A 112258-nucleotide genomic window follows, 5' to 3' on the forward strand; every position below is an offset into this window, starting at 1 on the left:
GTATCGGCTGACCATGAGGCAGGTAACGGAATGGATCAAGGCCGGGAGACCCTCATGATTTCACGGGGCTGCTTAGTGAACCTATGCCCCGTGCCTGCAAGATGGTAACGGGCGCGTAGTGTGCTGCGCCGAGGCATTTGCCTGTGTAGTGATACTGGGCGTTTGCTTGGGCGGATGACGATGCACTGGGCCAGGAGCTTGCTGGTCCAACCGCAGGCATAAAAAAACCGACCATACGGTCGGTTTTTTCCGGATTTTGGTGCCCCGAGGGAGACTCGAACTCCCACTCCTTTCGAAAACGGATTTTGAATCCGCCGCGTCTACCAATTCCGCCATCAGGGCGTGTGGCGCGCAGTATAGAGAGCTACCTCTGGTCGGTCAATCGGCTTTCATGGTCAATTTTCACACATTGGGCTAAACTTCCCGGCCCTGCCGAACCCGAACATCATCATGCGCGTCGCCGATTTTTCCTTCGAACTCCCCGATTCCCTGATCGCCCGCCACCCGCTGGCCGAGCGCCATGGCAGCCGACTGCTGGTCCTCGATGGGCCAAGCGGGGCGCTGGCGCACAAACAATTCACCGATCTGCTCGACTACCTGCGCCCCGGCGACCTGATGGTGTTCAACAACACCCGGGTCATCCCGGCGCGGCTGTTTGGCCAGAAAGCCTCCGGCGGCAAGCTGGAAATGCTGGTCGAGCGGGTACTGGACAGCCACCGCGTGCTCGCCCATGTGCGTGCCAGCAAGGCCCCCAAAGAAGGCGCGGTGATCCTCATCGACGGCGGTGGCGAGGCCGAGATGGTTGCCCGCCACGACACGCTGTTCGAACTGCGCTTCACCGAAGAGGTGCTGCCGTTGCTCGAGCGTGTCGGGCACATGCCGCTGCCGCCTTACATCGACCGCCCGGACGAGGGCGCCGACCGTGAGCGCTACCAGACCGTGTACGCCGAACGCGCTGGTGCCGTAGCCGCACCGACCGCGGGCCTGCACTTCGACGAAGCGCTGCTGGACAAGATCGCCGCCATGGGCGTGGAGCGTGCCTTCGTCACCCTGCATGTCGGCGCGGGCACCTTCCAGCCGGTGCGGGTCGACAAGATCGAAGACCACCACATGCATAAAGAGTGGCTCGAAGTGAGCCAGGATGTGGTCGATGCCATCGAGGCCTGCCGGGCCCGGGGTGGCCGCGTGGTTGCGGTCGGCACCACCAGCGTGCGCTCGCTGGAAAGCGCTGCGCGCGATGGCGTGCTCAAGGCCTTCAGCGGCGATACCGATATTTTCATCTACCCGGGCCGGCCGTTCCATGTGGTCGATGCCTTGGTCACCAACTTCCACCTGCCGGAGTCCACGCTGCTGATGCTGGTCTCGGCATTCGCCGGTTACCCCGAGACCATGGCTGCCTACACGGCGGCGGTCGAGCAGGGGTACCGCTTCTTCAGTTACGGTGATGCCATGTTCATCACCCGCAATCCGGCGCCACGCGGCCCAGAGGATCAAGCATGAGTCGCACCTGTCGAATGTCCTTCGAACTGCTGGCCACCGACGGCAAGGCCCGTCGTGGCCGCCTGACGTTCCCCCGTGGCACGGTCGAGACCCCGGCGTTCATGCCGGTGGGCACCTATGGCACGGTCAAGGGCATGCTGCCACGTGACATCGAGGCCATTGGTGCCGAGATCATCCTCGGCAACACCTTCCACCTGTGGCTGCGCCCGGGCACCGAGGTGATCAAGAAGCACAACGGCCTGCACGATTTCATGCAGTGGAAAGGCCCGATCCTGACCGATTCGGGTGGTTTCCAGGTGTTCAGCCTGGGCGCCATGCGCAAGATCAAGGAGGAGGGCGTGACCTTCGCCTCCCCAGTGGACGGCTCCAAGGTGTTCATGGGCCCGGAAGAGTCCATGCAGGTGCAGCGCGACCTGGGTTCGGACATCGTGATGATCTTCGACGAGTGCACACCGTACCCTGCAGAGCACGATGTGGCGCGCACCTCCATGGAGCTGTCGCTGCGTTGGGCGCAACGCTCGAAGAACGCCCACGGGGACAACACCGCGGCGCTGTTCGGCATCGTCCAGGGCGGCATGTACCAGGACTTGCGCATGCGGTCGCTGGAAGCACTGGTCAATATCGACTTCGACGGCCTGGCCATCGGTGGTCTGTCGGTGGGCGAGCCCAAGCACGAAATGATCAAGGTGCTGGATTACCTGCCAGATCAGATGCCTGCTGACAAACCTCGTTACCTTATGGGGGTAGGCAAACCTGAAGATCTCGTTGAGGGTGTGCGCCGCGGCGTCGACATGTTCGACTGCGTGATGCCGACGCGTAATGCGCGCAACGGCCATCTGTTCGTCGATACAGGGGTGATCAAGATCCGCAACGCGTTCCATCGCCACGATGATTCGCCGCTGGATCCGACCTGTGATTGCTACACCTGCACAAACTTCTCCCGCGCCTATCTCCATCATCTGGACAAGTGCGGCGAAATGTTGAGCAGCATGCTGAATACCATCCACAACTTGCGCCATTACCAGCGCTTGATGGCCGGTTTACGCGAGGCTATTCAACAGGGTAAATTGGCCGCCTTCGTCGACGCCTTCTATGCCAAGCGCGGGCTACCTGTGCCGCCTTTGGACTGATTGTTCGCACCATCTAATTAAAACTTACGCAACTGGAGTGCCCAATGAGCTTCTTGATCCCCGCCGCCTATGCGGACGCTGCTGCACCCGCCGCTGGCCCAGCCGGCACCGGCTTCGAGTGGATTTTCCTGGTCGGTTTCCTGGTCATCTTCTACCTGATGATCTGGCGCCCGCAGGCCAAGCGTGCCAAAGAGCAGAAGAACCTGCTGAGCAACTTGCAAAAAGGTGATGAAGTTGTCACCAACGGCGGCATCGCTGGCAAGATCGTCAAGGTTTCCGATGATTTCGTGGTGCTGGAAGTGTCCGACACGGTCGAGCTGAAGTTCCAGAAGGGCGCCATTGCCGCGACCCTGCCAAAAGGTACGCTCAAGGCTATCTGAGTTACCGGTTTTTTTTCCAGTCGGGGCGCGCAACGCGCCCCGCGTCTTGAACGGGCGGCGTGATGCTGAACAAATACCCTCTGTGGAAATACGCACTGATCGTGATGGTACTGGCGATCGGTTTTATTTATTCCGCTCCCAACCTCTACCCGGATGACCCGGCGGTGCAGATCAGCGGTGCCAGCTCGGCGCTGCAGGTTAACCAGGCCGACCTCGACCGCGTCAGCAAGGCGCTGACCGAAGCCGGTATCACCGTCAAAGGTGCGAGCCTGGGTGAGAAGGGCAGCGCGCTGGTGCGCCTGAGCAACCAGGAAGACCAGTTGCCAGCCAAGGATGTGGTGCGCAAGGCACTGGGCGATGATTATGTCGTGGCCCTGAACCTGGCCCAAACCACTCCGCAATGGCTGCGTAACCTGGGTGCAAGCCCGATGAAGCTGGGCCTGGACCTGTCCGGTGGTGTGCACTTCCTGCTGGAAGTGGACATGGACAAGGCCATGAGCGCCCGCCTGAAAGTCTACGAAGGCGAGGTCAAGACCTTGCTGCGCAAAGAGCGCGTCCGCTACCGCAGCCTGCCCCAGCAGGATGGCGGCATCATGCTGGGCTTCGCCGACGATGCAACCCGCGAACAGGCACGTGCCCTGATCCGCAAGAATTTCAGTGATTTCGACCTGACCACCAGCGAACGTAATGAAACCGCTGTGCTGCGTCTGGCGCTGACTCAGGCGAAAGTCGCCGAGATCCGCGAGTACTCGATCAAGCAGAACCTCACCACCGTGCGCAACCGCGTCAACGAGCTGGGCGTCGCCGAGCCGCTGGTTCAGCGCCAGGGCGCCAACCGCATCGTGGTCGAACTGCCAGGTGTGCAGGACACTGCCGAAGCCAAGCGTATCCTCGGCAAGACCGCCAACCTGGAGTTCCGCTTCGGCGCCGAGCCGGGTGCGTCCAGGGCCACTACCGAGGTCTTCGAGTTCCGTGAGGGCGGCCGCTCCGCCCAGGTCGAGCGTGGCCTGATCATCACCGGTGACCAGGTTACCGACGCCCAGGCCAGCTTCGACGAGCATGGCCGGCCGCAGGTGAACATTCGCCTGGACGGCCACGGTGGCGAGCTGATGAGCCGCGCGACCCGCAGCAATGTCGGGCGCAGCATGGCGGTGATCTTCATCGAGCAGAAGCCGGTGACCCGCTACGTCAAGCAGACTGTCAACGGCGTCGAGAAGGACGTGCCGGTACAGAGCTTCGTGGAAGAGAAGAAGATCATCAGCCTGGCGACCATCCAGTCGCCGCTGGGCAGCCAGTTCCGCATCACCGGCCTGAACGGGCAGGGCGAATCGTCCGAGCTGGCTCTGCTGCTGCGTGCTGGTGGCCTGGCCGCGCCGATGTACTTCGCTGAAGAACGTACCATCGGCCCGAGCCTGGGTGCCGACAACATCACCAAAGGTATCGATGCGTCGCTGTGGGGCATGCTGTTCGTCTCGCTGTTCATCATCGCCATCTACCGCGCGTTCGGCGTGCTGGCGACCATCGCCCTGGCGGGCAACATGGTCTTGCTGCTGGCGTTGATGTCGCTGTTGGGCGCTACCCTGACCTTGCCAGGCATCGCCGGCATCGTGCTGACCATGGGCATGGCCGTCGACGCCAACGTACTGATCTTCTCGCGTATCCGTGAAGAGATCGCTGCCGGCATGTCGGTGCAGCGGGCGATTCATGAAGGCTTCAACCGCGCGTATTCGGCGATCGTCGATGCCAACCTGACCACATTGCTGGTCGGCGGCATCCTCTTTGCCATGGGTACCGGCCCGGTCAAGGGCTTTGCGGTCACCATGTCCCTCGGGATTTTCACCTCGATGTTCACCGCCATCATGATGACCCGTGCGCTGGTCAACCTGACCTGTGGCGGGCGTGACATCAAGAAGCTGTGGGTTTGAGGGGGCGACGATGAAAACCATCAATTTCATGGGTGTGCGCAAGGTCGCGTTCGCCGTAACCGTGCTCCTTACCGTGCTGGCACTGTTCAGCTGGTGGCAGAAGGGCCTGAACTTCGGCCTGGACTTCACCGGCGGTACGCTGATCGAGCTGACCTACGAGCGCCCGGCCGACCTCAAGGCGGTGCGTGCCGAGCTGGTCGAATCCGGTTTCCACGAGGCCGTGGTGCAGAGCTTCGGCGCTACCACCGACCTGCTGGTGCGTATGCCTGGCGATGACCCGATGCTGGGTAACAAGGTGGCCGAAGCCCTGCAGAAGGTTGGCGGTGACAACCCGGCGACGGTCAAGCGCGTCGAGTTCGTTGGCCCGCAAGTGGGTGAAGAACTGCGCGACCAGGGTGGCCTCGGCATGCTCCTGGCGCTGGGCGGCATCCTCATCTACCTGGCTTTCCGCTTCCAGTGGAAATTCGCCGTGGGCGCGATCATTTCGCTGATCCACGACGTGGTGGTGACGCTGGGTATCCTGTCGTTCTTCCAGATCACCTTCGACCTGACGGTACTGGCGGCGGTGCTGGCGATCATTGGTTACTCGCTCAACGACACCATCGTGGTGTTCGACCGGGTGCGTGAGAACTTCCGCGTGATGCGCAAGGCCTCGCTGATCGAGAACATCAATATCTCGACCACGCAAACCTTGCTGCGCACGGTGGCCACTTCGGTATCGACCCTGCTGGCAATCGCTGCGCTGCTGTTCTTCGGCGGTGACAACCTGTTCGGCTTCTCCCTGGCCCTGTTCATCGGTGTCATGGCGGGTACCTACTCCTCGATCTACATCGCCAACGTGGTGCTGATCTGGCTGAACCTGAACAGCGAAGACCTCATTCCGCCGGCCAAGACCGACGGTGTGGATGACCGCCCTTAAGGCTTAGCCCTACGCCGTTCGGCGATCGAAAAGGCGCGAGTGTTGAACTCGCGCCTTTTTTTTTGCTCCAAGGCTGGGAGCAGGCGGGTTTACCCCGCGGGTATGAATCAGGAGGTTCAATGTGAACAAATCAATGCTGGTGGGTGCGGTACTGGGTGCTGTCGGTGTGACTGCCGGAGGTGCTGTGGCGACCTACAGCTTGGTGAACAAAGGCCCCGAATACGCCCAGGTCACCGACGTGCAGCCGATCAAGCAGCAGGTGAAAACCCCTCGCGAAGTGTGCAAGGACGTGGCCGTGACGCGTCAGGCGCCGGTCAAGGATCAGCATCAGATCGCCGGTACCGTGGTAGGCGCCCTGGCGGGCGGCTTGCTGGGCAATCAGATCGGTGGCGGCACCGGCAAGAAGATCGCCACCGTGGCCGGTGCTGTCGGTGGTGGCTATGCCGGTAACAAGGTGCAGGAGGGCATGCAGCAGCGTGACACCTATACCACCACGCAAACCCGTTGCAACACGGTCAATGATGTCAGTGAGAAGGTCGTGGGTTACACCGTGACCTATTCAATCGATGGCCAGGTGGGCAAGGTGAAGATGGATCGCGAGCCGGGCTCGACCATCCCACTGGACAAGAACGGCAAGCTGATCCTGAGTGACGCCGGGCAGCAATGATATTGCAGGCACAAAAAAAGCACCTCGCGGTGCTTTTTTTGTGCCTGCAATCTGCGCTTAGCGCTTCATGTGCTCTGGCAGGTGCGGCTGGATAGCGGTCAGCACGGCCTTGAAGCATTTGATGTTGCCGGCAACGATGTGGCCTTTGTCGAGGAAGTCGTGGCCACCGTTGAAGTCGCTCACCAGGCCGCCCGCTTCCTGGATCAGCAGCACGCCTGCTGCCATGTCCCACTCGGACAGGCCCGACTCCCAGAAGGCGTCGAAGCGGCCGGCCGCCACGTAGGCCAGGTCCAGGCTGGCGGAGCCGGCGCGGCGGATGCCGGCGGTCTGGCCAGTCAGGGCGCGGAACATGCCCAGGTAGTTGTCCATGTCAGCCATCTGGTTGTCACGGAACGGGAAGCCGGTGCCCAGCAGGGCGCCGTCCAGGCTGGTGCGGGAGCTGACGCGCAGGCGGCGGCCATTGAGCTGGGCGCCACGGCCGCGGCTGGCGGTGAATTCTTCCTGGCGTACCGGGTCGACGATCACGGCGTGCTCGAGGCGGCCACGGTATTTGCAGGCGATGCTGACGGCGAAGTGCGGGATGCCACGCAGGAAGTTGGTGGTGCCGTCCAGTGGGTCGATGACCCAAAGGTAGTCTTTGCCTTCTTCACCGGAGCCCGCGTGCAGGCCGGTTTCCTCACCCTGGATGGAGTGGTTCGGATAAGCCTTGCGCAGGGCGTTGACGATGCTCTGCTCGGCGGCGCGATCAACCTCGGAAACGTAGTCCTTAGCCTCTTTCTCGTCCACCTTGATGCTATCCAGGCGTTCGATGGAGCGGAAAATCAGTTCACTGGCGCTGCGAGCGGCGCGCAGGGCGATATTCAGCATAGGCTGCATGGGCGGGTCACCTGGAGATGTTAAAGAAGAAAGCCGAACATTCTAGCAGAAAAGTTTGGCGGCAGAAGTGTCACATTTGCTTTCATGGCGTTACGCTGGTCGGTTCTGTAAGATCGGATCCCCCAAAACCCGCATCTGTGAGCACAACACCTTGCTGCAAAATATTCGTGTTGTTCTGGTCAATACCAGCCACCCCGGCAACATCGGCGGCGCTGCGCGAGCCATGAAAAACATGGGCTTGTCGCGTCTGGTGCTGGTGCAGCCAAAAGAATTCCCCGCCGCGGACGCCAGTGCGCGGGCCTCCGGTGCCGACGATGTGCTGGCCGGTGCCCAGGTGGTCGACAGCCTCGAGCAGGCACTGGTCGGCTGCAGCCTGGTCATGGGCACCAGCGCCCGTGAGCGCAGTATTCCCTGGCCGTTGATCGACCCCCGTGAATGCGGGGCCAAGGCCGTGGAGCATGCCGTCGGGGGAGAGGAGATCGCCTTGGTGTTCGGGCGTGAGCACGCCGGCCTGACCAACGAAGAACTGCAGCGATGTCACTTCCACGTGCACATTCCCTCGAACCCCGACTTCAGCTCGCTGAATCTGGCCGCAGCGGTCCAGGTGCTCTCTTATGAGGTGCGCATGGCCTGGCTGGCGGTTGAAGGCACGGCGCAGAAAGTCGAAAAGGTCGACGCCAGCGAGCTGGCGACCATGGACGAAATGGAACTGTTCTATGAACACCTGGAGAAAACCCTGGTGGACATCGGCTTCCTTGACCCCGCAAAGCCCAAGCACCTGATGGCGCGCCTGCGCCGGCTGTATGGGCGCAGTTCGGTGGAGCGTCCGGAGATGAGCATTTTGCGCGGTATCCTCACCGAGACCCAGAAGGTCGCGCGGGGCGAGCCGCATAAAAGGAAGGACTGACAGATGTTCGAACGTCTGCGTGAAGATATTCAAAGCGTTTTCCATCGGGACCCGGCGGCGCGCAATGCCTTCGAGGTGCTGACCTGCTACCCGGGTATGCATGCCATCTGGCTGCATCGCCTGGGCAATGCCTTGTGGAGGCGCGATTTCAAGTGGCTGGCTCGCCTGGTGTCGAATTTCGGCCGCTGGATGACCGGTATCGAGATCCATCCCGGCGCCACCATCGGCAGGCGCTTCTTCATCGATCACGGCATGGGTATCGTGATCGGCGAAACCGCCGAGATCGGTGACGACGTCACGCTTTACCAGGGCGTGACCCTGGGTGGCACCAGCTGGAACAAAGGCAAGCGCCATCCGACCTTGGAAAACGGCGTGGTGGTGGGTGCAGGGGCCAAGGTGCTCGGCCCGTTCACCGTCGGTGCCGGGGCCAAGATCGGCTCCAACGCGGTGGTGACCAAGGCGGTGCCGGCAGGTGCCACGGCGGTCGGCATCCCGGGGCGGATCATCGTCAAGCGCGAAGACAGCGAAGTCGAGGCCAAACGCAAGGCCATGGCGGAAAAGATCGGCTTCGATGCCTACGGTGTCAGTGGCGACATGCCTGACCCGGTGGCGCGCGCCATCGGCCAGATGCTCGACCACCTGCAGGCTGTCGACGAGCGCCTGGAAGGCATGTGCGGCGCACTGACCAAGATGGGCAGTGACTACTGCGCCAAGGAGCTGCCGGCCCTTCCTGAAGACGACTTCAGCGAGACCGCGGCAGCGGCCCCACGCGACGCTCGGTCGCATTGATCGCGCCACAGTGACGGCAGGTTGGCATAGGGGGCGTGTGCTCACGCCCCTTTGCTGCTACAATCGCGCCCGCCTCCCAGATGCAAACCCGACTAAAGCAGTAGGTCTAATAGTTGACTTAAATGCTCGGGAATCGCATACTCGCTCACATCCTGTAACTCTCGTGGTATCCATTTAGCCATGCGACTGACTACCAAAGGCCGATACGCCGTGACAGCCATGCTTGACCTGGCGTTGCACGCGCAGCATGGGCCTGTGTCTTTGGCCGACATTTCCGAGCGCCAGGGCATTTCCCTCTCTTATCTGGAGCAGCTGTTCGCCAAGCTGCGCCGCAGCAGCCTGGTATCCAGCGTGCGCGGCCCGGGCGGTGGTTACCAGCTGTCTCGTGGCATGGAAACCATCCAGGTGGCCCAGGTCATCGACGCGGTCAACGAATCGGTCGATGCCACCCGTTGCCAGGGGCTTGGGGATTGTCATGCCGGTGACACCTGCCTGACCCACCACTTGTGGTGCGACCTCAGCCAGCAGATCCACGAATTCCTCAGCGGCATCAGCCTGGCTGACCTCGTCATGCGCCGTGAGGTGCAGGAAGTCGCCCAGCGCCAGGACCTGCGTCGTGTCGCAGGCCGTTCTGCCCAGCTGGACAAGATTGAGACGTCCGCCGTCGACTGACCTTTTACAGTGACGAGCGACGCCACCGCCTGATAGGAGATACTCAATGAAGTTGCCGATCTACCTCGATTACTCCGCGACCACACCGGTCGATCCCCGTGTCGCCCAGAAGATGGCCGACTGCCTGCTGGTCGACGGTAACTTCGGTAACCCGGCTTCGCGCTCCCACGTGTTCGGCTGGAAAGCCGAGGAAGCGGTCGAAAACGGCCGTCGCCAGGTTGCCGAGCTGATCAACGCCGACCCCCGCGAGATCGTCTGGACCAGCGGTGCAACCGAGTCCGACAACCTCGCCCTCAAAGGCGTGGCGCACTTCTATCAGACCAAGGGCAAGCACATCATCACCTCCAAGATCGAGCACAAGGCGGTCCTGGACACCGCTCGCCAGCTCGAGCGTGAAGGTTTCGAAGTCACCTATCTGGAGCCCGGTGAAGACGGCATCGTCACCCCGGCCCAGGTCGAAGCGGTGCTGCGCGACGACACCATTCTGGTCTCGCTGATGCACGTCAACAACGAAGTCGGCTCGATCAACGACATCGCCGCCATCGGTGAACTGACCCGCTCGCGCGGCGTGCTGTTCCACGTTGACGCCGCCCAGTCGGCCGGCAAGGTCGAGATCGACCTGCAGAAGCTGAAGGTCGACCTGATGTCGTTCTCCGCGCACAAGGTCTACGGCCCGAAGGGCATTGGCGCGCTGTATGTCAGCCGCAAGCCTCGCGTGCGTCTGGAAGCGATCATTCACGGCGGTGGCCATGAGCGCGGCATGCGTTCGGGCACCCTGCCGACCCACCAGATCGTCGGCATGGGCGAAGCATTCGCCATCGCCAAGCAGGAAATGGCCGCGGAAAACCAGCGCATCAAGGCCCTGAGCGACCGCTTCTTCAAGCAGGTCTCGGACCTCGAAGAGCTGTATGTCAACGGCAGCCAGACTGCCCGCGTACCGCACAACCTGAACCTGAGCTTCAACTATGTCGAAGGCGAGTCGCTGCTGATGTCGCTCAAGGACATCGCGGTATCGTCAGGTTCGGCTTGCACCTCCGCTTCGCTCGAGCCGTCGTATGTACTGCGCGCTTTGGGCCGCAACGACGAGCTGGCGCACAGCTCGATCCGCTTCTCCTTCGGCCGCTTCACCACCGAGGAAGAAGTCGACTACGCCGCGCAGAAAGTCTGCGAGGCTGTAAACAAACTGCGTGAGCTGTCGCCGCTGTGGGACATGTACAAAGACGGCGTTGACATCTCCAAGATCGAGTGGGCCGCCCACTAAGCAGTCGCCAGCAAGAGCGGCTCCCTGATGAGGAAGGAATTGCACCATGGCATACAGTGAAAAGGTCATCGACCACTACGAAAACCCACGTAACGTCGGCAAGATGAATGCCGAGGACCCGGATGTCGGTACCGGCATGGTCGGCGCCCCAGCGTGCGGTGACGTGATGCGTCTGCAGATCAAGGTCAACGAGCAAGGCATCATCGAAGATGCCAAGTTCAAGACGTACGGCTGCGGTTCGGCCATCGCTTCCAGCTCCCTCGCCACCGAGTGGATGAAGGGCAAGACCCTGGACGAAGCCGAAACCATCAAGAACACCCAGCTGGCGGAAGAACTGGCGTTGCCGCCGGTCAAGATCCACTGCTCGGTACTCGCCGAAGATGCCATCAAGGCAGCCGTTCGCGATTACAAGCAGAAGAAAGGCTTGATCTAAGTCGCCTGTTGCGAAGTACCGACGTTGAGGAATAAGTACCGATGGCTATCAGCATGACAGAAGCCGCCGCCAACCACGTGCGGCGTTCCCTCGAAGGGCGCGGCAAGGGCGAGGGCATCCGCCTGGGCGTGCGCACCACCGGTTGCTCGGGCCTGGCCTACGTGCTGGAGTTCGTCGATGAACTGGCGGACGAGGACACCGTGTTCGAAAACCATGGCGTCAAGGTGATCATCGATCCCAAGAGCCTGGTTTACCTTGACGGCACTGAGCTGGACTTCGTCAAGGAAGGGTTGAACGAAGGCTTCAAGTTCAACAACCCCAACGTACGCGGTGAGTGTGGCTGCGGCGAAAGCTTCAACGTCTGAGGCTGGCTGTGGGTACTCCTTGTCATTTCGCTCTGTTCGACCTCCAGCCGTGCTTCCGGTTGGACCTCGACAAGCTGGCCACTCGCTATCGCGAGCTGGCCCGCGAGGTTCATCCTGACCGCTTCGCCGACGCTTCCGAGCGAGAGCAGCGGGTAGCGCTGGAAAAATCCGCCGCCCTCAACGACGCCTACCAGACGTTGCGCAGTGCCCCGCGCCGTGCCCGCTATTTGCTGGCCATCGGTGGCCACGAGGTGCCTCAGGAAGTCACGGTCCACGACCCTGACTTCCTGCTGCAGCAGATGCAGTGGCGCGAGGAACTCGAAGAGCTGCAGGACGAAGCCGACCTCGACGGTGTCGCCGTGTTCAAGAAGCGCCTGAAGGCTGCTCAGGACACGCTCAACGAGGATTTCGCCGCCTGCTGGGATGTGCCTGCCGAGCGCGACAAGGCCGAGCGCCTGATGCGCCGCATGCAGTTCCTCGACAAGCTCGCCCAGGAAGTGCGCCAACTAGAAGAGCGCCTCGACGATTAACCCGGCGTTGCCCGTGATGACGCCTAAGGTATTCAGATAAGCATGGCCCTACTGCAGATCGCCGAACCCGGTCAAACCCCCCAGCCGCACCAGCGTCGCCTGGCGGTGGGCATTGACCTGGGTACTACCAATTCTCTGGTCGCTGCCGTGCGCAGCGGTCGCAGCGAACCCCTGCCCGATGCGCAGGGCAACGTCATTCTGCCCTCCGCAGTGCGCTATCTGGCTGGCCACAATGAGGTCGGCCTGGCAGCGCGAGAAGCTGCCGCCAGCGACCCACTGAACACCGTGCTTTCGGTCAAGCGCCTGATGGGGCGTGGTCTGGCCGACGTCAAGCAACTGGGTGAGCAGCTGCCGTATCGCTTCATTGGCGGCGAGTCGCACATGCCGTTCATCGAGACTGTCCAGGGGCCAAAGAGCCCGGTGGAAGTGTCCGCCGATATCCTCAAGGTGCTGCGCGAGCGCGCCGAAGCGACCTTGGGTGGCGAGTTGGTGGGCGCGGTGATCACCGTGCCGGCTTATTTCGACGATGCCCAACGCCAGGCGACCAAGGATGCCGCCAAACTGGCTGGCCTCAACGTGCTGCGCCTGCTCAATGAGCCGACCGCCGCTGCCGTTGCCTATGGCCTGGACCAGAATGCCGAAGGCCTGGTGGCCATCTATGACTTGGGCGGCGGTACGTTCGATATTTCCATCCTGCGCCTGACCGCAGGTGTGTTCGAAGTGCTTGCCACCGGTGGTGACACGGCCCTTGGCGGGGACGACTTCGATCACGCCATTGCCAGCTGGATCATCGAGCAGGCCGGGCTGTCCGCCGACCTCGACCCGGCTACCCAGCGCCAGCTGCTTCAGGCTGCCTGCGCCGCCAAGGAAGCCCTGACCGACGCCGACCTGGTCTGCGTCAGCCATGGCGCCTGGCAGGGCGAGCTCAGCCGCGCCGCTTTCGAAGCCATGATCGAACCGCTGATTGCCCGTAGCCTCAAGGCCTGCCGCCGCGCCGTGCGCGACAGTGGCGTCGAACTGGAGGAGGTGGGTGCGGTGGTCATGGTCGGTGGTTCGACCCGCGTACCGCGTGTCCGTGAAGCGGTAGGCACGCTGTTCGGCCGTACCCCGCTGACCTCGATCGACCCCGACCAGGTGGTCGCCATCGGCGCTGCCATTCAGGCTGACACCCTGGCCGGCAACCGCCGCGAAGGCGGTGAGCTGCTGCTGCTCGACGTCATTCCGCTGTCCCTTGGTCTTGAGACCATGGGCGGGCTGATGGAAAAGGTGATCCCGCGCAATACCACCATCCCAGTGGCCCGCGCGCAGGAATTCACGACGTACAAAGATGGCCAGTCGGCCATGATGATTCACGTTCTGCAGGGTGAGCGCGAGCTGATCAGCGATTGCCGTTCGCTGGCGCGCTTCGAGCTGCGTGGTATTCCGGCCATGGTTGCCGGCGCCGCGAAAATCCGCGTGACCTTCCAGGTCGATGCCGATGGTTTGCTCAGCGTCGCGGCGCGTGAGCTGGGCTCTGGCGTAGAGGCCAGCATCCAGGTCAAGCCATCCTACGGCCTGACCGACGGCGAGATCGCGCGCATGCTCAAGGACTCCTTCGAGCATGCCGGCTCCGACAAACAGGCGCGTCAGCTTCGTGAACACCAGGTTGACGGCGAGCGCCTGCTTGAAGCTGTGCAGGGCGCCCTGGACGCTGATGGCGAGCGACTGCTCAGCCGTGAAGAGCGCGAAGCCATCGAATTCCAGATGCAAGAACTACGTGATTTGCTGACCGGCACCGATGGCCCTGCCATCGAGCAACAGACCAAGCGTCTGTCGCAGGTGACCGATGCATTTGCCGCCCGTCGCCTTGATTCGACGGTCAAAGCCGCACTGGCCGGGCGCAACCTGAATGAGATCGAGGAGTAACCGATGCCGCTGGTGACATTCCTGCCGCATGAGAAGTTCTGCCCAGAGGGGCTGAGCGTGGAGGTCGAGCCCGGGACCAATATCCTGGAGCTGGCCCACGACCATCACATCGAGATGGAAAGCGCTTGCGGTGGCGTGAAGGCCTGCACCACCTGCCACTGCATCGTGCGCAAGGGTTTCGATTCGCTTGAAGAAGCCGACGAACTCGAAGAGGACATGCTGGACAAGGCCTGGGGCCTGGAGGCGCAATCGCGTCTCGGCTGCCAGGTGGTCGTCGGTGATCAGGACCTGACCATCGAGATTCCGAAATATTCGCTCAACCACGCTGCCGAAGCGCCCCACTGAGGATTTTTCAATGAGTCTGAAATGGGTTGATGTACTTGAGATCGCTATCCAGCTTGCAGAAAGCAAGCCGGACGTCGATCCTCGTTATGTGAATTTCGTCGATCTGCATCGCTGGGTGCTGGCCTTGCCGGAATTCAGCGACGATCCGTCACGCGGCGGTGAGAAAGTGCTCGAGGCCATCCAGGCGGCCTGGATAGACGAAGCCGACTAAGCGTGACGCTGCAGGTTAGGCAATCCCCTGGAACCCGCGTATAATTCGCGGGTTTAATTTTTCGCAACACTCATATTCTGGAGTTTTCCATGGCTGTTCAACGTACTTTCTCGATCATCAAGCCTGACGCAGTCGCCAAAAACGTCATCGGCAAGATCACCACTCGCTTTGAAGAAGCCGGCCTGAAAATCGTTGCTTCGAAAATCAAGCAACTGTCCAAAGCCGAAGCCGAAGGTTTCTACGCTGAGCACCGCGAGCGCGGCTTCTTCGGTGACCTGGTTGCCTTCATGACTTCCGGCCCGGTTGTCGTTCAGGTTCTGGAAGGCGAAAACGCCATCGCTCTGAACCGTGAGCTGATGGGCGCTACCAACCCTAAAGAAGCTGCTGCCGGCACCATCCGTGCTGACTTCGCCGAGTCGATCGACGCCAACGCCGTTCACGGTTCGGACTCCGAAGCTGCTGCTGCTCGCGAAATCGCTTACTTCTTCGCTGCTACCGAGGTAACCACTCGCTAAGCGAAAGCTTACGGGTGAGGGTGAATCCATGACGACATCTACTGGCAAAATCAACCTGTTGGGCCTGACCCAGCCGGAAATGGAACAATTCTTCGACTCTATCGGGGAGAAGCGCTTCCGTGCCGGCCAGGTGATGAAATGGATTCACCATTTTGGCGTCGATGATTTCGCCGCCATGACGAACGTCGGCAAGGCCTTGCGCGAAAAGCTCGAGGCTGTTGCCGAAATTCGTCCTCCGGAAGTGGTCAGTGAAGACATTTCCGCAGACGGCACCCGTAAATGGGTGATCCGCGTTGCCTCCGGCAGCTGCGTCGAGACCGTCTACATCCCAACCGACGATCGCGGCACCCTCTGCGTGTCGTCGCAAGCCGGCTGTGCCCTGGACTGCAGTTTCTGCTCCACCGGCAAGCAAGGCTTCAACAGCAATCTCACCGCCGCCGAAGTGATCGGCCAGGTGTGGCTTGCCAACAAATCCTTCGGGACCGTCCCGGCCAAGATCGACCGCGCCATTACCAACGTGGTCATGATGGGCATGGGCGAGCCTCTGCTGAATTTCGACAATGTCATCGCTGCCATGAAGATCATGATGGATGATCTGGGCTATGGCATTTCCAAGCGTCGCGTCACCTTGTCCACCTCCGGCGTGGTACCGATGATCGACGAACTGGCCAAGCACATCGACGTGTCCCTGGCCCTGTCGCTGCATGCGCCTAACGACGCGCTGCGCAACCAGCTGGTGCCGATCAACAAGAAATACCCGCTGAAGATGCTGCTGGAGTCGTGCATGGGCTACATGGCCACCTTGGGTGGCAAGCGCGTGCTGACGGTCGAGTACACCCTGCTCAAGGACGTCAACGACCAGCCAGAGCATGCCGCGCAGATGATCGAACTGCTGCGCGATGTACCGTGCAAGATCAACCTGATCCCGTTCAACCCGTTCCCCCATTCCGGTTACGAGCGCCCTAGCAACAACGCTATCCGCCGCTTCCAGGACCTGCTGCACCACGGTGGCTTCAACGTCACCACCCGTACCACCCGTGGCGATGACATCGATGCCGCCTGTGGCCAGCTGGTCGGCCAGGTCAATGACCGTACCCGCCGCAGCGAGCGCTACATCGCCGTACGTCAGCTGTCTGCCGACGCCGAGCTGCAAGACAGCGCTGTGCGCCACTGAGTCCGGGCCCGCCATGAGCCTGCGCGCCGCGCTGTCGATCCTTGCACTTTCGCTGCTGGCCGGCTGCGTGTCGGGTGGTGCGAGCGACCCACTGGCCACGCACCAGGGGCGAGTGGAGGCAGGGCGTGCTTATGTGCAGCTCGGGCTTGGCTATCTGCAACAAGGTTTGACCGAACAGGCCAAGGCGCCGTTGGCCAGGGCACTGGCGCTGGATGCCAAGGATGCCGATGCGCACGCGGCGTTGGCGCTGGTGTTCCAGGCCCAAGGTGAAGCTGCGCTGGCCGAGCAACACTTCCAGAAAGCGTTGTCGGCACGCCCCGGTGACACGCGAATTCGCAACAATTACGGCAGTTTCCTATATGCTCAGCAGCGTTTCGCCGAAGCCGAGCAGATGTTTCGCCTCGCCAGCGCCGATACCCTGTATCCTGAACGTTCGCGCGTTTACGAGAACCTCGGCCTGACAGCCCTGAAGCTCGGCAACCGTGCCCAGGCGCAGGCGTACCTGAGCAAGGCTCTGCAACTCAATCAGCGGCAACCCAGAGCGTTGCTGGAAATGGCTGAGTTGTCCTACGAAAACAGGCATTATGTGCCGGCCCGGGGTTTCTACGATCGTTTCAGCCAGTTGAGCGATCACAATGCCCGTAGTCTCCTGCTGGGCAGCCGTCTTGCCCGGGTGTTCGACGAGCAGGGCACACAGGCCGAATTGGGCCAGCAACTACAACGACTTTATCCCGGTACGCCGGAATATCAGCAATACCTGTCGGAGCAACGATGAAAGCCGCGCATCCCGAAGTAGCAGCAGCGACTGGCCAGAACCCCGGTGAATTGTTGCGCCAGGCCCGCGAAAGACGGGAGTGGTCGCAAGCCGAGGTGGCCCGCAAGCTCAACCTCACCGTCAGTTCGCTGAACCACGTGGAAACCGGTGCCTTCGACAAGTTGCCAGGGCACACCTTCGCCCGTGGCTATATCCGTGCCTACGCCAAGCTGATGGACATGGACCAGGCGCCGCTGGTCGAGGCCTTCGACCAGTACACCGGCACCCATGCCAAGGGCAGCGACGTGCACTCACTGGGCCGCATCGAAGAGCCGGTGCGCCTTTCGCACAACATTCTGCGCGGCGTCAGCCTGTTGCTGCTGCTTGTGGTGGTCGGTGGCAGCTTCCTGTGGTGGCAGGACCAGGGCAGCCTGCGCGGCAAGGACCTGGCAAAGATCGCCCTGGAGCACGTCGAGGTCGAAAGCGCCGACGGTACCACCCAGATCCACCCGCTGGACGAGCCTGAAGACCAGGCCGTTACCTTGGGCCAGCAGGGCGAAAGCGCGCCGCTGCCGCTGGAGCAGGCACCTGCCGAGCCGGTGGCCGGGGCCGCCCCCGAGGCCGCCAGCGCCGCCGCCCCTGACGCCGCAGCACCCGCACCGGCCCAGCAGGCACCTGCCCAAGCTGCAGCGCCAGCGCCGACAACGGCAGCCGCACCGGCTGCATCGGCCTCGCCAACCGCACCCGTAGCCCAGGCCGCCCCCGTTGCGCCCGAGGCCAGCGTGCCGGCCAGTACCGCCGAGCCTGCCGCCGTACCTGCCGGCAGCGCCAAGGTAGCCATCCAGTTCACCGCCGATTGCTGGACCCAGGTGTCCGATGGCAACGGCAAGGTGCTGTTCAGCGCCATCAAGCGCAAGGGCGACAACCTCGAGTTGACCGGCAAGCCGCCGTTCGCGGTACGCCTGGGCTTTGCCCGCGGCGCCCAGGTCAGCTACAACGGCCAAGCCGTCGATGTCGCCCCGTTCACCAGTGGCGAAACCGCTCGCCTGAAGTTGGGACAGTAAGTCATGCACGGCGAATCTCCGATCAAACGTCGCGAATCCCGCAAAATCTGGGTCGGCAATGTACCGGTGGGTGGTGATGCCCCCATTGCGGTGCAGAGCATGACCAACACCGACACCAATGATGTCGCCGCCACAGTGGGCCAGATCCAGCGCCTGGTCGATGCCGGTGTAGACATCGTCCGTGTTTCGGTGCCGGACATGGACGCCGCCGAGGCGTTCGGCAAAATCAAGCAACTGGTCAGCGTACCGCTGGTCGCTGACATCCACTTCGACTACAAGATCGCGTTGCGCGTGGCCGAACTGGGCGTCGACTGCCTGCGTATCAACCCGGGCAACATCGGCCGTGAGGACCGTGTTCGTGCTGTGGTCGATGCCGCTCGTGACCGTGGCATTCCGATCCGTATCGGTGTCAACGCAGGCTCCCTGGAAAAGGACCTGCAGAAGAAATATGGCGAGCCGACCCCGGCGGCGTTGGTCGAATCGGCCCTGCGCCATGTGGAGCACCTCGATCGCCTGGATTTCCAGGACTTCAAGGTCAGCGTCAAGGCCTCCGACGTGTTCATGGCCGTCGAAGCCTATCGCTTGCTGGCCAAGCAGATCATCCAGCCGCTGCACCTGGGTATCACCGAGGCCGGTGGGCTGCGCTCCGGCACGGTGAAATCCGCCGTCGGCCTCGGTATGCTGCTGGCCGAAGGCATCGGCGATACCATCCGCATTTCGCTGGCGGCCGACCCGGTCGAGGAAGTCAAGGTCGGCTACGACATCCTCAAGTCGCTGCACCTGCGTTCGCGTGGCATCAACTTCATCGCCTGCCCGAGCTGCTCGCGGCAGAATTTCGATGTGGTCAAGACCATGAACGAACTGGAAGGGCGCCTGGAAGACCTGCTGGTACCGCTGGATGTGGCGGTGATCGGTTGTGTGGTCAACGGCCCTGGCGAAGCGAAGGAAGCCCACGTGGGCCTGACCGGCGGCACGCCGAACCTGATTTACATCGATGGCAAGCCGGCGCAGAAACTGACCAATGACAACCTGGTCGATGAGCTGGAAAAGCTCATCCGCCAGAAAGCGGCCGAAAAGGTCGAGGCCGACGCGGCGCTGATCGCCCGCGGCTGACACACAGATTCGTAAGGACTTTTCGTGAGCAAATCGCTGCAAGCCATCCGTGGCATGAACGACATCCTGCCAGAGCAGTCGCCGCTGTGGCGCTACTTCGAAGGCACCGTCGCCGGGCTGCTGGACACCTATGGGTACAGCCAGATCCGCACGCCGATCGTCGAGTTCACCGAGCTGTTCAAGCGCTCCATCGGTGAAGTCACCGACATCGTCGAAAAAGAGATGTACACCTTCGAGGACCGCAATGGCGATTCGCTGACCCTGCGCCCCGAAGGCACGGCTGCCTGCGTACGTGCGGTGCTCGAGCACGGCATCACCGGCAACGGCCAGGTGCAGAAACTGTGGTACATCGGCCAGATGTTCCGCCACGAGCGCCCGCAGAAGGGCCGCTACCGCCAGTTCCACCAGATTGGCGTCGAGGTGTTCAACCTGGACGGCCCGGACATCGATGCCGAGCTGATCATGCTGACCTGGCGTTTGTGGGGCCTGCTGGGCATCCAGGATGCGGTCAAGCTCGAGCTGAACAGCCTGGGCACCAGCGAGGCCCGCGCCCGCTACCGTGACGCGCTGGTCGAGTTCCTCTCGGCGCGCCTGGAGCAACTCGACGAAGACAGCCAGCGCCGCCTCAAGAGCAATCCGCTGCGCATCCTCGACAGCAAAAACCCCGATACTCAGGCGGTGCTGGTCGGCGCGCCGAAGCTGGAAGACTACCTCGACGAAGACTCCCGGGTGCACTTCGAGGGCCTCAAGGCCCGTCTGGATGCTGCCGGTATTCCATTCGTGATCAACACCAAGCTGGTGCGTGGCCTGGACTACTACAGCAAGACCGTGTTCGAGTGGGTCACCGACAAGCTTGGCGCCCAGGGCACTGTCTGCGCAGGCGGCCGCTACGATGGCCTGGTAGAGCAGATGGGTGGAAAGCCGACCACCGGCGTTGGTTTCGCCATGGGTATCGAGCGCCTGATCCTGCTGCTGGAGACCCTGGGCAAGGTCCCGGAATCCATCAACCGCCAGATCGATGTGTACCTGTGCGCCTTTGGCGAACAGGCGGAGCTGGCTGGCCTGCGCTTGTCCGAAAGCCTGCGCGACCGTCTGCCGGGCCTGCGCCTGGCGGTCAACGCCGGTGGCGGCAGCTTCAAGAGCCAGTTCAAGAAAGCCGACAAGAGCGGCGCGTTGTTTGCCCTGATCCTGGGTGACGACGAGCTGGCCAAGCAAGAGATTGGCCTCAAGCCCCTGCGTGGTCAGGGCGAACAACAGAACATTGCCTGGGATGCTCTGGCTGAGCACCTGGAAACCGCGATCGCTCAGGCGTAACGCGGTTCAACAAGCGAATAGGCGAAAAGGAGTATTGGGGTGTCGAGTACCGATGATGATGACCTGGCAGGGTTCAAGGACTGGTGGAGCCGCAACGGCAAGCCACTGCTGACCGGTGCACTGCTGGCGGGCGTGGTGGTTTTGGGTTGGAACGCGTGGCACAAGTACCAGGACAACCAGTCGCAAGGCGCATCGCAGCTGTATCAGGCCCTGCTTGAAACCAGCCTGACGCCGAGCGGGCAGCCGGACGCGGCCAAGGTCGCTGAGTTGGCCGGCAAGCTCAAGAGCGAGTTTGGTGGTACCGCCTACGCCCAATACGGCAGCCTGTTCGTGGCCAAGGTCGCGGTCGAGAGCGGCAAGCTCGACGACGCCGCTGCCGAGCTGAAGAATGTGCTCGACAAGCCTGCTGACGACACCCTGGGCGAAATTTCGCGCCAGCGCCTGGCACGCGTGCTCGCGGCTCAGAACAAGGCCGAAGATGCGCTCAAGCTGCTCGACGGTGACGCTGACAAGGCGTTTCTGGCCAGCCGTGAAGAATTGAAGGGCGACCTGCTGGTGCAGTTGGGTCGTGCCGACGATGCTCACAGCGCTTATGAAAAAGCCAAGGCCGCGCTGTCCGATGAGGCGGCGGTCGGTGGCTTGCAACTGAAGCTGGATGACTTGGCCAAAGGGGACGCGTGACGTGATCGGTTGGAAACAAGCAGCAGTGCTGACCCTGGCCGTACTGGCCGCAGGTTGCAGCAGCAACAGCAAGAAGGAACTGCCTCCGGCCGAACTGACCAAGTTCACCGAAGAAGTGGTACTGAAAAAACAGTGGAGCCGTTCGATCGGTGACGGCCAGGGCGAGACTTACAATACCCTGGTACCCGCCATCGAGAACGACCGCATCTACGCCAGCGACGTCAATGGCGAAGTCTTCGCCCTCGACCGCATCACGGGCGACGTCGTGTGGAAGAAGGACCTGGAGCTGCCGGTTTCCGGCGCCGTCGGCGTTGGCTATGGCCTGGTCATGCTCGGCACGCTCAAGGGTGAGGTGATTGCCCTGGACTCCAGCACCGGTGAAGAGCGCTGGCGCTCCCGCGTCACCAGTGAAGTGCTGGCGCCGCCTGCCAACAACGGTGACGTTGTGGTGGTGCAGACCCAGGACGACCGCCTGATCGGGCTCGATGCCGCTACCGGCGACCGCCGCTGGATCTACGAGAGCACTCCGGCTGTCCTGACCCTGCGGGGCACCGGTGCGCCGATCGTCACTAACCGTCTGGCCGTCGCCGGCCTTTCCACCGGTAAAGTGGTGGCGGTCGACATCAACAACGGCGTGCCAGTTTGGGAGAGCCGTGTGGCCATCCCGCAGGGCCGTTCCGAGCTGGACCGTGTGGTCGACATCGACGGCGGCCTGCTGCTGTCCGGTGGCACGCTGTACGTCAGCACCTACCAGGGCCGCGTAGCGGGCCTGGACCTGGAGAGCGGCCGTGTGCTGTGGCAGCGTGATGCGTCGAGCTACGTGGGTGTCGCCCAAGGTTTCGGCAACGTCTATGTCAGCGAGGCCTCAGGCAGTGTCGAAGGTGTCGACGAGCGCTCTTCCAGCGCCCTGTGGACCAACGACTCGATGGCCCGCCGTCAATTGTCGGCGCCGGAAGTGTTCTCCAGTTACGTGGCTGTAGGTGACTTCGAAGGTTACCTGCACCTGCTCAGCCAGGTCGACGGCCGTTTCGTCGGCCGTGAGCGTATCGACAGCGATGGCCTGCGCGCCCGGCCCCTGGTGGTCGGCGACACCATCTATGTCTTTGGCAACAGCGGCAAGCTCGAGGCACTGACCATCCGCTGAAGCTATGCTCAAGACCACGACAGGTCTTGAGTTGCGGCGTAGGACACGCCGCCCGAACTCCGGCCGCTGCCTTGCAGCGGCCTTTGCATTTTCAAGAATTCAAGAGTGGAGAGCCGCATGGTTCCCGTAATCGCCCTGGTGGGACGGCCGAACGTCGGCAAATCCACCATGTTCAACCGCCTGACCAAAACCCGCGATGCCATCGTGGGTGACCTGTCGGGTCTGACCCGTGACCGCCAGTATGGTGATGCCAGCTGGCAGGGTCGCTCCTTCATCCTGATCGACACCGGTGGTATCACCGGTGACGAAGTGGGCATGGACGAGAAGATGGCCGAGCAGTCGTTGATGGCTATCGAAGAAGCCGACTACGTGCTGTTCCTGGTCGACGCCCGCGCCGGTATGACTGCCGCCGACCAGATGATTGCCGAGCACCTGCGCAAGCGGAACAAGTCGGCCATCCTGGTGGCCAACAAGATCGACAACATCGACGCCGACGTCGCCCGCGCCGAGTTTTCGCCGCTGGGTATGGGCAATGCCATTCCGGTGGCGGGCTCCCAGGGCCGTGGCATCAATCAGCTGATGGAGTCGGTGCTGGGCCACATTCCTCGCGATGCTGAGGAAGAAGCCCTCGACCAGGAGGTTGCCGAAGGCGAGGAAGCGGTACGCATCCCCGGCCCGAGCGAAAAGGATGGCATCAAGATCGCCATCATCGGCCGCCCCAACGTGGGCAAGTCGACCCTGGTCAACCGCATGCTCGGCGAAGAGCGCGTGGTGGTCTACGACCAGCCGGGTACCACCCGTGACAGTATCTACATCCCGTTCGAGCGCGATAACGAGAAGTACACCTTCATCGACACCGCGGGTGTGCGCAAGCGCGGCAAGATCCACGAGGAAGTCGAAAAGTTCTCGGTGGTGAAGACGCTGCAGGCGATCAAGGACGCCAACGTGGTGATCTTCGTCATGGATGCCCGCGAGGGGGTGGTCGACCACGACCTCAACCTGCTGGGCTTCGCCCTGGAAGCGGGCCGCGCCATCGTCATCGCCCTGAACAAGTGGGACGGCATGGAGCCGGGTGAGCGTGACTACGTCAAGACCGAGCTGGAGCGCCGGCTGTTCTTCGTCGACTTTGCCGACATCCACTTCATCTCGGCGCTGCACGGCACCGGCGTGGGTCACCTGTACAAGTCGGTGCAGGCCGCGTTCAAATCGGCGGTCACCCGCTGGCCAACCAGCCGTCTGACGCAGATCCTCGAAGACGCCGTCAGTGAGCACCAGCCTCCGCTGGTCAATGGCCGCCGCATCAAGCTGCGCTATGCCCACCTCGGGGGTGCCAACCCGCCGCTGATCGTGATCCACGGCAACCAGACCGAGAAGATCCCCAAGTCGTACTCGCGTTACCTGGAAAACACCTACCGCCGCGTGCTGAAACTGGTCGGTACGCCGATCCGCATCGAGTACAAGGGCGGTGAGAACCCGTATGAGGGCAAGAAGAACACCCTCACCGACCGCCAGGTCAACAAGAAGCGCCGCTTGATGTCGCACCACAAGAAAGCCGAGAAGAAGCGCCGCGACAAGCGCTGACAAGCGGCAGACTTCAAGTCGCAAGCCACAAGAATGAGCGGACGCTGATACATGTCGCTTTTTCTTGTGGCTTGGAGCTTGTAGCTTATAGCTCTCCGTCCCGCAGGAAAGAGGGCTCCATGATCCGCAGCAAACTGCCGAACGTCGGCACGACCATCTTCACCACCATGTCCCAGCTCGCTGTGCAGACGGGCGCGCTCAACCTGTCCCAGGGCTTCCCTGACTTCAATGGCCCGCAGGCCCTGCTCGATGCAGTGGGCCGGCACGTGGCTGCCGGGCACAACCAGTATTCGCCAATGACCGGCCTGCCGGCCTTGCGCCAGCAGGTGGCTGCCAAGGTGGCGCGGCTGTACGGTGCGCAGGTGGATGCCGACCAGGAAGTGACCATCACCCCCGGTGCCACCGAGGCGATTTTCTGTGCCATCCAGGCAGTGGTGCATGCGGGTGACGAGGTGATTGTCTTCGACCCGTGTTACGACAGCTATGAGCCTTCGGTGGCGCTGGCCGGTGGTCGCTGCGTGCATGTGCAACTGAGCGACGGCGACTTCCGTATCGACTGGCAGAAGTTCAGCGATGCCCTGAGCCCGCGCACCCGCATGGTCATCCTCAATTCGCCGCACAACCCCAGTGGCGCGCTGATCACCCGCGAAGACCTTGAGCAGTTGGCAACGCTCGTTGCCGACCGCGATATCTACCTGATCAGCGACGAAGTCTACGAGCACCTGGTTTACGACGGCGTCCGCCACGCCAGCGTGCTGGCCCACGAACAGCTGTATCAACGTGCCTTTGTGGTCAGCTCGTTCGGCAAGACGTACCACGTCACTGGCTGGAAGACCGGCTACGTGATCGCGCCTGCGGCGTTGAGTGCAGAGCTGCGCAAGGTGCACCAGTACGTCAACTTCTGTGGCGTGACGCCGCTGCAGTGCGCCCTGGCCGACTTCATGGCCGAGCACCCCGAGCATATCGACGAGTTGCCGGCCTTCTACCAGGGCAAGCGTGACGTGTTCTGCGGTTTGCTGGAGGGTTCGCGTTTCAACTTTACCCGCACGGCGGGCACTTATTTCCAGCTGGTGGACTATTCGCAGATCCGGCCAGACCTGAACGACGTCGACATGGCCCTTTGGCTCACCCGTGAACACGGCGTTGCGACCATTCCAGTGTCGGTGTTCTACCAGCGACCCATCCCCGAGCAACGCCTGATACGCCTGTGCTTTGCCAAACGTGAGGAGACGCTGCGTCAGGCAGCGGAAAAACTATGCGCGATCTGAGTGCACTGCCCAACCTGAAAATCGCCTTGGTGCAAACGGCCCTGGCCTGGCACGACCGCGAGGCCAATTACGCTCATTTCGAGGTTTTGCTCGACCAGGCTGGAGATGCCGACCTGGTGATCCTCCCCGAGATGTTCACCACGGGTTTTTCCATGGAATCGGAAAGCCTGGCCGAGCCTGAGAACGGCCCGACGTACAAATGGCTCAAGGCGCAGGCCAAGCGCATCAACGCCGTGGTTACCGGCAGCGTGATCATCCAGGCCGCCGATGGCAGCCACCGCAACCGCTTGCTGTGGGCGCGGCCGGACGGCGAGATCCTGTTCTACGACAAACGCCACCTGTTCCGCATGGCCGGTGAACACAAGCATTACACCCCGGGTGAGCGTCAGGTGCAGTTCGAGATCAAGGGTTGGCGGGTACGCCCGCTGATCTGCTACGACCTGCGGTTCCCGGTGTGGAGCCGCGATGCTCAGGATACCGACCTGCTGTTGTACACCGCGAACTGGCCGGCAGCGCGCCGCCAGCACTGGAACCGGCTGCTGCCGGCGCGGGGTATCGAAAACCTGTGCTTCGTGGCCGCGGTGAACCGGGTGGGCACCGATGGCAAGGGTTTCGCGTATTCAGGCGACAGCCAGGTGCTGGATTTTCAGGGTGAAAGCCTGCTCAGCGCAGGTGAGGCTGATGGCGTGTTCACGGTGGTGCTGCGGGCAGCGGAGCTCGCCAACTACCGCACCCGCTTCCCGGCCAACCTGGATGCCGATACCTTCGAGCTGCACTGAGTCTGCACGGCCAATCGCCGGCAAGCCGGCTCCCACCGGTGCGGCGCAGGCTCAAGATAGCGGACTGCCCCAAGACATTGGATTGCTGTCCAACTTCTTGGGGCAGTCCACATTAGAGTGGGAGCCGGCTTGCCGGCGATGGGGCCGGTGCTGGCTGCATCACCCCCCGATCAGTAAACATCCCGCCGATAACGCCCATCTTCGATCAACTGCTCGACAACCGCTTCGCCGAGCATGCCTTTGAGCGCCGCATCGACACCGGCCGCCATCCCTTGCAGGCTGCCGCAGACATACACATAAGCCCCATCGGCAACCCAGCGCTTGAACGCTTCGGCCTGCTGCAGCAATACATCCTGCACATACACCTTCTCGGCCTGATCACGCGAGAACGCCAGGTCCAGCCGCGCCAGGTCGCCGTTAGCCAGCCAGCCTTGCAGCTCATCGCCACACAGCAGGTCATGCGCGCGGTTACGCTCGCCGAACAACAGCCAGTTGCGCTGCTCGCCGGCATTGACCCGCGCCCGCAGCAGGCTGCGCAGGCCCGCAATGCCAGTGCCGTTGCCGATCAGGATCATCGGCGCGGCGCTTTCGGGCAAATGGAAACCACTGTTGCGGCGCAGGCGCAGGCCAAGGGTGCCTGCGACTGGCAGGTATTCGGTCAGCCAGCCAGAGCCCAGGCCAAGGGTGCCATCGGGGTGACGCTCCTGGCGTACGATCAGTTCCAGCACACCATCGCTGGCGATCGAGGCGATGGAATATTCGCGGCTGCCGATCGGTACCAGCGCATCGATCAGGGCTTGTGGCTGCAAGCCGATCAGGTGCTCCCGCTGGGTGGGTAGCTGGCGGCTTGCCAGGGCCTGTGCGAGGGTTTCGTTCAGGCCGTGAAGCTGCACTGTAGCGTTGGCGTCGACGGCCAGGCCGCTGAGGAATGCATCCACGCGTGGCTGGCCATTGAGCGGCAGAATTTCAACCAGGTCACCGGCCTCCCAGCTGGCGGGCGCTTCGCAGCGCAGGCCGATCAGGTAGACCGCTTGCCCTTGGCTGCCAGGGTTGAGCCGTTCGCGGCTGACCAAGGTCCAGTTGCCGAAACTTGGCGGTTGCCAGGCAGCGACGGGCTGGGCGCCAGTCAGCTGCGCCAGCTCCTGTTGCCATTGCTGCAGGGCCGCCTGGTCGGCGTTGTCCACCTCCACCGGGCTGAACGCCGTGCTGGCACCGCGCTCGCCGAGCCATGCCTGCAGGCGCCGGGCAAAGCCGCAGAAGTGCGGGTACTGGCGATCACCGAGCGCCAGCACGGCATAGCTGAGGCCGTTCAGTGCCCAAGGCTGGCCCAGCACCTTGCGCTCGAAGGCTCGGGCGCTGTCAGGCGCCTCGCCGTCACCGAACGTACTGACGACGAACAGCGCGCGGCGCGTCTGGCGCAGGTCCTCTTCGCCCAGATCGGCAAGCGCACGTACTTGCACCGGCAAGCCTGCCGCCTGCAGCTGGCCGGCGCTCTGCCAGGCCAATTGCTCGGCGAAACCGCTCTGGCTGGCAAAGCCGATCAACCAGCTGTCGCCGCTGCTGGCAGTGCTGTCGACGCTGCCACGGGCGGCGCGGACCTGGCGTTTTTTGCGGCGGCGATCGAGGTACAGCAGCCAACCGGTGACGAAGAACAGCGGCATGGTCAGGCTGGCGAGGGTGACGATGATCCGCCCCGGCAGGCCGAAGTATTCACCCACGTGCAAGGCATAGACACTTTGCAACAGCTGGGCCTTGAAGGACTTTTCGCTGTAGCGCTCGTGGCTTTTCACCTGGCCGGTGGCCGGGTCCAGGGTCAGGGTATCGAAGGCGCGTGGGTGCGCAGCGCTGTCGAGCAGGTAGAACAGGCTGGCGGGCTGGCCCCCAGCAGGCGGCAGACGCAGGTTGTACATGGCAAGGCGTGGGCCGGCAGCGTTTTTCAGGCTGGCCCAGATGGCGTCGTAGTCGACCACCAGCGGCGGCGCGTTCTTGTCCACCTTCTGCGGCCCATGGCGGCCACGACCTTCGCCGCGCTTGTGCTGCTGCCCTGCGGCAGGGGCGTCGGCCAGCAGCCTGTTCAGGCCTTCGCGGTACCATTCGTAGGACCAGAACAGCCCGGTCAGCGCGAACAGAAGGTAGAACAGCAGGCACCAGGTGCCTGCAACGGCGTGCAGGTCCCAATTGAAGGCGCGGCCTTTTTTGGCCCAGTCCAAGGTCAGCCAGGTGCGCCAGTTCAGGGCTTTGCGCGGCCAGCGCAGGTACAGGCCGGAGAGGCAGAAAAACACCAGCATCAGGGTGCAGGCGCCCGTGATTTGCCGGCCCGTGTCACCCATGGCGAGGAACCGGTGCAGGGTGAGCATCAGTTTGAAGAAGTCTTGCCCTGCGGCCTGGCCCTTGAGCTCACCGGTATAGGGGTCGGCATAGCGCAGCTCACCGCGGCGCTCGCCCGGTGGTGGTGTGAAGAACACCCGTGCGGCGTTGCCTTCGCGTACATCTACCCACAGCATCGACACTTTGTCGCCTTGAGCGGCCTCGACCCGGCGCACCAGCTCAGCCGGAGGCAGCACACCCTCGGCGCGGACCTCGACGTTCAAGACATCGGCGTTGAAAGCACGCAGGAGTTCTTCCTGGAACGAATAGAGCGCCCCGGTAATGCCCATCAAGGCCAGCACCAGGCCGGCGGTGATGCCAAAGAACCAGTGCAATTGGAACAGTGTCTTCTTCACCACATCGATCACCTTGTATTGCTGCCGCGCCTGGCGCGGCGTGCATTATGCCTTGATACGCAAAAGCCCCGCTCACAGGAATGAACGGGGCTCCGGGCTGTTGCTTCAGAAGTGGACGCTGGTGGTCAGCAATGCGGTCCGGCCCGCCGCCTGGTTGGCGAAGTGGGTGGAAAACGCCTTGTCGTAGTACACCTCATTGGTGAGGTTCTGCACGTTCAGTTGCAGGTCGATGTTCTTGGTCAGCTTGTAGGCAGCCATGGCGTCGTAACGTACATAGCTGTCGACCATGGTGGTGTTGGCCACGTTGCCGTAGACGTCATCCACATAGAACGCGCCGCCGCCGACCGTCAGTTTCGGGGTGATCGAGTATGTGGTCCACAGGCTGGCGCTGTTGTTCGGCGTGTTGGGCAACTGGTTGCCGTCGTTGGCCTTGCCCAGCGGGCCGCCGTCGACCTGGCGGGCCTGCAGGTAGGTGTAGCCGGCGAACACTTGCCACTTGTCGGTAAGCTTGCCGCTGGCCGACAGTTCGATGCCTTGCACACGGGTTTCGCCGACGTTTTCGTAGGTGGTGGTGTCCACCTGCACACGGGCGTTTTCCTTTTCGGTGCGGAACAACGCGGCGGCCAGGGACAGGCGCTCGTCGAGCAGATCCCACTTGGTGCCGATTTCGTAGTTGGTGGTTTCTTCCGGCTCCATGTCGCTGGCCAGGATGTTGCCACCACGGTCGGTGGTGCCCGACAGCGGGTTGCCTTCGGTTCCCTCGCCGAGCATCGCCCCGGGCGGGGTGGCGGAAGTGGCATAGGAAACGTAGATGCTGCCGTTCTCAGCCGGTTTCCAGACCAGGCCCAGCTGGCCGGTGAAGAACTCGCTGGTGTCGCGGCCTTTGGTCTGAACGCCGTTCTTGTTCACCACTGTCGCGCCCGAGGCATCGTACGTGCGGAACTTCGTGTCAAAGTGGTCGTAACGCAGGCCCATGTTCAACAACCACTCAGGCGTCAGTTCCAGCGTGTCGAAGGCGTAGATTGCACGGGTCTTGCTGCTGGTTTTGGTGCCGGCGTAGTTGCGCGAGATAGTGCCATCCCAGACATCGTCGGGGTTCGGGTCGCTCAGCGATGTACAGCTGCCACCATTGCTCGGGCCGGTGCAGGTGAGCTTGCTGTTTGGCGACACCGCGTAGCTCTGGCGGTCCGAGTCCTCCTTGCTGAACTCGACCCCTGTGGAGAAGCTGTTCTTGAAACCGCCCACGAAGAACTCACCGAACAGGTCGGTCTGGTTGGTGGTGGTGGCCGTGTTGCCCACACGGGTGTTGGCACGCCGCCATACGCCGTTGTTGTTGACGTTGCCAATGCTGTCGTCTGGCTGGGTCAGGATGTAGTCCTGCATGCTGTTGCCATGACGCAGGGTGTTCTTGATGGTCAACGATTCGCTCAGGTCGTGTTCCACGGCGATAGTGGCGATGTCCACACGGGTCTTGCGGAAGTCGCGACCGGTCAGGCCATAGAAGTTGTCGCTGTCGCCACCGTCGATCGGCTTGCTCGGGTGCGCCGAGGTACGTGCGCCGCTGCCTCCGGTCGGGATGCTGTACGGGATGCCCGAATCCGGCAGGTCGTCGCTTTCCAGGTGGTAGTAGTCGAGGTTGACGCGGGTTGGCGTGCCCAGGCCGAAGGCCAGGGAGGGGGCGATACCCCAGCGGTCATAGTTGACCTTGTCACGGCCGGCGACGTTGCTCTCGTGGGTCATCAGGTTGAGCCGGCCGGCAGCGGTGTCGCTGAACTGGTAGTTGCCGTCGAAGGTGTAGCGTTGGGTCTGGTCGCTGCCCCAGGTCCAGGCACCGTCCAGGGAGTTGCCCAGGTGTGCACGCTTGCTCACCAGGTTGATGGTGCCGCCTGCCGCGCCGCGGCCACCGATGGCCGAGTTTGGGCCTTTGGCCACTTCCACCGATTCGATGGCGAAGATTTCACGGGTTTGCGCGCCGGTGTCGCGGACACCGTCCAGGTAGGTGTCACCCTGGGCGTCGAAACCACGAATGAACGGGCGGTCGCCTTGCGGGTTGCCGCCTTCGCCTGCACCAAAGGTGATGCCCGGTACGGTGCGCAGGGCATCCTGCAGGCTCAGGGCGTTGGTGTCCTTGATGACTTGCTGGGGGATGACGGTAACCGAGCGCGGGGTGTCCACCAACGGTGCGGTGTACTTCTGCGAGGAGGCCTTCTCGACCTTGTAATCGGTGCTGGCCTGTTCGGCCTTGCCGTTGACGCTGGTAGCATCGAGGGTAATGGCGCTGCTGGTAGCGGGATCGGCGGCGTAGGCGGACGAAGCGCTCAGGGCGACGCCGATGGCGGACACGATCAGGCGTGGCGAACTCACTGCAGATGGCACGTATTGACGCATTGTTATGGACCTTCCCCAAGGTGTGAAGGCCGCGGATCATAATGCAAGTGATTGTAGGTCACAATTGAGAGTCGTTACCATTCACTGCGAATTTACAATCTTTACAAATTTTCTTTACGGTCAAAGGAAGCTGAAACGTCTCGGCTGCAGAAAGGGCTTGTGTGGCGTAAAAGGGAATCAATATCATTGGCTTCTTTACAATTCGCTACGGTGCTGCCGCCATGCTGCTTCATATTCCCGGCCTGTTCGACGCCGACGAGCTTGCCCGCATTCGCGCGGCACTGGAGCAGGCTGATTGGGCCGATGGCAAGGTCACGGCCGGCTATCAGTCGGCCAAGGCCAAGCACAACTTGCAGCTGCCAGAAGGCCACGCGCTGGCGAAGGAAATCGGTAGCGCGCTGATCGACCGCCTGTGGAAAACGCCGCGGTTCATGTCGGCGGCCCTGCCGCATAAAGTCTTCCCGCCACTGATCAACTGCTACCGTGAGGGTGGCAACTTCGGCTTCCACATCGACAATGCCCTGCGCCAGCCCAAAGGCAGCCCGGAGCGGGTGCGCACTGACCTTTCCTCTACGCTTTTTCTCAGCGATCCGGACAGCTATGACGGTGGCGAGTTGGTGATTCAACACACCTATGGCGAGCAACAGGTCAAGCTGGCGGCCGGTGACCTGGTGCTGTACCCGGGCACGAGCCTGCACAAGGTCAACCCGGTGACGCGCGGCGTGCGTTATGCGGCCTTCTTCTGGACCCAGAGCCTGGTGCGGGAGGACAGCCAGCGTGCGTTGCTGTTCGAGATGGACAATGCCATCCAGCAACTCACTGCCGATGTGCCGGAGCACCCCTCGTTGCTGCAATTGACTGGCACCTACCATAACCTGCTGCGCCGCTGGGCAGAGGTCTGAGCCGTGTCCTATCCGTTGCGCCGTGAAGAAGTGGTGGATGTCGCCGGCCTGAAGGCCATGCTTGAAGATAGCCCGGGCAAAGCCGCCCAAGCCATTCTCGCGGCGGCAGGGCAGGGCGTGATCGAGGCCCAGTTGCTGCTCGGGCAGATCCTGCTCGACGGCCGCGGCATCGAAGCGGATGCCGGAGTGGCCCGGCGCTGGTTCGGTATTGCCGCCCAGGGTGGCAGCGCCATGGCGCACAATATGCTCGGGCGGTGCCTGGAGCATGGTTGGGGTGGCGAGGTGAATGTGGCGCAGGCTGCGGTTCACTATGCCCGCGCGGCCGATGCCGGGCTGGACTGGGGGTTGTATAACCTGGGCAACCTGCTGGCTACCGGGCGTGGGGTGCCGGCCAATCAGGCGCAGGCATTGATGTGCTACGAGAAGGCTGCGCAGCTGGGGCATGCCAAGTCGATGAACCTGTATGGGCGTTACCTGGAGCAGGGTATCGCTACGGCGCCAAGCCCGGTGCGGGCGGTGCGCTGGTATCGGCGCTCGGCCGAGGCGGGGGATTTTCGTGGGATGTTCAGTTTGGCGATGGTGCTGGCCGAGCGTGGCCAGATGGCCGAAGTGGGGCCATGGCTGGAGCGGGCGCGGGTTGAGGGCAACCTGAATTTTTTGCGCAGTGCGTTGGTGACCTTGCAGGGGGCTGGGCCAGGGTTGATGGCCTTTGCGGCGCGGTATGCCGCTGAGATAGAACAGCGCCAGGTGTGATGGTGTCGGCACTGGCCCCATCGCCGGCAAGCCGGCTCCCACATGGATTTGCGCTGGTCTTTGGAAATTGCTTCCACAGGTAAAGCGCAGGCCTGAGGAGCTGCGCGGCCGGGGTGGGAGCCGGCTTGCCGGCGATGGGGCCAAGCCAGGCACCAATGAAAACGGGGCCTTTCGGCCCCGTTCTGCATTACAGGTAGTAAGCCTTCAGCGGCGGGAAGCCGTTGAATTCCACTGCGCTGTAGCTGGTGGTGTAGGCACCGGTCGATAGCCAGTAGAGGCGGTCACCGATCGCCAGGTTCAGCGGCAGGCCGTACTTGTAGTGCTCGTACATGATGTCGGCGCTGTCGCAGGTCGGGCCGGCGATGACCACTTCTTCCATCTCGCCTTTCTTTTCAGTCCAGATCGGGAACTTGATGGACTCGTCCATGGTTTCGATCAGGCCGGAGAATTTGCCCACATCGGTGTACACCCAGCGCTCGACAGCGGTACGCGATTTGCGCGCAACAAGCACGACTTCGCTGACCAGGATACCGGCGTTGGCGATCAGCGAACGGCCTGGCTCAAGGATGATTTCCGGCAGGTCGTCACCGAAGTCTTCCTTCAGGAAGCGGATGATCTCTTCAGCGTAGGTTTCCAGGCTGTTGGTGCGGGTGATGTAGTTGGCCGGGAAGCCGCCACCCATGTTGATCAGCTTCAGCTCGATGCCGTCTTCTTCCTTCAGGCGCTCGAAGATCACTTTGACCTTGGCGATCGCGGCGTCCCACACACTGATGTCGCGCTGTTGCGAACCCACGTGGAAGGAAATGCCGTATGGCACCAGGCCCAGGTCGCGAGCCAGGATCAGCAGGTCCATGGCCATGTCGGTCTGGCAGCCGAACTTGCGCGACAGCGGCCAGTCGGCGGTGGTCGAGCCTTCGGTCAGGATGCGTACGTAGACCTTGGAGCCCGGGGCGGCCTTGGCGATATTGCGCAGGTCGGCTTCTGAATCGGTGGCGTACAGGCGCACACCTTTTTCAAAGAAGTAACGGATGTCCTTGGACTTCTTGATGGTGTTGCCGTAGCTGATGCGGTCGGCGCTGACGCCACGGCCCATGACCTTGTCCAGCTCATAGATCGAGGCGATGTCGAAGCTCGAGCCTTTCTCTTTGAGCAGGTCGATGATCTCGACCGCCGGGTTGGCCTTGACCGCGTAGTAGACCTTGGCGAACTCGAAACCGGCGCGCAGGTCGTCGTAGGCCTGGCTGATCATCTGGGTATCGATGAGTACGAACGGGGTTTCCTGCTTGTCGGCGAACGCCTTCATTTTCTGGAAGGTGTCACGCGCGAAATAGTCTTCGACCTGGATCGACATGCTCAGGGACTCCATGGGCAAACTGAAAAGATAAGTGGCTGCAAACTGAACGTCCTCCGTATCCCCACTTTGGTTCGCCTACTCAGTACTTGAGCCGGATGGATCGTTTCCAGCATGGACGTTCGGCGCGCACTTTAGGGCGTGAAGAACCCAAGATCAACAGGCAATCAGGGCGTGTCGGCCCACGATCGACGCGCTGCCACTTGAATAACCGACTCGTGTGACCAGCAGATGTTCCCTGAACCCTGGCAGGCGTAAAAAATTGTGGAATAGACCGTCTTTGGCCCATTTCGGGCAAGCCCGTTTCCATAGGCTTGGCGGGCTTTCTGCAAAGTGGCCTGGCCTGCAAAAAAAAGCGAAGGTGTTCATATTAATGGCCACGGTCATGGCTACTGCAGTGCCTGAAATTCCCCATAAATTTTTTGTTACCGACTGGCGGATTTCCTGCGTTTTATGAGGAGCACTGCTAATTTTCGCCATGGGCTACGGACCGAAGATGGTCAACCTGAGATTGGCGGCGGGGGTGAAGCACTTCTTTGACAAGCCTTTGGGCAGGCCGGTATAGGGTTCCGATATCACCATCCCCCCCATCGCCGGCAAGCCGGCGATGGGGGCACGAAGCGCCCCCTTCGATCAGGAAACCGCCGCCTCGGCCGGTGACACGATACTGGTCTTGGCCCCGCGCGATCTCCCCGAGCTCAGGTAAGCCGCGATCGACTCCTGCGTCACCTCGCCCAGGAACACCTGCTCGGCATCCAGCACCGGCAACCACGCGCGGTTGAACTCGTACATCCGCGACAGCAGGATGCGCAGGTGCTCATCGTGCGAAGCCGTTGCATTGAACTGGCGCAGGAAGTCTGCACAGGTACCTTGCTGGCGGTGCATGTCGCGCCGGCGTACATACCCCAGCGCCTTGTTCTGCGCATCGGTGACCACCACATAGCGGCGATCGTGCTCGTCCAGCAGCTCCAGCGCATCGCCCACCGGCGTTTGTGGGCTTACCGAAGGGGCGTTGTCCGCCGCATCTTCGGCGCGCACCAGCAACAGGCGTTTCAAGGTGCTGTCCTGGCCCACGAAGTTGCTGACGAAGTCATCGACCGGGTGGGCCAGCAAGGTGTCCGGGTGGTCCAGCTGCAGCAACTTGCCGGCGCGGAAGATAGCAATCTTGTCGGCCAGCTTGATCGCTTCGTCGATGTCGTGGCTGACCATGATCACGGTCTTGTTCAGCGCCCGCTGCATCTCGAAAAACTCGTTCTGGATCATTTCGCGGTTGATCGGGTCGACGGCGCCGAACGGCTCGTCCATCAACAGCACCGGCGCGTCTGCAGCCAGCGCACGGATCACCCCGATGCGCTGTTGCTGGCCACCGGACAGTTCACGCGGGTAGCGTTGCAGATACTGCTTGGGCTCGAGCTTGATCATGTGCATCAGCTCGCGGGCGCGGTCGTGGCACTTTTGCTTGTCCCAGCCGAGCAGGCGCGGGACCACAGTGATGTTTTCCTCGATGGTCATGTTGGGGAACAGGCCGATCTGCTGGATCACATAGCCGATGTGGCGGCGCAAGGTCACTTCGTCCAGGCCGCTGGTGTCTTCGCCATTGATGAACACCTGCCCGGAGGTTGGCGTGATCAGGCGGTTGATCATCTTCAGCGTGGTGCTCTTGCCACAGCCCGAGGGGCCGAGGAACACGCAGATTTCGCCTTCGTTGACGGTCAGGCTGACCGCCTCGACGGCTTTGACGTCCTTGCCGTTGACGTTGAAGGTTTTGCTGAGGTTCTTGAGTTCGATCATGAGCGCAGTCCTTCTGGAGTCAGGGCACGTTGCAGGGTTTGCAGGAGCAGGTCGGCGATGATTGCCAGCAGGCTGACCAGTACGGCGCCAACCAGCAGCATCGACATGTCGCTACGGCTGATGGAGGTGAGGATGAGCACGCCCAGGCCACCGGCACCGATGGTCGCGGCAATGGTCATCACGCCGATGTTCATCACCACGGCAGTGCGCACGCCGGCGAGGATGACAGGCACGGCAATCGGTAGCTCGACCATGCGCAGGCGCTGGCCGAAGGTCATGCCGATACCGCGCGCGGCTTCACGGATGCCGGGCTCGACGTTGGTCAGGGCCAGGTAGGTGTTGCGCAGGATGGGCAGCAGTGAATAAAGGAACACCGCGGTGATCGCAGGCAATGGCCCCAGGCCCTGGCCGAATTTGGAGTAGAACGGCAGCAGCAGGCCGAACAGGGCAATCGACGGGATGGTCAGCAGCACTGTGGCGCTGGCCTGCAGTGGGCCGGCCACCACCGGGAAGCGGGTCATCAGGATGCCCAGCGGCACGCCGACCAGGATTGCCAGGCCAACGGCAATGCCGACCAGCATGATGTGCTGCCAGGTCAGTTGCAGCACCAGGGCCCAGTCGAGGTGGGCGAACGTATCGAGCAGGCTCATGGCTGCACCTCCTTGAGTGGGTGCTCACGCAGGAATGCTGCCGCCACGGCCGTCGGGCTCTGGTGTTCGACGTCGACCTTGGCATTGAGCTGGCGCATGGTCTGGTCATCGAGCTGCTCGGCCAGTGGCTTGAGCAGGGCGACCAGTTGCGGGTTGGCGTCGAGCACGGCCTTGCGCACCACCGGGGCAGCGGTGTAGTCGGGGAAGTAGTGCTTGTCGTCTTCCAGCAGCTTGAGGTTGAACGCACTCAGGCGGCCGTCCGTGGTGTAGACCAGGCCTGCGAACACCTGGTTGTTGTGCATGGCGGTATAGACCAGGCCGGCATCCATCTGCCTGATGTTGGCACGGCCGACTTGCAGGTCGTACATCTCCTTCAGGCCGACCAAGCCGTCGGGGCGGTTGGCGAACTCGGTGTCCAGGGCGATCAGGTGGTTGCGCTCGCGTTCGTCGCGCAGCACCTGATTGAGGTCACTGATCGTGTTGATTTGTGGGTAGGCCTCGGCGACCTGTTCAGGCAGGCCCAGGGCGTAGGTGTTGCTGAACTTGGTCGGGGTCAGCCAGATCAGGTCTTTCTTGGCGTCCAGCGCCTTGACCTTGGCGTAGGTGGCTTCGGCACTGGGCATGCGCTCCTCGATGTGGTTGTAGGACACCAGCGACACGCCGGTGTACTCCCACATCAAGTCCAGCTGGCCAGTCTCCTGGGCCTGGCGCGCGAGGCTGCTGCCAAGGCCGCCGGTGACGCGCACATCGAAGCCATTGGCGCGCAGGTATTGGGCGGTGATTTCGGCGAGTACGGTCTGTTCGGTGAACACCCGTGCGCCGATGCGCACCACGGGTTTTTCCGCCGCCTGGGCAAAGCCTGCGAACAGCAGGGCCGCGCCCAGTAGCAAGGCGATTCTCTTCTTCATACGTTCCCTCTTTTTATTGGGCCAGGCCACGTTCCAGCCAGCGCTTGCTGGAGAAACTCACCGCGGCATCCAGCGCCAGGGCCAGCAACGCCGTGCAGGCCGCGCCCAGCAGCAGCTGTGGCTGGTTGTTCAGGGCAATGCCGGGGAAGATCAGGCTGCCGAGGCTGTTGGCACCGATCAGGAACGCCAGGGGCGCAGTGCCCACGTTCAGCGCCAGAGCCACACGCACTCCACCGACGATGATCGGTACCGCATTGGGCAGTTCCACTTGCCAGAGTCGCTGGCGCGGGGTCATGCCGATGCCGGTGGCGGCTTCCTTGAGTGAGGCGGGGACGTTTTTCAGGCCTTCGTAGGTGTTGCGTACGATTGGCAGGAGGGAGGCGAGGAACAGCGCGAAGATTGCCGGCCCGGCGCCGATGCCCAGGACACTGAGCGCGATGGCCAGAACGGCCAGAGGGGGAATGGTGTTGCCAACGTTGAAGAACTGCATGAAGCGCTCGGCTTTGTCGACCCGGTGCGGTCGACTCAAGGCAATGCCGGCGGGGATGCCCACGGCCAACGCCGCCGCCATCGAAGCCAGCACCAATACCAGGTGCGCTTGCAGGTAGAACCCAAGATCGTCGCGATAACGCGCGATCGTGTCGATGCCGATCCAGTGGATCAGCAGGGCCAGGATGACGAGCACGGCGGCCCATCCCAACAGCCCTTTTCCGTAGCGTGTAGCCACAGGTGGACTCCTTGTGTTGTCGGCGAGCACACTCTTTTTATGGCCGGCCATGGCTGGCGGCGAGTGGTGTGTTCGCGATTAGCAGCGTGACGCTTGCGCAAGGCAGCAATCAGACCATGAGCCGAACCCCGTCGGGCCCGAAAATGCTGATCAAACCAGTCCCCAAGCGAAGCGGGTTGCAGGGGAGTGGACGTCTCCGAGGGCGTAAAGGTTCCCATCTGGGGCGGCATTTGGCCAGTGTTAATCACTGGGGCGAGTGTTTTTTCGTACTAAAAAACAACGTGAATCTTGCCTAAAGGCGTTGGTTTACCTGCTATCTGCCCCACCTGTGACGCTGGACAACTTTTCTGACCAGCAGGCGAATCGCGCCCGATCGAGCATCGTTGACCAACGGCGGGGATCAGATTTTGGTCCCTGCCCAACATCAGGTATGATATCGCCCCTTTTTGAATCCCCCAGTCAGGCGATTTCCCATGACCAACCAGGCCGCCGAAGTCGCGAAGCGCCGCACTTTCGCAATCATTTCCCACCCCGACGCCGGTAAGACCACCATCACCGAGAAACTCCTGCTGATGGGCAAGGCCATTGCCGTCGCCGGTACCGTGAAGTCGCGCAAGTCCGACCGCCACGCCACCTCCGACTGGATGGAAATGGAGAAGCAGCGCGGTATTTCCATCACCACCTCGGTGATGCAGTTCCCGTACCGCGAGCACATGATCAACCTGCTCGACACCCCCGGCCACGAAGACTTCTCGGAAGACACCTACCGCACGCTGACTGCGGTGGACTCGGCGCTGATGGTGCTCGACGGCGGTAAAGGTGTAGAACCGCGGACCATCGCCCTGATGGATGTCTGCCGCCTGCGCGACACGCCCATCGTCAGCTTCATCAACAAACTCGACCGTGACATCCGCGACCCGATCGAACTGCTCGACGAGATCGAAGCGGTACTGAAGATCAAGGCGGCGCCGATCACCTGGCCGATCGGGTGCTATCGCGACTTCAAGGGTGTGTACCACCTTGCCGGCGACTACATCATTGTCTACACCCCGGGCCACGGCCATGAGCGTACCGAGGCGAAGATCATCGAGAAACTCGACTCTGATGAAGCCCGTGCTCATCTGGGTGACGAGTATGACCGCTTCCTGGAGCAGCTCGAGTTGGTGCAGGGCGCCTGCCATGAGTTCGATCAGGACGAGTTCATCAGTGGCCAGCTGACGCCGGTGTTCTTCGGTACCGCACTGGGTAACTTCGGTGTCGACCATGTACTTGACGCCGTTGTCGACTGGGCGCCGCGCCCGCTGGCCCGTGTAGCCCACGAGCGTACGGTGGAGCCGGTCGAGGAGAAGTTCACCGGCTTCGTGTTCAAGATCCAGGCGAACATGGACCCGAAACACCGCGACCGCATCGCCTTCATGCGCATTTGCTCGGGCAAGTACGAGAAGGGCATGAAGATGCGTCACGTGCGTACCGGCAAGGACTTGCGTATCGGTGACGCGCTGACCTTCTTCTCGTCCGAGCGCGAGCAGCTCGAAGAAGCCTACGCCGGCGACATCATCGGCTTGCACAACCATGGCACCATTCAGATCGGCGACACCTTCAGCGAAGGCGAGGCGCTGGGCTTCACCGGTATCCCGCACTTCGCCCCGGAACTGTTCCGCCGCGTGCGCCTGAAGGACCCGCTGAAATCCAAGCAGCTGCGTCAGGGCCTGCAACAGCTGGCCGAAGAAGGTGCGACCCAGGTGTTCTTCCCTGAGCGCAGCAACGACATCATCCTCGGTGCGGTGGGTGTGCTGCAGTTCGACGTGGTCGCCAGCCGCCTGAAGGAAGAGTACAAGGTCGAGTGCGCCTACGAGCCTATCACCGTGTGGTCGGCACGCTGGATCAGCTGCGACGACAAGAAGAAGCTCGAAGACTTCCAGGTCAAGGCCATGGAAAACCTGGCGATCGACGGTGGCGGTCACCTGACCTACCTGGCACCGACCCGGGTCAACCTGTCGCTGATGGAAGAGCGCTGGCCGGACGTCAAGTTCCGCGCCACTCGCGAGCACCACTAAGGGCAGCGGCAAGCTTCAAGCTTCAAGCTGCAAGAGGAAGCGAGCCTGCGTTGGCCCGCTTTTCTTGCCGCTTGCCGCTTGCCGCTTGTAGCTTGCAGCTTGCAGCTTGCAGCTGCAGTCAGTTCCCGGCCTTGATGCTGGTCCAGATCCGCGTACGAATGCGGTCGATCTTTGCCGGCATCGCCTCCAGCGCGTACAGCTTGCCCATCATATCTTCGCTCGGATAAATCATGGTATTGCCCTTGAGGCTCGGGTCCACCAGGGCGTCGGCTTTGAGGTTGCCGTTGGCGTACTGCACATGGTTACTGATGTTGGCCATCACCTGCGGCTGCAACAGGTAATTCATGTAGGCATAGCCCGCCTTCTCATCCGGTGCATCGGCTGGCATGGCAACCATGTCGAACCACATCGGCGCGCCCTCCTTGGGGATCGAATAGCCGACCTTCACCCCATTCTTGGCTTCATCGGCGCGGTTCTTCGCCTGCAGCACATCACCCGAGAACCCTACAACCACGCAGATATCGCCATTGGCCAGGTCACCGGTGTACTTGGAAGAATGGAAGTAGCTGATGTACGGGCGCACCGTCATCAGCAGGTCCTTGGCCTTCTGGTAGTCCTTCGGGTCTTTGCTGTGGTGCGGCAGCCCCAGGTAGTGCAGGGCGATGGGTAACAGTTCAGGGCCGTTGTCGAGCACGGCGACCCCACAGCTCTTGAGCTTGCTCATGTACTCGGGCTTGAAGATCAGGTCCCACGAATCCACCGGGGCGTTGTCACCGAGCACGGCTTTGACCTTGTCGATGTTGTAGCCGATCCCGGTACTGCCCCACAGGTACGGAAAACCGTACTGGTTGCCAGGGTCGTTGACCTCCAGCGCCTTGAGCAGCACCGGGTTGAGGTTTTTCCAGTCGGGGAGCTGCGACTTGTCCAGCTTCTTCAGCGCCTTGCCCTGAATCTGTCGGGCCATGAAGTGGTTGGAGGGAAACACCACGTCGTAGCCTGAGTTACCGGTCATCAGCTTGCCGTCGAGGGTTTCGTTGCTGTCGTACACGTCGTAGGTCGGGCTGATGCCGGTGGTTTGCTGGAATTTCTGCAAGGTGTCGGGGGCCACGTAGCTGGACCAGTTGTAGATTTTTACCGAGTCGGCGGCATTGGCCACGCTGGCGGCCAGCATCAGTGGAGCGAGGAGGAGGGTGCGCATGTCGGGAGTACCTTGCTTTGTCTGTTGTTTTCGAAGGCAGGCGATCAGCGGATCAGAAGATGAGTACGTAGGTCTTGCGCACGGTTTCCTGGATATCCCAGATGCCCATGCTGTTGGCCGGTAGCATCAGTGCGTCTCCGGCTTCTATGTGAAGGGGTTGGCCGCCGTCGGGGGTGAACGTGCAGCGGCCCTTGATGAAGTGGCAGAACTCCTGTTGCGCGATCTGCCGCCGCCAGCGCCCGGGCGTGCATTCCCAGATGCCGGTTTCCACGCCATCGCTGCGCTCCACGCAGGTGACCGAGGTCACTGCCACGGGGTCGCCAAGCGGCACCGCAACCGGGTTGGAACTGTCCAGCACGGCGCTTTCGGTGTGTTTGAACTGGGTGATGCTCATTACCGTTGGATCCTGTGTGGGTGAAAGGAAAGTCAGCGCATGAAGCCTTCCATGAAGTCCGCCAGCGAGCTGGCCAGGCGCCGCCGCCATGGCACTGTGGCGGGGTTGGCGAGGGTTCGGTCTTCATGCACGAAGCTCTGGATGATCGCGTTGTAGCCCAGCCAGCGGCAGGGTTCGGGCGGCCAGCTGGCCATGCTCGACAGCGGACGGTTGTCGAGTACCCAGGGTTGTGCGGTCAGCTCGTTGTGCTGGTTGAGGATCAGCGCGGCCAAGGTGCGCCCACCGAGGTTGGTGGCGCCGACACCTTCTCCGCCATAACCGCCGGACAGGGCAATGCCGCGCTGGCGGTCACACAGCATGTGCGGGCGGAAGCGCCGGGCCATGCCCAGGTTGCCACCCCACGAATGGGTGATACGCACATGCTTGAGTTGTGGGAACAGCTCGCTGAACAGGTAGCGGCGCAGTTCGACTTCGGCCTCAGTCAGGGTGAAGTCTTCACGCAGCCTGCCACCGAAGCGGTAGCCACCGCGGGCGCCGAATACCAGGCGGTTGTCGGCGGTACGCTGGCCGTAGGTGACCTGGCGGCTGCTTTCGCTGAAGGCCTGGCCCTGGGTCAGGCCGATCTGCTCCCAGGTCGATTCGGGCAAGGGCTCGGTGGCCACCAGCAGGCTCTGCACCGGCAGTTGATGCTTGCCCAGCGGTGGTAGGCTGGCAGCGTAGCCCTCCACAGCAGGGACCATCCACTGGCAACGGATGCGCGCCAGGGGGGCACGGACTTCACCGGGCTGCCAGTCGACGGCGGGGGTGTTTTCGTAGATCGGCACGCCCAGCGCTTCCACAGCCCGGGCCAGGCCACGCACCAGCTTGGCCGGTTGGATGGTCGCGGTATGCGGGCTGTAGATCGCGCCGTAGGCGTTGCTCACGCGCAGCTGTAGGTCCAGTTGCTCGGGGCGCAGCCAGCGGTAGTCATCCTCGGTCATGCCTTGGCGGTAAAGGTCATCGAGGTAGGCACGCAGGCTGCGCTCCTGTTCCGGGTAGCGCGCCGCACAATACAGCACGCCGCCTTTGCGGTAGTCGCAATCGATGCCTTCGCGTTGCAGCACGCTGTGGACTTCGTCGGGGATGCCATGCAGCAGGTCGATGCTGGCGCGGCGCTGTTGCGGCGACAGGGTGGCGAGCAGGCGGTCTTCACCGAGCATGTTGCCCATCAGCCAGCCGCCATTGCGCCCAGAGGCGCCAAAGCCGGCAATGTTGGCCTCGATCACGGCGATGTTCAGCTGTGGCGCCTGGCGCTTGAGGTAGTAGGCGGTCCACAGCCCGGTGTAGCCAGCGCCGATGATGCACACATCGACGTCGAGGTCTTCGCGCAGGGCGGGGCGGGCGCACAGCGGCTCTTCGAGCTGGTCCATCCACAGGCTGAGCGTGCGCAAAGGTTGCATCGGGTTCGGCTCCACATCCGTCAAGGTCTGTGGGCGATCCTAGTGGCGTTGGGGGATGGCTGTCTTACGTGCGTGCACGCAGGGAAATTTGCTTCAGATAGGCCTTGGGCGTAAGCCCGGTATGTTCGCGGAAGCACTTGTAGAACGCCGACAGGGAGTTGAAGCCCGCGCTGAACGCCAGGTCGTCGATCGGCGCCTCGACGCTTGCGTCATCCAGGCTGGCCATCAGGTGCTGCAGCCGGGCCTGGTTGACGTAGCGGTAGAAGCTCTGCCCCAGCACCTGGTTGAGCAGGTAGGAGATCTGGTTGCGGCTGTAGCCGCTGGCGTCGGCGACCTGTTGCAGGTCCAGGTCCGGGTCAAGGTAGGGGCGCTGGCGCTGGAAGTAGTGCTCCAAGTCTTGGGCCATGGTCGACAGCTGCCGCGGTGACAGGCCCAGGCGGCTGGTCGCCGGGCGCGGACCATGGCTGACCGTGGCTGCGTTGCCATGGCGCACCAGGGTGGCGTACTCATTGACCCGCCAGATCAGCCCGTCCTTGACCGTGATCGCTTCGCTGGACTGAAAGGCCACCAAGCCTTCACCGCCCTGCACCGTGACCTGGTACTGGATGAATGCCGTGCTGCCGTCTACGCGGATGCGGTCACCATGGACGATGTCCTCGCCAGCCTCGTGGGGCAGGCTGGCGCGGACGTAGTCACGCAACGCGTCGTAACCGAGTACGCGGTTCTGGAAAAAGTCGTGGTACTGCACGTCCGGGTGATACAGCGCAATCACCCCGTCGAGGTCGCGGTGCTTCCAGCACAGGTGGTAGCGCAGGACGGTTTCGGCGGTGATGGGCGTTTGCTCAGGGCCGTCGGCAAGGAGGATTGGGGTCATGGGTTGATAGTGCCGGGGAGGGGGCAAGCAGGCAAGCCTGCGGGCCCTGGGATGCGTGGGGCCGGCCTTCGCGAGCGTTGCATAAACCCTGAGTCGCGTGCCTCGATTCGGGTGTTTTGCACGGTCCTAGGACGCGCGCTTGAGCTAAGCCATTGATTTGGCTGCATGTCATTTTTTGACACAACTGGCACAGCCGCTGCAATGGTTAATGCGCGAATGGAATTTTCGCTAACAACATAAAGGCGCACACATCATGATCACCCCTGCCGACTATCCCGTTGTAGATACGCAAAGCCGCTCTGGTGTTTCCTGGGCGGCGATCTTCGCTGGCGCGGCCGCCGCTGCGTCGGTGTCCCTGATACTTGTGGTACTGGGCGCCGGTCTTGGCTTTGCGGCCACCTCGCCGTGGGCTGACGAAGGCGCGAGTGCAAAAGCGCTGGGCGTTTCGACCATCGTCTGGCTGCTGGTGACCCAGATCATTGCTTCAGGCCTCGGCGGTTACATCGCGGGTCGGCTGCGTGTGAAGTGGGCAAACTTGCACGGCGATGAAGTGTACTTCCGTGATACCGCCCATGGCTTCCTATCCTGGGCGGTGGCCACTTTGGTAGCAGCGATGCTGATACTGGGTGCTGCCGGTAACCTGGTGGGCGCAGGGGCCAGTGCGGCTTCCCAGGCGGCCACCGTATCTGCCGCCGCAGGTGCTTCGTCGGCCACCAGTAGTGACAATGACTCGATGGGCTACTTCGTCGATAGCCTGTTCCGTGGCGACGGCCCGGCGCCGGTCAGCGAGGATGCTGCAAATGGCGTAGCGGCCCGCATTCTGGCTAAGGGTATTGCAGGAGACGGCGCGTTGCCCGCCGAGGACCGCGCCTACCTGGCGCAGTTGGTCGCACAGCGTACCCGCCTGAGCCAGGCCGAAGCTGAAGCGCGCGTGGACCAGGTGATGGCCCAGGTACAACAACTGAAGACCGATGCCAAACAAGCAGCTGACACCGCTGCCAAGGTCGCTGCCTGGACAGCGCTGTGGACCTTCGTCGCGTTGCTGTGTGGGGCCTTCTTCGCCAGCTTGGCTGCCCTGTATGGCGGTCGTCTGCGTGACCGGGTGCAGTGGGTTGAGGGCGACTACGTTCCACACCGCACCGTTCAACGTTAAACAAGGAGAATTACCATGCGCTCGATACTGCTGTGGATGCTTGGGGTACCGATTCCGGTGATCATTCTGATCGCGATATTCATGCATTGAGGCATTAGGGGCCGCAGTGCGGCCCAACGCCGGCAAGCCAGCTCCAGGTTCAGCGCTGTTGACGAAGCAGTGCACTATCTGGAGCTGGCTTGCCGGCGATGGAGGCTAAGCCCCTTTAAAGAAACTGCTCGGCGTAATGACACGCCACCTGCCGGCTCCCCACTTGCCGAAACGCTGGCTCTTCCTTGCCACACCGCTCGGTCGCATACGGGCAGCGTTTGTGAAATGCGCACCCATCCGGGGGATTGAGCGGATTGGGCAGCTCACCGGCAATGCGGATCTTCGGCTTCAACGGGTCCGGGTGAATCGCCGGTGTCGCGGAAAGCAGTGCCTGGGTGTACGGGTGCAGCGGCTTTTCGTAGATATCTTCCTTCGGCCCCATCTCTGCCGGCCGCCCCAGGTACATCACCAGCACCTGGTCCGCCACATGCCGCACCACCGCCAGGTTGTGCGAGATGAAGACGTAGGCGGTGTTGAACTCCTTCTGCAGGTCCATGAACAAGTTCAACACCTGCGCCTGGATCGATACGTCCAGCGCAGAGGTCGGTTCGTCGGCCACCAGCACCTTGGGTTGCAGCATCATCGCCCGGGCCAGGGCGATGCGCTGGCGCTGGCCGCCCGAGAACATGTGCGGGTAGCGCTGGTAGTGCTCAGGCCGCAAGCCCACCTGCTCCATCATCTTCTGCACTTTTTCGCGGCGCTCGGCCTTGCTCAACGAGGTGTTGATCAGCAGCGGCTCGGCCAACTGATCGCCGATTTTCTGCCGTGGGTTGAGCGAGGCATAGGGGCTCTGGAACACCATCTGGACGTCGCGGCGTAGCTGCTTTCGCTCGCTTTTGCTGGCGCCTTTGACCTCGGTGCCGTCGATCTGCAACGAGCCGGAGGAGGGCTCTTCGATCAATGTCAGTGCGCGCGCCAGCGTGGACTTGCCACAACCGGACTCACCCACCACGGCCAGCGTCTTGCCGGCTTCCAGTTCGAATGACACACCATTGAGTGCGCGTACCAGGGCCTGGCACTTGAACAGCCCGCGGGACACTTCGTAATGCCGGGTCAGCTCCCGAGCGGTTAGAACGACGCTCATCACGCCACCTCCTGGTTCAGCGGGTAGAAGCAACGCACCAGGCTATGGGCCTGAGGGTCAAGGGGCGGGCGTTGGCGCCGGCAGTTGTCCTGCACGTATGGGCAGCGTGGCGAGAGCAGGCAGCCGGCCGGGCGGTCGTAACGGCCGGGGACGATGCCGGGCAGCGTGGCCAGGCGTTCGGCGCCGATGCTGTGTTCAGGGATTGCCGCCAGCAGCGCTTCGCTGTACGGGTGCGCGGGCACGTCGAACAGCTCAGGCACCTGGCCCACTTCCACGGCTTGGCCGGCGTACATGACGCAGACGCGCTTGGCGGTTTCGGCGACCACGGCCAGGTCATGGGTGATCAGGATGAGCGCCATGTTGCGCTCTTGCTGCAGGTTGACCAGCAGTTCCATGATCTGCGCCTGGATGGTCACGTCCAGCGCCGTGGTCGGCTCGTCGGCGATCAGCAGCTTCGGCTCGCCGGCAATGGCCATGGCAATCGCCACCCGCTGGCTCATGCCACCGGACAGTTGGTGCGGGTAAGCGTCCAGGCGGCTTTCGGCGGCCGGGATCTCGACCTTCTTCAAAAGCTCCAGCGCACGCTGGCGCGCAGCCTTGCCCTTCAGGCCCAGGTGCTGTCGCAGCACTTCCTCGATCTGGAAGCCTACGGTGTAGCTGGGGTTGAGCGCGGTCATCGGGTCCTGGAAGACCATGGCGATGTCCTTGCCCACCACCTTGCGCCGCTGACGGCCGCTGAGCTTGAGCATGTCGGTGCCGTCGAATGTCAGGGCGTCGGCGGTGATGCGCCCGGGGGCATCGATCAGGCCCATCAGGGCCATCATGGTGACCGATTTGCCCGAGCCGGACTCACCGACGATCGCCAGGATTTCGCCGGCGTCGACCATCAGGTCAAGGCCGTCCACCACGGGCACCGCATTGGCATCGCCGAAGCGCACGTTGAGGTTGTCGATTTGTAAAAGTGGCATGGCGTTCTCCTCAGGCGGCGTTCTTGAGTTTCGGGTCCAGCGCATCGCGCAGGCCGTCGCCCATCAGGTTGATTGCCAGCACACTGAGCAGGATGGTCAGGCCAGGCAGGCTCACGACCCACCAGGCGCGCTCAATGTAGTCCCGGGCCGAAGCCAGCATGGTGCCCCACTCCGGGGTCGGGGGTTGTACACCCAGGCCCAGGAAGCCCAGCGCAGCGGCGTCGAGGATGGCCGAGGAGAAGCTCAAGGTCGCCTGCACGATCAGGGGCGCCATGCAGTTGGGCAGCACGGTGACGAACATCAGCCGTGGCAACCCTGCGCCAGCCAGGCGCGCGGCGGTCACGTAGTCGCGGTTCAGCTCGCCCATCACGGCAGCACGGGTCAGGCGCACGTAGGACGGCAGCGAGACGATGGCGATGGCGATCACGGTGTTGATCAGGCCAGGGCCGAGGATGGCGACGATCGCCACGGCCAGCAGCAGCGACGGCAGGGCCAGCATCACGTCCATCAGGCGCATGATCGACGGGCCGAGCAAGCGCGGGAAGAAGCCGGCAAACAGGCCCAGCAGGATGCCCGGGATCAGCGACATCACCACCGACGACAGGCCGATCAGCAACGACAGCCGGGCGCCCTGGATCAGCCGCGAGAGCATGTCACGGCCCAGTTCGTCGGTGCCGAGGATGAATTGCCAGGTACCACCTTCGAGCCATACCGGCGGGGTCAGCAGGAAGTCACGGTACTGTTCGCTCGGGTCATGCGGCGCTACCCACGGCGCGAACAGCGCGCAGAACACCACCACACACATGAAGGCCAGGCCCATCACCGCACCTTTGTTGCGCGAGAAGGCATGCCAGAATTCTTTGTAGGGCGAGGGGTAGAGCAAGCTTTGGTCCACCGGGCTGGCCGGTGTCACGGAATTGGGAATCGGGCTAGTCATGACGAAGGCCTCAGCGCTGATGACGGATGCGTGGGTTGGCCAGGCCGTAGAGGATGTCCACGACGAAGTTGACCAGGATCACCAGGCAGGCGATCAACAAGATGCCGTTCTGGACCACGGGATAGTCACGGGCGCCGATGGCTTCGATCAGCCACTTGCCGATGCCCGGCCAGGAAAAGATGGTTTCGGTCAGCACCGCACCGGCCAGCAGCGTGCCCACCTGCAGGCCGAACACGGTCAGCACCGGGATCAGCGCATTGCGCAGGCCGTGCACGAACACCACCCGGGCTGGCGACAGGCCTTTGGCGCGCGCGGTGCGGATGTAGTCTTCGCGCAGCACTTCGAGCATGGACGAGCGGGTCATGCGGGCGATCACCGCCAAGGGGATGGTGCCGAGGACGATGGCTGGCAGGATCAGGTGCATCACCGCATCCTTGAACGCGCCTTCTTCGTCACTGAGCAGGGTGTCGATGAGCATGAAGCCGGTTTTCGGCTCGATGTCGTACAGCAGGTCGATACGCCCGGAGACCGGCGTCCAGCCCAGGCTCACCGAGAAGAACATGATCAGGATCAGGCCCCACCAGAAAATCGGCATCGAATAGCCGGCCAGGGAGATACCCATGACCCCGTGATCGAACAGCGAGCCCCGCTTGAGCGCAGCGATCACGCCGGCCAGCAGGCCAACGATGCCGGCGAACAGCAGCGCGGCGAAGGCCAGCTCCAGGGTGGCGGGGAACAGGGTGAGGAACTCGCGCCATACGCTTTCACGGGTGCGCAGCGACTCGCCAAGGTCCCCCTGGGCGAGCTTGCCCACGTAATCCAGGTACTGAGCGGGCAGGGGCTTGTTCAGGCCCAGGCGCTCCATGGCCTGGGCATGCATTTCGGGGTCGACTCTGCGCTCGCCCATCATCACTTCCACCGGGTCGCCGGGGATCAGGCGTATGAGCGCGAAGGTCAGCAAGGTGATGCCGAAAAACGTCGGTATCAGCAGGCCCAGGCGCCGGGCAATAAAACTCAACATTGTCAGGGTTACCTCATCAGCCGTTGTACGGCGGTGCCGCCGGTGCCCGTGTGGGTTGCCGGCGATCGTTGTTGTTCTACTTCACCTTGGTGGTGGCGAAGTTGTTGTTGGTCAGAGGGTTGATCACATAACCCTCCACGTTGTCACGCATGGCAGTGAACATCTTCGGATGCGCCATGCTGATCCAGGGCTGATCGTCATCGTACACCTTCAATGCCTCGGCATAGAGCCTGGCACGCTCGTCATTGTCGATCACCTCACGGGCACGGGTGATCAGGTTCTGAAACTTCGAGTTGCACCAGCGGGCGTAGTTCTCGCCACTTTTGGCAGCCTCGCAGCTGAGCAGGGGGCTGAGGAAATTGTCCGGGTCGCCGTTGTCGCCGGCCCAGCCAGTGGAGACCAGGTCGGCCTCGCCGTTTTTCGCACGGCGCAGCATCTCGGCCCACTCCATCACACGGATGTCCAGCTTCAGGCCGATTTTGGCGAGGTCGGACTGGAGCATCTCCGCCGACAACCGCGGGTTGGGGTTGGTCGGGCCGCCGCCGTTGCGGGTGAACAGGGTGATGACCGTGCCTTGCGGCACGCCGGCTTGCTGCAGCAACTCACGGGCCTTGGCCAGGTCACGGGGTGGGTTCTGGTTGTCATTGTTGTAGCCGATCATGGTCGGCGGGTAAGGGTTTACGCCCACCAGCGCATTGCCCTTGCCGAACAGCTGGTCGACGTGGGTCTTGCGGTCGAAGGCCATGTTGATGGCTTTGCGCACGCGCACGTCGCTGAGGTATTTGTGCTCGGTGTTGATGGCGATGTAGCCGGTGACCAGGGCCTCGATCTCGGCGACCTTCAGCGCGGGGTCCGCCTTGATCGATGGCACGTCGTCCGGCTTCGGGTACAGGGCCACCTGGCATTCGTTGGCGCGCAGCTTCTGCAGGCGCACGTTGTTGTCGGTGGCGATGGCGAAGATCAGCGTGTCGGCCGGCGGTTTGCCGCGGAAGTAGTCCGGGTTGGCCTTGAAGCGCACCTGGGCGTCCTTGTTGTAGCGCTGGAAGATGAACGCGCCTGTGCCAACCGGCTTGCTGTTGAGGTCGCCGGTCTTGCCGGCCTTGAGCAACTGGTCGCCGTATTCGGCGGAGTAGATCGAGGTGAAGGCCATGGCCATGTCACGCAGGAACGGTGCTTGCGGGCGGGTCAGGGTGATGACCACGGTGTGGTCGTCGGTCTTGTCCACCGATTTGAGCAGGTCCTTGAAGGCCATGCTCTCGAAATACGGGTAGCCGACGCTGGTCTTGGCGTGCCACGGGTGGTTGGGGTCGAGCTGACGGCGCAGGCTCCACAGCACGTCGTCGGCATTGAAATCGCGGGTAGGCTTGAAGTAGTCGGTGGTGTGGAACTTCACCCCTTGGCGCAGGTGGAAGGTGTAGGTCAGGCCATCGGCCGAGATGTCCCAGCGTTCGGCCAGGGCTGGCTGGATGTCGGTGGTGCCGGGCTTGAAGTCGACCAGGCGGTTGAACACTGTCTCAGCCGAGGCATCGGCAGTGACCGCCGTGGTGTATTGAACGATGTCGAAGCCTTCCGGGCTGGCTTCGGTGCACACCACCAGCGGCTTGGCCGCCAGGTTGCCGGCGGCGCCCAGGATGACTGCTGCCAGGGCAGCGCGGAGCGGTAGCGATGTCATGTGTCCTCCTTGCTTGCAATGATTCCAGCGTAGCCGCCCGGGCCCGCGCTGACGCGGGCCTGGGCGCACGTGGTCAGAGAATGTTGAACGGAATGGTGGTCACCACGCGCAACTCATCCAGGCTGCCATCGGCCTGTGCCTTGCTGGCGCGATGCGCGGTGTAGGTAGCGCGGATGCTGGTGTCTTTCAGCGGCCCGCTCTGCACCGCGTAGCTGGTGCCGATACCCCACTCATAGTGGGTTTCGCCATCCAGGCCGTTCACGTCATAGGCCGTGCCGCGGTAGTGGGTGCCATCGATGCCCCAGCCGCGGGCGTTGTACAGGTTGAACTTCAGGCCCGGCACGCCGTAAGGCGCCATGTTCAGCACGTAGGAAATCTGCAGGGATTTCTCGTTCGGGCCGTTGAAGTCCGAGAGCAGGGAGTTGGCCAGGTAGATGCCGTTGGTTTCGTGCAGGTAGTCGAAGTACTCGTTACCGTTGACCTGCTGCCACGAAGCGCTGAGGGTGTGGGCCTGGTGGGTCAGGCCGAACGACAGGCTGTAGGTGTCGTTGTCGATATCGCCCATCTTCTGGCTGCCTGCGTCCACGGTCTTGTAGTAGTTCAGGCCGGTGGTCAGGCTCAGCACCGCGCTATCGCCCAGCACGTGGCTGGCGCCGAAGTAGTACTGGTTCCAGAAGTCGTCGACCTTGGTGGCGTACAGGCTGGTGGTCAGGCTCTTGAGCGGCTGGTAGTTGACCCCCGCGGTACTGGCACGGTCGGTTTCCACGCCAGCGGCGCCATACTCGCTGCGGAACTTGCTCAGGCTCTGTTCGGTACGCGGCGAGACGCGGTCGAAGGTGCCCAGGTCGAATGACAGGTTGTCGAACTCGGCACTGTGCAGGAATGCGCCCTGGAAGCTTGAGGGCAGGGCGCGGTTGCCGATGTAAGCGATCATGGGCGTGTCCACCGACTGGCGGCCGACGGTGAGGGTGGTGTTGGACACCCGGGCCTTGACGTTGGCCAGGCCCATCTTGCTCCACTGCCCGATGGGGTCGCCATCGCTATGGGTCAGGGTACGGTTGTTCGGCCCGGCGACTGCGGCACGGCCTTGCTCCAGGGCGATGGCGTTGTAGCCGGCTGCTTCCACGGCAAAGCCTACGGTGCCTTGGGTGAAGCCCGAGCTGTAGTTGAGGATGGTGCCCTGCAGCCAGTTGTCGCGGCTGTGGCTGTCATGGCGTGTGCCGTCGCTTTTGTAGTACTTGAACAACGGCGCGCGGGTGGCGCGTTCGCGGGCGTACCAGTTGCGGGTACTGCCGGACAGGCTCTGTCCGTCGATGAAACCTTTGGCGTCATCCTGTTCGCTGGTGCCTTTGAGGCTGAACGGTACGTAGTCCTGGCTTTGGGTGTCGGCCTGGGCCACGGCGCTGAAGGTGGCGATGGATAACGCCAGTGCGGTAAGCGTGAATAGTCTCAAGTTGAAAGCTCCCTTTCTGTTCTTTTAGTTATTGCCTGGCCTTGTGGGCCGGGTTGTTACGGTGTTGCCTGGGTTGCCCGGGGTTGCCGGGCCAATCGGGTGGAGCTGTGTGGCCAGTGCTGGCCCGTAAGCCGGCAAGCCGGATCCCACGGGGATCACTACAGATCCCCGGCCTGGTGCAATGTGTGTGGGAGCCGACTTGCCGGCCAACGGGCCGTTACGGGCTAGCGTTCAATCGACGCTCACTCCGGAAAAGTCGTTGCGGCCAAAGGGGCTCACCTTGAACCCGGCCACCTTGACGCTCAGCGGCTGGTTCACGGTGGAGTGCGCCACCGGGGTGATCGGCACCTGCTGTTTGAGGCGTTGCTGGGCTTGCTGGTACAGCACCGTACGCTGCTCGCGGTCGGTTACCTGCTTGGCCTGCCTGACCAGGCTGTCGTACTGCGGGTCGCACCACTGCGAGTAGTTGTTGCTGCCGATGGCATCGCAGCTGTAGAGGGTGCCCAGCCAGTTATCCGGGTCGCCGTTGTCACCGGTCCAGCCGATCAGGGCGATGTCGTGCTCGCCGCTTTTCATGCGCTTGATGTACTCGCCCCATTCATAACTGACGATGCGCACCTTCAAGCCGAGCTTGCTCCAGTCGGCCTGAAGCATCTCGGCCATGAGCTTGGCGTTGGGGTTGTACGGGCGCTGCACAGGCATCGCCCACAGGGTGACTTCGGTGCCTTCCTTGACCCCGGCCTGCTTGAGCAACTGGCGGGCTTTTTCAGGGTCGTAGGGGGCGTCCTTGACGCTGTCGTCGTAAGACCATTGGGTCGGTGGCATGGCATTGACTGCGCGTTGGCCGGACTCCTGATACACCGCTTGCAGGATCTCTTGCTTGTTCACTGCCATGTCCAGGGCCTGGCGTACCTCCAGGCGATCGAACGGTGGGTGCTGGGTGTTGTAAGCGATATAGCCGAGGTTGAAACCAGGTTGTTGCAGCACCTGCAGCTTGCTGTCGTGCTTGAGTGCTGGCAGGTCGGCCGGGCGTGGGTGCAGGGTGACCTGGCATTCGCCGCGGCGCAGCTTCTGGATGCGTACCGAGGGGTCGGTGTTGATCGAAAACACCAGGTTGTCGAGCTTCACCTCATCCGGGGCCCAGTAGTGCTTGTTGCCTTTGAAACGGATCTGCGAATCCTTCTGGTAACGCTGAAACACGAACGGGCCGGTGCCGATGGGCTGCTGGTTGATGTCGCTGGGGCGCCCGCTCGCCAAAAGATACTCGGCATATTCAGCCGACAGCACCGACGCGAAACTCATCGCCAGGTTCTGCACGAAAGCGGCATCGACCTTGTTCAGGGTGAACACCACGGTCATCGGGCCGGTCTTTTCGATGCCGGCGATGTTCTTGTCCAGGCCCATGCTGACGAAGTAGGGGAACTCGGTGGGGTAGGCCCGGCGGAACGGGTGCTCGCGGTCGAGCATGCGGTTGAAGGTGAACAGCACGTCATCGGCGTTGAAGTCGCGGCTGGGTGTGAATGCCTTGTTGGCGTGGAATTTCACCCCTTCGCGCAGGTGGAAGGTGTAGCGCAGGCCGTCATCGGATACTTCCCACTTCGTTGCCAAAGCGGGGTGCACAGCGGTACCGCCGCGTTCGAATTCCACCAGGCGGTTGTAGATCGGTTCTGCCGCATCGTTGTCGGTGGCAGTGGTGTATTGAGCGGTGTCGAACCCAGCCGGGCTGCCCTCGGAGCAGAACACCAGGTTAGCGGCCTGAAGGGCCGGCGCCTGGCTTAGCAGGCCCAAGGCGAGCAGTGTGGAAACCAGTGAGGTATGGCGCATGGCAAATCCTTTTTTCCGTCTGTTTTTGCCGCTTCGGGATACGAAATGCGGCAACAGGCCCCCAACCCCGGCGCGGGTAGCGCCGGGGTGAGTGTGAACAGTAGAAGTGGGCGAGGGTGCTGCGAGTGCCCGGCGCTATTTCTCCACGCTGACGCCGTAGAAGGAGTTCAGTGCGAACGGGCTGATCTTGAAGTCCTTAACCTTGGCACTCATCGGCTGGTAGACCGTGGAGTGGGCGATCGGCGTGATCGGCACCTGCTCTTTGAGGATATGTTGCGCTTTCTGATACAGCTCGGTGCGCTTGGCCTGGTCAGGCGTGGCCTTGGCCTGCTTGATCAGGTCGTCGTAGGGCTTGTAGCACCACTTGGAGAAGTTGTTGCCGTCGACCGCATCGCAGCCATACAGGGTGCCTAGCCAGTTGTCCGGGTCACCGTTGTCGCCGCTCCAGCCGATCAGCATGGCGCCTTGTTCGCCGCCTTTGGAGCGCTTGATGTACTCGCCCCATTCGTAACTGACGATTTTCGCCTTGATGCCGACCTTGCTCCAGTCAGCCTGCAGCATCTCGGCCATCAGCTTGGCGTTGGGGTTGTACGGGCGCTGCACCGGCATGGCCCACAGGCTGATTTCGGTACCTTCCTTGATCCCGGCTTCCTTGAGCAGTTGCTTGGCCTTTTCCGGGTCGTACGGTACGTCTTTGATGCTGTCGTCGTAGGACCACTGGGTCGGCGGCATGGCATTGACGGCGAGCTGACCGGCGCCCTGGTACACCGACTCGATGATCTTCTGCTTGTCGACCGCCATGTCCAGTGCCTGGCGCACCTTCAGTTGAGCCAGCGGGTTGGGTTGGTCACTGCCCTTGAGCTTGTCCATCACGTTGTAGGCGATGTACCCCAGGTTGAACCCGGCCTGGTGCGGCATCTGCAGCTTATCGTTGGCCTTGAGCGGCTCGATATCGGCAGGGCGCGGGAACAAGGTCACCTGGCACTCGTTCTTCTTCAGCTTCTGCATGCGCACCGAGGCGTCGGTGGTGATGGCGAAGATCAGGTTGTCGATCTTCACATCTTCTGGCTTCCAGTAGTCCTTGTTGCCCTTGAAGCGGATCTGGGCGTCTTTCTGGTACTTGCTGAACACGAAGGGGCCGGTGCCGATCGGTTTCTGGTTGATGTCTGCAGCCTTGCCTTCTTTGAGCAACTGGTCGGCGTACTCGGCCGACTGCACGGAGGCAAAGCTCATGGCCAGGTTCTGGATGAACGCGGCGTCCACCTGGTTGAGGGTGAACTTGACGGTGTGTTCATCGAGTTTCTCCACCTTGGCGATGTTGTTGTCCATGCCCATGTCGGTGAAGTAGGGGAATTCAGTGGGGTAGGCCTTACGGAAGGGGTGGTTCTTGTCGAGCATGCGGTTGAAGGTGAACAGCACGTCGTCTGCGTTGAATTCGCGGCTTGGCTTGAAGTAGTCGGTGGTGTGGAATTTGACCCCTTCGCGCAGGTGGAAGGTGTAGGTCTTGCCGTCGTCGGACACTTCCCATTTGGTTGCCAGGCCCGGGATGACAGCGGTACCGCCACGTTCGAACTGGGTCAGGCGGTTGAACACGGTCTCGGCCGAGGCGTCGAAGTCGGTTCCGGTGGTGTATTGCCCCGGGTCGAAGCCGGCGGGGCTGCCTTCGGAGCAGAACACCAGGTTGGACGCGGCGTGGGCGAGCGGAGCGCCGGTCAGCAAGCCTGCGCCGAGCAGGAACGGAATGACTGCGTGTTTGAGCATGGTGGCCTCATTGTTGTCATTTTTCTGGTTCGAGGTGGCCTCGTGAGCCGACCTGCGGATACTTATGCAGGGTGTGTTCCCAATGCAACACTGCTAAGGATAGTTGGCGTCAGAAAAGTAGTACGAGCGTACATGGATGTCGCATTTGTATAACTTTCGATGAAGTTGAACGTTTGCGAGGGCGAAATGATGGCTTTTTGCAGGATGTTTCGCGGGAGGGAATTTGTAGGAAGCACTATTTCAGTGCGTAGGAAATACCTTTAATGATGCTGCTGGGGCGCTAAGCGCCCCGTGAATCGCCAGCGTTGATCAAGGCATCTGCACTTCGATCAGGCCGTCAGCGTTCATGCTGACTTCGCTGGTACCTGCCTCGATATCCGGCGCCGGTGCTGCTTCGTCGGCACCCATGGCTTTCATGGCCATCGGCGCACTGCGCAGATAGGGGCGTGGGTAGCCACTGCTGTTGAGGTTCAGGCTGACCACCTTATAGCCCTTGCCACCCAAGGCTTCGGTCGCCAGTTGCGCGCGCGCCTTGAAGGCGTTGACCGCATCCTTGAGCAAGGCGTCTTCGCTGGCCTTGCGCGTGGCTGGGGCGATAGAGAAGTCCATGCCGCCCATCTTCAGGTCCTGCAGCAGGTCGGCGCTGAGCTGAGAGAGGGCCGGGAAGTCGGCGCTTTCCAGGCGCACTTCGGCACGCTCGCGCCAGCCGGTGATCTTCTGCCCCTTGCTGTCATAGACCGGGTAGCTGTTACGGCTGCCCTGGCTGATCTTCACGTCCTTGACCTGGCGGGCCTGCTGCACGGCCTTGTTCATGGTTTCGGTGATCTGTTTGGCAAGCTTGCCCGGGTCGGTGTTTTGCGCTTCGCTATAAAGGGTCACGACCATCAGGTCGCGCGGCACTTCCTTGCTGACTTCGGCACGCAGCGATACCTGGTTGTAGCGCGGCTCATCAGCCGCCAGCGCCGGCAGGCTGGCAAGCAGGCCGCAGGAAAGGATCAGGGCAGCGCCGCGACGAGGGTTAGGCATGTGATACTCCTTGGCAATGAAAGGCGTGGGTTCTGGCCATCCATCCCACGCATGGCCCATGAGACCGGGATCAGTGTAGTGGGTTCAAAAGTGCCATCATGAACCTGTGACAAACTGTGGCGCTTTGCCGCATCGCTGCAGCTCGGCGCCTGGCTTCGGTATACTCCAGCCGATTGTCCTGGAGCACTCATCAGGAGAGCTCATGCTCGCCGCCGCACAACCGCTGTCCGCTACCCGCCAGAACCTCTGGCGCCTGACTGTCATTCGCGTTCTGGTCCTGGCCGCTCAGGCAGGCTCGGTGGGCGTCGCCTACTGGACCGAACTGCTGCCGCTGCCGTGGTTTTCCCTGGCTGCGACCCTGGCCCTGTCGTCCCTGCTGTGCGCCTTCACCGCCTTGCGCTTGCGCCTGTCGCTGCCGGTCACCGAACTGGAATACGCGCTGCAGCTGGCCTGCGACCTGCTGATCCACAGCGCGCTGCTGTATTACTCGGGCGGCTCGACCAACCCTTTCGTTTCCTATTACCTGGTGCCGCTGGCCATCGCCGCCGTGACCTTGCCCTGGCTCTACTCGCTGATTCTTTCGGGTATCGCCCTGACCGCCTACAGCCTGTTGCTGGTCCAGTTCTACCCGCTCGAGGGGCTGCCGATGGCGCGGGACAAGATGCAGGTCTACGGCATGTGGTTGAGCATCGCGCTGGCGGCTGCGGTGATCACCTTCTTTGCCGCGCGCATGGCCGAAGAGCTGCGCCGCCAGGAAAAACTGCGCTCTGAACGGCGCGAAGAAAGCCTGCGCGACGAACAACTGTTGGCCGTGGCCACCCAGGCCGCCGGTGCGGCCCATGAGCTGGGCACGCCGCTTGCGACGATGAGCGTGTTGCTCAACGAAATGCGCCAGGACCACGCCGACCCATTGTTGCAGGAGGACCTGCAGATCCTTCAGGACCAGGTCAAGCTGTGCAAGGAAACCCTGCAGCAGCTGGTGCGTGCCGCCGAAGCCAACCGCCGCCTTGCGGTGGTGGAGCAGGACGTGACCGAATGGCTGGATGAGGCGCTGAACCGTTGGCACCTGATGCGCCCCGAAGCCAGCTACCGCTTCCAGCGTCTGCGCGATGGCCAGGTACCGCGCCTGACCCCGCCACCGGACCTGACCCAGGCACTGCTGAACTTGTTGAACAATGCCGCCGATGCGTGCCCTGACGATCTGGAGGTGCGCCTGGACTGGGACGCCCAGGATATCGTCATCAGCATCCGCGACCATGGCCCCGGCGTGCCGCCGGCCATTGCCGAAGCGATCGGCAAACCCTTCATTACCACCAAAGGCAAAGGCTTCGGCCTGGGCCTGTTCTTGAGCAAAGCCAGCGTGACCCGTGCGGGTGGTTCGGTGAAACTCTATAGTCATGAGCAGGGTGGCACCCTGACCGAACTGCGCCTGCCCCGTGGCAAGCGAGGAGATGAATGATGAGCGAAGAAAACCAGGTCGAAAGCGAAGAGCTGCCGCACCTGCTGCTGGTGGATGACGATGCCACCTTCACGCGGGTCATGGCCCGTGCCATGAGCCGTCGCGGTTTCCGTGTGAGCACTGCAGGCTCCGCCGAGGAAGGCCTGGCCCTGGCGCAGAACGACCTGCCGGACTACGCCACGCTGGACTTGAAGATGGAAGGCGACTCCGGCCTGGTACTGCTGCCAAAGCTGCTGGAACTGGACCCTGAAATGCGCGTGGTGATCCTCACCGGCTATTCGAGCATTGCCACGGCGGTCGAGGCGGTCAAGCGCGGGGCATGCAACTACCTGTGCAAACCCGCCGATGCCGATGATGTGTTGGCCGCACTGCTCTCGGAGCATACGGACCTGGACACGTTGGTGCCGGAAAACCCCATGTCGGTGGACCGCTTGCAGTGGGAGCACATCCAGCGCGTGCTCAGCGAGCACGAGGGCAATATTTCCGCGACCGCGCGGGCGCTGGGCATGCACCGGCGCACATTGCAGCGCAAACTGCAGAAGCGGCCTGTGCGGCGCTGAGCTTATTTCTGGCAGTGCCGGCCCTATCGCCGGCAAGCCGGCTCCCCCAGGTGCGGGCGCAGGCTTCAACACAGTGAGCTGCCCCAAGATGTTGGATTGGTGTTCAACTTCCTGGGGGCAGTCCACATGAGTGTGGGCCGGCTTGCCGGCGATAGGGCCTTGCAGAAATTTCTTTATATTGCAGCTGATCCCCGCAACTCCTGGCCTGTTGGCGTATCATTAGCCCCCTAACGGCAACCTCCTCAGGATCGCTAGCGCATGCTCGCCCTTCTTATCCAGACGCTGAACATCACGGCGCCCGTCTTCGCCATGCTGTTCCTGGGCGTGCTGCTCAAACGCATTCACCTGATCGACGACAATTTCAACCGTGTTGCCTCGCAACTGGTGTTCAACGTCTGCATGCCTGCGTTGCTGTTCCTCGGCATCTACCATGCCGACCTGGCAGCGGCGGTCAAACCGGGGGTCATCCTCTATTTCGTCGCTGCCACCCTGGTCGGTTTCGCCTTGGCCTGGGGCTTGGCCATCTGGCGCAGCCCGCTGGCCGACCGCGGCATCTACACCCAGGGGGCGTTCCGCGGCAACAATGGCGTGATCGGCCTGGCCCTGGCCGCGAGCCTTTACGGGGACTACGGTATCTCCCTGGGGGCAGTGCTCGCCGGCCTGGTGATCCTGCTGTACAACTCACTTTCAGCCGTGGTGCTGGCGGTATACAGCCCGGACCTGAAATCCGACCCGTGGAGCATCTGCAAGAGCATTATCAGCAACCCGCTGATCATCAGCGTGCTGCTGGCCACGCCCATGGCCTACGGCCAGGTACCCCTGCCCAACTGGTTGCTCACCTCGGGTGACTACCTCGCGCAGATGACCCTGCCGCTGGCGCTGATCTGTATCGGTGGCACCTTGTCGCTCAATGCCCTGCGCGACAGCGGCAAGCTGGCCATCGACGTCAGCCTGGTGAAGATGCTCTGGTTGCCGCTGTTCGGCACGCTCGGTGCCTGGCTCTGCGGTTTTCGCGGGGCCGAGCTGGGCATTCTGTTCTTGTACATCGGCAGCCCAACGGCGGCGGCCAGTTATGTCATGGCACGGGCAGCCAACGGCAACCACGAACTGGCGGCCTCGATCATCGTGATTACTACGCTAATGGCGGCGATCACCACCAATATTGGTATTTTCATCTTGCAGTGGGGCGGATGGATCTAGATCCTTGACTGCATACATCACAAAAACACTGCCTCACTGAGCTTAAGGACACTTCATGCAAGACCAGAGTACGCCCGAGCGGTTGCAGCGCGGGCTGAAGAATCGCCATATCCAGCTGATCGCGCTGGGGGGTGCCATCGGTACCGGGTTGTTCCTGGGCATCGCCCAGACCATCCAGCTGGCGGGCCCCTCCGTTTTGCTGGGCTATGCCATCGCTGGCCTGATGGCTTTCTTCATCATGCGCCAGTTGGGCGAAATGGTGGTCGAAGAGCCGGTCGCCGGCAGTTTCAGCCACTTCGCACACCAGTACTGGAGTGAGTTCGCAGGCTTCGTCTCGGGCTGGAACTACTGGGTGGTCTATGTGCTCGTGGGCATGGCCGAGCTTACCGCCGTGGGCATCTACGTGCAGTACTGGTGGCCGGAGTTTCCGACCTGGGCCACGGCGGCGATCTTCTTCGTGGTGATCAACCTCATCAACCTGACCCAGGTGAAGGTCTATGGCGAGATGGAATTCTGGTTCGCACTGGTCAAGGTAGTGGCCATCGTCAGCATGATCGGCTTCGGCGCCTGGCTGCTGAGCAGCGGTCATGGCGGCCCGGACGCCAGTGTGGCCAACCTGTGGCAATACGGTGGGTTCTTCCCCAATGGCGTCACCGGGCTGGTGATGGCCCTGGCGGTGATCATGTTCTCCTTTGGTGGCCTGGAGCTGGTAGGTATCACGGCCGCCGAAGCGGACAACCCGCGCCAGAGCATTCCCAAGGCTACCAACCAGGTGGTTTATCGCATCCTGATTTTCTACATCGGCGCGCTGGCCGTGCTGTTGTCGCTGTACCCGTGGCAGAAGGTCGTTCAGGGTGGCAGCCCGTTCGTGATGATCTTCCACGAACTGGACAGCGATCTGGTGGCGACCATCCTCAATATCGTAGTGCTCACGGCTGCGCTGTCGGTCTACAACAGTTGCGTGTACGCCAACAGCCGCATGTTGTTCGGCCTGGCGAGCCAGGGCGATGCACCACGCCAGTTGCTCAAGGTCAGCCGCAGCGGCGTGCCATTGACTGCGTTGGGCGTGTCGGCATTCGCTACGGGCATGTGCGTGGTGATCAACTACCTGATGCCGGGTGAGGCATTCGGCCTGCTGATGGCGCTGGCGGTGTCGGCGCTGGTGATCAACTGGGCGAGCATCAGCATCACCCACCTGAAGTTCCGCAAGGCCAAGCTGGCGGCAGGTATTACCCCGTTCTATCAAAGCTGGGGGCACCCGTTCACCAACTACCTGTGCCTGGCATTCATCGTGCTGATTCTGGTGGTGATGTACCTGACCCCGCCGATCCGTATTTCAGTGATGCTGATCCCCGGGTGGATTGCGCTGCTGTGGGTGGCGTTCCGCTTGAAGAAAGCTCGGCAGGCTTGAGTCATGGGGCCTGTCGTGGGTGGCCAGGCGCGCTACCCGCAACATGCCCTTCACCGCGCCACGACCGTTTCGCCGTTAGTGCTGTCGCTGCCATGCCCTCACGGTGGTGTACAGCAGCACCAGGCCAAGCACTGGCAATACATAGAACAGCATCAGCCGTTCCAGGCGGCCGGCCAGCGGCATGCCGGTGGTGAACGCCACCACGTGCAGCCCGTAGGCAAGGTACAGGCAAAGGAATACCAACCCTTCGGCGCGGGTAATCCGGTACCCGGAGTAGAACACCGGCAGGCTCAGCGCCGCGACGCCGAGCATCACCGGAAGGTCGAAGCCCAGTGCGTTTGGCGATATGGTCAGCGGCTCGGGTGCGGTCAGTGCGGTCAGGCCGAGCACTGCCAGCAGGTTGAACAGGTTGCTGCCGATCACCGTGCCCACAGCGATCTCCCGTTCTCCTCGCAGGGCGGCAATCAGCGCCGCCGCCAGCTCGGGCAGGGACGTGCACACCGCGACAACGGTCAGGCCGATGATGCGTTCAGACAAACCGAGGTCCGTCGCGACTTCGACCGCCGCTTCCAGCAGCAAGTGGCCGGCCAGGCTGAGCAGGCCGAAGCCGAACGCCACTTGCAGCAGCGTACCGGTCCAGAAGCGACCGGCGCTGCTGGCCAGTGCACGTGGCGCAGGGTAGGTGCGGGCATAGTGGCGCGACTGGTGCCAGAGCATGACCAGATAGCCCACCAGGCCCGAGAGCAGCACCAACCCTTCCACCCGCCCCAGGTGGCCGTTCGCGGCCAGCGCGTAGACCAGTGCGCTGGCGACGATCATCAGGGGGATGTCCAGGCGCACCAGTTGGCGCGAGACGCGGAGCGGGATGATCAAAGCCGCCAGGCCAAGAATCACCAGAACATTGAAGATATTACTGCCGATCACGCTGCCCACGGCGACATCGGGCGCGCCCTGATAGGCGGCCTGCAGGCTGACGGTCAGCTGTGGCGCTGTACTACCGAATGCCACCAGGCTCAGGCCGATGATCAGCGGGCGTACGTGCACGCGCTGGGCCAGGCGAAGGGCGGCACGCACCAGGAGTTCGGCGCCGGCCACCAGCAACAGCAAGGCTATGCCCAGTTGCAGGAGGCTGAAGGTGGGGAGGGTGGCCAGGTCGAAAATGGTTGTAACTCCGTTGCGTCAGTCGCTTAGACCTTGTACCCGCACGCGCGCCGTTCCGCTACGGATCATGCCGATTTTTTCTGCTGCAGCGCGCGACAGGTCGATGAGCCGGCCGCGTGTGTGCGGGCCGCGGTCATTGATGCGGACCACCACGCTGCGTTGGTTGGCGAGGTTGGTGACCAGTACCCGGCTGCCGAAGGGCAGGCTGCGATGCGCGGCGGTCAAGCCGTGCTGGTTGAAGGCTTCGCCGCTGGCGGTGCGTTTGCCGTGGTGGCGGGCGCCGTAATAGGAGGCGGTGCCGGTCTGGTTGTAGCCTCGGGGATCGATGTCGTGGCTGGCGCAGCCGGCCAACAGGGAAAACAGGGCCAGGGTGCCGAGGGATCGTTTTAGCAAATCAGGAGCTCCGGTGCTGCGAGTGGGGCCGCTGTGCGGCCCGTCGCCGGCAAGCCGGCTTCCACAGGGCAAGACGCCGTCCCATGGGGCGGCGTTGAACAGGTGGGCGCCGGCTTGTCGGCGATCGAGGGCAAAGCCCTCGCCGCTGGTTTCAGCTCACCCTTCGAGCTTGGCCTTGAGCAATTGGTTCACTTGCCCCGGGTTGGCCTTGCCCTTGGAGGCCTTCATCGCCTGGCCGACGAAGAAGCCGAACATCTTGCCGCGCTTGGCTTCGTCGGCAGCACGGTACTGTTCGACCTGCTCGGCGTTGGCGGCAAGCACTTCGTCGAGCATCTTGTCGATCGCGCCGGTGTCGGTGACCTGTTTCAGCCCTTTGCTCTCGATGATGCTGTCGGCATCGCCTTCACCGGCGGCCATGGCCTCGAACACGGTCTTGGCGATCTTGCCGCTGATGGTGTTGTCGCGGATACGCAGCAGCATGCCACCGAGTTGCTCGGCGCTGACCGGTGCCTGGTCGATCTCGATGCCCAGCTTGTTCAACAGGCTGCCCAGTTCGACCATGACCCAGTTGGCGGCCAGCTTGGCGTCACCGCCAATCTTCACCACTTGCTCGAAGTAGTCTGCCTGTTCACGGCTGGAGGCCAGCACGTTGGCGTCGTAGGCCGACAGGCCATACTGGCTCTGGAAGCGCTCGACCTTCTGCGGTGGCAGCTCCGGCAAGCCGGTACGGATGGTCTCGAGGAAGCTGTCCTCGATCACCACCGGCAGCAGGTCCGGGTCGGGGAAGTAACGGTAGTCGTTGGCTTCCTCCTTGCTGCGCATGGAGCGAGTCTCGTCCTTGTTCGGATCGTACAGGCGGGTTTCCTGAACCACCTTGCCGCCATCTTCGATCAGGTCGATCTGGCGCTGGATCTCACTGTTGATCGCACGCTCGATGAAGCGGAACGAGTTGACGTTCTTGATCTCGCAGCGTGTGCCGAACTCGGCCTGGCCCTTGGGCCGGATCGAGACGTTGCAGTCGCAGCGCAGCGAACCTTCGGCCATGTTGCCGTCGCAGATGCCCAGATAGCGCACCAGCGCGTGGATCGCCTTGACGTAGGCGACGGCCTCCTTGGCGCTGCGCATGTCCGGTTCGGAGACGATTTCCAGCAGCGGCGTGCCGGCCCGGTTCAGGTCGATACCGGTAAAGCCGCTGAAGTCTTCGTGCAGGCTCTTGCCAGCGTCTTCTTCCAGGTGCGCGCGGGTTACGCCGATGCGCTTGATGGTGCCGTCTTCCAGGGCGATGTCCAGGTGGCCCTTGCCGACGATCGGCAGGTCCATCTGGCTGATCTGGTAGCCCTTGGGCAGGTCGGGGTAGAAGTAGTTCTTGCGCGCGAACACGTTGCGCTTGCCGATCTGGGCATCGATCGCCAGGCCGAACATGCAGGCCATGCGCACGGCTTCCTGGTTCAGTACCGGCAATACCCCAGGCATGCCAAGGTCAACCAGGCTCGCCTGGGTGTTCGGCTCGGAGCCGAAGGTGGTGGCGCTGCCGGAAAAGATCTTCGACTGGGTGGCCAGCTGGGTGTGGATTTCCAGCCCGATCACAACTTCCCATTGCATGTGTGAATTCCTCAGAAGCCGTTGGGGGCGCGGGTGTGCCAGTCGGTGACCTGCTGGTAGCGGTGCGCGACATTGAGCAGGCGGCCTTCCTGGAAGTACGGAGCCAGCAGCTGCACGCCGACCGGCAGGCCATCGACGAAGCCGGCTGGCATCGACAGGCCCGGCAGGCCCGCCAGGTTGGCGGTGATGGTGTAGACGTCTTCAAGGTATGCCGCGACCGGGTCGCTGCTCTTGGCGCCGAGCTTCCAGGCCGGGTTCGGCGTGGTCGGGCCAAGGATCAGGTCGACGCCTTCGAAGGCGGTCATGAAGTCGTTCTTGATCAGGCGACGGATCTGCTGCGCCTTGACGTAGTAGGCGTCGTAGTAGCCTGCCGACAGGGCGTAGGTGCCGACCATGATGCGGCGCTGGACTTCGGCACCGAAGCCTTCGCCACGGGAACGCTTGTACAGGTCGGTCAGGTCTTTGGGCGCGTCGCAGCGGTAGCCGAAGCGCACGCCGTCGAAGCGTGACAGGTTGGAAGAGGCTTCGGCCGGCGCGATCACGTAGTACGCAGGGATTGCGTGCTGCATGTTCGGCAGGCTGATTTCCTTGACCACTGCGCCGAGCTTTTCCAGCTCCTTGACGCTGGCTTGTACCAATTCGGCGATGCGCGGGTCGAGGCCGGCGCCGAAGTATTCTTTTGGCAGGCCGATGCGCAGGCCTTGCAGCGAGGCATTGAGGTTGGCGCTGTAGTCCGGCACCGGCTCGTCGATGCTGGTGGAGTCCTTGGCGTCGAAACCGGCCATGCCCTGCAGCAGCAGCGCGCAGTCTTCAGCGGTGCGGGCCAGCGGGCCACCCTGGTCGAGGCTGGAGGCATAGGCGATCATGCCCCAGCGCGAAACACGACCGTACGTCGGCTTGAGGCCTGTGAGGTTGGTCAGTGCCGCCGGCTGTCGGATAGAGCCGCCGGTATCGGTGCCGGTGGTCGCCGGCAGCAGGCGGGCGGCCACGGCCGCAGCGGAGCCACCGGACGAGCCGCCAGGCACGTGTTCGAGGTTCCAGGGGTTCTTCACCGCGCCGTAGTGGCTGGATTCGTTGGCAGACCCCATGGCGAATTCGTCCATGTTGGTCTTGCCCAGGGTGACCATGCCGGCCTCGGCCAGCTTGGCGACCACGGTGGCGTCGTACGGCGCTTTGAAGTTGTCGAGCATCTTCGAGCCGCAGCTGGTACGTACGCCGTGGGTGCAGAACAGGTCCTTGTGGGCGATGGGGGCGCCCAGCAGTGCGCCGGTCTCACCGGCGGCGCGACGGGCGTCGGCGGCACGGGCCTGGCCCAGGGCCAGCTCCTCGGTGACGCTGATGAAACTGTTGAGTTGCGGGTCGAGTTGCTGAATGCGCGCCAGCAGGGCGCCGGTCAGCTCTTCGGAAGAAAACGACTTGTCGGCGAGCCCGCGGGCGATCTCGGCCAGGGTCAATTGATGCATGGCAGGCACTATCCCTTACTCGATGACTTTGGGAACCAGGTACAGACCGCTTTCGGTCTTCGGTGCGATGGCTTGGTAGGCATCGCGCTGGTTGCTTTCGGTGACCTGGTCGGGACGCAGGCGCTGGCTGGCCTCCAGGGGGTGGGCCAGGGGTTCGATGCCGGTGGTGTCGACCGCTTGCATCTGGTCGACCAGCCCGAGAATGCTGTTCAGTGCATCGGTAGTGCGTGGCAGTTCGCCTTCATTCAGGCCCAGACGGGCCAGATGGGCGATCTTTTCCACGTCGCAGCGTTCAAGCGCCATGGGTATCTCCAGGGGAAACAAAGAACGGAATAAGGTCCGTGATGAGGAACATGTCGGCATTCTGGCGGTCATACGGCCGCGATCATCTGCTGGCGTGCTCGGAAAAACGACCAATTTAACATATTGGCTCCTTGCCCAAAATCCCTGCCATTGTTAGAGTTTGCCGCACTTTTTTACCCACGCTTTCCCCAGGGTCCCTTTCCCATGTTCAAGAAACTGCGTGGCATGTTTTCCAGCGATCTCTCCATCGACCTGGGTACTGCCAACACCCTTATCTACGTGCGTGAGCGCGGTATCGTCCTGAATGAGCCCTCGGTAGTTGCCATCCGTACCCACGGCAACCAGAAAAGCGTCGTCGCCGTCGGTACCGAAGCCAAGCGCATGCTGGGCCGTACGCCTGGCAACATTGCTGCCATTCGTCCGATGAAGGACGGCGTCATTGCCGACTTCAGCGTTTGTGAAAAAATGTTGCAGTACTTCATCAACAAGGTTCACGAGAACAGCTTCCTGCAACCAAGCCCTCGTGTGCTGATCTGCGTGCCGTGCAAGTCGACCCAGGTAGAGCGCCGCGCCATTCGCGAGTCGGCGCTGGGTGCCGGTGCCCGTGAAGTGTTTCTGATCGAAGAACCCATGGCCGCGGCCATCGGTGCCGGCCTGCCGGTCGAAGAAGCCCGTGGTTCGATGGTCGTCGATATCGGTGGTGGTACCACTGAAATCGCCCTGATTTCGCTCAATGGCGTGGTCTACGCCGAGTCTGTCCGCGTTGGCGGCGACCGCTTCGACGAGGCCATCGTCACCTATGTGCGCCGCAACTACGGCAGCCTGATCGGCGAATCCACTGCCGAACGCATCAAGCAGGAAATCGGTACCGCCTACCCGGGCGGCGAAGTGCGTGAAGTCGACGTGCGCGGCCGCAACCTGGCCGAAGGCGTGCCACGTGCCTTCACCCTGAACTCCAATGAAGTGCTCGAAGCCCTGCAGGAGTCGCTGGCGACCATCGTTCAGGCCGTCAAGAGCGCCCTGGAGCAGTCTCCGCCGGAGCTGGCCTCTGACATCGCCGAGCGTGGCCTGGTGCTGACCGGTGGTGGCGCGCTGCTGCGTGACCTCGACAAGCTGCTGGCCCAGGAAACCGGCTTGCCGGTGATCGTTGCCGAGGACCCGCTGACCTGCGTGGCCCGTGGCGGCGGTCGCGCCCTGGAGATGATGGACAAGCACGCGATGGACCTGCTCTCCAGCGAGTGATCGAGCGCCCGGTTTACAGGTGGCGCGCGCAGTGCTACCTGTATGCGTTGGGCTGGCGTCCGTTGCGGCGCCGCTTCTGTCAACCCGCAACCAGGCTGGTGCGTTGTCCCATGTCCAATGACCTCCTGAGTCGTCCACGAGGAACGGCCCATTAAACCGCTTTTCTCCAAGGGCCCTTCGCTGGGCGTTCGCCTGCTCGTGTTAGTGGTGCTTTCGGTCGCGCTGATGGTGGTCGATGCACGCTTTGACCTGCTCAAGCCCGTGCGTAGTCAGATGGGCCTGGTTCTGATGGAATCGTACTGGATCACCGACTTGCCTCAGCGGATGTGGCAAGGTGTGGCGGGCCAGTTCGGCAGCCGTAACGAACTGATCGCGGAAAACGAGAAGCTCAAGACCGAAGCCCTGCTGTTGCAGGGGCGCTTGCAGAAGCTGGCGGCCCTGACCGAGCAGAACGTGCGCCTGCGCGAGTTGCTCAACTCCTCCGCACTGGTCAATGAGAAGGTCGAGGTGGCCGAGCTGATCGGCGTCGACCCCAACCCGTTCACCCACCGTATCCTGATCAACAAAGGCGAGCGCGATGGGGTGTTCCTTGGCCAGCCGGTACTCGACGCCCGCGGCCTGATGGGCCAGGTGGTCGAGCTGATGCCCTACACCTCACGGGTGCTGCTGCTGACCGATACCACCCATAGCATCCCGGTACAGGTCAATCGTAACGGCCTGCGCGCGATTGCCAGCGGTACAGGCAACCCTGAGCGCCTGGAGCTGCGCCATGTCGCCGACACGGCCGACATCAAGGAAGGCGACTTGCTGGTGAGCTCCGGCATGGGCCAGCGCTTCCCGGCCGGCTACCCGGTGGCCACGGTCAACGAAGTGATCCATGACTCCGGCCAGCCGTTCGCAATCGTTCGTGCCATTCCTACCGCCGCGCTCAACCGCAGCCGCTACATGCTGCTGGTGTTCAGCGACCGGCGTTCGCCGGAGCAGCGCGCCACCGATGCGGCGCTGGCCCAGGAAGAGGCAGACCGCAAGGGCGCAGCCGCCCCCGTAGAGCCTGGTGCCAATGGCGAACAGGCCACCCCCGGCACGCCTGCAACGGCAGCGCCTGCCCCGGCCGCGCCCGCCGCCCCAGCCGGTGCAGTACCGGCCCCGGCCGCCGCAGCACCGGGTGCAGCCCCCGCCAGCCCTGCCGCAGCGCCTGCGGCACCTGCCCAGCCTCGGAGGCAATGATGGCCAAAACGCGCCGTAACCACGGGTGGGTCATCTGGCTGACCTTCGCCATTGGCCTGCTACTCAGCGTCTCGCCCATGCCGCCGTTTCTCGAGATGTTCCGGCCAATGTGGCTGGCGATGCTGGTATCGTTCTGGACGCTCATGGTCCCGAACAAGGTTGGCATGACCACTGCGTTCGTACTGGGCCTGGCCGAGGATGTGCTGTATGGCACGTTGCTCGGGCAGAACGCCCTGGTCCTGACCCTGATCACCTTCCTGGTGCTGTCGCTGCAGCAGCGTCTGCGCATGTTCCCGATGTGGCAGCAGAGCCTGGTAATCCTGGTGATCTTCGGTATCGCCCAACTGGTCCAGTTGTGGCTCAGCGCGCTCACCGGCAACCGGCTGCCCACGCTTGCGCTGGTCTGGTCGGCAGTCATCAGTGCCTTGCTCTGGCCGTGGATCAGCTTCGCCCTGCGTGATCTGCGCCGGCGTTTGCATATCAACTGACGGCACCGCCGTCACCGACAGGGAGATGTCTGCATGAAACCACTTTACCTGGCCTCAGGCTCGCCCCGTCGTCGTGAACTGCTGGCCCAGATCGGTGTGCCGTTCACCGTTATCAGCGCCCCCATCGATGAAAGCGCGCTGCCAGATGAAAGCGCTGTGGCTTATGTCGAACGCCTGGCCAGGAGCAAGGCTGAGGCTGGCCTTGCCAGTCTCGCCGGCCCGGCCGTAGTCCTCGGTGCAGACACTGCGGTGGTGCTCGATGGGCGAATTCTCGGCAAGCCGGAAAACCGTGAAGATGCCTTGGCCATGCTGGCGGACCTGGCAGGGCGCGAACATCAGGTGTTGACGGCAGTGGCACTGAGCGATGGCCAGTGCTGCCTGAGCGTCTGTGTCACCAGCACTGTGCGTTTCCGTGCCATCGACCCGGAAGAAGCACAGCGCTATTGGGCCAGTGGCGAACCGGTGGATAAAGCAGGCGGTTATGCCATCCAGGGCTTGGGGGCGGTATTCGTGACCGGCCTTCAGGGCAGCTATTCGGCGGTGGTCGGCCTGCCCCTGAGCGAGACGGCCGAACTGCTCGCCCAATTCGGTATCGCCTGCTGGCAGGTGCCGGCGCTTTCTCCAGAGGTAACAAAGCAGCAGTAGCCAGCCCGGCGCCCGCGATCCATGATTACCGAAGACCTTTGACGAGAGCCTGCCATGAGTGAAGAGATCCTGATCAACATCACCCCGATGGAGTCGCGTGTGGCGGTGGTGGAAAACGGGGTGCTGCAGGAAGTGCACGTCGAGCGCACCCAGCGTCGCGGCATCGTCGGTAATATCTACAAGGGCAAAGTCGTGCGGGTGCTGCCCGGCATGCAGGCCGCGTTCGTCGATATCGGCCTGGAGCGCGCCGCGTTCATTCATGCCTCGGAGATTTCCCAGCGCGAAGGTTCTGCCGTGGAGACCATCACCGCACTGGTACACGAGGGCCAGGCCCTGGTGGTGCAGGTGACCAAAGACCCCATCGGCAGCAAAGGCGCACGGCTGACCACTCAGCTGTCGATACCGTCGCGTTACCTGGTGTACATGCCGCGTAGCAGCCATGTCGGCATTTCGCTGAAGATCGAGGACGAAGCCGAACGTGATCGCCTCAAGCAGGTGGTCAGTGACTGCATGGACAGCGAAGACATCAAGAATGCCGGCGGTTTCATCCTGCGCACGGCCGCCGAGGGCGCGCGGGCCGAAGAGATCCTGCAGGACATCCGCTACCTGCGCCGCCTGTGGGAGCAGATTGGCAGCCAGATCCAGACCTGCGGTGCCCCGACGGTCATCTACGAGGATCTTGGCCTGGCCTTGCGCACACTGCGCGACCTGGTCAACCCGAAGATCGAGAAGATCCGCATCGACTCCCGGGAAACCTTCCAGAAGACCACGCAGTTCGTTGCCGAACTGATGCCGGAGATCGCCGACCGCCTGGAGCACTACCCGGGCGAGCGGCCGATTTTCGACCTGTATGGCGTAGAGGACGAAATCCAGCGCGCACTCGATCGCAAGGTGCCGCTCAAGTCCGGCGGCTATCTTGTGGTCGACCCGGCCGAGGCAATGACTACCATCGATGTGAACACCGGCGCCTTCGTCGGCCACCGCAACCTTGAAGAAACCATCTTCAAGACCAACCTGGAAGCGGCCACGGCAATCGCCCGGCAACTGCGCCTGCGCAACATTGGCGGGATCATCATCATCGACTTCATCGACATGGAGGATGAGGACCATCAACGCCAGGTGCTGCGTACCCTGGAAAAGCAGCTCGAACGTGATCATGCCAAGACCAACATCATCGGCATCACCGAGCTGGGCCTGGTACAGATGACCCGCAAGCGCACGCGCGAGAGCCTGGAGCAGGTGCTGTGCGAACCCTGCTCCGCCTGCCAGGGGCGTGGCAAGCTGAAAACCCCGGAAACTATCTGTTACGAAATTTTCCGCGAGATTCTTCGTGAAGCCCGCGCCTATCAGGCAGAAGGCTATCGGGTATTGGCCAACCAGAAGGTGGTCGACCGCCTGCTCGATGAAGAATCCGGCAACGTGGCCGAGCTGGAAACCTTCATCGGTCGAACCATTCGCTTCCAGGTCGAGTCGATGTACTCGCAGGAACAATACGATGTGGTGCTGCTCTGAGGCTTTCTGATACCCAGTCCAGGGTGCCCGGGCTGGCAAAACCGCTGCTTCGAGCCATCATGGATAAACGACCTGGAGGGCCATGGCCATGGGACGTCTGACCCGCGTTCTTGTCGCCTTGACCCGTTGGGGGCTGGGCATCTGCGCCCTGCTGGCGGTGTTGGTGGCGCTCTACGTCAGCCTCGGCCGGTACCTGGTGCCACTGGTGGCCGAATACCGCGCCGACCTCGAAAGCAAGGCCGAGCAGGCGTTGGGAATGCCGGTGCATGTGGGCAGCCTGGAAGGGCGCTGGAGTGGCCTGGCGCCGGTGCTGCAAGTGCGCGACCTGCAGTTGGGCGAGGGGGCTTCGGCGTTGCGCCTGGATGACGTCAAGCTGGTGCCCGACCTGTGGGCCAGCCTCACTGCACGCGAAGTACGCCTGGCGCGTGTTCAGCTGGCGGGCCTGCAACTGATCCTGCGTGAGAACGAGCAGGGCGTTTGGGCGCTTGAAGGCTTACCGAAAAAGGATGATGCGCCGCTGGACCCGGCCGAGGTGTTGCAGCGTTTGCAGCAGTTGGGCCGTATTGATGCATTCGACAGTCAAGTCACCCTGCAGCCCTGGCAGCGTGACCCGTTGACGCTTACCTATGTCAGCCTTGGCCTGCAGGCCGGCGCTTCACGTCAGGCGCTGGACCTGCGTGCGACCCTGCCTGACGGCCAGCCGTTGGCACTGAACCTTCGCAGCCGGGTGAATGCCAAGGCCTGGCGCGACGGTAAGGCAGAGGCTTACCTGAGCCTGCCGCAGAGCGACTGGGCGCGTTGGCTGCCGCCACGCCTGCTCGGCCAGTGGCAGGCCCAAGCCTTGCGCGCCGGTGGTGAGTTCTGGGTTGACTGGGGTGAGGGCCGGTTGCAGCAGGCAGTGGTCCGGCTCAATGCGCCTCAGTTGCGCGGTGGCTATGCCGAGCGCCAGGCGGTGACACTGGATAACCTGGCGGTGTCGGCCTGGTTCCAGCGCAACGCGCAGGGTTTCGATGTGGTGGTCGATTCACTGGCAGCCGACCTCGGCAAGACCCGCTGGGAGTCGAAGCTGCAGCTGCGTCAGCGGGCAGGCGAGGAGCCTGCCGGAGAAACCTGGCAGGTGCAGGCGGACCGTCTTGATCTTACGCCGCTGACGCCTTTGATAGATGCACTGGCGCCGCTGCCGGAAAAGCTCATGACGGTGGTCGATGGGCTTAAAGTGACCGGTGCCGTGCGCAATCTGCGCCTGGACGTGCGGCCCAAGGCCGAGGGTGATCAACGGCTTCAGTTCGCTGCCAATCTGGAAAAAGTGGGCTTTGACGCCTACCACGGCGCACCGGCTGCCGGTAACGTCAGCGGGAGCATCAGTGGAGACCTTGGCCATGGCGAACTACGCCTGGATACCGACGCCTTCATGTTGCATCTTTATCCGATCTTCGCCAAACCTTGGCATTATCAGAAAGCCAACGCCCGCCTGACCTACACCCTCGACAAAGCAGGATTCACCCTGGCTGCGCCCTACCTGAAAGTGCTGGGTGAGGAGGGCAAGATCGCCGGGGATTTCCTGATTCGCCTGCTGTTTGAAGAAGGCAGCGAGAGCTATATGGACCTGCGCGTCGGCCTGACCGAAGGCGATGGCCGCTACACTGCCAAATACCTGCCTGAGGTGCTCAGCCCGGCGCTCGATGAATGGCTGCGCAGTGCCATCGTCAAGGGCAACGTCGATGAAGGCTACTTCCAGTACCAAGGTTCGCTGAACCACGGTGCCAGCCCCGAATCGCGCAGCATCAGCTTGTTCTTCAAGGTGCACGACGCTGCGCTGGACTTCCAGCCTGGCTGGCCACAGGTGCAGAACGTCGCTGGCGATGTGCTGATCGAGGACAGTGGCGTGCGTATCAAGGCCAATAAAGGCCTGTTGCTCGACACACAGGTAAGCGACGTCAGTGTCAACATTCCCCATGTCGAGGGCGACGAGCAAAGCCACCTGTACCTTGATGGCAAGTTCGACGGTAGCCTCGGCGATGGTTTGAGGATTCTCAAAGAGGCGCCTATCGGCACCGGCGAAATGTTCGCAGGATGGGAGGGCGAGGGGCCGCTCAAGGGCAAGCTCAAGCTTGACATCCCCTTGGCCCACGGGCAACGCCCGAAAGTACAGGTCGACTTTGCCACCGCCGATGCACGCCTGAAGGTTGCGCCGCCGACCCTGGAGCTGAGCCGACTCAAGGGCGACTTCAGTTTCGACCTCGACAAGGGCCTGAGTGGGAAGAACATCGCCCTGCAGGCTTTTGGCAAACCGGTGACCGCGCAGATCACCGCCGAGGGCCAGCCTGAGCAGATGCAGACGCGTATCAGCGCGAATGGCCAGGTGGCGCTTGCGGCCTTGACCGACTGGCTGCAGTTCAAGCAGCCCTTGCCGGCGTCTGGTGAGCTGCCCTACCAGTTGCAACTCAACCTTGGCAGCCGCGACAACAGCCTGAGCGTGAATTCGTCGCTCAAAGGCCTGGTGATCGATTTGCCGGCACCGTTCGGCAAGGCCGCAGCAGAGACGCGTGATAGCCGATTCAGCATGAGCCTGCAAGGGCCGGAGCGGCGCCTGGATGCGGCCTATGCCGACCTTGCCCGCTTTGCCTATGCAGCGCCCAGCGACAACCTTGGGCAAGGCCGCGGCGAGCTGCTGCTGGGGGCAGGGCAGGCGCAGGTACCAGCTGAGCAGGGCCTGCGCGTACGGGGGCGCCTCGAGAGCCTGGACCTGGCGCCCTGGCAGGCCAAGATGACGCAGATCAGTGGCGACGACCCAGGCGCCAGTGCCCGCCAGACGCTTCAGAGCGTAGACCTGAGCATCGGCCAGTTGAAGGCCCTGGGCATGGAGCTGAACCAGGCTGTCGTGCGTCTGGCCAGGGGTGGCCCTGCGTGGGATCTGCGCCTGGATAGCAAGGAAGTCATCGGCAATGCACGGTTACCCGATGCCAAGGGCGCACCGATGACCGTGCGCCTGCAGACCTTGCGCCTGCCAGCAGCGGACCCGGTCCAAGCACAGGCCGAGGAAGGCCCTGACCCGCTGGCCTCGTTCGATCCACGCAAGGTACCGGCACTGGACCTGACCATCGACAAGCTGTACCGCGGCGATGACCTGTATGGCAACCTGGCGTTGAAGCTGCGCCCGACCGCCCGAGGCGTATCCGCTCAGGATATCGACCTGGTCTTCAAAGGCCTGCACATCGACGGCCGCGGCGGCTGGGAAGGTGACAGCGGTGCCACCAGCAGCTGGTACAAGGGCCGCCTGGATGGCAAGAACCTGGCCGACGTGCTCAAGGCCTGGGGCTTCGCGCCTACCGTGACCAGTCGCGACTTTCGTCTGGATGTGGATGGCCGCTGGCCCGGCTCGCCAGCCTGGGTTGGCCTCAAGCGCTTCTCGGGCAGCATGGATGCGGCATTGCGCACAGGGCAGTTCGTGGAAGTGGAGGGCGGCGCTCAAGCCTTGCGGGTGTTTGGCCTGCTCAACTTCAACTCCATCGGCCGGCGTCTGCGCCTGGACTTCTCGGACCTGTTCGACAAGGGCCTGGCCTATGATCGGGTAAAAGGCTTGCTGGTAGCCAGTGACGGCGTCTACGTGACCCGCGAGCCGATCAGCGTGACCGGGCCTTCGAGCAACTTCGAGCTCGACGGTACGCTGGACCTCGTTCGCGACCGGGTGGACGCCAACCTTCAGGTCTCCCTGCCAGTGACCAACAACCTGCCCCTGGCCGCGCTGATCGTAGGCGCACCGGCGGTCGGTGGGGCGCTGTTCCTGGTCGACCGGCTGATCGGTGATCGCGTATCGCGCTTCGCCAGCGTGCACTATCGCATCGAAGGGCCGTGGAAAGAGCCTAGAATCACCTTTGTGAAACCGTTCAACAAGTAGTGCCAGGAGTGCCGATGAAAGTAGCGGTCATCCAGATGGTCAGCCAGGACGATGTGTTGGCCAACTTGCAGCGTGCGGGTGCCTTGCTGGAACAGGCGGCATTCGGCGGCGCGAGGCTGGCGGTGCTGCCGGAAAATTTTGCCGCCATGGGGCGCAGGGATGCCGCTGCGATCGGCCGGGCCGAGGCTTTGGGTGAGGGGCCGATACTGCCCTGGTTGAAACGCACCGCCCGCGACCTCAGATTATGGATTGTTGCCGGCACCTTGCCGCTGCCACCTGCCGATCAGCCTGATGCCAAGGCGCATGCCTGCTCGCTTCTGGTCGACGAGCACGGCGAGGTGGTGGCGCGCTACGACAAGCTGCACCTGTTCGACGTGGACGTGGCCGATACCCGTGGCCGTTACCGTGAGTCCGACGACTACGCCCATGGCGCGCACGTGGTGGTGGCCGACACGCCGGTAGGGCGCCTGGGCTTGAGCGTCTGCTACGACCTTCGTTTTCCGGAACTGTACAGCGCGCTGCGCAGTGCCGGCGCGCAACTGATTACGGCACCTGCGGCGTTCACGGCGGTCACAGGCGCGGCGCACTGGGAAGTGCTGATTCGTGCCCGGGCCATCGAAACACAGTGCTATGTGCTGGCCGCAGCCCAGGGCGGTACCCATCCAGGCCCACGGGAGACCCATGGGCACGCGGCGATCGTCGACCCCTGGGGGCGGATCGTCGCCGAACAGGCGCAAGGCGAAGCGGTATTGCTTGCCGAGCGCGACAGTGATGAACAAGCGTCCATTCGGGCGCGTATGCCGGTCGCTTTGCACCGGCGCTTTTTTTCGCAGGACGCCTTGCGGCCTGCGCACACCTCGGAGTGACTATGAGCCAGATGTTATCCACCGTCAGCGAGCAGCTCCTGGCCCCAGGCGGATTGACCCTGGACAGCCTGCAGGCTGTACTGGGCGAGTTGGCCGGGCCGGGCATCGACGCCGCCGACCTGTACTTCCAGGGCCAGATCTCGGAAACCTGGGCGCTGGAGGACGGCATTGTCAAAGAGGGCAGCTTCAACCTTGACCAAGGCGTGGGCGTGCGTGCCCAGTCGGGTGAGAAAACCGGTTTCGCCTACAGCAACGCGATCAACCTCGAGGCTCTGACTTCGGCAGCCCGGGCGGCGCGGTCGATTTCCCGCGCCGGGCAGAACGGCACCGTTCAGGCGTTCCGCAGCCAGGACGTGACGGCCCTGTATGCCCCGGATAACCCGCTGGACGTGCTTAGCCGTGCTGAAAAGGTCGAGCTGCTCAAACGTGTCGATGCCGCCACGCGGGCGCTCGACCCGCGTATCCAGCAGGTCAGCGTGAGCATGGCCGGGGTGTGGGAGCGCATTCTGATCGCTGCGGCCGACGGCAGCCTGGCCGCTGACGTGCGGCCGCTGGTGCGCTTCAACGTCAGTGTCATCGTCGAGCACAATGGTCGGCGTGAACGGGGCGGGCAGGGCGGCGGCGGGCGTACCGACTACCGCTTCTTCACCGAGGAACGGGTCATGGGTTATGCCCGTGAGGCGCTGCGCCAGGCCTTGGTGAACCTGGAGGCCATTCCTGCGCCAGCGGGCACCTTGCCGGTGGTGTTGGGTTCCGGCTGGTCGGGTGTGCTGTTGCATGAAGCGGTCGGCCACGGCCTGGAAGGCGATTTCAACCGTAAGGGCAGCTCGGCGTTCAGTGGCCGGATCGGCGAGAAGGTGGCTTCGAGCCTGTGCACTATCGTGGACGATGGCACCCTCGAGGGCCGTCGCGGCTCGCTGAGCGTCGACGACGAGGGCACGCCGACCGAATGCACGACGCTGATCGAGAACGGCGTGCTCAAAGGCTACATGCAAGACAAACTCAATGCACGCCTGATGGGGATGGCCGTGACCGGTAACGGCCGCCGCGAATCCTATGCCCACCTGCCGATGCCGCGGATGACCAACACCTACATGCGTGCCGGCGAAAGCGACCCGCAGGAAATCATCGCTTCGGTGAAGAAAGGGATCTATTGCGCCAACCTGGGCGGTGGCCAGGTGGACATCACCAGCGGCAAGTTCGTGTTCTCGACCAGCGAAGCCTATCTGATCGAAGACGGCAAGATCACCGCACCGGTCAAAGGCGCGACACTGATCGGCAACGGGCCCGAGGCCATGAGCCGAGTGTCGATGGTCGGTAACGATCTTGCGTTGGACAGCGGCGTGGGGACGTGCGGCAAGGATGGGCAATCGGTGCCGGTAGGGGTAGGCCAGCCAACCTTGAAGCTGGACGCGATCACCGTCGGTGGTACCGGCGCGTGATGCATGCCCCGGGGCTGCAGGGCAGCCCCAGGTGGCGGGGATCAGCGCAGGCCGCGCTGCAGTTCGTCGAGGTCGCGGATGTATTTGAAGACCTTGCGCGCAGCGGCAGGCGGCTTGTTCCGCGCCTTCTCGTGCTGGGCATGACGGATAAGCGAACGCAGCTGCTGACGGTCGGTGTCGGGGTATTCGTTGACGAAGCGTTCAAGGTCCTCGTCATTACCGTCGATCAGGCGGTCCCGCCAGCGCTCCAGGTTGTGGAAGCGTTCGTTGTACTGGCGGCTGGAGCTGTCGATCTGCTCGAGCACCGCGTGGATGGCGTCCAGGTCCTGGTCGCGCATCAGTTTGCCGACGAACGACATATGCCGTTTGCGTGCGCCATGGGCGGTGTGCTTGCAGGCTTCGGCCAAGGCTTTGCGCAGCTCATCGGTCAACGGCAGGCGCGCCAGGGTATCGGCCTTGACCGTAGTCAGGCGTTCGCCGAGTTCGACCAGCGCATGCAACTCGCGCTTGATCTGGGTTTTGCTTTTTTCGCCGTCGAAGGCGTCGTCGTATGAATCAACCATGGTGCGCAGTCCGCTTGAGTTGTATGAAAAGTCGCCGCGCAGGCACTTTTCGTAGAAGGCATAGAAATTGCCGCCATGATAACCACCCGGGGGCCGCTTGTCCGGCCCGGTCGTAGAATGACCCTCGCCGAATGCAGAATTTGAGTGGAGAAAACCATGAGTGCAGTCCAGAGCGTAGGCCCCAAGGACCTGCCAGCATTGCAGGAGCAGGTCGAAGCGATCATCGCCGAGGCGCGCCGGCAGGGTGCCAGCGCCTGCGAAGTGGCGGTGTCGCTGGAGCAGGGCTTGTCCACCACGGTGCGTCAGCGTGAGGTCGAGACGGTAGAGTTCAACCGCGACCAGGGCTTTGGCATCACCCTCTATGTCGGCCAGCGCAAGGGCTCGGCCAGTACCTCGGCCAGTGGCCCTGAGGCCATTCGCGAAACCGTTGCCGCCGCCCTGGCCATTGCCAGGCACACCTCCGAAGACGATTGCTCGGGGCTGGCTGATGCGGCACTGATGGCGCGCGAGATTCCGGACCTGGACCTTTACCATGACTGGGATCTGGAGCCCGAGAAAGCCATCGAGATGGCCCTGGCCTGCGAGGCGGCGGCATTCGACGCTGACCCGCGCATTCTCAACGCCGATGGCACCACCCTCAATACCCACCAGGGCTGCCGTGTCTATGGCAACAGCCATGGCTTCATCGGCGGCTACGCCTCGACCCGGCACAGCCTGAGCTGCGTGATGATCGCTGAAGGTGAAGGCCAGATGCAGCGTGATTACTGGTACGACGTCAACCGCCAGGGCCACCTGTTGGCCGACCCGCGCAGCATTGGCCAGCGCGCTGCACAGCGCGCAGCCAGCCGGCTCGGGGCGCGTCCGGTCAAGACATGCGAAGTGCCGGTGCTGTTCTCCGCCGAGCTGGCCGGTGGCCTGTTCGGCAGCTTCCTGTCGGCCATCTCGGGTGGCAACCTGTACCGCAAGTCGTCGTTCCTCGATGGTGCCCTTGGCCAGCGGCTGTTCCCCAGCTGGCTGACGCTGGATGAGCGCCCGCATATTCCGCGTGCCCTTGGCAGCGCGGCGTTCGACGGTGATGGCCTGGCGACCTATGCCAAGCCGTTCGTCGACAAAGGGGAGCTGGTGTCTTACCTGCTGGGTACCTATTCCGGTCGCAAGCTCGGCTTGCCAAGTACGGCCAACTCCGGTGGTGTGCACAACCTGTACGTCACCCATGGCATCGAAGATCAGGCGGCCCTGATCCGCCGCATGGGGCGCGGTTTGCTGGTGACCGAGCTGATGGGCCATGGCCTGAACATGGTCACAGGCGACTACTCGCGTGGTGCTGCAGGCTTCTGGGTCGAGAATGGCGAGATTCAGCATGCGGTGCAGGAAGTGACGATTGCCGGCAACATGAAGGACATGTTCCAGCAGATTGTTGCCATTGGCAGTGATCTTGAAACCCGCAGCAATATCCACACGGGCTCGGTGTTGATCGAGCGGATGACCGTTGCAGGTAGCTGAAACCCTGAAGCGTTGAGCGAAAACCTCGAAACCCGGCCCTGTGCCGGGTTTTTTATTTGCTCAATCCGCGCTTGAAGTGATTACATTTATCATTTAATAATGAATATCATTACCCAAAAGCTCCGGTGATGATGTTCATGAAACCCGTCCTGCGCGAACTGCCTTACCTGGAAAACTGGCGCTGGCTCAGCCGGCGCATCCGCTGCGCGCTCGAGCCCGACGAGCCGCGCCTGATCGAGCACTATCTGGCCGAAGGCCGCTACCTGGCGTGCTGCACGGACACCTCGCCATGGACCGTGGCGCTGACCTCGTTCCGCCTGCTGCTGGATACCGCCTGCGATCGCATGCTGCCATGGCATTGGCGTTGCCAGTGCCTGGATCAGGCCTGGCGCCCCCTGCTTGAGCTGCGCAAGCTCGACCGCCGCGAACAGAACCAGCGCTGGCAACCCTACGCCCTGCAACTGGCCAACTGCCGGTTGCTGCCGTCCATTTCCCCCGATGAACTGATGCAAGGATTTGATGATGAGTGATACCCGTATCGAGCGTGACAGCATGGGTGAATTGCAGGTGCCGGCCCTGGCCCTGTATGGCGCCCAGACCCAGCGCGCGGTCGACAACTTCCCGATCAGCGGCCAGCGTATGCCGGCCCAGTTCATTCGTGCCCTGCTGTTGGCCAAGGCGGCTGCCGCCAAGGCCAACATCGAGCTGGAGCAGATTTCTGCCGCCCAGGGCCAAGCCATCGTCAAGGCGGTCGAGCAACTGCTCGCCGAAGACTTCATCCAGCACTTCCCGGTGGACGTGTACCAGACCGGCTCTGGCACCAGCTCGAACATGAATGCCAACGAGGTGATCGCCACGCTGGCCAGCCGCCTGCTCGGTGAGCCGGTCAATGCCAACGACCATGTCAACTGCGGCCAGAGCAGCAACGACATCATCCCGACCACCATTCACGTCAGCGCCGCACTGGCGCTGCATGAGCAGTTGCTGCCCGCCCTGGCTCACCTGGTTCAGGTGATCGAGGCCAAGTCGGTGCAAGTGCATCAGTACGTGAAGACTGGCCGTACCCACCTGATGGATGCCATGCCGGTGCGCATGAGCCAGGTGCTCGATGGCTGGGCGGCCCAGATCAATGGCGCCAAGGCGCATATCGAAGCGACCCTGCCGAGCCTGCAGGCCCTGGCCCAGGGTGGCACTGCCGTGGGCACCGGGATCAACGCCCACCCGCAATTCGCCGCAGGCTTCGCTCGCCAGCTGAGCGGCCTCACCCAGGTCGAGTTTACCCCCGGCCAGAACTTGTTCGCCCTGATCGGCTCCCAGGACACCGCCGTGGCGCTGTCCGGCCAGCTCAAAACCACTGCCGTGGCACTGATGAAAATCGCCAACGACCTGCGCTGGATGAATTCCGGGCCGCTCGCAGGCCTCGGTGAGATCGAACTCCAAGCCCTGCAGCCTGGCTCCTCGATCATGCCGGGCAAGGTCAACCCGGTTATCCCGGAAGCCACCGCCATGGTCGCCGCCCAGGTGATCGGCAACGACGCGACCATCGCCGTTGCCGGCCAGTCGGGCAACTTCGAGCTCAACGTGATGCTGCCGGTGATAGCCCGCAACCTGCTGGAGAGCATCGAGCTGATGGCCAACGCCAGCCGCCTGCTGGCCGACCAGGCCATCGCCAGCTTCAAGGTCAATGAGGGCAAGCTCAAGGAAGCCCTGGCACGCAACCCGATCCTGGTCACCGCCCTGAACCCGATCATCGGCTACCTCAAGGCCGCCGAGATCGCCAAGACCGCGTACAAGCAGGGCCGGCCGATCATCGACGTGGCGCTGGAGCATACCGACCTGTCGCGCGATCAGCTCGAAGCGCTGCTGGACCCGGAAAAACTCACCGCTGGGGGCATCTGACCCGCGTCAGCGCCCAGGAGGCCTGTCATGCAGCACTGGAAACGCACCACCGAGGCCGCCAACCGGCTGTTCGACCAGGGCGAGCTGGTCGATGCCCGGGAACTGTACCTGCAAGCCCTGGCGCTGGCCCAGGTGCTGTTCGAGCGCTGGCATGACGTCGACGGAGCAGTGGCCGCTTTGGTCATTGCCCACCACAACCTGGCCGACCTGCACCTGCGCCTGAACCAGCCGCATGAGAGCGCCGACTACCTGTGCGCCATTCATCAGCGCCTGCTCCAGGCCAGCCAGGAAGCGCGCCTGCCGCAGGCGCTGCGTGATGCCGCGCTGCGCCACAGCGGGCGCACCTACACCCAATTGCTGAGCTTCATTGCCGAATACGGGCAGTATCCGCGCGCCGAGCGCCTGCTCTATCGCCGTGCGCCCTTGGCCAGTGGACTGGCTGCCCAGACGGACCTGCCGCCCCCAACCCCCGCTTACGGAATCCATTGATATGTCTCATACCTTGCCTGCTTTGCCCTATGCCTACGATGCGCTGGAACCGCATATCGATACCCAGACCATGGAGATACACCACACCAAGCACCACCAGACTTACGTCAACGGCCTCAATGCTGCGGTCGAAGGTACCCAGTGGGCTGACTGGCCGGTTGAGAAGCTGGTTGCTGCGGTCAAACAGCTGCCGGAAAACCTGCGAGGGGCGGTGACCAACCATGGCGGTGGTCACGCCAACCATTCGCTGTTCTGGAAAGTCATGTCGCCCAAGGGCGGCGGCCAGCCACAGGGCTTGGTGGCCAAGGCCATCGAGGCTGAGCTGGGTGGTTTCGAGGCGTTCAAGGAGGCCTTCACCAAAGCCGCGCTGACCCGCTTCGGCAGCGGCTGGGCCTGGCTCAGCGTGAATGGTGAACAGAAACTCGTGGTGGAGAGCAGCGGCAACCAGGACAGCCCGCTGATGCATGGCAACACACCGATCCTCGGCCTGGATGTGTGGGAGCATGCCTACTACTTGAAGTACCAGAACCGTCGCCCGGAATACATTGGGGCTTTCTACAACGTAATTGACTGGGCCGAAGTGGAACGCCGTTATATCGAAGCCAGCCAATGAGTCGGACCGGTATGCGTTCAGAGGTGATGTCTGTCAGTAGTGTGCGCCTGTTCCGGCTGGCACTGGGTACTGTGCTGCTCTTGGTTGGCACGGCCCTGCTGGTGGCCCGGGGCATCGCCTGGCTGGACCTGGATCCGCGCATGTTGCGTGCCCTCGAGGGCGGCGCATTGTGCGCGCTGGGAACAGCGCTGGGCGCAGTACCGGTGCTGGTGATTCGGAATATGCCGGTGGCCCTGGCCGATACCTTGTTGGGTTTCGGTGCCGGTGTGATGCTGGCGGCGACGGCGTTCTCGCTGATCATTCCTGGCCTGGATGCCGCTCAGTCCATCGGATTCAGCCCCTGGGGGGCGGGTGGCCTGGTCAGCTTCGGCCTGTTGTTCGGTGCGATGTGCCTGTTCGTCGTCGATCTGAAAGTGTCCGGTGCTTCGCCCGAGGCCTTGGTCGGCACCGGGAACCAACCGGTGATTGCAGCGCGGATCTGGCTGTTCGTGATCGCGATCATCGCCCACAACATCCCCGAAGGCATGGCCATCGGCGTGTCGGCCGGGGGCGGCATGACCGATGCTGACAGCCTCGCCATGGGCATTGCCTTGCAGGATGTTCCCGAAGGATTGGTCATTGCGCTGGTGCTGGCGGGGGCGGGGATGCCTCGGTTCAAGGCGTTTCTGATCGGTGCGGCGTCGGGGTTGGTAGAACCACTGGCAGCGGTGGTCTGTGCCTGGCTGGTGAATGTCGCCGAACTGCTGTTACCGCTGGGCCTGGCCTGTGCGGCCGGGGCCATGCTGCTGGTGGTGACCCAGGAAATCATTCCCGAGTCGCGCAGCAATGGGCATCACCGTCTGGCCAGCCTCGGCCTGTGCGTAGGTTTTTGCTTGATGATGGTGATGGACACGGCGATGTCTTGAATTGGCATCAACTGGCCCGTCGCCGGTAAGCCGGCCCCCCGAATCGGCAGTCCACGATGAGGGCGTCGGCTTGCCAGCGATGAGGCCAGCCTGGAGTTAGGGGCTTATTCGCCTTCGTCGAAGTAGTTGTTGATCAAGGCTACCAGCGCTTCCAGTGCGTCGTTGTCCTGCTCGCCTTCAGTGTGCAGGTGCACCTGGGTGCCTTTGCCTGCCGCCAACATCATCACGGCCATGATGCTCTTGCCGTCCACCAGCTTGTCTGGTGCGCGGCCCACCCGCACCTGGCAGGGGAAGCGCCCGGCCACGCCGACGAACTTGGCGGCCGCCCGGGCATGCAGGCCCAGCTTGTTGATGATGGTGATTTCGCGGGCGGGCATCGGGGTGCTGATCCTGTGGGCTAGAGGTCGCGGTGGCGGACCTGGACGTTTTTCAGGGACTGTTGCAACAGTTGGCCGAGGCGCTCTGTGAGGTACACCGAGCGGTGGTGGCCGCCTGTGCAGCCAATGGCGATGGTGACATAGGCGCGGTTACTGGCAGCGAAGCGGGGCAGCCACTTGAGCAGGTAAGTCGAGATGTCGGTAAACATCTCTTCGACATCCGGCTGCGCTGCAAGGTAATCGATAACCGGCTGATCCAGGCCGGAATGCTCACGCAGTTCGGGCTTCCAGTATGGGTTCGGCAGGCAGCGTACATCGAAAACCAGGTCTGCATCGACCGGCATGCCACGCTTGAAGCCGAACGATTCGACCAGGAATGCGGTGCCCGGCTCAGGCTGATTGAGCAGGCGCAACTTGATCGAGTCGCGCAGCTGGTAAAGGTTGAGGCTGGTGGTGTCGATCTTCAGGTCGGCAAGATCGGAGATTGGCCCCAGCAATTCGCTTTCGACGCGGATCGCTTCGGCCAGTGAGCGATCCGCATTCGTCAGCGGATGGCGCCGGCGCGTTTCGGAGAAGCGCTTGAGCAGCGTGTCCTCGTCGGCGTCGAGAAACAGCACATCGCACTGGATATGCCGGCCACGCGCTTCGGCGAGCAATTCGGGGAAGCGTGACAGGTGGCTTGGCAGGTTGCGGGCATCGATGGACACTGCCACTTTCGGCTGCAGCAACTCTGTATGGATCAACGCGTTTTCCGCCAACTGCGGCAGCAAGCCGGCAGGGAGGTTATCGATACAGTAAAAGCCGTTGTCTTCCAGCACATCGAGGGCGGTACTCTTGCCGGAGCCGGACCGGCCGCTGACGATGATCAGGCGCATGTTCAGTGCTCGTTCTGTGCGTCCAGGACTACCTGGTACAGGGCCTCGCTGCTGTTGGCGGCACGCAGGCGCTCGCGAACTTCCTTGCGATCCAGCATGCTGGCGATCTGGCGCAGCAGTTCCAGATGGGCGTCGGTGGCAGCCTCCGGCACCAGCAGGACGAACAGCAGGTCGACAGGCGCGCCATCGATGGCGTCATAGTCGATCGGAGCATCCAGGTGCAGCAGTGCGCTGACGGGCGAAGTGCAGCCTGCAAGGCGGCAGTGAGGTATGGCGATCCCATTGCCGAAGCCTGTGGAGCCGAGCTTTTCACGAGCGATCAGCTTTTCGAAGACGTCTTGCATCTCGAGCTCGGGGATTTGATCGGCAATCAGGTTGGCGACTTTTTCCAAGGCGCGCTTCTTACTGCCACCCGACACGTTCACCAAGGAACGGTCGGGGGTCAGGATGGTTTCAAGTCGGATCATGGATGAGGGGATCAGCGGGCAGCTGCACCTTGCAGCAGACTTTGCTGTTTTTCCTTGTGTTTTTTCAGTTGGCGGTCGAGCTTGTCGGCCAAGGCATCGATCGCTGCATACATGTCTTCGTGTTCGGCGTTGGCAACCACTTCCGAGCCAGGAATCTGCAGGGTCGCTTCGACCTTCTGCTGCAGCTTCTCGACCTTCATGATGACCTGCACGTTAGTGATCTTGTCGAAGTGGCTTTCCACGCGGGCGAGCTTTTCAAGCACGTAATCGCGCAGCGGCTGGGTGACTTCTACATGCTGTCCACTGATATTGACTTGCATACAGCTTCTCCTTTGTTGCCCGTGCATAAAGAGGCAGGTCTTGCACCTGCCCCACAAACGCTGTGGCATATCTCAGGCGCTACATCAGTCGCTTGCGCTCACTCGACGGTGCGATGCCGAGGGACTCGCGGTACTTGGCGACGGTGCGACGGGCTACCTGGATGCCTTGTGCCTCCAGTAAACCAGCGATCTTGCTGTCACTCAATGGCTTTTTCTGATTTTCCGCCGCAACCAGTTTCTTGATGATCGCGCGGATTGCCGTGGACGAGCATTCTCCGCCTTCGGAGGTGCTGACGTGGCTGGAGAAAAAGTATTTCAGTTCGTAGATGCCGCGTGGGGTGTGCATGAACTTCTGGGTAGTCACCCGTGAGATGGTCGACTCGTGCATGCCCACGGCTTCGGCAATGTCATGCAACACCAACGGTTTCATGGCCTCGTCACCGTGGTCGAGGAAGCCGCGCTGATGCTCGACGATCTGCGTGGCGACTTTCATCAGCGTTTCGTTGCGGCTTTGCAGGCTCTTGATGAACCAGCGTGCTTCTTGCAACTGATTGCGCATGAAGGTGTTGTCGGCGCTGGTGTCGGCCCGGCGGACGAAACCGGCGTATTGCGGATTGACCCGCAGGCGCGGGATCGCTTCCTGGTTCAGCTCGACCAGCCAGCGATCACTGTCCTTGCGGACGATGACATCGGGCACCACGTATTCCGGCTCACTGGACTCGATTTGCGAACCTGGGCGCGGGTTGAGGCTCTGAACCAGCTCGATCACCTGGCGCAGTTCGTCTTCCTTGAGCTTCATGCGGCGCATCAGCTGGCTGTAGTCGCGCCCGCCCAACAGGTCGATGAACTCGCTGACCAGGCGTTTGGCCTCGGCCATCCACGGTGTGTTGGCCGGGAGTTGGCGCAGTTGCAGCAACAGGCACTCGCCCAGGTTGCGTGCGCCGACACCTGCTGGCTCGAACTGCTGGATACGGTGCAGTACCGCTTCGACTTCGTCCAGTTCGATGTCCAGCTCCGGATCGAAACCGGCGCAGATCTCTTCGATCGTGTCTTCCAGGTAACCCTGGCCGTTGATGCTGTCGATAAGGGTGACGGCGATCAGGCGGTCGGTATCGGACATCGGTGCCAGGTTCAATTGCCACAGCAGGTGGCTTTGCAGGCTTTCGCCGGCGGATGTGCGCGTGGTGAAGTCCCACTCGTCGTCATCGTTGCTCGGCAGGCTGCTCGCGCTGGTCTGGTAGATGTCTTCCCAGGCCGTATCGACCGGAAGCTCATTGGGGATGCGCTCGTTCCACTCACCGTCCTCCAGGTTCTCGGCACTGGCGGTGCTTTCCTGAAAGCTGTTGTCCTGGACTTCGGCGGCCGGTTTGCTCTCGGCGTTGTCCGCCATCGGGTCGCTGTTGTCGAAGTCTTCGCCGTCTTCCTGACGTTCGAGCATCGGATTGGACTCCAGCGCTTCCTGGATTTCCTGCTGAAGGTCCAGGGTAGAGAGCTGGAGTAGGCGGATGGCCTGTTGCAACTGCGGGGTCATCGTCAGTTGCTGGCCCATTTTTAGGACGAGCGATGGTTTCATGGCAGGGGCTAATACCTTGTTCGCCGGCGCGCATGCGCCATCCACTACACGAGGGCGCCGGAGCGCCAATTTCAAGCAAGTTTTATGCCTTAAATTGTAGCGTTTGCCTAGAGCACTGTAACAACTTAAGCCCATTCAAGGCGCTAAATCAGTGCTCCAGGCGCGTCCTGAATCAGAGCCGGAACTCGTGACCCAGGTAAACTTCCTTGACCAGTTCGTTGGCCAGGATGGTCTGCGCGTCGCCCTCGGCGATCAGTTGCCCGTCGTTGACGATGTAGGCGGTTTCGCAGATATCCAGGGTTTCACGCACGTTGTGGTCGGTGATCAGTACACCGATACCCTTGGCCTTGAGGTGGTGGATGATCTGCTTGATGTCACCGACCGAAATCGGGTCGACGCCAGCGAAGGGTTCGTCCAGCAGGATGAACTTGGGGGCTGTCGCCAGGGCGCGTGCGATCTCGACACGGCGACGCTCGCCGCCGGACAGGCTCATGCCGAGGTTGTCGCGGATGTGGCTGATGTGGAACTCCTGCAGCAGGCTCTCCAGCTCCTTGCGACGACCCTCGCGGTCGAGTTCCTTGCGGGTTTCGAGGATGGCCATGATGTTGTCGGCCACCGACAGCTTGCGGAAGATCGAGGCTTCCTGCGGCAGGTAGCCGATGCCGGCGCGTGCACGCCCATGCATGGGCTGGTGGCTGACATCCAGGTTGTCGATGAGGACGCGCCCCTGGTCGGCCTGTACCAGGCCGACGATCATGTAGAAGCAGGTGGTCTTGCCGGCGCCGTTGGGGCCTAGCAGGCCGACGATCTGACCGCTGTCGATAGACAGGCTGACGTCACGCACGACTTGACGCCCTTTGTAGCTCTTGGCCAGGTGCTGGGCTTTGAGGGTTGCCATTTACTCGGCCTTCTTCTTCGGCTGGATCACCATGTCGATGCGCTGACGTGGCTGGGTCACGTTGCCGCCGCGACCGGCGGTCGCAACCTGGGACTTGGTGTTGTAGACGATCTTTTCGCCTTCGGTGGTGTTGCCTTCGTTTTCGACCTTGGCGCGGTCGGTCAGAATCACTGTGTCCTTCTGCGCCTGATACTGGATGGTCACGGCCCAGCCTTTCATCTTCTCGGGCTTTGCAGCGCTCTGTTGCTGCTCGAAATAAGCCAGGTTGCCCACCGAAGTGACCACGTCGATGTCACCGTTGGCGGCGCGAGTCATGGTTACGGTATTACCTTTGATCATCATCGAGCCCTGAGTGATGATCACGTCACCGGTGTAGGTGGCTACGCCTTGCTTGTCGTCCAGGTGCGCGTTGTCGGCCTGGATGCGGATAGGCTGGTCACGGTCGGTCGGCAGGGCGAAGGCGCTCGCGCTTCCCAGTGCTGCGCTCAGGCTGAGCAAAAGGGGGAGGGTTTTAACGAGCCTCATACTGTCCTCTTACGTTAGAGAGCAGGTCCATCCTGCCTTCTTTCAAATACGCTTTCATTCCTTTGCCCGTAGTTGTGCCACCGGCGCCGTCGATTCTAACGGCTTGCTCGGTCTGCGCATATTGCTTCTGCGGGAACACGGTCATGCGTGAGCTGGTAATGATGGTTTCACGCTGCTTCTCATCGGTGCGGGCCACGCGCACCTTGTCGATCAGCTCGACCTCGGTGCCGTCCGGGTTGACCTCGGCGCGCACGCTCTGGATGTGCCAGGGGTATTCGGTGCCCCGGTACATGTGCAGGTCGGGCGTGGTCACCAGTGTGACCTCGGTGGCCTTGAGGTGTTCGACCTTGTCGGCGGTCATTTCGTACTGCAGCTTGCCATCTGGCAAGAACTGCACGCTGTGGGCGTTGATCGCATAATAGTCGATCGCGCTTTCGTCGACCTGAGCTACCGGCTTGTCGAGGAAGCTCTCGGGGCTGACATTCCAGTAGCCTATTGCCGCCAGCAGGGCGGCGATCACCGCGAGCAGCGCAATATTGCGGGCTTTCTTGCTGAACATGGGCAACCTACAGGTAGTTGGCGTTGGCAGCGTCCAGGGTGCCCTGGGCCTGCATGATAAGCTCGCAGAACTCGCGAGCGGCACCCTCGCCACCGCGTGCCTGGGTCACGCCGTCGGCGTGCTGGCGGACGAAGGGTGCGGCGTTGGCCACGGCGATACCCAGGCCGACCTTGCGAATGACTGGCAGGTCTGGCAGGTCATCGCCCAGGTACGCGACCTGCTCATAGCTTAGGCCCAGTTCGGCGAGCAGGCCGTCGAGTACCACCAGTTTGTCCTCGCGGCCCTGGAACAGGTGGGGAATGCCGAGGTTTTTCGCGCGACGCTCGACCACCGGGGTCTTACGCCCGCTGATGATCGCCGTGGTCACGCCCGATGCCATCAGCATCTTGATGCCTTGGCCGTCGAGCGTGTTGAACGTCTTGAATTCGCTGCCATCTTCGAGGAAATAAAGGCGGCCATCGGTGAGCACGCCGTCCACATCGAATACGGCAAGCTTGATGGCCTTGCCGCGCTGCATCAGGTTCTGGGTCATTTGCGTCGTTCTCATTTACATCACGCCTGCGCGCAGCAGGTCGTGCATGTTCAGGGCACCGACCGGGCGGTCGTCCTTGTCCACCACCACCAGGGCGCTGATCTTGTGGTCTTCCATGATCTTCAGTGCTTCGGCGGCGAGCATCTCGGCGCGGGCTGTCTTGCCGTGCACGGTCATGACCTGGTCGATCAGAGTGGTGTGCACGTCGATGTTGCGGTCCAGGCTGCGGCGCAGGTCACCGTCGGTGAAGATGCCGGCCAGCTGGCCGTTGGCTTCGGCGACCACGGTCATGCCCAGGCCTTTGCGGGACATTTCGAGGAGGGCGTCCTTGAGCAGCGTGCCACGTTGTACCTGAGGCAGGTCGGCGCCCGCGTGCATGACGTTCTCGACCTTGAGCAGCAGGCGACGGCCCAGCGCGCCACCGGGGTGCGAGAAGGCGAAATCTTCTGCGGTAAACCCGCGCGCTTCGAGCAGGGCGATGGCCAGGGCGTCGCCCAGCACCAGTGCTGCGGTGGTCGATGAGGTGGGCGCCAGGTTCAGCGGGCACGCCTCATGGGCGACACGCGCGTCGAGGTTGACCTCGGCGGCCTGGGCCAGTGGCGAGTCGGGGTTGCCGGTCATGCTGATGAGCTGGATGCCCAGGCGCTTGATCAGCGGCAGCAAGGTGACGATTTCGGCGGTGCTGCCGGAGTTGGACAGGGCCAGGATGACGTCGCCACGGGTGATCATGCCCATGTCGCCATGGCTGGCTTCGGCAGGATGCACGAAAAACGCCGGCGTGCCGGTGCTGGCCAGGGTCGCGGCGATCTTGTTGCCGATGTGCCCAGACTTGCCCATGCCGACCACAACGACGCGGCCCTTGCTCGCCAGGATCAGCTCGCAGGCCTTGACGAAGTTGGCATCGATGCTGGCCGTCAAACCTTGTACGGCCTCGATTTCCAGGCGCAGGGTGCGCTGGGCGGACTGGATCAGCTCACTGGATTGGCTCATGTCGAAAAGCAATGCCTGATGAAAAGGCGGCGATTATAGCCGCAATGGAAGAAAGCCTCACCCTTTCGATTGTGCAATGAAAAGACGTCGTAGCCTGTCGCTGGCCTGAACGACTCGCGCCATGGCCTTGGGGCCACCCTGTCAGCGGTGCTATAGTTCGCCGCTATTCGGCCCGCCGGGGGCGCGTGTGTCTTCACGATGAGGGCCGGCGTCCATTAGGACATGGCTGTACTAGCAAGGAGTCTAGATGAGTGTGGATAGCGCCTACGCGGTCGAGTTGAAGGGCGTCACCTTCAAGCGCGGTTCGCGCAGCATTTTCAGCAATGTCGACATACGCATTCCGCGTGGCAAGGTCACCGGCATCATGGGGCCGTCCGGGTGCGGCAAGACCACGCTGCTGCGCCTGATGGGCGCGCAGTTGCGTCCGTCCGTTGGTGAAGTCTGGGTCGCCGGGCAGAACCTGCCGAGCCTGTCGCGCAGCGACCTGTTCGATGCGCGCAAGCAGATGGGCGTACTGTTCCAGAGCGGTGCCCTGTTCACCGACCTCGATGTGTTCGAGAACGTCGCTTTCCCGCTGCGCGTGCACACCCAGTTGTCGGACGAGATGATCCGCGACATCGTGTTGATGAAACTGCAGGCCGTGGGTTTGCGCGGTGCCATCGATCTGATGCCCGACGAACTGTCCGGTGGCATGAAGCGGCGCGTGGCGTTGGCCCGGGCGATTGCGCTCGATCCGCAGATACTCATGTATGACGAGCCGTTCGTCGGCCAGGACCCGATCGCCATGGGGGTACTGGTGCGCCTGATCCGATTGCTCAATGACGCGCTGGGTATCACCAGCATCGTGGTATCCCACGACCTGGCCGAAACCGCCAGCATCGCCGACTACATCTACGTGGTCGGTGACGGCCAGGTACTGGGCCAGGGTACGCCCGATGAGCTGATGGGCTCGGACAATCCACGCATTCGCCAGTTCATGAAGGGCGATCCGGACGGCCCTGTGCCATTCCATTTCCCTGCGCCAGACTACCGCGCCGATTTGTTGGGGGCGCGTTGATGCGCAGAAAATCCTTGCTTGAACGTATCCGCCTGTTCGGCCGCTCGGCGATCGACGTGTTGGCCGTGCTCGGGCGTTCCTGCCTGTTCCTGTTCCATGCACTGGTCGGTCGTGGCGGCATCGGCGGCGGCTTCCAGCTGCTGACCAAGCAGCTGTACTCGGTGGGCGTGCTGTCGCTGGCGATCGTCGCGGTGTCCGGTGTGTTCATCGGCATGGTGCTGGCACTGCAGGGTTACAGCATTCTGACCAAGTACGGTTCGGAGCAGGCGGTGGGGCAGATGGTCGCCCTGACCCTGCTGCGCGAGCTGGGGCCGGTGGTCACTGCCTTGCTGTTCGCCGGCCGGGCAGGTTCGGCGCTGACCGCCGAAATCGGCAACATGAAGTCCACCGAGCAGCTGTCGAGCCTCGAAATGATTGGTGTCGACCCGCTCAAGTACATCGTTGCGCCGCGCCTTTGGGCCGGTTTCATTTCGTTGCCGCTGCTGGCGCTGATCTTCAGCGTGGTCGGCATCTGGGGCGGCTCGTGGGTCGCTGTGGACTGGCTGGGCGTCTACGAAGGCTCGTTCTGGGCCAACATGCAGAACAGCGTTTCCTTTACCGATGACGTGCTCAACGGGCTGGTCAAGAGCCTGGTGTTCGCTTTCGTCACGACCTGGATCGCCGTATTCCAAGGGTATGACTGCGAGCCCACCTCAGAAGGGATCAGCCGTGCCACCACCAAGACCGTGGTTTATGCCTCGTTGGCTGTCCTGGGTCTGGACTTTATTCTGACCGCCTTGATGTTTGGAGATTTCTGATGCAAAACCGCACCCTGGAAATCGGTGTCGGCCTGTTCCTTTTGGCCGGGATCCTGGCGTTGCTGCTGCTGGCCCTGCGTGTCAGCGGGCTATCGGCCAGCCCGAGCAGCGATACCTACAAAGTTTACGCCTACTTCGACAATATCGCCGGTTTGACGGTCAGAGCTAAAGTGACCATGGCGGGTGTGACGATCGGCAAGGTCACCGCCATCGATCTGGACCGTGATTCCTACACTGGCCGGGTGACCCTGCAGTTGGACAGCAAAGTCGACAACCTGCCGACAGACTCCACTGCTTCGATCCTGACCGCCGGTCTGCTTGGCGAGAAATACATCGGTATCAGTGTCGGCGGCGAGGAAGAGGTGCTCAAGGATGGCGCAACCATCCATGACACCCAGTCGGCGCTGGTGCTGGAAGATCTGATTGGCAAGTTCCTGCTCAACACCGTGAGCAAGGAACCGAAAGAAGCACAACCGGCTAATTAAGGAGTTTCCATGATTTCGATCCTGCGACGTGGCCTGCTGGTCCTGCTGGCGGCCTTCCCTCTGCTGGCATTGGCAGCGCCCGGGCAGTCTCCGCACGAGGTGGTGCAGGGCACGACCAACGAATTGCTGGGTGACCTCAAATCCAACAAGGAGCAGTACAAGTCCAACCCGCAGGCCTTCTACGATGCGCTCAATCGCATCCTGGGCCCGGTGGTCGATGCCGACGGCATCTCGAAAAGCATCATGACCGTGAAGTACTCGCGCAAGGCCACGCCTGAGCAGATGCAGCGCTTTCAGGAAAACTTCAAGCGCAGCCTGATGCAGTTCTATGGCAACGCCCTGCTGGAGTACAACAACCAGGGCATTACCGTCGACCCGGCCCAGGCCGATAACGGCAAGCGTGCCAGCGTTGGCATGAAGGTGACTGGCAACAACGGCGCCGTATACCCGGTGCAGTACACCCTGGAAAACCACGGTGGCGAGTGGAAGGTACGTAACGTCATCGTCAACGGTATCAACATCGGCAAGCTGTTCCGCGACCAGTTCGCCGACGCCATGCAGCGCAACGGCAACGACCTGGACAAGACCATCGACGGCTGGGCCGGCGAAGTGGCCAAGGCCAAGGAAGCTGCCGACTCTTCGACCGAAAAGGCCGTTAAATGAGTGAGGGTGGCGTGAGCATGGCCGAGCCGGGCGTGTTGCGCCTGGTCGGTGTACTGGATTACCGCAGCGGCCCCGCCTTGCGCAAGCAAGGCAAGGCGTTGATCGAGGCTTCCCGCGAGCCACGCCTTATCATCGATTGCACCGCGGTGGAAAAATCTTCCAGTGTCGGCCTGTCGCTGCTCCTGGCGTTCATCCGCGATGGCCAAGCCGGCGGCAAGGCCTGTGAGGTACGCGGGATGCCCGACGACATGCGGGAAATCGCCGAGGTGTATGACCTCGATGAAGTGCTGGCGAGCTGATGGCTTGCCACTGATGGAGGCCCCTCGGTCAGCGCACGCCCTCGGTGGGCTTCGCAGGCGAGGGGCTTTTTTGTATGATGGCCGACCCGTGCGCATCGGGCGCCGATTGAGGTTGAGCATGCAGGCCGTAGAAGTTAAGAGCTTCCTTGAAGAAAAATTGCCGGGATCCCGGGTCGAAGTTGAAGGCGAAGGCTGCAACTTCCAGTTGAACGTGATCAGCGACGAGTTGGCTGGCCTGAGCCCGGTCAAGCGTCAGCAGGCGATCTATGCTCACCTTAATCCCTGGATCGCCAACGGTAGCATCCATGCAGTAACCATGAAATTTTTCAGCAGCGCAGCCTGGGCTGAGCGCACCTGAGCCAACTTGGCGGCGAGACTCCAATGGACAAACTGATTATTACTGGCGGCGCTCGCCTTGACGGCGAGATCCGCATTTCGGGCGCGAAGAACGCGGCCCTGCCGATTCTGGCGGCGACCCTGCTGGCTGACGGCCCGGTCACCGTGGGCAACCTGCCACACCTGCACGACATCACCACCATGATCGAGCTGTTCGGCCGCATGGGCATCGAGCCTGTGATCGACGAAAAGCTGGCGGTGGAAATCGACCCACGTACCATCAAGACCCTGGTCGCGCCGTACGAGCTGGTCAAGACCATGCGCGCTTCGATCCTGGTGCTTGGCCCGATGGTTGCCCGGTTCGGCGAGGCCGAAGTAGCCCTGCCAGGCGGTTGCGCCATTGGTTCGCGGCCGGTCGACCTGCACATTCGCGGCCTGGAGGCCATGGGTGCCAAGATCGAAGTCGAAGGCGGCTATATCAAGGCCAAGGCACCTGAGGGTGGCCTGCGCGGCGCGCACTTCTTCTTCGATACCGTCAGCGTGACCGGTACCGAAAACATCATGATGGCTGCTGCCCTGGCCAAGGGCCGCAGTGTGCTGCAGAACGCCGCACGCGAGCCGGAGGTGGTCGACCTGGCCAACTTCATCAACGCCATGGGCGGCAAAGTGCAAGGCGCTGGCACCGACACCATCACCATCGATGGCGTCGAGCGTTTGCATTCGGCCAACTACCGCGTGATGCCCGACCGTATCGAGACCGGTACTTACCTGGTCGCTGCGGCCGTCACCGGTGGCCGTGTCAAGGTCAAGGACACCGACCCGACCATCCTTGAAGCCGTACTGGAAAAGCTCAAGGAAGCCGGTGCCGACCTGACCACCGGCGAGGACTGGATCGAGCTGAATATGCATGGCAAGCGGCCCAAAGCCGTCAACCTGCGTACCGCCCCGTACCCGGCGTTCCCGACCGACATGCAGGCGCAGTTCATCTCGCTCAACGCCATCGCCGAAGGCACCGGCGCGGTCATCGAGACGATCTTCGAGAACCGCTTCATGCACGTGTACGAAATGCACCGCATGGGCGCGCAGATCCAGGTCGAGGGCAATACCGCCATCGTGACCGGCGTGCCGGCACTCAAGGGTGCCCCGGTCATGGCCACCGACCTGCGTGCTTCTGCCAGCCTGGTGCTGTCAGCGCTGGTCGCCGAAGGCGATACCCTGATCGATCGCATTTATCACATCGACCGTGGTTACGAGTGCATCGAAGAGAAACTGCAGATGCTGGGTGCGAAGATCCGTCGCGTACCGGGCTAATGCCTCGTCGGCGCAAGGATGCGCCCATTGAATTGAACACGGCCGGGTCGATGACCGGGCCGGTTGTAGCCGCTTAAGGACCGACGTTCCAATGTTGACCATCGCGCTTTCCAAAGGCCGCATCCTCGACGATACCCTGCCGTTGCTGGCCGAGGCCGGTATCGTGCCGACCGAGAATCCGGACAAGAGCCGCAAGCTGATCATTCCCACCACCCAGGACGACGTACGGCTGCTGATCGTGCGCGCCACCGACGTGCCGACTTACGTCGAGCATGGTGCCGCCGACCTCGGTGTGGCGGGCAAGGACGTGCTGATGGAGTACGGCGGCCAGGGCTTGTATGAGCCGCTGGACCTGCAGATCGCCCGCTGCAAGCTGATGACCGCAGGCGTGGTCGGCGCGCCCGAGCCCAAGGGCCGCCTGCGCGTTGCTACCAAGTTCGTCAACGTAGCCAAGCGCTATTACGCCGAGCAAGGTCGCCAGGTCGACATCATCAAGCTGTACGGTTCGATGGAGCTGGCGCCGCTGATCAATCTCGCCGACAAGATCATCGACGTCGTCGACACCGGCAACACGCTGCGCGCCAACGGCCTGGAGCCCCAGGACCTGATCGCCACGATCAGCTCGCGCCTGGTGGTCAACAAGGCGTCCATGAAGATGCAGCACGCCCGCATCCAGAGCCTGATCGACACCCTGCGTCAAGCTGTCGAATCGCGACACCGCGGCTGACTCGAACGCGCGACCTCTGCTGTCGCGCCCGTCTATCCGCGTCATAGCCACTTTTCTCGGGTGCCCGCGCGGATGGACTGGTAGCCTAGGGCGCCTGAGCATTCGCTAATAATCGAGGCCCTCGCCATGACCGTGTCCACTGCAATTGCCCGTCTCAACGCCGCTGATCCGGATTTCGCCCGACATCTGGATCATCTGCTGAGCTGGGAAAGTGTGTCCGATGACGCGGTCAACCAGCGCGTGCTCGACATCATCAAGGCCGTGCGTGAGCGCGGCGATGCGGCGCTGGTGGAGTTTACCCAGCGTTTCGACGGCGTTGCCGCCAACAGCATCGATGACCTGATCCTGGGTCGCGAGCGCCTGGAGCTGGCCCTGACCCGCATTACCGACGCCCAGCGTACAGCCCTTGAGAAAGCCGCCGAGCGCGTGCGTATCTACCACGAGCGGCAGAAGCAGGACTCCTGGCAGTACACCGAGGCCGACGGTACCGTATTGGGCCAGAAGGTGACCCCGCTCGATCGCGCCGGCTTGTATGTACCTGGCGGTAAAGCGTCCTACCCCTCGTCGGTACTGATGAACGCCATTCCGGCCAAGGTCGCGGGTGTGGCTGAAGTGGTCATGGTGGTGCCGACGCCGCGCGGTGAAGTCAACGAGCTGGTACTGGCTGCTGCCTGCATTGCGGGTGTCGACCGCGTGTTCACCGTGGGTGGTGCTCAAGCAGTCGCGGCCCTGGCCTATGGCACCGAGAGCGTGCCCCAGGTGGACAAGATCGTCGGCCCAGGCAACATCTACGTGGCCACCGCCAAGCGTCACGTATTTGGCCAGGTTGGTATCGACATGATCGCCGGCCCTTCGGAAATCCTCGTGGTGTGCGACGGCCAGACGGACCCCGACTGGATCGCCATGGACCTGTTCTCCCAGGCCGAACACGACGAAGACGCCCAGGCCATCCTGGTCAGCCCGGATGCCGGGTTCCTCGACCGTGTGGCCGCCAGTATCGACAAGCTGATGCCAACCATGGAACGCGCCGAGATCATCGAGAAATCGATCAATGGCCGGGGCGCGTTGATCCAGGTGCGCGACATGCAGCAAGCCATCGAGGTGGCCAATCGTATCGCCCCTGAACACCTGGAACTGTCGGTCGCCGATCCGCAGGCCTGGCTGGGGCAGATCCGTCACGCCGGCGCTATCTTCATGGGCCGTCACACCAGCGAGGCGCTCGGCGACTACTGCGCCGGCCCCAACCATGTGCTGCCGACGTCCGGTACCGCGCGTTTCTCGTCGCCACTGGGTGTTTATGACTTCCAGAAGCGTTCGTCGATCATCTTCTGCTCCGAGCAGGGCGCTTCCGAGCTGGGCCACACCGCCTCGGTCCTGGCCCGTGGCGAGTCCCTGACCGCCCACGCCCGCAGCGCCGAATACCGTATCCTGACCCAAGACAAGGGGAACTGAGCATGAGTCGATTCTGGAGCCCCTTCGTCAAGGACCTGGTGCCTTACGTCCCCGGTGAGCAGCCCAAGCTGGCCCGGTTGGTCAAGCTCAACACCAACGAAAACCCCTATGGCCCATCGCCCAAGGCCCTGGAAGCCATGCGCGGCGAGCTGAACGACAACCTGCGCTTGTACCCGGACCCCAATGGTGACCGGCTCAAGCAGGCGGTGGCCGAGTATTACAGCGTTACCACTGGGCAGGTGTTCGTGGGCAACGGCTCGGACGAGGTGCTGGCGCACATTTTCCACGGCCTGTTCCAGCACGGCGGCCCGCTGTTGTTCCCGGACATCAGCTACAGCTTTTACCCCGTGTACTGCGGCCTGTATGGCATCCCGTTCGAGCCTGTGGCGCTGGATGACCAGTTCCAGATCCGTGTCGAGGACTACCAAAAGCCCAATGCCGGGATCATCTTCCCCAACCCGAATGCGCCGACTGGTTGCCTGTTGCCGCTGCAGGCAATCGAGCAGTTGTTGCAGGCCAACCGCGACTCGGTGGTGGTGGTGGATGAAGCCTATATCGACTTTGGTGGCCAGACGGCGATCAGCCTGGTTAACCGCTACGACAACCTGCTGGTGACCCAGACCTTGTCCAAGTCGCGCTCGCTGGCCGGCCTGCGGGTCGGCCTGGCGGTAGGGCACCCAGACCTCATCGAGGCGCTGGAGCGGATCAAGAACAGCTTCAACTCCTACCCGCTGGACCGCATGGCGATCGTCGGCGCTGCTGCAGCGTTCGAGGACCAGGCGTACTTCGAAGACACCTGCCGCAAGGTGATCGAAAGCCGTGAGGCACTGGTTGAACAGTTGACTGCCAAGGGCTTCGAGGTACTGCCATCGGCAGCCAACTTCATCTTCGCCCGCCACCCGCAGGAGGATGCGGCGCAGCTGGCGGCGCGCCTGCGTGAGCAAGGTGTGATTGTGCGCCACTTCAAGCAACAGCGGATTGCTCAGTTCCTGCGTATCACCATCGGTACGCCAGACATGAACCAGGCGCTGATCGACGCGTTGAGCTGATACCCAAAGGGGCCGCACTGCGGCCCCTTTGGTTTGGCCGGCGCGCTGATTTGATCTGCTATCCACGCTGGCTTAACATACGCAAATTCGTCGGATGATTGGTTGAATAGCATGGGCAATGAATTGGCCAAGCGATCCTTGGTCGAGCTCGCGGTGGAGCGCATGCGTGAGCGCATTCTCCAAGGTGACTGGCGGGTAGGGCAGCGCTTGCCGACCGAGCCGGAGCTGGCCCTGGAATTGGGCATCAGCCGCAATACCGTGCGTGAGGCCATGCGCGTGCTGGCCTTCAGTGGCCTGGTGGAAATCCGCCAGGGCGATGGCAGTTACCTGCGTACTTGCCTGGACCCACTGCAGGCGGTCCAGGCAATGTCGCGCTGCACGCTGGAACAGGCGAGGGAAACGCGGCACATCCTGGAAACCGAGGCGATAGGCTTGGCAGCACTGCGCCGCACCGACGACGACTTGCGTGCCCTGCGCATCGCGTTGAAAGGCAGCGCCGAACATTTTCATGGTGATGTGGATGCTTACGTCAGTTGCGACCTGGCGTTTCACCAACGCCTTATCGACGCTGCACACAACCCGGCCCTAAGCGAGCTGTACCGCTATTTCTCGGGTGTCGTGGCTGCCGCGTTGCAGCACAACATGGCCACTGTCCCGCGCTGCCAGGCCACCTTCGATCTGCATGGGCAGATCCTCGACGCCATCGAACAACGCGATCCGGAGCGGGCCAAGTGCCTGAGCCGGACCCTCATCGAATCCTGACCACGAGAAGGCCATGGCTGAACCAATGACCCGTGACACACCTGCCCGCGAGCGCGAGCTGGATGAACTGCTGATCGATGCCGAAGCCGATGATGCGCAAGTGCAGGGCCAGCCCGTGGTACTGCAGCGGCCCTGGTTGCTGTTGTTGGGCCTGGTACTGGTTGCCTTGAACCTGCGCCCGGCGCTGTCCAGCATGGCCCCGGTACTTGGCCTGGTCAGTGAAAGCCTTGGCCTCAGTGCCTCTGAAGCGGGGCTGCTGACGACCCTGCCAGTGCTCTGCCTGGGGCTGTTCGCGCCCCTTGCACCGCTGCTTGCGCGGCGCTGGGGCAGCGAGCGGGTGATCCTCGGCATCTTGCTGACGCTGGCGCTGGGCATCGTGCTGCGCAGTGCGTTGGGTACCACCGGGGTATTTCTTGGCAGCATCATGGCCGGCGCCAGCATTGGCATCATCGGCGTGCTGTTGCCTGGTATCGTCAAGCGTGATTTTCCCAGCCACGCCGGCACCTTGACGGGGGTCTACACCATGGCCCTTTGCCTGGGCGCAGCCATGGCGGCAGGCGCCACGGTACCGCTGACCGAGCATTTGCATGGCAGTTGGGCCTTGGGCCTGGGGTTCTGGATGATCCCGGCATTGCTGGCCATGCTGGTCTGGTTGCCCCAGGCGCGCCAAGGGCACGGCATGCACAAGGTGGCTTACCGGGTGAAAGGGCTATGGCGTGATCCGCTGGCCTGGCAGGTAACCCTGTACATGGGCCTGCAGTCATCGCTGGCGTACATCGTGTTCGGCTGGTTGCCGTCTATCCTCATCGGCCGTGGCCTGAGCCCGACCGAGGCGGGCCTGGTGCTCTCCGGTTCGGTGATCGTGCAACTGGTCAGCTCGCTGAGTGCGCCCTGGCTGGCCACACGGGGCAAAGACCAGCGGTTGGCAATCGTGCTGGTCATGCTCATCACCCTCGCCGGCCTGTTCGGTTGCCTGTATGCGCCGCTGTCTGGCCTGTGGGGCTGGGCAGTGCTGCTGGGGCTGGGGCAGGGCGGTACGTTTGCCTTGGCGCTGACGCTGATCGTGCTGCGCTCCAAAGACGCCCACGTGGCGGCCAACCTGTCGAGCATGGCTCAGGGCGTGGGCTACACCCTTGCCTCGATGGGCCCCTTTGCCGTGGGGTTGGTGCATGACATGACGGGCGGCTGGGCCGCCGTGGGCTGGATCTTTGCCGTGCTGGGCGTGGGTGCCATCGTGTTCGGCCTTGGGGCGGGGCGGGCGCGGCATGTCAACGTGAGCAGCGAAAGGCTTTGAGGTGTGCAGTGATCCAGCCTGCATTCACGTTGCAAATGGGCATGGCATTGCCGCTGCCCACAGATTATCGTGCAGCTTTCCATTCCCAGGACGGGCCTGCCCATGAGCGACGCCAACCGTGACCTGATCACCCGCTTCTATCAAGCTTTCCAGCGCCTGGACGCTGAAGCGATGGTGGCTTGCTACAGCGAGGACATCGTCTTCAGTGACCCGGTTTTCGGTACCCTGTGCGGCCGTGATGCCGGTGACATGTGGCGGATGCTCACCACACGGGCCAAGGATTTCTCTCTGACATTCGACCATGTCCGTGCAGACGAGCGCAGCGCCTGCGCACATTGGGTGGCGACGTACCTGTTCAGCCAGACTGGCCGTACCGTGGTCAACGATATTCAGGCGCGCTTCGTTATCCGCGACGGGTTGATCTGCCAGCACGATGACAGCTTCGACCTGTGGCGCTGGTCGCGTCAGGCGTTGGGTGCCCCCGGTGTGTTGCTGGGGTGGTCGCCCATGCTGCAGAACAAAGTGCGCCAGCAGGCATTCAAAGGGCTGCGTGCGTTTCAGCAGGCGAAGTGAGCGGTTAAGCTGTGCGCTTCGCAGCCAGGCACAAGCATCGTGAGCGACGTATCGGAAAAACCCATCTGCAAACCTTGGTATGTCTACCTGGTGCGGGCTGCCAATGGTTCGCTGTACTGCGGCGTCAGTGATGATCCGCAGCGGCGTTTCGTGGCGCATCAGAAGGGGCAGGGGGCGCGGTATTTCAAGACCAGCCCGGCACAGGCGCTGGTCTACGTCGAGCAATGGCCCGACAAGGGCGAGGCATTGCGCCAGGAGCGCCTGGTGAAGAAGTTGCGCAAAGCAGCCAAGGAGGCGTTGGTCGCCTCCTATGCCAACGGTTGATCAGTCCTTGCGGCGCTTGAGCTGGTCGACCAGCTGCGTCGGCAGGCCTTTGATGATCAGTGTACCCGCCGCCTCGTCATACTCCACCTTGTCCCCCAGCAGATGCGCTTCGAAGCTGATCGACAGGCCTTCGGCACGCCCGGTGAAGCGGCGGAACTGATTGAGGGTACGTTTGTCCGCCGGGATCTCTGGCGACAGGCCGTAGTCCTTGTTGCGGATATGGTCGTAGAAGGCCTTGGGGCGGTCTTCGTCGATCAGGCTGGACAGCTCTTCCAGGGTTACTGGCTCGCCTAGTTTGGTCTGGGTGGTGGCGTAGTCGACCAGGGTCTGGGTCTTTTCGCGTGCGGCTTCTTCCGGCAGGTCCTCGCTTTCAACGAAGTCGCTGAACGCCTTGAGCAGGGTACGGGTTTCGCCTGGGCCGTCGACGCCTTCCTGACAGCCGATGAAGTCACGGAAGTAATCCGAAACCTTCTTGCCATTCTTGCCCTTGATGAACGAGATGTACTGCTTGGAGTTCTGGTTGTTCTTCCACTCCGACAAGTTGATACGTGCCGCCAGGTGCAATTGGCCCAGGTCCAGGTGCCGCGAAGGCGTCACATCCAGCTCGGCATTCACCGCCACGCCTTCGCTGTGGTGCAGCAGAGCGATGGCCAGGTAGTCGGTCATGCCTTGCTGGTAGTGGGCGAACAGGATGTGGCCGCCAGTGGACAGGTTGGATTCTTCCATCAGTTTTTGCAGATGCTCAACGGCAACGCGGCTGAAGGCGGCAAAGTCCTTTTCTTCTTCCAGGTACTGCTTGAGCCAGCCGCTCAGCGGGTAGGCGCCGGATTCACCGTGGAAGAAGCCCCAGGCTTTGCCCTGCTTGGCGTTGTAGCTGTCGTTGAGGTCGGCCAGCAGGTTTTCGATAGCGTCCGATGCACCCAGCTCGGTATCCCGTGCGTGGAGCACGGCGGGGCTGCCATCGGGCTTCTTGTCGATCAGGTGAACGATGCAATGACGGATTGGCATGGAATTCTCGGTCAGTCGTGGGCGGCCAGGCGCCGCGCTGCAAAAGTGGGGAAGTTTACCGCAGACGGCAGGTGATGCAGTGGCCGGATGTTGGCAGAAATGCCGGTTGTTGTTTTTTTGTTCAATTTTTAGCGAATTTGGCTAAAACCCCCGAAAAACCTGCACTAAATTGAAGCGAGCAGCGGATATTTATCCATTCCTGTGGTAGCTTTGCGCGGTCTTGCGCACCTCGGGTGGCGCATTGCTGGCAGCGCACTTGCGCCGTGTCGAACCAAACGCCGATTTGTGCATCTACATGCCCGATTGGCGCGGCCCTCCAGACTTCAGGGGCTGGCCCGATAACGTCGTAGAGCGCTGCATAACCACTGAATTTGATAGGGAAGGAACACCACCATGGCATTGACCAAAGACCAACTGATTGCCGATATCGCCGAGTCGATCGCTCAGCCGAAAGCCACCGCCAAAAACGCTCTGGAGCAACTGGGCCAGATCGTTGCCGACCAGCTGGAAAACGGCGCTGAAATCACTCTGCCAGGCATCGGCAAGCTGAAAGTCTCCGAGCGTCCTGCCCGTACCGGCCGCAACCCTTCGACTGGCGCCGCCATCGAAATCGCTGCCAAGAAAGTCGTCAAGTTCGTGCCGGCCAAGTCGCTGACCGACGCTATCAACAAGTAATTCGTTGATGCATTGACGAAACCGCGCCCGGCTTGCCCGGGCGCGGTTTTTTCATGCCTGTGATTTGCGTCGGGCATTCCAGGCCTGGCGTTGGCCATGGTCGTGGAAGCTCCACGCAACCATACGGCTTTGTTTCTGCCCCTGGCCCATCTCAACGATGCGTACGGCCTTGGCCCCGGCTTTTTTCAGCGCCGCTTCGATGCCCGGCAGGTTGCTGGCCTTGGACACCAGGCTGGTGAACCACAATACCTGCAAGGCGTACTGCACGCTTTCGCCAACCAGCTGGCTGACGAAACGGATCTCGCCACCTTCACACCACAGCTCGTTGTTCTGCCCGCCGAAGTTGAGCACGGGCAGCTTGCGCTTGGGGTCCTGTTTACCGAGGTTCTTCCACTTGCGCTGGCTACCGCGGGTGGCTTCGTCGCGGGAGGCGTGGAAGGGCGGGTTGCACAAGGTCAGGTCGAAGCGTTCGTCTTCCTCCAGCAGGCCACCGAGAATGAGCTTGGGATCGTTCTGTTGGCGCAGTGCGATGGCCTTGCTCAGCGTGTTGGCCTGAACGATGGCCTTGGCCGAGGCCAGTGCCACAGGGTCGATGTCCGAGCCAAGGAAGCGCCAGCGGTAATCGCTGTGGCCGAGCAGCGGGTAGATGCAGTTGGCACCCACGCCAATGTCCAGGGCGCGCACCTGAGCGCCTTTGGGCACTTCACCTGCGTTGTCCTCGGCCAGCAGGTCGGCGGCGACGTGAATGTAGTCGGCGCGGCCCGGTATCGGCGGGCACAGGTAATCGGCGGGAATGTCCCAGTGCTGGATGCCGTACTGGGCCTTGAGCAAGGCGCGGTTGAACACCCGCACGGCTTCGGGGTTGGCGAAGTCGATGCTGGGTTTACCGTGAGGGTTGGTGATGGTGAAACGAGCCAGGTCCGGGTGGGCCTTGATCAGGCTGGGGAAGTCGTAGCGCCCCTGATGGCGGTTGCGCGGGTGCAGGGTGGGTTTCTGGGTCATGGTGGGTGTCCTGAAAAAGCATCGCCGGCAAGCCGGCTCCCCCAGGTACACCACTGTACGTGTTGGAGCCGGCATGCCGGCGATGGGCTGCCAAAGCAGCCCGCGATGGCTTCACTTTAGGTTACAGCGCAGCGATCCGCGCATGCTGTTCGGTGAAGTTGGCCAGGGCTTGCTCGGCCTCTGCCAGTTTGGCGCGCTCCTTCTCGATCACCGCAGGCGGTGCCTTGTCGACGAAGGCAGCATTCGACAGCTTGCCGCCGACGCGTTGCACTTCACCTTGCAGGCGCTGGATTTCCTTGTTCAGGCGAGCCAGCTCGGCGTCCTTGTCGATCAGGCCTGCCATCGGTACCAGCACCTGCAGATCGCCCACCAGTGCGGTGGCCGACAGCGGCGCTTCTTCGGCCTCGCCGAGCACGGTGAACGACTCGACCTTGGCCAGCTTCTTGAGCAGGGCTTCGTTTTCCTGCAGGCGGCGCTGGTCGTCGGCGTTGGCGTTCTTCAGGAACAGTGGCAGGGGCTTGCCCGGGCCGATGTTCATTTCGGCGCGGATGTTACGCAGGCCGACCATCAGTTCCTTGAGCCATTCGATATCGCCTTCGGCGGCGGCATCGATGCGGCTTTCGTTGGCCACTGGCCACGGCTGCAGCATGATGGTCTTGCCGTTGATGCCTGCCAGCGGCGCGATGCGCTGCCAGATTTCTTCGGTGATGAACGGCATGAACGGATGAGCCAGGCGCAGCGCCACTTCCAGCACGCGCACCAAGGTGCGACGGGTGCCGCGGGCGCGCTCTACCGGAGCGTTTTCGTCCCACAGTACCGGCTTGGACAGCTCCAGGTACCAGTCGCAGTACTGGTTCCAGATGAACTCGTACAGGGCTTGGCTGGCCAGGTCGAAACGGAACTGCTCGAGCTGGCGGGTCACTTCGGCTTCGGTGCGTTGCAGCTGCGAGATGATCCAGCGGTCGGCAAGCGACAGCTCGCAGGCTTCGCCGTTCTGCCCGCAGTCCTCGCCTTTGTCCAGCACATAGCGGGCGGCGTTCCAGATCTTGTTGCAGAAGTTGCGATAGCCCTCGACGCGGCCCATGTCGAACTTGATGTCGCGGCCAGTGGAGGCCAGCGAGCAGAAGGTGAAGCGCAGGGCGTCGGTGCCGTAGCTGGCGATGCCTTCGGGGAACTCGGCTTTGGTCTGCTTGGCGATTTTCTCGGCCAGCTTGGGCTGCATCATGCCGCTGGTGCGTTTTTCCAGCAGGGCGTCCAGGGTGATGCCGTCAACGATGTCCAGTGGGTCGAGCACGTTGCCCTTGGACTTGGACATCTTCTGGCCCTGGCCGTCACGTACCAGGCCGTGCACATACACGGTCTTGAACGGGACCTGCGGGGTGCCATCCTCGTTCTTGATCAGGTGCATGGTCAGCATGATCATCCGGGCAACCCAGAAGAAGATGATGTCAAAGCCAGTGACCAGCACGTCGGTGGAGTGGAATTTCTTGAGGAATTCGGTCTGTTCCGGCCAGCCCAGGGTGGAGAAGGTCCACAGGCCCGAGCTGAACCAGGTGTCGAGCACGTCGTCGTCCTGGCGCAGTACCACGTCGGCGCCCAGGTTGTGCTTGGTGCGCACTTCGGCTTCGTTGCGGCCGACATAGACCTGGCCGGCCTCGTCGTACCACGCCGGGATCCGGTGGCCCCACCACAGCTGACGGCTGATGCACCAATCCTGGATGTCGCGCATCCAGGAGAAATACATGTTTTCGTACTGCTTGGGCACGAACTGGATGCGGCCATCTTCAACGGCGGCAATCGCAGGTTCGGCCAGCGGCTTGGTGGAAACGTACCACTGGTCGGTCAGCCACGGCTCGATGATGGTGCCGGAGCGGTCGCCTTTCGGTACTTTCAGTGCATGGTCGTCGATGCTGACCAGCAGGCCCTGAGCGTCCAGGTCGGCGACGATCTGCTTGCGCGCGACGAACCGGTCCAGGCCTGCGTACTGGGCGGGCAGGCGGCTGTCCGCCTGCTCATTGACGCTGCCATCGAGGTTGAAGGCCTGGGCGGCGGGCAGCACCAGGGCGTTCTTGTCGAAGATGTTGAGCAGCGGCAGGTTGTGGCGCTTGCCGACTTCATAGTCATTGAAGTCGTGGGCCGGGGTGATCTTCACGCAGCCTGTGCCGAACTCGGGGTCGCAGTAGTCATCGGCGATGATCGGGATGCGGCGGCCGACCAGCGGCAATTCGACGAACTTGCCGATCAGGGCCTGGTAGCGCTCATCGTTCGGGTTGACCGCGACCGCCGCATCGCCCAGCAGGGTTTCCGGGCGAGTGGTGGCGACCACCAGGTAATCCTGGCCATCGGCAGTCCTGGCGCCGTCGGCCAGCGGGTAACGCAGGTTCCACAGGTGGCCTTTCTCGTCATGGTTTTCCACTTCGAGGTCGGAGATGGCCGTGTGCAGCTTGGTGTCCCAGTTGACCAGGCGCTTGCCACGGTAGATCAGGCCGTCTTCATGCAGGCGTACGAAGGCTTCCTTGACCGCTTCGGACAGGCCGTCATCCATGGTGAAGCGTTCGCGGCTCCAGTCCACCGACGAGCCCAGGCGACGGATCTGCCGGCTGATATTACCGCCGGACTGCTCTTTCCATTCCCAGACCTTGTCCAGGAAGGCTTCACGGCCGAGGTCGTGACGGTTCTGGCCCTTGGCTTCGAGCTGGCGCTCGACCAGCATCTGGGTGGCGATACCGGCGTGGTCGGTACCTGGCTGCCACAGGGTGTCGCGGCCTTGCATGCGACGGAAACGGATCAGGGCGTCCATGATCGCGTTGTTGAAACCGTGGCCCATGTGCAGGCTGCCCGTCACGTTCGGTGGCGGGATCATGATGGTGTAGGACTCACCTGCACCTTGTGGAGCGAAATAGTTCTCGGACTCCCAGGTGTTGTACCAGGAAGTTTCGATGGCGTGCGGCTGGTAGGTCTTATCCATGCGCGGCGGGACCCTGTGCATTTATTCGGGAAAGCCGGGAAGTATAACGGAGCTGCGAGCTTCAAGCGACAAGCTGCAAGACCTATGGGCACTCTTCACGGGGTAAACCCGCGAAGAATCCGCCGCGTTTGGTAGGGCTTACTCAGAGCGCTTGATCAGCCGCTCGATACGCGCATCGAGCCGGCGCTTGATCTCGGTTTCGATATGCGGGGTGAAGTCGTTGATCACGTCCTGCATGATCAATTGCGCTGCGGCGCGCAGCTCGGCTTCCAGGTGCAGCAGGGTGTCCTGGCGGCGGGTCTGCGGGTTTTCTTCGGGGTCCGCTTCGGCCGGTGCGGCAGCCGCCTCAGGTGCTGGCAGGGTGTTGCCGGCCGGGGTATCGAGCAGCAGCGGAATCTGCTCCACCGTCTCGGTGAGCAGCGGTGGTTGCAGGTCGGCGTCGCCCAGCAGCTGGCGAATCGACTCGAGGTCGTCAAGCAGGTGGGCGGAATCGGGTAGGGCGGAAGGCTTGTCCATCGTCGTCAAAGTCGCTGTAAGCGGTGGTCTTGCAGAGCATAGCCCTGTTCGCGGTAGAAACGGAATCGTTCGCGGGCCGATTGGCGGATATCCGCTTGCTCGACGACGATTTCGGCAACCCGCTCGAATTGCCCGACAAAGCCGGGCACAGCAGCGCCCAGGTTTATCAGCAGATCCCGGTGCTCGCCGGCGTTGTCGGCCAAACCCAAGGCCACGGTGGCGTCAGCGTGGGCCTCTGCCAGGTCGTGGGGTACGAACGCTTCGCCTTTGAACTGCCACAGGCGTTGGTCCAGCTCGCTGCGCTGTTCGGCATCCTGGCAATGCAGGTAGACCCGGTGCCCGAGGCGCCATGCCTTCTCGCACAGCTTGCAGGCGAAATCCAGCCGTGCCGACAGCGAGTCGGTGGGCAGGATGTAGAAATCGACTTTACTCATGGTTCGCTCCGTCGGCCGGTGACGCCATGGGGCATCACCGGCCTCACGGCATCAGGCGCTGGCGCGGTCGAGCAGGTACTGGGTCAGCAGCGGCACCGGCCGGCCAGTGGCGCCCTTGTCCTTGCCCCCGCTGACCCAGGCGGTGCCGGCGATGTCCAGGTGCGCCCAGTTGTAGGCCTTGGCGAAGCGCGACAGGAAGCAGGCGGCGGTGATGGTGCCGGCCTTCGGCCCACCGATGTTGGCGATGTCGGCGAACGGGCTGTCCAGTTGCTCCTGGTACTCATCGAACAGCGGCAGCTGCCAGGCGCGGTCGTCGGCACGCTTGCCGGCATCGAGCAACTGGCCGATCAGCTCGTCGTTGTTGCCCAGCAGGCCCGCAGTGTGGCTGCCGAGGGCCACGATGCACGCGCCGGTCAGGGTGGCGATGTCGATCACCGCTTGTGGCTTGAAGCGTTCGGCGTAGGTCAGTGCATCGCACAGCACCAGGCGGCCTTCAGCGTCGGTGTTGAGGATTTCAACGGTCTGCCCGCTCATGGTGGTGACGATGTCGCCAGGCCGGGTGGCGTTGCCGCTCGGCATGTTCTCGGCGCAGGCCAGGATGCACACCAGGTTGATCGGTAGCTTCAGTTCGAGCACGGCGCGCAGGGTGCCGAACACGCTGGCGGCGCCACACATGTCGTACTTCATTTCGTCCATGCCGGCGCCGGGCTTGAGGCTGATGCCGCCGGTGTCGAAGGTGATGCCTTTACCGACCAGCACGAAGGGTTTGTCGCTCTTCTTGGCGCCCTGGTATTGCAGGACGATCAGGCGTGGCGGCTGCTCGCTGCCCTGGCCGACCGCGTAGAACGCGCCCATGCCCAGGTCCTTGATCTTCTTTTCGTCGAAGATTTCGACCTTGAGGCCTTTATGAGCCTTGCCCAGTTCCTTGGCCTGCTCGGCCAGGTAGCTTGGGTGGCAGAGGTTTGGCGGCAGGTTGCCCAGGTCGCGGGTGAAGGCCATGCCGGTGGCGATGGCGGTGGCGTGGCTTGCCGCCCGCTCCACTTCGGCCAGGCCGGCCTTGTCGGTCAGCAGGGTGACCTTTTTCAGCGCGCGTGGCTCGGCTTTCTGGCTCTTGAAGCGGTCGAACACGTACTCGCCATCGAGCAGGGTTTCGGCCAGCAGGCGATATTTGCCGTAGTGGGCATCACGGTTGCTGACGGCGATGTCGTCCAGTGCCAGCACCGCGTCGCTGCCGTTGAGGCCTTTCAGTACACCGGCAACGCTGGTGACCAGTTTGCGCCAGGCGCGGTCACCGAGGGCGTCGTCCTTGCCGCTGCCCACCAGCAGTACGCGCTCGGCCTTCAGGCCAGGCAGGCTTTGCAGCAGCAGCGTCTGGCCAGGCTTGCCTGCCAGGTCGCCACGCTTGAGCATGGCACTGATGGCGCCGTCGGTGGCCAGGTCTACAGCTTTGGCAACGGCGCCGAGCTTGCGCCCTTCGCCGACCGGTACGACCAGGGTGGCAGTTTTTACGGATGCAGCAGCTACGCTTTTTACAACCAGTTCCATGTCAGGGTCCCCGAATGATCTGTGCAGTTGGCGCTTTGTGTACTTGCGCTCTGGGCGGGCCTGGCCGCGTGGTCGCGCGCCAGTGGAAAAGCTGCCAGTTTGAGCCTGCGGCAAGCGTGCTGACAACCCCGTTGTCAGCCTTGATGCGCGGCCAAGTGACAGGCGCGGTCAATCACAGGATAATGCGCGCACTTTACAAGGAGGTTCGCCCCTGGCGAACCGGCATTGGTCTTGGCTGTCGTAAGCCTTTGTTTGGCAGTCCGCCCCTGACAACCCAGGAGTGTCTGGTTTGATCGTCTTTCGTTATCTCTCCCGCGAGGTCCTGGTGACCTTGAGCGCCGTCAGCGCAGTGCTGCTGGTGATCATCATGAGCGGGCGTTTCATCAAGTACCTGGCCCAGGCGGCCCAGGGCGTGCTCGACCCGAGCGTGCTGTTCCTGATCATGGGCTTCCGCCTGCCCGGTTTCTTGCAACTGATCCTGCCATTGGGGCTGTTCCTCGGCATCCTTCTGGCCTATGGCCGGCTGTATCTGGAAAGCGAGATGACCGTGCTGTCGGCCACTGGCATGAGCCAGCAACGCCTGCTCGGCCTTACCCTGGCACCCGCGGCGCTGGTCGCCTTGGTAGTCGCCTGGCTGAGCCTGAGCCTGGCGCCACTGGGCGTTGCCCAGGTGCAGCAGATCATCGGCGAGCAGGATGCCCTGACCGAATTCGATACCTTGGTGCCGGGCCGCTTCCAGACCCTGCGCGACGGTTCGCGGGTGACCTACACCGAGCAGTTGACCGATGACCGCAGCAACCTCACCGGTGTGTTCATCTCCGAGAAGCGCTTCAGCCAGGACAAGACCAAGGACCGTGCACCGTCGGTGCTGGTAGCCGAGAAGGGCCACCAGGAAGTACAGGCCGACGGCAATCGCTATCTGGTGCTGCAGAATGGCTACCGCTATGACGGCAACCCTGGCCAGGCCAATTACCGGGCGATCAAGTACGACACCTATGGCGTGCTGTTGCCCAAGCCTGAAGTCAGCGAGGAAGTGACCGAGCGTGAAGCCATTCCGACCTCCCAACTGATCGGCAGTGCCGGGCTGCGGGAACGTGCCGAGCTGCAATGGCGCATCTCGTTGCCGATCCTGGTATTCATCGTGACCCTGCTGGCAGTGCCGCTGTCCCGGGTCAATCCACGCCAGGGCCGCTTCCTCAAGCTGCTGCCGGCGATTCTTCTGTACATGGCCTACCTGACGATGCTGATTTCCGTACGTGGCGCTCTGGAGAAAGGCAAGCTGCCGATCGCCCTGGGCATGTGGTGGGTGCATGCCCTGTTCCTGCTCATCGGTCTGGGGCTGATGTACTGGGAGCCGCTGCGCCTCAAGCGTGCCGCCCGTCGTGCGGAGGTGGCGCATGGTTAAGCTCGACCGCTACATCGGCCAGAGCGTGTTGCTGGCCATCCTGGCTGTGCTGGGCATCATCCTGGGCCTGGCTTCGTTGTTCGCATTCATCGATGAGATGAGCGACCTGAGCGATACCTATACCGTCATGGACGCGGGCTGGTTCACACTGCTCACGGCGCCCCGCCGGCTGTATGACATGTTGCCGATGGCGGCATTGATCGGCTGCCTGATCGGCCTGGGCAGCCTGGCCAGCAGCAGTGAACTGACCATCATGCGTGCCGCCGGGGT

General features: G+C 62.6%; 111 protein-coding genes and 1 tRNA gene (2 of these 112 cut by a window edge). 67 read left to right on the forward strand and 45 right to left on the reverse strand.

All coding sequences use genetic code 11. The annotated features are described in order from the left end of the window. Window positions 1-58, forward strand: partial view of a Fic family protein gene (locus ACIPZC_RS07845; protein WP_400626057.1) — the 3' end only. The gene continues 1274 nt to the left of window position 1, outside the view; only the last 58 of its 1332 coding nucleotides appear in the window; its start codon lies off the left edge, out of view; its stop codon occupies window positions 56-58. Window positions 59-257: 199 nt separating this feature from the next. On the opposite strand, the gene ACIPZC_RS07850 is transcribed toward ACIPZC_RS07845, so the two are convergent. Continuing rightward, a tRNA-Leu gene (locus ACIPZC_RS07850) sits at window positions 258-342 on the reverse strand. A gap of 108 nt (window positions 343-450) precedes the next feature. On the opposite strand from ACIPZC_RS07850, the gene queA reads away from it, so the two are divergent. The 6 genes from queA (at window position 451) to ACIPZC_RS07880 (ending at window position 6521) form a co-directional block, all read left to right on the forward strand. Beyond that, window positions 451-1500 (forward strand): tRNA preQ1(34) S-adenosylmethionine ribosyltransferase-isomerase QueA, encoded by a 1050-nt coding sequence (gene queA / locus ACIPZC_RS07855; RefSeq protein WP_241804174.1) that lies wholly within the window; start codon window positions 451-453, stop codon window positions 1498-1500. Between the two features lie 14 nt (window positions 1501-1514). After that, window positions 1515-2630, forward strand: a complete 1116-nt coding sequence (tgt, locus tag ACIPZC_RS07860; protein WP_241804434.1) for a tRNA guanosine(34) transglycosylase Tgt — start codon at window positions 1515-1517, stop codon at window positions 2628-2630. Between the two features lie 44 nt (window positions 2631-2674). Then, a complete protein-coding gene (gene yajC / locus ACIPZC_RS07865) occupies window positions 2675-3010 on the forward strand; it encodes a preprotein translocase subunit YajC (protein ID WP_008092587.1) in 336 nt (111 codons plus the stop codon). A 62-nt stretch (window positions 3011-3072) separates the two neighbouring features. Beyond that, window positions 3073-4935: a protein translocase subunit SecD gene (gene secD, locus ACIPZC_RS07870; protein ID WP_400626059.1), complete on the forward strand. Its 1863-nt coding sequence runs from the start codon at window positions 3073-3075 to the stop codon at window positions 4933-4935. A 10-nt stretch (window positions 4936-4945) separates the two neighbouring features. Beyond that, entirely contained in the window at window positions 4946-5854 is a 909-nt protein-coding gene (gene secF, locus ACIPZC_RS07875; protein ID WP_400626061.1) for a protein translocase subunit SecF, read from the forward strand. A 121-nt stretch (window positions 5855-5975) separates the two neighbouring features. After that, window positions 5976-6521 carry a glycine zipper 2TM domain-containing protein gene (locus tag ACIPZC_RS07880; protein ID WP_267818600.1) on the forward strand — a complete coding sequence of 182 codons (546 nt, stop codon included), beginning with the start codon at window positions 5976-5978 and terminating at the stop codon, window positions 6519-6521. A 57-nt stretch (window positions 6522-6578) separates the two neighbouring features. On the opposite strand, the gene suhB is transcribed toward ACIPZC_RS07880, so the two are convergent. Next, window positions 6579-7397: an inositol monophosphatase family protein gene (suhB, locus tag ACIPZC_RS07885; protein ID WP_241804178.1), complete on the reverse strand. Its 819-nt coding sequence runs from the start codon at window positions 7395-7397 to the stop codon at window positions 6579-6581. 151 nt (window positions 7398-7548) lie between these two features. Between suhB and trmJ the strand changes: the two genes are divergently transcribed. From trmJ to ACIPZC_RS07990, 21 genes are all read left to right on the forward strand, one after another. Then, window positions 7549-8304: a tRNA (cytosine(32)/uridine(32)-2'-O)-methyltransferase TrmJ gene (gene trmJ / locus ACIPZC_RS07890; protein ID WP_267818598.1), complete on the forward strand. Its 756-nt coding sequence runs from the start codon at window positions 7549-7551 to the stop codon at window positions 8302-8304. 3 nt (window positions 8305-8307) lie between these two features. Further along, window positions 8308-9093 carry a serine O-acetyltransferase gene (gene cysE / locus ACIPZC_RS07895; protein WP_241804180.1) on the forward strand — a complete coding sequence of 262 codons (786 nt, stop codon included), beginning with the start codon at window positions 8308-8310 and terminating at the stop codon, window positions 9091-9093. 180 nt (window positions 9094-9273) lie between these two features. Continuing rightward, window positions 9274-9765 (forward strand): Fe-S cluster assembly transcriptional regulator IscR, encoded by a 492-nt coding sequence (iscR, locus tag ACIPZC_RS07900; RefSeq protein ID WP_042111731.1) that lies wholly within the window; start codon window positions 9274-9276, stop codon window positions 9763-9765. A 46-nt stretch (window positions 9766-9811) separates the two neighbouring features. Beyond that, on the forward strand, window positions 9812-11026 hold the full coding sequence (locus tag ACIPZC_RS07905) for an IscS subfamily cysteine desulfurase (protein WP_241804181.1): 1215 nt from the start codon (window positions 9812-9814) through the stop codon (window positions 11024-11026). A 46-nt stretch (window positions 11027-11072) separates the two neighbouring features. Then, window positions 11073-11459, forward strand: coding sequence for a Fe-S cluster assembly scaffold IscU (gene iscU, locus ACIPZC_RS07910; RefSeq protein WP_007929523.1), 387 nt, complete (start codon window positions 11073-11075; stop codon window positions 11457-11459). Window positions 11460-11500: 41 nt separating this feature from the next. After that, window positions 11501-11824: an iron-sulfur cluster assembly protein IscA gene (iscA, locus tag ACIPZC_RS07915; protein ID WP_008092567.1), complete on the forward strand. Its 324-nt coding sequence runs from the start codon at window positions 11501-11503 to the stop codon at window positions 11822-11824. An 8-nt stretch (window positions 11825-11832) separates the two neighbouring features. Continuing rightward, window positions 11833-12354, forward strand: coding sequence for a co-chaperone HscB (hscB, locus tag ACIPZC_RS07920; protein WP_027920280.1), 522 nt, complete (start codon window positions 11833-11835; stop codon window positions 12352-12354). A 42-nt stretch (window positions 12355-12396) separates the two neighbouring features. Beyond that, the gene (gene hscA, locus ACIPZC_RS07925; RefSeq protein ID WP_400626066.1) at window positions 12397-14259 is read left to right on the forward strand and encodes a Fe-S protein assembly chaperone HscA; all 1863 of its coding nucleotides are present in this window, start codon (window positions 12397-12399) and stop codon (window positions 14257-14259) included. 3 nt (window positions 14260-14262) lie between these two features. Next, complete coding sequence (fdx, locus tag ACIPZC_RS07930; RefSeq protein WP_039604293.1) at window positions 14263-14604, forward strand: ISC system 2Fe-2S type ferredoxin; 342 nt, start codon at window positions 14263-14265, stop codon at window positions 14602-14604. A gap of 10 nt (window positions 14605-14614) precedes the next feature. Continuing rightward, window positions 14615-14815: a Fe-S cluster assembly protein IscX gene (gene iscX / locus ACIPZC_RS07935; RefSeq protein WP_024762959.1), complete on the forward strand. Its 201-nt coding sequence runs from the start codon at window positions 14615-14617 to the stop codon at window positions 14813-14815. A gap of 89 nt (window positions 14816-14904) precedes the next feature. Beyond that, window positions 14905-15330, forward strand: coding sequence for a nucleoside-diphosphate kinase (gene ndk / locus ACIPZC_RS07940; protein WP_241804183.1), 426 nt, complete (start codon window positions 14905-14907; stop codon window positions 15328-15330). A 28-nt stretch (window positions 15331-15358) separates the two neighbouring features. Further along, window positions 15359-16504, forward strand: a complete 1146-nt coding sequence (gene rlmN / locus ACIPZC_RS07945; protein ID WP_241804184.1) for a 23S rRNA (adenine(2503)-C(2))-methyltransferase RlmN — start codon at window positions 15359-15361, stop codon at window positions 16502-16504. A 13-nt stretch (window positions 16505-16517) separates the two neighbouring features. Then, entirely contained in the window at window positions 16518-17279 is a 762-nt protein-coding gene (gene pilW, locus ACIPZC_RS07950) for a type IV pilus biogenesis/stability protein PilW (RefSeq protein ID WP_400626070.1), read from the forward strand. Continuing rightward, on the forward strand, window positions 17276-18322 hold the full coding sequence (locus ACIPZC_RS07955) for a RodZ family helix-turn-helix domain-containing protein (protein ID WP_349974817.1): 1047 nt from the start codon (window positions 17276-17278) through the stop codon (window positions 18320-18322). Before pilW ends, ACIPZC_RS07955 begins: the two co-directional genes overlap by 4 nt. Window positions 18323-18325: 3 nt before the next feature. Beyond that, window positions 18326-19435 (forward strand): flavodoxin-dependent (E)-4-hydroxy-3-methylbut-2-enyl-diphosphate synthase, encoded by a 1110-nt coding sequence (gene ispG / locus ACIPZC_RS07960; RefSeq protein WP_012316136.1) that lies wholly within the window; start codon window positions 18326-18328, stop codon window positions 19433-19435. 24 nt (window positions 19436-19459) lie between these two features. After that, window positions 19460-20749 (forward strand): histidine--tRNA ligase, encoded by a 1290-nt coding sequence (gene hisS / locus ACIPZC_RS07965; protein ID WP_241804188.1) that lies wholly within the window; start codon window positions 19460-19462, stop codon window positions 20747-20749. Between the two features lie 39 nt (window positions 20750-20788). Next, the gene (locus ACIPZC_RS07970) at window positions 20789-21430 is read left to right on the forward strand and encodes a tetratricopeptide repeat protein (protein WP_241804189.1); all 642 of its coding nucleotides are present in this window, start codon (window positions 20789-20791) and stop codon (window positions 21428-21430) included. Window position 21431: 1 nt separating this feature from the next. Then, window positions 21432-22574, forward strand: a complete 1143-nt coding sequence (gene bamB / locus ACIPZC_RS07975) for an outer membrane protein assembly factor BamB (RefSeq protein WP_241804190.1) — start codon at window positions 21432-21434, stop codon at window positions 22572-22574. Window positions 22575-22691: 117 nt separating this feature from the next. After that, a complete protein-coding gene (gene der / locus ACIPZC_RS07980) occupies window positions 22692-24155 on the forward strand; it encodes a ribosome biogenesis GTPase Der (RefSeq protein ID WP_241804191.1) in 1464 nt (487 codons plus the stop codon). A 119-nt stretch (window positions 24156-24274) separates the two neighbouring features. Beyond that, complete coding sequence (locus tag ACIPZC_RS07985) at window positions 24275-25423, forward strand: pyridoxal phosphate-dependent aminotransferase (RefSeq protein ID WP_400626075.1); 1149 nt, start codon at window positions 24275-24277, stop codon at window positions 25421-25423. After that, on the forward strand, window positions 25411-26202 hold the full coding sequence (locus ACIPZC_RS07990; RefSeq protein WP_267818572.1) for an amidohydrolase: 792 nt from the start codon (window positions 25411-25413) through the stop codon (window positions 26200-26202). The genes ACIPZC_RS07985 and ACIPZC_RS07990 overlap by 13 nt, the downstream gene beginning before the upstream one ends. 170 nt (window positions 26203-26372) lie before the next feature. Here ACIPZC_RS07990 and ACIPZC_RS07995 read toward each other — a convergent pair whose 3' ends face one another. Both ACIPZC_RS07995 and ACIPZC_RS08000 read right to left on the reverse strand, forming a co-directional pair. Beyond that, the gene (locus tag ACIPZC_RS07995) at window positions 26373-28928 is read right to left on the reverse strand and encodes a PepSY domain-containing protein (protein ID WP_400626077.1); all 2556 of its coding nucleotides are present in this window, start codon (window positions 28926-28928) and stop codon (window positions 26373-26375) included. 102 nt (window positions 28929-29030) lie between these two features. Then, a complete protein-coding gene (locus tag ACIPZC_RS08000; RefSeq protein WP_400626079.1) occupies window positions 29031-31313 on the reverse strand; it encodes a TonB-dependent receptor in 2283 nt (760 codons plus the stop codon). Window positions 31314-31534: 221 nt separating this feature from the next. On the opposite strand from ACIPZC_RS08000, the gene ACIPZC_RS08005 reads away from it, so the two are divergent. Together ACIPZC_RS08005 and ACIPZC_RS08010 are read left to right on the forward strand one after the other, a co-directional pair. Continuing rightward, the gene (locus ACIPZC_RS08005; protein ID WP_241804196.1) at window positions 31535-32215 is read left to right on the forward strand and encodes a Fe2+-dependent dioxygenase; all 681 of its coding nucleotides are present in this window, start codon (window positions 31535-31537) and stop codon (window positions 32213-32215) included. A 3-nt stretch (window positions 32216-32218) separates the two neighbouring features. Then, window positions 32219-32968 carry a tetratricopeptide repeat protein gene (locus ACIPZC_RS08010; RefSeq protein WP_400626082.1) on the forward strand — a complete coding sequence of 250 codons (750 nt, stop codon included), beginning with the start codon at window positions 32219-32221 and terminating at the stop codon, window positions 32966-32968. A gap of 187 nt (window positions 32969-33155) precedes the next feature. Here ACIPZC_RS08010 and ACIPZC_RS08015 read toward each other — a convergent pair whose 3' ends face one another. The 6 genes from ACIPZC_RS08015 to ACIPZC_RS08040 all read right to left on the reverse strand — a co-directional run bounded on the left by ACIPZC_RS08015 (window position 33156) and on the right by ACIPZC_RS08040 (window position 38395). Beyond that, window positions 33156-34319 (reverse strand): type III PLP-dependent enzyme, encoded by a 1164-nt coding sequence (locus tag ACIPZC_RS08015; protein WP_012316125.1) that lies wholly within the window; start codon window positions 34317-34319, stop codon window positions 33156-33158. A gap of 156 nt (window positions 34320-34475) precedes the next feature. Further along, on the reverse strand, window positions 34476-34799 hold the full coding sequence (locus ACIPZC_RS08020; protein WP_400626084.1) for a hypothetical protein: 324 nt from the start codon (window positions 34797-34799) through the stop codon (window positions 34476-34478). Between the two features lie 153 nt (window positions 34800-34952). Next, complete coding sequence (locus ACIPZC_RS08025; RefSeq protein ID WP_349974811.1) at window positions 34953-36110, reverse strand: ABC transporter ATP-binding protein; 1158 nt, start codon at window positions 36108-36110, stop codon at window positions 34953-34955. Then, window positions 36107-36760, reverse strand: a complete 654-nt coding sequence (locus ACIPZC_RS08030) for an ABC transporter permease (protein ID WP_012316120.1) — start codon at window positions 36758-36760, stop codon at window positions 36107-36109. Before ACIPZC_RS08030 ends, ACIPZC_RS08025 begins: the two co-directional genes overlap by 4 nt. Then, entirely contained in the window at window positions 36757-37668 is a 912-nt protein-coding gene (locus ACIPZC_RS08035) for a glycine betaine ABC transporter substrate-binding protein (protein WP_241804199.1), read from the reverse strand. The genes ACIPZC_RS08030 and ACIPZC_RS08035 overlap by 4 nt, the downstream gene beginning before the upstream one ends. 13 nt (window positions 37669-37681) lie before the next feature. Beyond that, window positions 37682-38395 (reverse strand): ABC transporter permease, encoded by a 714-nt coding sequence (locus tag ACIPZC_RS08040; RefSeq protein WP_241804200.1) that lies wholly within the window; start codon window positions 38393-38395, stop codon window positions 37682-37684. Window positions 38396-38868: 473 nt separating this feature from the next. Here ACIPZC_RS08040 and ACIPZC_RS08045 point away from each other — a divergent pair, with 473 nt between their 5' ends. Beyond that, complete coding sequence (locus ACIPZC_RS08045; protein ID WP_400626087.1) at window positions 38869-40452, forward strand: peptide chain release factor 3; 1584 nt, start codon at window positions 38869-38871, stop codon at window positions 40450-40452. Window positions 40453-40570: 118 nt separating this feature from the next. Here the strand turns inward: ACIPZC_RS08045 and ACIPZC_RS08050 are convergent, their stop codons facing one another. From ACIPZC_RS08050 to ACIPZC_RS08065, 4 genes are all read right to left on the reverse strand, one after another. Next, complete coding sequence (locus tag ACIPZC_RS08050; protein ID WP_400626089.1) at window positions 40571-41650, reverse strand: polyamine ABC transporter substrate-binding protein; 1080 nt, start codon at window positions 41648-41650, stop codon at window positions 40571-40573. 52 nt (window positions 41651-41702) lie between these two features. Next, the gene (locus tag ACIPZC_RS08055; RefSeq protein ID WP_400626091.1) at window positions 41703-42044 is read right to left on the reverse strand and encodes a cupin domain-containing protein; all 342 of its coding nucleotides are present in this window, start codon (window positions 42042-42044) and stop codon (window positions 41703-41705) included. Window positions 42045-42076: 32 nt separating this feature from the next. After that, window positions 42077-43483, reverse strand: a complete 1407-nt coding sequence (locus tag ACIPZC_RS08060; RefSeq protein WP_400626093.1) for an NAD(P)/FAD-dependent oxidoreductase — start codon at window positions 43481-43483, stop codon at window positions 42077-42079. Between the two features lie 64 nt (window positions 43484-43547). Next, window positions 43548-44357 carry a nuclear transport factor 2 family protein gene (locus tag ACIPZC_RS08065; protein WP_349974807.1) on the reverse strand — a complete coding sequence of 270 codons (810 nt, stop codon included), beginning with the start codon at window positions 44355-44357 and terminating at the stop codon, window positions 43548-43550. A 253-nt stretch (window positions 44358-44610) separates the two neighbouring features. Here ACIPZC_RS08065 and ACIPZC_RS08070 point away from each other — a divergent pair, with 253 nt between their 5' ends. After that, window positions 44611-45510, forward strand: coding sequence for a hypothetical protein (locus tag ACIPZC_RS08070; protein ID WP_267818552.1), 900 nt, complete (start codon window positions 44611-44613; stop codon window positions 45508-45510). Window positions 45511-45715: 205 nt separating this feature from the next. On the opposite strand, the gene ACIPZC_RS08075 is transcribed toward ACIPZC_RS08070, so the two are convergent. The 9 genes from ACIPZC_RS08075 to ACIPZC_RS08115 all read right to left on the reverse strand — a co-directional run bounded on the left by ACIPZC_RS08075 (window position 45716) and on the right by ACIPZC_RS08115 (window position 57346). Next, window positions 45716-46684, reverse strand: a complete 969-nt coding sequence (locus ACIPZC_RS08075) for a peptide ABC transporter ATP-binding protein (protein ID WP_400626096.1) — start codon at window positions 46682-46684, stop codon at window positions 45716-45718. Further along, window positions 46684-47652 carry an ABC transporter ATP-binding protein gene (locus tag ACIPZC_RS08080; RefSeq protein ID WP_400626098.1) on the reverse strand — a complete coding sequence of 323 codons (969 nt, stop codon included), beginning with the start codon at window positions 47650-47652 and terminating at the stop codon, window positions 46684-46686. The genes ACIPZC_RS08075 and ACIPZC_RS08080 overlap by 1 nt, the downstream gene beginning before the upstream one ends. Before the next feature lie 10 nt (window positions 47653-47662). Then, complete coding sequence (locus ACIPZC_RS08085; protein ID WP_241804208.1) at window positions 47663-48589, reverse strand: ABC transporter permease subunit; 927 nt, start codon at window positions 48587-48589, stop codon at window positions 47663-47665. 10 nt (window positions 48590-48599) lie between these two features. After that, a complete protein-coding gene (locus ACIPZC_RS08090; RefSeq protein WP_241804209.1) occupies window positions 48600-49610 on the reverse strand; it encodes an ABC transporter permease subunit in 1011 nt (336 codons plus the stop codon). A 76-nt stretch (window positions 49611-49686) separates the two neighbouring features. After that, complete coding sequence (locus ACIPZC_RS08095; protein ID WP_400626101.1) at window positions 49687-51282, reverse strand: ABC transporter substrate-binding protein; 1596 nt, start codon at window positions 51280-51282, stop codon at window positions 49687-49689. A gap of 73 nt (window positions 51283-51355) precedes the next feature. Continuing rightward, window positions 51356-52735 (reverse strand): OprD family porin, encoded by a 1380-nt coding sequence (locus ACIPZC_RS08100; protein WP_400626103.1) that lies wholly within the window; start codon window positions 52733-52735, stop codon window positions 51356-51358. Between the two features lie 231 nt (window positions 52736-52966). Then, window positions 52967-54559: an ABC transporter substrate-binding protein gene (locus ACIPZC_RS08105; protein ID WP_400626105.1), complete on the reverse strand. Its 1593-nt coding sequence runs from the start codon at window positions 54557-54559 to the stop codon at window positions 52967-52969. 135 nt (window positions 54560-54694) lie between these two features. Then, window positions 54695-56320 (reverse strand): ABC transporter substrate-binding protein, encoded by a 1626-nt coding sequence (locus ACIPZC_RS08110; protein ID WP_267818539.1) that lies wholly within the window; start codon window positions 56318-56320, stop codon window positions 54695-54697. 309 nt (window positions 56321-56629) lie between these two features. Continuing rightward, the gene (locus ACIPZC_RS08115) at window positions 56630-57346 is read right to left on the reverse strand and encodes an SIMPL domain-containing protein (protein WP_241804214.1); all 717 of its coding nucleotides are present in this window, start codon (window positions 57344-57346) and stop codon (window positions 56630-56632) included. 202 nt (window positions 57347-57548) lie between these two features. On the opposite strand from ACIPZC_RS08115, the gene ACIPZC_RS08120 reads away from it, so the two are divergent. From ACIPZC_RS08120 to ACIPZC_RS08135, 4 genes are all read left to right on the forward strand, one after another. After that, window positions 57549-58805, forward strand: a complete 1257-nt coding sequence (locus ACIPZC_RS08120) for an ATP-binding protein (protein ID WP_241804215.1) — start codon at window positions 57549-57551, stop codon at window positions 58803-58805. After that, complete coding sequence (locus ACIPZC_RS08125; RefSeq protein ID WP_241804216.1) at window positions 58805-59365, forward strand: response regulator transcription factor; 561 nt, start codon at window positions 58805-58807, stop codon at window positions 59363-59365. Before ACIPZC_RS08120 ends, ACIPZC_RS08125 begins: the two co-directional genes overlap by 1 nt. A 258-nt stretch (window positions 59366-59623) precedes the next feature. Next, on the forward strand, window positions 59624-60565 hold the full coding sequence (locus ACIPZC_RS08130) for an AEC family transporter (protein ID WP_400626108.1): 942 nt from the start codon (window positions 59624-59626) through the stop codon (window positions 60563-60565). Between the two features lie 55 nt (window positions 60566-60620). Beyond that, window positions 60621-61976 (forward strand): amino acid permease, encoded by a 1356-nt coding sequence (locus ACIPZC_RS08135; protein ID WP_241804218.1) that lies wholly within the window; start codon window positions 60621-60623, stop codon window positions 61974-61976. Window positions 61977-62051: 75 nt separating this feature from the next. Here ACIPZC_RS08135 and ACIPZC_RS08140 read toward each other — a convergent pair whose 3' ends face one another. The 5 genes from ACIPZC_RS08140 to gatC form a co-directional block, all read right to left on the reverse strand. Then, window positions 62052-63095 carry a calcium/sodium antiporter gene (locus ACIPZC_RS08140; RefSeq protein ID WP_241804435.1) on the reverse strand — a complete coding sequence of 348 codons (1044 nt, stop codon included), beginning with the start codon at window positions 63093-63095 and terminating at the stop codon, window positions 62052-62054. Window positions 63096-63155: 60 nt separating this feature from the next. Beyond that, complete coding sequence (locus ACIPZC_RS08145; protein WP_241804219.1) at window positions 63156-63530, reverse strand: septal ring lytic transglycosylase RlpA family protein; 375 nt, start codon at window positions 63528-63530, stop codon at window positions 63156-63158. A gap of 156 nt (window positions 63531-63686) precedes the next feature. Next, the gene (gene gatB, locus ACIPZC_RS08150) at window positions 63687-65132 is read right to left on the reverse strand and encodes an Asp-tRNA(Asn)/Glu-tRNA(Gln) amidotransferase subunit GatB (protein WP_400626111.1); all 1446 of its coding nucleotides are present in this window, start codon (window positions 65130-65132) and stop codon (window positions 63687-63689) included. Window positions 65133-65143: 11 nt separating this feature from the next. Beyond that, window positions 65144-66595 (reverse strand): Asp-tRNA(Asn)/Glu-tRNA(Gln) amidotransferase subunit GatA, encoded by a 1452-nt coding sequence (gene gatA / locus ACIPZC_RS08155; RefSeq protein WP_241804221.1) that lies wholly within the window; start codon window positions 66593-66595, stop codon window positions 65144-65146. 15 nt (window positions 66596-66610) lie between these two features. Next, window positions 66611-66898: an Asp-tRNA(Asn)/Glu-tRNA(Gln) amidotransferase subunit GatC gene (gene gatC, locus ACIPZC_RS08160; protein WP_241804222.1), complete on the reverse strand. Its 288-nt coding sequence runs from the start codon at window positions 66896-66898 to the stop codon at window positions 66611-66613. Between the two features lie 204 nt (window positions 66899-67102). Between gatC and mreB the strand changes: the two genes are divergently transcribed. The 8 genes from mreB (at window position 67103) to tldD (ending at window position 78218) form a co-directional block, all read left to right on the forward strand. Beyond that, a complete protein-coding gene (gene mreB / locus ACIPZC_RS08165) occupies window positions 67103-68140 on the forward strand; it encodes a rod shape-determining protein MreB (RefSeq protein WP_003255163.1) in 1038 nt (345 codons plus the stop codon). Window positions 68141-68338: 198 nt separating this feature from the next. Then, window positions 68339-69367, forward strand: a complete 1029-nt coding sequence (mreC, locus tag ACIPZC_RS08170; protein WP_400626114.1) for a rod shape-determining protein MreC — start codon at window positions 68339-68341, stop codon at window positions 69365-69367. Next, window positions 69367-69855 (forward strand): rod shape-determining protein MreD, encoded by a 489-nt coding sequence (gene mreD / locus ACIPZC_RS08175; protein ID WP_267818528.1) that lies wholly within the window; start codon window positions 69367-69369, stop codon window positions 69853-69855. The genes mreC and mreD overlap by 1 nt, the downstream gene beginning before the upstream one ends. A 33-nt stretch (window positions 69856-69888) precedes the next feature. Beyond that, window positions 69889-70500, forward strand: a complete 612-nt coding sequence (locus tag ACIPZC_RS08180; RefSeq protein ID WP_400626116.1) for a Maf family protein — start codon at window positions 69889-69891, stop codon at window positions 70498-70500. 54 nt (window positions 70501-70554) lie between these two features. Beyond that, window positions 70555-72012, forward strand: a complete 1458-nt coding sequence (gene rng, locus ACIPZC_RS08185; protein WP_241804226.1) for a ribonuclease G — start codon at window positions 70555-70557, stop codon at window positions 72010-72012. 82 nt (window positions 72013-72094) lie between these two features. Then, window positions 72095-75910, forward strand: coding sequence for a YhdP family protein (locus tag ACIPZC_RS08190; RefSeq protein ID WP_400626118.1), 3816 nt, complete (start codon window positions 72095-72097; stop codon window positions 75908-75910). 14 nt (window positions 75911-75924) lie between these two features. Then, complete coding sequence (locus ACIPZC_RS08195) at window positions 75925-76776, forward strand: carbon-nitrogen hydrolase family protein (RefSeq protein WP_400626120.1); 852 nt, start codon at window positions 75925-75927, stop codon at window positions 76774-76776. Window positions 76777-76778: 2 nt separating this feature from the next. Then, window positions 76779-78218 (forward strand): metalloprotease TldD, encoded by a 1440-nt coding sequence (gene tldD, locus ACIPZC_RS08200; protein WP_241804229.1) that lies wholly within the window; start codon window positions 76779-76781, stop codon window positions 78216-78218. A 41-nt stretch (window positions 78219-78259) separates the two neighbouring features. Here tldD and yjgA read toward each other — a convergent pair whose 3' ends face one another. Beyond that, on the reverse strand, window positions 78260-78781 hold the full coding sequence (gene yjgA, locus ACIPZC_RS08205) for a ribosome biogenesis factor YjgA (RefSeq protein ID WP_012316086.1): 522 nt from the start codon (window positions 78779-78781) through the stop codon (window positions 78260-78262). Window positions 78782-78937: 156 nt separating this feature from the next. Between yjgA and pmbA the strand changes: the two genes are divergently transcribed. The 6 genes from pmbA (at window position 78938) to ACIPZC_RS08235 (ending at window position 84190) form a co-directional block, all read left to right on the forward strand. Further along, window positions 78938-80284 carry a metalloprotease PmbA gene (pmbA, locus tag ACIPZC_RS08210; RefSeq protein ID WP_267818517.1) on the forward strand — a complete coding sequence of 449 codons (1347 nt, stop codon included), beginning with the start codon at window positions 78938-78940 and terminating at the stop codon, window positions 80282-80284. 128 nt (window positions 80285-80412) lie between these two features. Then, on the forward strand, window positions 80413-80814 hold the full coding sequence (locus tag ACIPZC_RS08215; protein ID WP_241804231.1) for a FagA protein: 402 nt from the start codon (window positions 80413-80415) through the stop codon (window positions 80812-80814). Then, window positions 80807-82183 (forward strand): class II fumarate hydratase, encoded by a 1377-nt coding sequence (locus ACIPZC_RS08220; protein ID WP_400626123.1) that lies wholly within the window; start codon window positions 80807-80809, stop codon window positions 82181-82183. The genes ACIPZC_RS08215 and ACIPZC_RS08220 overlap by 8 nt, the downstream gene beginning before the upstream one ends. A 27-nt stretch (window positions 82184-82210) precedes the next feature. Beyond that, the gene (locus ACIPZC_RS08225; protein WP_400626125.1) at window positions 82211-82672 is read left to right on the forward strand and encodes a hypothetical protein; all 462 of its coding nucleotides are present in this window, start codon (window positions 82211-82213) and stop codon (window positions 82670-82672) included. A 1-nt stretch (window position 82673) separates the two neighbouring features. Then, a complete protein-coding gene (locus ACIPZC_RS08230; protein WP_267818509.1) occupies window positions 82674-83285 on the forward strand; it encodes a superoxide dismutase in 612 nt (203 codons plus the stop codon). Between the two features lie 11 nt (window positions 83286-83296). After that, window positions 83297-84190: a ZIP family metal transporter gene (locus ACIPZC_RS08235; RefSeq protein ID WP_400626127.1), complete on the forward strand. Its 894-nt coding sequence runs from the start codon at window positions 83297-83299 to the stop codon at window positions 84188-84190. A 104-nt stretch (window positions 84191-84294) separates the two neighbouring features. Here ACIPZC_RS08235 and ACIPZC_RS08240 read toward each other — a convergent pair whose 3' ends face one another. The 10 genes from ACIPZC_RS08240 to ACIPZC_RS08285 form a co-directional block, all read right to left on the reverse strand. Then, on the reverse strand, window positions 84295-84567 hold the full coding sequence (locus ACIPZC_RS08240) for an HPr family phosphocarrier protein (protein ID WP_046784446.1): 273 nt from the start codon (window positions 84565-84567) through the stop codon (window positions 84295-84297). 20 nt (window positions 84568-84587) lie between these two features. Then, window positions 84588-85442, reverse strand: coding sequence for an RNase adapter RapZ (rapZ, locus tag ACIPZC_RS08245; RefSeq protein ID WP_241804236.1), 855 nt, complete (start codon window positions 85440-85442; stop codon window positions 84588-84590). A gap of 2 nt (window positions 85443-85444) precedes the next feature. Then, entirely contained in the window at window positions 85445-85909 is a 465-nt protein-coding gene (gene ptsN / locus ACIPZC_RS08250; protein WP_400626130.1) for a PTS IIA-like nitrogen regulatory protein PtsN, read from the reverse strand. Window positions 85910-85920: 11 nt separating this feature from the next. Further along, window positions 85921-86229, reverse strand: a complete 309-nt coding sequence (gene hpf, locus ACIPZC_RS08255) for a ribosome hibernation-promoting factor, HPF/YfiA family (protein WP_241804237.1) — start codon at window positions 86227-86229, stop codon at window positions 85921-85923. A gap of 79 nt (window positions 86230-86308) precedes the next feature. Then, window positions 86309-87802, reverse strand: a complete 1494-nt coding sequence (locus ACIPZC_RS08260; RefSeq protein ID WP_241804238.1) for an RNA polymerase factor sigma-54 — start codon at window positions 87800-87802, stop codon at window positions 86309-86311. Between the two features lie 172 nt (window positions 87803-87974). Continuing rightward, window positions 87975-88700, reverse strand: a complete 726-nt coding sequence (gene lptB / locus ACIPZC_RS08265) for an LPS export ABC transporter ATP-binding protein (RefSeq protein ID WP_046784445.1) — start codon at window positions 88698-88700, stop codon at window positions 87975-87977. Then, complete coding sequence (lptA, locus tag ACIPZC_RS08270; protein WP_400626134.1) at window positions 88701-89225, reverse strand: lipopolysaccharide transport periplasmic protein LptA; 525 nt, start codon at window positions 89223-89225, stop codon at window positions 88701-88703. It abuts the gene before it with no gap. Next, window positions 89212-89784, reverse strand: a complete 573-nt coding sequence (gene lptC / locus ACIPZC_RS08275) for an LPS export ABC transporter periplasmic protein LptC (RefSeq protein WP_039604820.1) — start codon at window positions 89782-89784, stop codon at window positions 89212-89214. Before lptC ends, lptA begins: the two co-directional genes overlap by 14 nt. Before the next feature lie 7 nt (window positions 89785-89791). Then, window positions 89792-90316, reverse strand: coding sequence for an HAD family hydrolase (locus ACIPZC_RS08280; RefSeq protein WP_039604821.1), 525 nt, complete (start codon window positions 90314-90316; stop codon window positions 89792-89794). 15 nt (window positions 90317-90331) lie between these two features. Further along, on the reverse strand, window positions 90332-91306 hold the full coding sequence (locus ACIPZC_RS08285) for an SIS domain-containing protein (protein WP_241804239.1): 975 nt from the start codon (window positions 91304-91306) through the stop codon (window positions 90332-90334). Between the two features lie 247 nt (window positions 91307-91553). Between ACIPZC_RS08285 and ACIPZC_RS08290 the strand changes: the two genes are divergently transcribed. The 14 genes from ACIPZC_RS08290 to ACIPZC_RS08355 all read left to right on the forward strand — a co-directional run bounded on the left by ACIPZC_RS08290 (window position 91554) and on the right by ACIPZC_RS08355 (window position 102435). Then, a complete protein-coding gene (locus ACIPZC_RS08290) occupies window positions 91554-92363 on the forward strand; it encodes an ATP-binding cassette domain-containing protein (RefSeq protein ID WP_241804240.1) in 810 nt (269 codons plus the stop codon). After that, a complete protein-coding gene (gene mlaE / locus ACIPZC_RS08295) occupies window positions 92363-93160 on the forward strand; it encodes a lipid asymmetry maintenance ABC transporter permease subunit MlaE (RefSeq protein WP_012316068.1) in 798 nt (265 codons plus the stop codon). The genes ACIPZC_RS08290 and mlaE overlap by 1 nt, the downstream gene beginning before the upstream one ends. Beyond that, the gene (mlaD, locus tag ACIPZC_RS08300) at window positions 93160-93645 is read left to right on the forward strand and encodes an outer membrane lipid asymmetry maintenance protein MlaD (RefSeq protein WP_241804241.1); all 486 of its coding nucleotides are present in this window, start codon (window positions 93160-93162) and stop codon (window positions 93643-93645) included. The genes mlaE and mlaD overlap by 1 nt, the downstream gene beginning before the upstream one ends. Before the next feature lie 9 nt (window positions 93646-93654). Next, window positions 93655-94308 carry a phospholipid-binding protein MlaC gene (locus ACIPZC_RS08305; RefSeq protein ID WP_400626137.1) on the forward strand — a complete coding sequence of 218 codons (654 nt, stop codon included), beginning with the start codon at window positions 93655-93657 and terminating at the stop codon, window positions 94306-94308. Then, window positions 94305-94607, forward strand: coding sequence for a lipid asymmetry maintenance protein MlaB (locus ACIPZC_RS08310; protein WP_267818493.1), 303 nt, complete (start codon window positions 94305-94307; stop codon window positions 94605-94607). The genes ACIPZC_RS08305 and ACIPZC_RS08310 overlap by 4 nt, the downstream gene beginning before the upstream one ends. A gap of 118 nt (window positions 94608-94725) precedes the next feature. Then, window positions 94726-94965 carry a BolA family protein gene (locus tag ACIPZC_RS08315; RefSeq protein WP_003255121.1) on the forward strand — a complete coding sequence of 80 codons (240 nt, stop codon included), beginning with the start codon at window positions 94726-94728 and terminating at the stop codon, window positions 94963-94965. 23 nt (window positions 94966-94988) lie between these two features. Further along, window positions 94989-96254 (forward strand): UDP-N-acetylglucosamine 1-carboxyvinyltransferase, encoded by a 1266-nt coding sequence (gene murA / locus ACIPZC_RS08320; RefSeq protein ID WP_241804244.1) that lies wholly within the window; start codon window positions 94989-94991, stop codon window positions 96252-96254. 91 nt (window positions 96255-96345) lie between these two features. Next, complete coding sequence (gene hisG, locus ACIPZC_RS08325; RefSeq protein ID WP_012316063.1) at window positions 96346-96981, forward strand: ATP phosphoribosyltransferase; 636 nt, start codon at window positions 96346-96348, stop codon at window positions 96979-96981. 126 nt (window positions 96982-97107) lie between these two features. Continuing rightward, window positions 97108-98433 carry a histidinol dehydrogenase gene (gene hisD / locus ACIPZC_RS08330; protein ID WP_400626140.1) on the forward strand — a complete coding sequence of 442 codons (1326 nt, stop codon included), beginning with the start codon at window positions 97108-97110 and terminating at the stop codon, window positions 98431-98433. A 2-nt stretch (window positions 98434-98435) separates the two neighbouring features. After that, the gene (gene hisC, locus ACIPZC_RS08335; protein ID WP_400626142.1) at window positions 98436-99482 is read left to right on the forward strand and encodes a histidinol-phosphate transaminase; all 1047 of its coding nucleotides are present in this window, start codon (window positions 98436-98438) and stop codon (window positions 99480-99482) included. A gap of 111 nt (window positions 99483-99593) precedes the next feature. Next, window positions 99594-100244 carry a FadR/GntR family transcriptional regulator gene (locus ACIPZC_RS08340; RefSeq protein WP_400626144.1) on the forward strand — a complete coding sequence of 217 codons (651 nt, stop codon included), beginning with the start codon at window positions 99594-99596 and terminating at the stop codon, window positions 100242-100244. 13 nt (window positions 100245-100257) lie between these two features. Next, entirely contained in the window at window positions 100258-101538 is a 1281-nt protein-coding gene (locus ACIPZC_RS08345; RefSeq protein WP_241804248.1) for an MFS transporter, read from the forward strand. Between the two features lie 102 nt (window positions 101539-101640). Beyond that, complete coding sequence (locus ACIPZC_RS08350; RefSeq protein WP_400626147.1) at window positions 101641-102111, forward strand: nuclear transport factor 2 family protein; 471 nt, start codon at window positions 101641-101643, stop codon at window positions 102109-102111. Between the two features lie 36 nt (window positions 102112-102147). Further along, window positions 102148-102435 carry a GIY-YIG nuclease family protein gene (locus tag ACIPZC_RS08355; RefSeq protein ID WP_400626367.1) on the forward strand — a complete coding sequence of 96 codons (288 nt, stop codon included), beginning with the start codon at window positions 102148-102150 and terminating at the stop codon, window positions 102433-102435. On the opposite strand, the gene yejK is transcribed toward ACIPZC_RS08355, so the two are convergent. After that, the gene (yejK, locus tag ACIPZC_RS08360) at window positions 102436-103443 is read right to left on the reverse strand and encodes a nucleoid-associated protein YejK (protein WP_267818479.1); all 1008 of its coding nucleotides are present in this window, start codon (window positions 103441-103443) and stop codon (window positions 102436-102438) included. 393 nt (window positions 103444-103836) lie between these two features. Between yejK and ACIPZC_RS08365 the strand changes: the two genes are divergently transcribed. Next, window positions 103837-104118, forward strand: a complete 282-nt coding sequence (locus ACIPZC_RS08365) for an HU family DNA-binding protein (protein WP_012316055.1) — start codon at window positions 103837-103839, stop codon at window positions 104116-104118. Window positions 104119-104169: 51 nt separating this feature from the next. Here the strand turns inward: ACIPZC_RS08365 and rlmF are convergent, their stop codons facing one another. The 5 genes from rlmF to ACIPZC_RS08390 form a co-directional block, all read right to left on the reverse strand. Beyond that, window positions 104170-105120 carry a 23S rRNA (adenine(1618)-N(6))-methyltransferase RlmF gene (rlmF, locus tag ACIPZC_RS08370; protein WP_267818477.1) on the reverse strand — a complete coding sequence of 317 codons (951 nt, stop codon included), beginning with the start codon at window positions 105118-105120 and terminating at the stop codon, window positions 104170-104172. A gap of 121 nt (window positions 105121-105241) precedes the next feature. Then, complete coding sequence (locus tag ACIPZC_RS08375) at window positions 105242-108088, reverse strand: valine--tRNA ligase (protein ID WP_400626150.1); 2847 nt, start codon at window positions 108086-108088, stop codon at window positions 105242-105244. A gap of 138 nt (window positions 108089-108226) precedes the next feature. Beyond that, on the reverse strand, window positions 108227-108604 hold the full coding sequence (locus tag ACIPZC_RS08380; protein ID WP_400626152.1) for a DNA polymerase III subunit chi: 378 nt from the start codon (window positions 108602-108604) through the stop codon (window positions 108227-108229). Window positions 108605-108609: 5 nt separating this feature from the next. After that, window positions 108610-109038, reverse strand: a complete 429-nt coding sequence (locus ACIPZC_RS08385; protein ID WP_241804255.1) for a DNA polymerase III subunit chi — start codon at window positions 109036-109038, stop codon at window positions 108610-108612. A gap of 51 nt (window positions 109039-109089) precedes the next feature. Then, window positions 109090-110583 (reverse strand): leucyl aminopeptidase, encoded by a 1494-nt coding sequence (locus ACIPZC_RS08390; RefSeq protein WP_349974798.1) that lies wholly within the window; start codon window positions 110581-110583, stop codon window positions 109090-109092. A 289-nt stretch (window positions 110584-110872) separates the two neighbouring features. Here ACIPZC_RS08390 and lptF point away from each other — a divergent pair, with 289 nt between their 5' ends. Together lptF and lptG are read left to right on the forward strand one after the other, a co-directional pair. Beyond that, window positions 110873-111988, forward strand: a complete 1116-nt coding sequence (lptF, locus tag ACIPZC_RS08395; RefSeq protein WP_241804257.1) for an LPS export ABC transporter permease LptF — start codon at window positions 110873-110875, stop codon at window positions 111986-111988. Further along, window positions 111981-112258, forward strand: the start of a protein-coding gene (lptG, locus tag ACIPZC_RS08400; protein ID WP_267818466.1) for an LPS export ABC transporter permease LptG. Its footprint extends 784 nt past the window's final position; only the first 278 of its 1062 coding nucleotides appear in the window; its start codon is at window positions 111981-111983; its stop codon lies beyond the right edge, outside the window. Before lptF ends, lptG begins: the two co-directional genes overlap by 8 nt.

It is taken from the genome of Pseudomonas sp. NPDC089743, from assembly GCF_044748785.1.
Taxonomy (GTDB): Bacteria; Pseudomonadota; Gammaproteobacteria; order Pseudomonadales; family Pseudomonadaceae; genus Aquipseudomonas; species Aquipseudomonas putida_X.

Bases quoted from the DNA above. Each gene is read 5' to 3' on its own strand.
- queA (WP_241804174.1), top strand. From the start codon at position 451: ATGCGCGTCGCCGATTTTTCCTTCGAACTCCCCGATTCCCTGATCGCC.
- tgt (WP_241804434.1), top strand. From the start codon at position 1,515: ATGTCCTTCGAACTGCTGGCCACCGACGGCAAGGCCCGTCGTGGCCGC.
- yajC (WP_008092587.1), top strand. From the start codon at position 2,675: ATGAGCTTCTTGATCCCCGCCGCCTATGCGGACGCTGCTGCACCCGCC.
- secD (WP_400626059.1), top strand. From the start codon at position 3,073: ATGCTGAACAAATACCCTCTGTGGAAATACGCACTGATCGTGATGGTA.
- secF (WP_400626061.1), top strand. From the start codon at position 4,946: ATGAAAACCATCAATTTCATGGGTGTGCGCAAGGTCGCGTTCGCCGTA.
- suhB (WP_241804178.1), bottom strand. From the start codon at position 7,397: ATGCAGCCTATGCTGAATATCGCCCTGCGCGCCGCTCGCAGCGCCAGT.
- cysE (WP_241804180.1), top strand. From the start codon at position 8,308: ATGTTCGAACGTCTGCGTGAAGATATTCAAAGCGTTTTCCATCGGGAC.
- iscR (WP_042111731.1), top strand. From the start codon at position 9,274: ATGCGACTGACTACCAAAGGCCGATACGCCGTGACAGCCATGCTTGAC.
- ACIPZC_RS07905 (WP_241804181.1), top strand. From the start codon at position 9,812: ATGAAGTTGCCGATCTACCTCGATTACTCCGCGACCACACCGGTCGAT.
- iscU (WP_007929523.1), top strand. From the start codon at position 11,073: ATGGCATACAGTGAAAAGGTCATCGACCACTACGAAAACCCACGTAAC.
- iscA (WP_008092567.1), top strand. From the start codon at position 11,501: ATGGCTATCAGCATGACAGAAGCCGCCGCCAACCACGTGCGGCGTTCC.
- hscA (WP_400626066.1), top strand. From the start codon at position 12,397: ATGGCCCTACTGCAGATCGCCGAACCCGGTCAAACCCCCCAGCCGCAC.
- fdx (WP_039604293.1), top strand. From the start codon at position 14,263: ATGCCGCTGGTGACATTCCTGCCGCATGAGAAGTTCTGCCCAGAGGGG.
- iscX (WP_024762959.1), top strand. From the start codon at position 14,615: ATGAGTCTGAAATGGGTTGATGTACTTGAGATCGCTATCCAGCTTGCA.
- ndk (WP_241804183.1), top strand. From the start codon at position 14,905: ATGGCTGTTCAACGTACTTTCTCGATCATCAAGCCTGACGCAGTCGCC.
- rlmN (WP_241804184.1), top strand. From the start codon at position 15,359: ATGACGACATCTACTGGCAAAATCAACCTGTTGGGCCTGACCCAGCCG.
- pilW (WP_400626070.1), top strand. From the start codon at position 16,518: ATGAGCCTGCGCGCCGCGCTGTCGATCCTTGCACTTTCGCTGCTGGCC.
- ACIPZC_RS07955 (WP_349974817.1), top strand. From the start codon at position 17,276: ATGAAAGCCGCGCATCCCGAAGTAGCAGCAGCGACTGGCCAGAACCCC.
- ispG (WP_012316136.1), top strand. From the start codon at position 18,326: ATGCACGGCGAATCTCCGATCAAACGTCGCGAATCCCGCAAAATCTGG.
- der (WP_241804191.1), top strand. From the start codon at position 22,692: ATGGTTCCCGTAATCGCCCTGGTGGGACGGCCGAACGTCGGCAAATCC.
- ACIPZC_RS07985 (WP_400626075.1), top strand. From the start codon at position 24,275: ATGATCCGCAGCAAACTGCCGAACGTCGGCACGACCATCTTCACCACC.
- ACIPZC_RS07990 (WP_267818572.1), top strand. From the start codon at position 25,411: ATGCGCGATCTGAGTGCACTGCCCAACCTGAAAATCGCCTTGGTGCAA.
- ACIPZC_RS08000 (WP_400626079.1), bottom strand. From the start codon at position 31,313: ATGCGTCAATACGTGCCATCTGCAGTGAGTTCGCCACGCCTGATCGTG.
- ACIPZC_RS08005 (WP_241804196.1), top strand. From the start codon at position 31,535: ATGCTGCTTCATATTCCCGGCCTGTTCGACGCCGACGAGCTTGCCCGC.
- ACIPZC_RS08015 (WP_012316125.1), bottom strand. From the start codon at position 34,319: ATGTCGATCCAGGTCGAAGACTATTTCGCGCGTGACACCTTCCAGAAA.
- ACIPZC_RS08020 (WP_400626084.1), bottom strand. From the start codon at position 34,799: ATGGCGAAAATTAGCAGTGCTCCTCATAAAACGCAGGAAATCCGCCAG.
- ACIPZC_RS08025 (WP_349974811.1), bottom strand. From the start codon at position 36,110: ATGATCGAACTCAAGAACCTCAGCAAAACCTTCAACGTCAACGGCAAG.
- ACIPZC_RS08030 (WP_012316120.1), bottom strand. From the start codon at position 36,760: ATGAGCCTGCTCGATACGTTCGCCCACCTCGACTGGGCCCTGGTGCTG.
- ACIPZC_RS08035 (WP_241804199.1), bottom strand. From the start codon at position 37,668: ATGAAGAAGAGAATCGCCTTGCTACTGGGCGCGGCCCTGCTGTTCGCA.
- ACIPZC_RS08045 (WP_400626087.1), top strand. From the start codon at position 38,869: ATGACCAACCAGGCCGCCGAAGTCGCGAAGCGCCGCACTTTCGCAATC.
- ACIPZC_RS08050 (WP_400626089.1), bottom strand. From the start codon at position 41,650: ATGCGCACCCTCCTCCTCGCTCCACTGATGCTGGCCGCCAGCGTGGCC.
- ACIPZC_RS08055 (WP_400626091.1), bottom strand. From the start codon at position 42,044: ATGAGCATCACCCAGTTCAAACACACCGAAAGCGCCGTGCTGGACAGT.
- ACIPZC_RS08060 (WP_400626093.1), bottom strand. From the start codon at position 43,483: ATGCAACCTTTGCGCACGCTCAGCCTGTGGATGGACCAGCTCGAAGAG.
- ACIPZC_RS08065 (WP_349974807.1), bottom strand. From the start codon at position 44,357: ATGACCCCAATCCTCCTTGCCGACGGCCCTGAGCAAACGCCCATCACC.
- ACIPZC_RS08070 (WP_267818552.1), top strand. From the start codon at position 44,611: ATGATCACCCCTGCCGACTATCCCGTTGTAGATACGCAAAGCCGCTCT.
- ACIPZC_RS08075 (WP_400626096.1), bottom strand. From the start codon at position 46,684: ATGAGCGTCGTTCTAACCGCTCGGGAGCTGACCCGGCATTACGAAGTG.
- ACIPZC_RS08080 (WP_400626098.1), bottom strand. From the start codon at position 47,652: ATGCCACTTTTACAAATCGACAACCTCAACGTGCGCTTCGGCGATGCC.
- ACIPZC_RS08085 (WP_241804208.1), bottom strand. From the start codon at position 48,589: ATGACTAGCCCGATTCCCAATTCCGTGACACCGGCCAGCCCGGTGGAC.
- ACIPZC_RS08090 (WP_241804209.1), bottom strand. From the start codon at position 49,610: ATGTTGAGTTTTATTGCCCGGCGCCTGGGCCTGCTGATACCGACGTTT.
- ACIPZC_RS08095 (WP_400626101.1), bottom strand. From the start codon at position 51,282: ATGACATCGCTACCGCTCCGCGCTGCCCTGGCAGCAGTCATCCTGGGC.
- ACIPZC_RS08105 (WP_400626105.1), bottom strand. From the start codon at position 54,559: ATGCGCCATACCTCACTGGTTTCCACACTGCTCGCCTTGGGCCTGCTA.
- ACIPZC_RS08110 (WP_267818539.1), bottom strand. From the start codon at position 56,320: ATGCTCAAACACGCAGTCATTCCGTTCCTGCTCGGCGCAGGCTTGCTG.
- ACIPZC_RS08115 (WP_241804214.1), bottom strand. From the start codon at position 57,346: ATGCCTAACCCTCGTCGCGGCGCTGCCCTGATCCTTTCCTGCGGCCTG.
- ACIPZC_RS08120 (WP_241804215.1), top strand. From the start codon at position 57,549: ATGCTCGCCGCCGCACAACCGCTGTCCGCTACCCGCCAGAACCTCTGG.
- ACIPZC_RS08125 (WP_241804216.1), top strand. From the start codon at position 58,805: ATGAGCGAAGAAAACCAGGTCGAAAGCGAAGAGCTGCCGCACCTGCTG.
- ACIPZC_RS08130 (WP_400626108.1), top strand. From the start codon at position 59,624: ATGCTCGCCCTTCTTATCCAGACGCTGAACATCACGGCGCCCGTCTTC.
- ACIPZC_RS08135 (WP_241804218.1), top strand. From the start codon at position 60,621: ATGCAAGACCAGAGTACGCCCGAGCGGTTGCAGCGCGGGCTGAAGAAT.
- gatB (WP_400626111.1), bottom strand. From the start codon at position 65,132: ATGCAATGGGAAGTTGTGATCGGGCTGGAAATCCACACCCAGCTGGCC.
- gatA (WP_241804221.1), bottom strand. From the start codon at position 66,595: ATGCATCAATTGACCCTGGCCGAGATCGCCCGCGGGCTCGCCGACAAG.
- gatC (WP_241804222.1), bottom strand. From the start codon at position 66,898: ATGGCGCTTGAACGCTGCGACGTGGAAAAGATCGCCCATCTGGCCCGT.
- mreB (WP_003255163.1), top strand. From the start codon at position 67,103: ATGTTCAAGAAACTGCGTGGCATGTTTTCCAGCGATCTCTCCATCGAC.
- mreD (WP_267818528.1), top strand. From the start codon at position 69,367: ATGGCCAAAACGCGCCGTAACCACGGGTGGGTCATCTGGCTGACCTTC.
- ACIPZC_RS08180 (WP_400626116.1), top strand. From the start codon at position 69,889: ATGAAACCACTTTACCTGGCCTCAGGCTCGCCCCGTCGTCGTGAACTG.
- rng (WP_241804226.1), top strand. From the start codon at position 70,555: ATGAGTGAAGAGATCCTGATCAACATCACCCCGATGGAGTCGCGTGTG.
- ACIPZC_RS08190 (WP_400626118.1), top strand. From the start codon at position 72,095: ATGGCCATGGGACGTCTGACCCGCGTTCTTGTCGCCTTGACCCGTTGG.
- ACIPZC_RS08195 (WP_400626120.1), top strand. From the start codon at position 75,925: ATGAAAGTAGCGGTCATCCAGATGGTCAGCCAGGACGATGTGTTGGCC.
- tldD (WP_241804229.1), top strand. From the start codon at position 76,779: ATGAGCCAGATGTTATCCACCGTCAGCGAGCAGCTCCTGGCCCCAGGC.
- yjgA (WP_012316086.1), bottom strand. From the start codon at position 78,781: ATGGTTGATTCATACGACGACGCCTTCGACGGCGAAAAAAGCAAAACC.
- pmbA (WP_267818517.1), top strand. From the start codon at position 78,938: ATGAGTGCAGTCCAGAGCGTAGGCCCCAAGGACCTGCCAGCATTGCAG.
- ACIPZC_RS08215 (WP_241804231.1), top strand. From the start codon at position 80,413: ATGATGTTCATGAAACCCGTCCTGCGCGAACTGCCTTACCTGGAAAAC.
- ACIPZC_RS08220 (WP_400626123.1), top strand. From the start codon at position 80,807: ATGAGTGATACCCGTATCGAGCGTGACAGCATGGGTGAATTGCAGGTG.
- ACIPZC_RS08225 (WP_400626125.1), top strand. From the start codon at position 82,211: ATGCAGCACTGGAAACGCACCACCGAGGCCGCCAACCGGCTGTTCGAC.
- ACIPZC_RS08230 (WP_267818509.1), top strand. From the start codon at position 82,674: ATGTCTCATACCTTGCCTGCTTTGCCCTATGCCTACGATGCGCTGGAA.
- ACIPZC_RS08235 (WP_400626127.1), top strand. From the start codon at position 83,297: ATGCGTTCAGAGGTGATGTCTGTCAGTAGTGTGCGCCTGTTCCGGCTG.
- ACIPZC_RS08240 (WP_046784446.1), bottom strand. From the start codon at position 84,567: ATGCCCGCCCGCGAAATCACCATCATCAACAAGCTGGGCCTGCATGCC.
- rapZ (WP_241804236.1), bottom strand. From the start codon at position 85,442: ATGCGCCTGATCATCGTCAGCGGCCGGTCCGGCTCCGGCAAGAGTACC.
- ptsN (WP_400626130.1), bottom strand. From the start codon at position 85,909: ATGATCCGACTTGAAACCATCCTGACCCCCGACCGTTCCTTGGTGAAC.
- hpf (WP_241804237.1), bottom strand. From the start codon at position 86,229: ATGCAAGTCAATATCAGTGGACAGCATGTAGAAGTCACCCAGCCGCTG.
- ACIPZC_RS08260 (WP_241804238.1), bottom strand. From the start codon at position 87,802: ATGAAACCATCGCTCGTCCTAAAAATGGGCCAGCAACTGACGATGACC.
- lptB (WP_046784445.1), bottom strand. From the start codon at position 88,700: ATGGCAACCCTCAAAGCCCAGCACCTGGCCAAGAGCTACAAAGGGCGT.
- lptA (WP_400626134.1), bottom strand. From the start codon at position 89,225: ATGAGGCTCGTTAAAACCCTCCCCCTTTTGCTCAGCCTGAGCGCAGCA.
- lptC (WP_039604820.1), bottom strand. From the start codon at position 89,784: ATGTTCAGCAAGAAAGCCCGCAATATTGCGCTGCTCGCGGTGATCGCC.
- ACIPZC_RS08280 (WP_039604821.1), bottom strand. From the start codon at position 90,316: ATGACCCAGAACCTGATGCAGCGCGGCAAGGCCATCAAGCTTGCCGTA.
- ACIPZC_RS08285 (WP_241804239.1), bottom strand. From the start codon at position 91,306: ATGAGCCAATCCAGTGAGCTGATCCAGTCCGCCCAGCGCACCCTGCGC.
- ACIPZC_RS08290 (WP_241804240.1), top strand. From the start codon at position 91,554: ATGAGTGTGGATAGCGCCTACGCGGTCGAGTTGAAGGGCGTCACCTTC.
- mlaE (WP_012316068.1), top strand. From the start codon at position 92,363: ATGCGCAGAAAATCCTTGCTTGAACGTATCCGCCTGTTCGGCCGCTCG.
- mlaD (WP_241804241.1), top strand. From the start codon at position 93,160: ATGCAAAACCGCACCCTGGAAATCGGTGTCGGCCTGTTCCTTTTGGCC.
- ACIPZC_RS08305 (WP_400626137.1), top strand. From the start codon at position 93,655: ATGATTTCGATCCTGCGACGTGGCCTGCTGGTCCTGCTGGCGGCCTTC.
- ACIPZC_RS08310 (WP_267818493.1), top strand. From the start codon at position 94,305: ATGAGTGAGGGTGGCGTGAGCATGGCCGAGCCGGGCGTGTTGCGCCTG.
- ACIPZC_RS08315 (WP_003255121.1), top strand. From the start codon at position 94,726: ATGCAGGCCGTAGAAGTTAAGAGCTTCCTTGAAGAAAAATTGCCGGGA.
- murA (WP_241804244.1), top strand. From the start codon at position 94,989: ATGGACAAACTGATTATTACTGGCGGCGCTCGCCTTGACGGCGAGATC.
- hisG (WP_012316063.1), top strand. From the start codon at position 96,346: ATGTTGACCATCGCGCTTTCCAAAGGCCGCATCCTCGACGATACCCTG.
- hisD (WP_400626140.1), top strand. From the start codon at position 97,108: ATGACCGTGTCCACTGCAATTGCCCGTCTCAACGCCGCTGATCCGGAT.
- hisC (WP_400626142.1), top strand. From the start codon at position 98,436: ATGAGTCGATTCTGGAGCCCCTTCGTCAAGGACCTGGTGCCTTACGTC.
- ACIPZC_RS08340 (WP_400626144.1), top strand. From the start codon at position 99,594: ATGGGCAATGAATTGGCCAAGCGATCCTTGGTCGAGCTCGCGGTGGAG.
- ACIPZC_RS08345 (WP_241804248.1), top strand. From the start codon at position 100,258: ATGGCTGAACCAATGACCCGTGACACACCTGCCCGCGAGCGCGAGCTG.
- ACIPZC_RS08350 (WP_400626147.1), top strand. From the start codon at position 101,641: ATGAGCGACGCCAACCGTGACCTGATCACCCGCTTCTATCAAGCTTTC.
- yejK (WP_267818479.1), bottom strand. From the start codon at position 103,443: ATGCCAATCCGTCATTGCATCGTTCACCTGATCGACAAGAAGCCCGAT.
- ACIPZC_RS08365 (WP_012316055.1), top strand. From the start codon at position 103,837: ATGGCATTGACCAAAGACCAACTGATTGCCGATATCGCCGAGTCGATC.
- rlmF (WP_267818477.1), bottom strand. From the start codon at position 105,120: ATGACCCAGAAACCCACCCTGCACCCGCGCAACCGCCATCAGGGGCGC.
- ACIPZC_RS08375 (WP_400626150.1), bottom strand. From the start codon at position 108,088: ATGGATAAGACCTACCAGCCGCACGCCATCGAAACTTCCTGGTACAAC.
- ACIPZC_RS08380 (WP_400626152.1), bottom strand. From the start codon at position 108,604: ATGGACAAGCCTTCCGCCCTACCCGATTCCGCCCACCTGCTTGACGAC.
- ACIPZC_RS08385 (WP_241804255.1), bottom strand. From the start codon at position 109,038: ATGAGTAAAGTCGATTTCTACATCCTGCCCACCGACTCGCTGTCGGCA.
- ACIPZC_RS08390 (WP_349974798.1), bottom strand. From the start codon at position 110,583: ATGGAACTGGTTGTAAAAAGCGTAGCTGCTGCATCCGTAAAAACTGCC.